Origin of the sequence: Azorhizobium oxalatiphilum (genome assembly GCF_014635325.1) — a bacterium.
In the GTDB taxonomy this organism is placed as follows: domain Bacteria; phylum Pseudomonadota; class Alphaproteobacteria; order Rhizobiales; family Xanthobacteraceae; genus Azorhizobium; species Azorhizobium oxalatiphilum.
Genome location: NZ_BMCT01000009.1, coordinates 167,476 through 281,896 on the forward strand (window position 1 = coordinate 167,476; position 114,421 = coordinate 281,896).

Annotated in this window: 103 protein-coding genes and 1 pseudogene (1 of these 104 cut by a window edge); 82 read left to right on the top strand and 22 right to left on the bottom strand. The window is 66.5% G+C overall.

Annotation, left to right across the window (positions count from 1 at the left end):
• The 7 genes from IEW24_RS24350 to IEW24_RS24380 form a co-directional block, all read left to right on the top strand.
• On the top strand, nt 1-260 hold the final stretch of the coding sequence (locus IEW24_RS24350; protein WP_188583516.1) for a pyruvate dehydrogenase complex E1 component subunit beta. It extends 1,138 nt beyond the left edge of the window; 260 of the gene's 1,398 nt are visible here — the last part of the coding sequence; its start codon lies beyond the left edge, outside the window; its stop codon occupies nt 258-260.
• 12 nt (nt 261-272) lie between these two features.
• Nucleotides 273-1,649 carry a pyruvate dehydrogenase complex dihydrolipoamide acetyltransferase gene (locus IEW24_RS24355; RefSeq protein ID WP_188583517.1) on the top strand — a complete coding sequence of 459 codons (1,377 nt, stop codon included), beginning with the start codon at nt 273-275 and terminating at the stop codon, nt 1,647-1,649.
• Between the two features lie 70 nt (nt 1,650-1,719).
• Nucleotides 1,720-1,956 carry an HP1242/YdcH family protein gene (locus IEW24_RS24360; RefSeq protein ID WP_188583518.1) on the top strand — a complete coding sequence of 79 codons (237 nt, stop codon included), beginning with the start codon at nt 1,720-1,722 and terminating at the stop codon, nt 1,954-1,956.
• A gap of 77 nt (nt 1,957-2,033) precedes the next feature.
• Nucleotides 2,034-3,452: a dihydrolipoyl dehydrogenase gene (gene lpdA / locus IEW24_RS24365; protein WP_188583519.1), complete on the top strand. Its 1,419-nt coding sequence runs from the start codon at nt 2,034-2,036 to the stop codon at nt 3,450-3,452.
• Nucleotides 3,453-3,658: 206 nt separating this feature from the next.
• Nucleotides 3,659-4,612 carry a lipoyl synthase gene (gene lipA / locus IEW24_RS24370; protein WP_188583520.1) on the top strand — a complete coding sequence of 318 codons (954 nt, stop codon included), beginning with the start codon at nt 3,659-3,661 and terminating at the stop codon, nt 4,610-4,612.
• A 4-nt stretch (nt 4,613-4,616) separates the two neighbouring features.
• Nucleotides 4,617-5,078 carry a type II toxin-antitoxin system RatA family toxin gene (locus tag IEW24_RS24375; RefSeq protein ID WP_188583521.1) on the top strand — a complete coding sequence of 154 codons (462 nt, stop codon included), beginning with the start codon at nt 4,617-4,619 and terminating at the stop codon, nt 5,076-5,078.
• A gap of 143 nt (nt 5,079-5,221) precedes the next feature.
• Nucleotides 5,222-5,812, top strand: coding sequence for a hypothetical protein (locus IEW24_RS24380; protein ID WP_188583522.1), 591 nt, complete (start codon nt 5,222-5,224; stop codon nt 5,810-5,812).
• Between the two features lie 184 nt (nt 5,813-5,996).
• Here the strand turns inward: IEW24_RS24380 and IEW24_RS24385 are convergent, their stop codons facing one another.
• Both IEW24_RS24385 and IEW24_RS24390 read right to left on the bottom strand, forming a co-directional pair.
• Nucleotides 5,997-6,488, bottom strand: coding sequence for a CinA family protein (locus tag IEW24_RS24385; RefSeq protein WP_188583523.1), 492 nt, complete (start codon nt 6,486-6,488; stop codon nt 5,997-5,999).
• On the bottom strand, nt 6,485-7,660 hold the full coding sequence (locus tag IEW24_RS24390) for a bifunctional 2-C-methyl-D-erythritol 4-phosphate cytidylyltransferase/2-C-methyl-D-erythritol 2,4-cyclodiphosphate synthase (RefSeq protein ID WP_188583524.1): 1,176 nt from the start codon (nt 7,658-7,660) through the stop codon (nt 6,485-6,487). Before IEW24_RS24390 ends, IEW24_RS24385 begins: the two co-directional genes overlap by 4 nt.
• A gap of 191 nt (nt 7,661-7,851) precedes the next feature.
• On the opposite strand from IEW24_RS24390, the gene dusB reads away from it, so the two are divergent.
• The 10 genes from dusB (at nt 7,852) to hflX (ending at nt 22,537) form a co-directional block, all read left to right on the top strand.
• Nucleotides 7,852-8,904, top strand: coding sequence for a tRNA dihydrouridine synthase DusB (dusB, locus tag IEW24_RS24395; protein WP_188583525.1), 1,053 nt, complete (start codon nt 7,852-7,854; stop codon nt 8,902-8,904).
• Nucleotides 8,901-10,022, top strand: a complete 1,122-nt coding sequence (locus IEW24_RS24400; protein WP_188583526.1) for a two-component system sensor histidine kinase NtrB — start codon at nt 8,901-8,903, stop codon at nt 10,020-10,022. The genes dusB and IEW24_RS24400 overlap by 4 nt, the downstream gene beginning before the upstream one ends.
• 7 nt (nt 10,023-10,029) lie before the next feature.
• Nucleotides 10,030-11,472: a nitrogen regulation protein NR(I) gene (gene ntrC, locus IEW24_RS24405; RefSeq protein ID WP_188583527.1), complete on the top strand. Its 1,443-nt coding sequence runs from the start codon at nt 10,030-10,032 to the stop codon at nt 11,470-11,472.
• Nucleotides 11,473-11,735: 263 nt separating this feature from the next.
• Nucleotides 11,736-13,934: a bifunctional diguanylate cyclase/phosphodiesterase gene (locus IEW24_RS24410; protein ID WP_188583528.1), complete on the top strand. Its 2,199-nt coding sequence runs from the start codon at nt 11,736-11,738 to the stop codon at nt 13,932-13,934.
• Between the two features lie 212 nt (nt 13,935-14,146).
• Nucleotides 14,147-16,375, top strand: coding sequence for a sensor histidine kinase NtrY-like (locus tag IEW24_RS24415; RefSeq protein WP_188583529.1), 2,229 nt, complete (start codon nt 14,147-14,149; stop codon nt 16,373-16,375).
• 3 nt (nt 16,376-16,378) lie between these two features.
• Nucleotides 16,379-17,743: a nitrogen assimilation response regulator NtrX gene (ntrX, locus tag IEW24_RS24420; protein WP_188583530.1), complete on the top strand. Its 1,365-nt coding sequence runs from the start codon at nt 16,379-16,381 to the stop codon at nt 17,741-17,743.
• Between the two features lie 134 nt (nt 17,744-17,877).
• On the top strand, nt 17,878-19,254 hold the full coding sequence (trkA, locus tag IEW24_RS24425) for a Trk system potassium transporter TrkA (RefSeq protein ID WP_188583531.1): 1,377 nt from the start codon (nt 17,878-17,880) through the stop codon (nt 19,252-19,254).
• A 6-nt stretch (nt 19,255-19,260) separates the two neighbouring features.
• Nucleotides 19,261-20,679 (top strand): TrkH family potassium uptake protein, encoded by a 1,419-nt coding sequence (locus IEW24_RS24430; protein WP_188583532.1) that lies wholly within the window; start codon nt 19,261-19,263, stop codon nt 20,677-20,679.
• Between the two features lie 214 nt (nt 20,680-20,893).
• Entirely contained in the window at nt 20,894-21,151 is a 258-nt protein-coding gene (gene hfq / locus IEW24_RS24435; RefSeq protein ID WP_188583533.1) for an RNA chaperone Hfq, read from the top strand.
• Between the two features lie 54 nt (nt 21,152-21,205).
• Nucleotides 21,206-22,537 carry a GTPase HflX gene (gene hflX / locus IEW24_RS24440; RefSeq protein ID WP_244644646.1) on the top strand — a complete coding sequence of 444 codons (1,332 nt, stop codon included), beginning with the start codon at nt 21,206-21,208 and terminating at the stop codon, nt 22,535-22,537.
• A 12-nt stretch (nt 22,538-22,549) separates the two neighbouring features.
• Here hflX and IEW24_RS24445 read toward each other — a convergent pair whose 3' ends face one another.
• Together IEW24_RS24445 and mazG are read right to left on the bottom strand one after the other, a co-directional pair.
• Nucleotides 22,550-23,704 (bottom strand): alpha-hydroxy acid oxidase, encoded by a 1,155-nt coding sequence (locus tag IEW24_RS24445; RefSeq protein WP_188583535.1) that lies wholly within the window; start codon nt 23,702-23,704, stop codon nt 22,550-22,552.
• 23 nt (nt 23,705-23,727) lie between these two features.
• Nucleotides 23,728-24,576 (bottom strand): nucleoside triphosphate pyrophosphohydrolase, encoded by an 849-nt coding sequence (gene mazG / locus IEW24_RS24450; protein ID WP_188583536.1) that lies wholly within the window; start codon nt 24,574-24,576, stop codon nt 23,728-23,730.
• 88 nt (nt 24,577-24,664) lie between these two features.
• Between mazG and IEW24_RS24455 the strand changes: the two genes are divergently transcribed.
• Both IEW24_RS24455 and IEW24_RS24460 read left to right on the top strand, forming a co-directional pair.
• Nucleotides 24,665-25,171 carry an SAM-dependent methyltransferase gene (locus IEW24_RS24455; RefSeq protein WP_188583537.1) on the top strand — a complete coding sequence of 169 codons (507 nt, stop codon included), beginning with the start codon at nt 24,665-24,667 and terminating at the stop codon, nt 25,169-25,171.
• Nucleotides 25,168-25,785 carry a hypothetical protein gene (locus tag IEW24_RS24460; protein ID WP_188583538.1) on the top strand — a complete coding sequence of 206 codons (618 nt, stop codon included), beginning with the start codon at nt 25,168-25,170 and terminating at the stop codon, nt 25,783-25,785. The genes IEW24_RS24455 and IEW24_RS24460 overlap by 4 nt, the downstream gene beginning before the upstream one ends.
• Here IEW24_RS24460 and IEW24_RS24465 read toward each other — a convergent pair.
• The 3 genes from IEW24_RS24465 to IEW24_RS24475 all read right to left on the bottom strand — a co-directional run bounded on the left by IEW24_RS24465 (nt 25,743) and on the right by IEW24_RS24475 (nt 28,897).
• Nucleotides 25,743-26,780: a YcjF family protein gene (locus tag IEW24_RS24465; RefSeq protein ID WP_188583539.1), complete on the bottom strand. Its 1,038-nt coding sequence runs from the start codon at nt 26,778-26,780 to the stop codon at nt 25,743-25,745. The two genes, IEW24_RS24460 and IEW24_RS24465, sit on opposite strands and share 43 nt — an antisense overlap.
• An 85-nt stretch (nt 26,781-26,865) precedes the next feature.
• Nucleotides 26,866-28,326, bottom strand: coding sequence for a YcjX family GTP-binding protein (locus tag IEW24_RS24470; RefSeq protein WP_188583540.1), 1,461 nt, complete (start codon nt 28,324-28,326; stop codon nt 26,866-26,868).
• 1 nt (nt 28,327) lies between these two features.
• Complete coding sequence (locus IEW24_RS24475; protein WP_244644647.1) at nt 28,328-28,897, bottom strand: SixA phosphatase family protein; 570 nt, start codon at nt 28,895-28,897, stop codon at nt 28,328-28,330.
• Between the two features lie 164 nt (nt 28,898-29,061).
• On the opposite strand from IEW24_RS24475, the gene IEW24_RS24480 reads away from it, so the two are divergent.
• From IEW24_RS24480 to dksA, 3 genes are all read left to right on the top strand, one after another.
• Nucleotides 29,062-30,459, top strand: a complete 1,398-nt coding sequence (locus tag IEW24_RS24480) for an NAD(P)/FAD-dependent oxidoreductase (protein WP_188583541.1) — start codon at nt 29,062-29,064, stop codon at nt 30,457-30,459.
• A gap of 96 nt (nt 30,460-30,555) precedes the next feature.
• Nucleotides 30,556-31,407, top strand: coding sequence for a MipA/OmpV family protein (locus IEW24_RS24485; protein WP_244644648.1), 852 nt, complete (start codon nt 30,556-30,558; stop codon nt 31,405-31,407).
• Between the two features lie 217 nt (nt 31,408-31,624).
• Nucleotides 31,625-32,041, top strand: coding sequence for an RNA polymerase-binding protein DksA (gene dksA / locus IEW24_RS24490; protein ID WP_029005204.1), 417 nt, complete (start codon nt 31,625-31,627; stop codon nt 32,039-32,041).
• Between the two features lie 133 nt (nt 32,042-32,174).
• Here the strand turns inward: dksA and IEW24_RS24495 are convergent, their stop codons facing one another.
• Nucleotides 32,175-34,055: a flagellar biosynthetic protein FliO gene (locus IEW24_RS24495; protein ID WP_188583542.1), complete on the bottom strand. Its 1,881-nt coding sequence runs from the start codon at nt 34,053-34,055 to the stop codon at nt 32,175-32,177.
• A 240-nt stretch (nt 34,056-34,295) separates the two neighbouring features.
• On the opposite strand from IEW24_RS24495, the gene IEW24_RS24500 reads away from it, so the two are divergent.
• The 29 genes from IEW24_RS24500 (at nt 34,296) to IEW24_RS24640 (ending at nt 64,587) form a co-directional block, all read left to right on the top strand.
• Nucleotides 34,296-36,923 carry a hybrid sensor histidine kinase/response regulator gene (locus IEW24_RS24500; protein ID WP_244644649.1) on the top strand — a complete coding sequence of 876 codons (2,628 nt, stop codon included), beginning with the start codon at nt 34,296-34,298 and terminating at the stop codon, nt 36,921-36,923.
• Between the two features lie 730 nt (nt 36,924-37,653).
• Nucleotides 37,654-38,019, top strand: a complete 366-nt coding sequence (locus tag IEW24_RS24505; RefSeq protein ID WP_188583543.1) for an NADH-quinone oxidoreductase subunit A — start codon at nt 37,654-37,656, stop codon at nt 38,017-38,019.
• Nucleotides 38,010-38,594 (top strand): NuoB/complex I 20 kDa subunit family protein, encoded by a 585-nt coding sequence (locus IEW24_RS24510; protein WP_188583544.1) that lies wholly within the window; start codon nt 38,010-38,012, stop codon nt 38,592-38,594. Before IEW24_RS24505 ends, IEW24_RS24510 begins: the two co-directional genes overlap by 10 nt.
• A 30-nt stretch (nt 38,595-38,624) precedes the next feature.
• Entirely contained in the window at nt 38,625-39,260 is a 636-nt protein-coding gene (locus tag IEW24_RS24515) for an NADH-quinone oxidoreductase subunit C (protein WP_188583545.1), read from the top strand.
• 13 nt (nt 39,261-39,273) lie between these two features.
• Entirely contained in the window at nt 39,274-40,482 is a 1,209-nt protein-coding gene (locus IEW24_RS24520; RefSeq protein ID WP_188583546.1) for an NADH-quinone oxidoreductase subunit D, read from the top strand.
• Nucleotides 40,479-40,838, top strand: a complete 360-nt coding sequence (locus IEW24_RS24525; protein WP_188583547.1) for a hypothetical protein — start codon at nt 40,479-40,481, stop codon at nt 40,836-40,838. Before IEW24_RS24520 ends, IEW24_RS24525 begins: the two co-directional genes overlap by 4 nt.
• Nucleotides 40,838-41,521 carry an NADH-quinone oxidoreductase subunit NuoE gene (gene nuoE / locus IEW24_RS24530; protein ID WP_188583548.1) on the top strand — a complete coding sequence of 228 codons (684 nt, stop codon included), beginning with the start codon at nt 40,838-40,840 and terminating at the stop codon, nt 41,519-41,521. The genes IEW24_RS24525 and nuoE overlap by 1 nt, the downstream gene beginning before the upstream one ends.
• Nucleotides 41,522-41,524: 3 nt before the next feature.
• Nucleotides 41,525-42,826 (top strand): NADH-quinone oxidoreductase subunit NuoF, encoded by a 1,302-nt coding sequence (gene nuoF / locus IEW24_RS24535; RefSeq protein WP_188583549.1) that lies wholly within the window; start codon nt 41,525-41,527, stop codon nt 42,824-42,826.
• Between the two features lie 5 nt (nt 42,827-42,831).
• The gene (locus IEW24_RS24540; protein ID WP_188583550.1) at nt 42,832-43,041 is read left to right on the top strand and encodes a hypothetical protein; all 210 of its coding nucleotides are present in this window, start codon (nt 42,832-42,834) and stop codon (nt 43,039-43,041) included.
• Between the two features lie 11 nt (nt 43,042-43,052).
• The gene (gene nuoG / locus IEW24_RS24545) at nt 43,053-45,131 is read left to right on the top strand and encodes an NADH-quinone oxidoreductase subunit NuoG (RefSeq protein WP_188583551.1); all 2,079 of its coding nucleotides are present in this window, start codon (nt 43,053-43,055) and stop codon (nt 45,129-45,131) included.
• An 83-nt stretch (nt 45,132-45,214) separates the two neighbouring features.
• Nucleotides 45,215-46,234 (top strand): NADH-quinone oxidoreductase subunit NuoH, encoded by a 1,020-nt coding sequence (nuoH, locus tag IEW24_RS24550; protein ID WP_188583552.1) that lies wholly within the window; start codon nt 45,215-45,217, stop codon nt 46,232-46,234.
• Nucleotides 46,235-46,295: 61 nt separating this feature from the next.
• Nucleotides 46,296-46,784 (top strand): NADH-quinone oxidoreductase subunit NuoI, encoded by a 489-nt coding sequence (gene nuoI, locus IEW24_RS24555; protein ID WP_188583553.1) that lies wholly within the window; start codon nt 46,296-46,298, stop codon nt 46,782-46,784.
• A 242-nt stretch (nt 46,785-47,026) separates the two neighbouring features.
• Entirely contained in the window at nt 47,027-47,635 is a 609-nt protein-coding gene (locus IEW24_RS24560; RefSeq protein ID WP_188583554.1) for an NADH-quinone oxidoreductase subunit J, read from the top strand.
• Between the two features lie 13 nt (nt 47,636-47,648).
• On the top strand, nt 47,649-47,957 hold the full coding sequence (gene nuoK / locus IEW24_RS24565; protein WP_188583555.1) for an NADH-quinone oxidoreductase subunit NuoK: 309 nt from the start codon (nt 47,649-47,651) through the stop codon (nt 47,955-47,957).
• Nucleotides 47,958-47,961: 4 nt separating this feature from the next.
• Complete coding sequence (nuoL, locus tag IEW24_RS24570) at nt 47,962-49,887, top strand: NADH-quinone oxidoreductase subunit L (protein ID WP_188583556.1); 1,926 nt, start codon at nt 47,962-47,964, stop codon at nt 49,885-49,887.
• A 2-nt stretch (nt 49,888-49,889) separates the two neighbouring features.
• On the top strand, nt 49,890-51,404 hold the full coding sequence (locus tag IEW24_RS24575; RefSeq protein WP_188583557.1) for an NADH-quinone oxidoreductase subunit M: 1,515 nt from the start codon (nt 49,890-49,892) through the stop codon (nt 51,402-51,404).
• A 15-nt stretch (nt 51,405-51,419) separates the two neighbouring features.
• On the top strand, nt 51,420-52,850 hold the full coding sequence (gene nuoN, locus IEW24_RS24580; protein WP_188583558.1) for an NADH-quinone oxidoreductase subunit NuoN: 1,431 nt from the start codon (nt 51,420-51,422) through the stop codon (nt 52,848-52,850).
• 5 nt (nt 52,851-52,855) lie between these two features.
• A complete protein-coding gene (locus IEW24_RS24585; RefSeq protein WP_188583559.1) occupies nt 52,856-53,626 on the top strand; it encodes a biotin--[acetyl-CoA-carboxylase] ligase in 771 nt (256 codons plus the stop codon).
• Nucleotides 53,627-53,634: 8 nt separating this feature from the next.
• Nucleotides 53,635-55,302, top strand: coding sequence for a ribonuclease J (locus tag IEW24_RS24590; RefSeq protein ID WP_188583560.1), 1,668 nt, complete (start codon nt 53,635-53,637; stop codon nt 55,300-55,302).
• Between the two features lie 183 nt (nt 55,303-55,485).
• The gene (gene mce, locus IEW24_RS24595) at nt 55,486-55,890 is read left to right on the top strand and encodes a methylmalonyl-CoA epimerase (protein ID WP_188583561.1); all 405 of its coding nucleotides are present in this window, start codon (nt 55,486-55,488) and stop codon (nt 55,888-55,890) included.
• Nucleotides 55,891-55,900: 10 nt separating this feature from the next.
• A complete protein-coding gene (locus tag IEW24_RS24600) occupies nt 55,901-56,176 on the top strand; it encodes a DUF1467 family protein (protein ID WP_188583562.1) in 276 nt (91 codons plus the stop codon).
• A gap of 692 nt (nt 56,177-56,868) precedes the next feature.
• Nucleotides 56,869-58,191: a proline--tRNA ligase gene (gene proS / locus IEW24_RS24605; protein WP_188583563.1), complete on the top strand. Its 1,323-nt coding sequence runs from the start codon at nt 56,869-56,871 to the stop codon at nt 58,189-58,191.
• Between the two features lie 14 nt (nt 58,192-58,205).
• Entirely contained in the window at nt 58,206-59,510 is a 1,305-nt protein-coding gene (locus IEW24_RS24610; protein ID WP_210324282.1) for a lipoprotein-releasing ABC transporter permease subunit, read from the top strand.
• On the top strand, nt 59,507-60,205 hold the full coding sequence (locus tag IEW24_RS24615; RefSeq protein ID WP_373870134.1) for an ABC transporter ATP-binding protein: 699 nt from the start codon (nt 59,507-59,509) through the stop codon (nt 60,203-60,205). Before IEW24_RS24610 ends, IEW24_RS24615 begins: the two co-directional genes overlap by 4 nt.
• 28 nt (nt 60,206-60,233) lie before the next feature.
• Nucleotides 60,234-60,764: a GNAT family N-acetyltransferase gene (locus IEW24_RS24620; RefSeq protein WP_188583565.1), complete on the top strand. Its 531-nt coding sequence runs from the start codon at nt 60,234-60,236 to the stop codon at nt 60,762-60,764.
• A gap of 93 nt (nt 60,765-60,857) precedes the next feature.
• A complete protein-coding gene (locus IEW24_RS24625) occupies nt 60,858-61,418 on the top strand; it encodes a helix-turn-helix transcriptional regulator (protein WP_188583566.1) in 561 nt (186 codons plus the stop codon).
• 210 nt (nt 61,419-61,628) lie between these two features.
• Nucleotides 61,629-62,597 (top strand): Bug family tripartite tricarboxylate transporter substrate binding protein, encoded by a 969-nt coding sequence (locus IEW24_RS24630; RefSeq protein ID WP_188583567.1) that lies wholly within the window; start codon nt 61,629-61,631, stop codon nt 62,595-62,597.
• Nucleotides 62,598-62,624: 27 nt separating this feature from the next.
• Nucleotides 62,625-63,089 carry a tripartite tricarboxylate transporter TctB family protein gene (locus IEW24_RS24635; RefSeq protein WP_188583568.1) on the top strand — a complete coding sequence of 155 codons (465 nt, stop codon included), beginning with the start codon at nt 62,625-62,627 and terminating at the stop codon, nt 63,087-63,089.
• A gap of 1 nt (nt 63,090) precedes the next feature.
• Entirely contained in the window at nt 63,091-64,587 is a 1,497-nt protein-coding gene (locus IEW24_RS24640; RefSeq protein ID WP_188583569.1) for a tripartite tricarboxylate transporter permease, read from the top strand.
• A gap of 6 nt (nt 64,588-64,593) precedes the next feature.
• Here the strand turns inward: IEW24_RS24640 and IEW24_RS24645 are convergent, their stop codons facing one another.
• Nucleotides 64,594-65,019: an EamA family transporter gene (locus IEW24_RS24645; protein ID WP_188583570.1), complete on the bottom strand. Its 426-nt coding sequence runs from the start codon at nt 65,017-65,019 to the stop codon at nt 64,594-64,596.
• A gap of 272 nt (nt 65,020-65,291) precedes the next feature.
• Here IEW24_RS24645 and IEW24_RS24650 point away from each other — a divergent pair, with 272 nt between their 5' ends.
• The 18 genes from IEW24_RS24650 to lpxB all read left to right on the top strand — a co-directional run bounded on the left by IEW24_RS24650 (nt 65,292) and on the right by lpxB (nt 87,642).
• On the top strand, nt 65,292-66,026 hold the full coding sequence (locus tag IEW24_RS24650; RefSeq protein ID WP_188583571.1) for a hypothetical protein: 735 nt from the start codon (nt 65,292-65,294) through the stop codon (nt 66,024-66,026).
• Between the two features lie 112 nt (nt 66,027-66,138).
• Entirely contained in the window at nt 66,139-69,588 is a 3,450-nt protein-coding gene (dnaE, locus tag IEW24_RS24655) for a DNA polymerase III subunit alpha (RefSeq protein ID WP_188583572.1), read from the top strand.
• Entirely contained in the window at nt 69,585-70,433 is an 849-nt protein-coding gene (locus IEW24_RS24660; RefSeq protein WP_188583573.1) for a hypothetical protein, read from the top strand. Before dnaE ends, IEW24_RS24660 begins: the two co-directional genes overlap by 4 nt.
• Nucleotides 70,434-70,579: 146 nt before the next feature.
• The gene (locus IEW24_RS24665; protein WP_188583574.1) at nt 70,580-72,574 is read left to right on the top strand and encodes a BCCT family transporter; all 1,995 of its coding nucleotides are present in this window, start codon (nt 70,580-70,582) and stop codon (nt 72,572-72,574) included.
• Between the two features lie 226 nt (nt 72,575-72,800).
• A complete protein-coding gene (locus tag IEW24_RS24670) occupies nt 72,801-73,802 on the top strand; it encodes a 30S ribosomal protein S2 (protein ID WP_188583575.1) in 1,002 nt (333 codons plus the stop codon).
• Nucleotides 73,803-73,904: 102 nt separating this feature from the next.
• A complete protein-coding gene (gene tsf, locus IEW24_RS24675; protein WP_188583576.1) occupies nt 73,905-74,828 on the top strand; it encodes a translation elongation factor Ts in 924 nt (307 codons plus the stop codon).
• A gap of 23 nt (nt 74,829-74,851) precedes the next feature.
• The gene (gene pyrH, locus IEW24_RS24680; protein WP_188583577.1) at nt 74,852-75,568 is read left to right on the top strand and encodes a UMP kinase; all 717 of its coding nucleotides are present in this window, start codon (nt 74,852-74,854) and stop codon (nt 75,566-75,568) included.
• Between the two features lie 242 nt (nt 75,569-75,810).
• Entirely contained in the window at nt 75,811-76,371 is a 561-nt protein-coding gene (gene frr / locus IEW24_RS24685) for a ribosome recycling factor (RefSeq protein ID WP_188583578.1), read from the top strand.
• Between the two features lie 29 nt (nt 76,372-76,400).
• Entirely contained in the window at nt 76,401-77,174 is a 774-nt protein-coding gene (locus IEW24_RS24690) for an isoprenyl transferase (protein ID WP_188583579.1), read from the top strand.
• Nucleotides 77,174-77,989 carry a phosphatidate cytidylyltransferase gene (locus tag IEW24_RS24695; RefSeq protein ID WP_188583580.1) on the top strand — a complete coding sequence of 272 codons (816 nt, stop codon included), beginning with the start codon at nt 77,174-77,176 and terminating at the stop codon, nt 77,987-77,989. The genes IEW24_RS24690 and IEW24_RS24695 overlap by 1 nt, the downstream gene beginning before the upstream one ends.
• A 10-nt stretch (nt 77,990-77,999) precedes the next feature.
• Complete coding sequence (gene dxr / locus IEW24_RS24700; RefSeq protein ID WP_188583581.1) at nt 78,000-79,169, top strand: 1-deoxy-D-xylulose-5-phosphate reductoisomerase; 1,170 nt, start codon at nt 78,000-78,002, stop codon at nt 79,167-79,169.
• Nucleotides 79,170-79,304: 135 nt separating this feature from the next.
• A complete protein-coding gene (gene rseP / locus IEW24_RS24705; RefSeq protein ID WP_188583582.1) occupies nt 79,305-80,450 on the top strand; it encodes an RIP metalloprotease RseP in 1,146 nt (381 codons plus the stop codon).
• 187 nt (nt 80,451-80,637) lie between these two features.
• Nucleotides 80,638-83,124 (top strand): outer membrane protein assembly factor BamA, encoded by a 2,487-nt coding sequence (gene bamA, locus IEW24_RS24710; protein WP_188583583.1) that lies wholly within the window; start codon nt 80,638-80,640, stop codon nt 83,122-83,124.
• An 82-nt stretch (nt 83,125-83,206) separates the two neighbouring features.
• A complete protein-coding gene (gene lpxD / locus IEW24_RS24715) occupies nt 83,207-84,277 on the top strand; it encodes a UDP-3-O-(3-hydroxymyristoyl)glucosamine N-acyltransferase (RefSeq protein ID WP_188583584.1) in 1,071 nt (356 codons plus the stop codon).
• On the top strand, nt 84,274-84,753 hold the full coding sequence (gene fabZ / locus IEW24_RS24720) for a 3-hydroxyacyl-ACP dehydratase FabZ (protein ID WP_188583585.1): 480 nt from the start codon (nt 84,274-84,276) through the stop codon (nt 84,751-84,753). Before lpxD ends, fabZ begins: the two co-directional genes overlap by 4 nt.
• A gap of 2 nt (nt 84,754-84,755) precedes the next feature.
• The gene (lpxA, locus tag IEW24_RS24725; protein WP_188583586.1) at nt 84,756-85,565 is read left to right on the top strand and encodes an acyl-ACP--UDP-N-acetylglucosamine O-acyltransferase; all 810 of its coding nucleotides are present in this window, start codon (nt 84,756-84,758) and stop codon (nt 85,563-85,565) included.
• Nucleotides 85,565-86,473 (top strand): LpxI family protein, encoded by a 909-nt coding sequence (locus IEW24_RS24730; protein WP_188583587.1) that lies wholly within the window; start codon nt 85,565-85,567, stop codon nt 86,471-86,473. The genes lpxA and IEW24_RS24730 overlap by 1 nt, the downstream gene beginning before the upstream one ends.
• On the top strand, nt 86,470-87,642 hold the full coding sequence (lpxB, locus tag IEW24_RS24735; protein WP_188583588.1) for a lipid-A-disaccharide synthase: 1,173 nt from the start codon (nt 86,470-86,472) through the stop codon (nt 87,640-87,642). Before IEW24_RS24730 ends, lpxB begins: the two co-directional genes overlap by 4 nt.
• A 4-nt stretch (nt 87,643-87,646) precedes the next feature.
• Here the strand turns inward: lpxB and IEW24_RS24740 are convergent, their stop codons facing one another.
• The gene (locus tag IEW24_RS24740; RefSeq protein ID WP_188583589.1) at nt 87,647-88,459 is read right to left on the bottom strand and encodes an alpha/beta fold hydrolase; all 813 of its coding nucleotides are present in this window, start codon (nt 88,457-88,459) and stop codon (nt 87,647-87,649) included.
• Between the two features lie 271 nt (nt 88,460-88,730).
• On the opposite strand from IEW24_RS24740, the gene IEW24_RS24745 reads away from it, so the two are divergent.
• The gene (locus IEW24_RS24745; protein WP_188583590.1) at nt 88,731-89,306 is read left to right on the top strand and encodes a sigma-70 family RNA polymerase sigma factor; all 576 of its coding nucleotides are present in this window, start codon (nt 88,731-88,733) and stop codon (nt 89,304-89,306) included.
• 11 nt (nt 89,307-89,317) lie between these two features.
• The gene (locus IEW24_RS24750) at nt 89,318-89,956 is read left to right on the top strand and encodes an NrsF family protein (RefSeq protein ID WP_188583591.1); all 639 of its coding nucleotides are present in this window, start codon (nt 89,318-89,320) and stop codon (nt 89,954-89,956) included.
• A gap of 12 nt (nt 89,957-89,968) precedes the next feature.
• Here IEW24_RS24750 and IEW24_RS24755 read toward each other — a convergent pair whose 3' ends face one another.
• Nucleotides 89,969-91,396: an APC family permease gene (locus IEW24_RS24755; RefSeq protein ID WP_244644651.1), complete on the bottom strand. Its 1,428-nt coding sequence runs from the start codon at nt 91,394-91,396 to the stop codon at nt 89,969-89,971.
• A gap of 113 nt (nt 91,397-91,509) precedes the next feature.
• On the opposite strand from IEW24_RS24755, the gene IEW24_RS24760 reads away from it, so the two are divergent.
• Nucleotides 91,510-91,884 (top strand): hypothetical protein, encoded by a 375-nt coding sequence (locus tag IEW24_RS24760; RefSeq protein WP_188583592.1) that lies wholly within the window; start codon nt 91,510-91,512, stop codon nt 91,882-91,884.
• A 375-nt stretch (nt 91,885-92,259) separates the two neighbouring features.
• Nucleotides 92,260-93,078, top strand: a complete 819-nt coding sequence (locus IEW24_RS24765) for a hypothetical protein (RefSeq protein WP_188583593.1) — start codon at nt 92,260-92,262, stop codon at nt 93,076-93,078.
• Between the two features lie 126 nt (nt 93,079-93,204).
• On the opposite strand, the gene IEW24_RS24770 is transcribed toward IEW24_RS24765, so the two are convergent.
• The 5 genes from IEW24_RS24770 to IEW24_RS24790 form a co-directional block, all read right to left on the bottom strand.
• Nucleotides 93,205-93,378: a hypothetical protein gene (locus tag IEW24_RS24770; protein ID WP_188583594.1), complete on the bottom strand. Its 174-nt coding sequence runs from the start codon at nt 93,376-93,378 to the stop codon at nt 93,205-93,207.
• A 190-nt stretch (nt 93,379-93,568) separates the two neighbouring features.
• Nucleotides 93,569-94,873, bottom strand: a complete 1,305-nt coding sequence (gene gltA, locus IEW24_RS24775) for a citrate synthase (protein ID WP_188583595.1) — start codon at nt 94,871-94,873, stop codon at nt 93,569-93,571.
• A gap of 111 nt (nt 94,874-94,984) precedes the next feature.
• Entirely contained in the window at nt 94,985-95,641 is a 657-nt protein-coding gene (gene mobA, locus IEW24_RS24780) for a molybdenum cofactor guanylyltransferase MobA (protein WP_188583596.1), read from the bottom strand.
• Nucleotides 95,642-95,760: 119 nt separating this feature from the next.
• Nucleotides 95,761-98,322: a glycosyltransferase gene (locus IEW24_RS24785; protein ID WP_244644652.1), complete on the bottom strand. Its 2,562-nt coding sequence runs from the start codon at nt 98,320-98,322 to the stop codon at nt 95,761-95,763.
• 281 nt (nt 98,323-98,603) lie between these two features.
• On the bottom strand, nt 98,604-99,068 hold the full coding sequence (locus IEW24_RS24790) for a hypothetical protein (protein WP_188583598.1): 465 nt from the start codon (nt 99,066-99,068) through the stop codon (nt 98,604-98,606).
• A 266-nt stretch (nt 99,069-99,334) separates the two neighbouring features.
• Between IEW24_RS24790 and IEW24_RS24795 the strand changes: the two genes are divergently transcribed.
• A complete protein-coding gene (locus IEW24_RS24795) occupies nt 99,335-100,951 on the top strand; it encodes a glycoside hydrolase family 17 protein (protein WP_188583599.1) in 1,617 nt (538 codons plus the stop codon).
• Between the two features lie 92 nt (nt 100,952-101,043).
• On the top strand, nt 101,044-102,060 hold the full coding sequence (locus tag IEW24_RS24800; protein ID WP_188583600.1) for an energy transducer TonB family protein: 1,017 nt from the start codon (nt 101,044-101,046) through the stop codon (nt 102,058-102,060).
• Between the two features lie 15 nt (nt 102,061-102,075).
• Here IEW24_RS24800 and IEW24_RS24805 read toward each other — a convergent pair whose 3' ends face one another.
• Nucleotides 102,076-102,468, bottom strand: coding sequence for a hypothetical protein (locus IEW24_RS24805; protein WP_188583601.1), 393 nt, complete (start codon nt 102,466-102,468; stop codon nt 102,076-102,078).
• A 143-nt stretch (nt 102,469-102,611) separates the two neighbouring features.
• On the opposite strand from IEW24_RS24805, the gene IEW24_RS24810 reads away from it, so the two are divergent.
• The 7 genes and pseudogenes from IEW24_RS24810 to IEW24_RS24840 form a co-directional block, all read left to right on the top strand.
• The gene (locus tag IEW24_RS24810; protein ID WP_188583602.1) at nt 102,612-103,370 is read left to right on the top strand and encodes a TonB family protein; all 759 of its coding nucleotides are present in this window, start codon (nt 102,612-102,614) and stop codon (nt 103,368-103,370) included.
• Between the two features lie 129 nt (nt 103,371-103,499).
• A complete protein-coding gene (locus IEW24_RS24815) occupies nt 103,500-103,994 on the top strand; it encodes a TonB family protein (protein WP_188583603.1) in 495 nt (164 codons plus the stop codon).
• 121 nt (nt 103,995-104,115) lie between these two features.
• A complete protein-coding gene (locus IEW24_RS24820; RefSeq protein WP_188583604.1) occupies nt 104,116-104,577 on the top strand; it encodes a TonB family protein in 462 nt (153 codons plus the stop codon).
• Nucleotides 104,578-104,660: 83 nt separating this feature from the next.
• Nucleotides 104,661-105,353: an energy transducer TonB family protein gene (locus IEW24_RS24825; protein ID WP_188583605.1), complete on the top strand. Its 693-nt coding sequence runs from the start codon at nt 104,661-104,663 to the stop codon at nt 105,351-105,353.
• A 161-nt stretch (nt 105,354-105,514) separates the two neighbouring features.
• Nucleotides 105,515-106,861, top strand: coding sequence for a bifunctional UDP-N-acetylglucosamine diphosphorylase/glucosamine-1-phosphate N-acetyltransferase GlmU (gene glmU, locus IEW24_RS24830; protein ID WP_188583606.1), 1,347 nt, complete (start codon nt 105,515-105,517; stop codon nt 106,859-106,861).
• Nucleotides 106,862-107,079: 218 nt separating this feature from the next.
• Nucleotides 107,080-108,903: a glutamine--fructose-6-phosphate transaminase (isomerizing) gene (glmS, locus tag IEW24_RS24835; protein WP_188583607.1), complete on the top strand. Its 1,824-nt coding sequence runs from the start codon at nt 107,080-107,082 to the stop codon at nt 108,901-108,903.
• 8 nt (nt 108,904-108,911) lie between these two features.
• A pseudogene (locus IEW24_RS24840) lies at nt 108,912-109,358 on the top strand (integrase core domain-containing protein); the annotation flags it as partial.
• 109 nt (nt 109,359-109,467) lie between these two features.
• On the opposite strand, the gene IEW24_RS24845 reads toward IEW24_RS24840, so the two are convergent.
• The 5 genes from IEW24_RS24845 to IEW24_RS24865 form a co-directional block, all read right to left on the bottom strand.
• Complete coding sequence (locus IEW24_RS24845) at nt 109,468-110,226, bottom strand: sensor histidine kinase (protein ID WP_188583608.1); 759 nt, start codon at nt 110,224-110,226, stop codon at nt 109,468-109,470.
• Between the two features lie 226 nt (nt 110,227-110,452).
• Nucleotides 110,453-111,430 carry a hypothetical protein gene (locus IEW24_RS24850; RefSeq protein WP_188583609.1) on the bottom strand — a complete coding sequence of 326 codons (978 nt, stop codon included), beginning with the start codon at nt 111,428-111,430 and terminating at the stop codon, nt 110,453-110,455.
• A gap of 530 nt (nt 111,431-111,960) precedes the next feature.
• Nucleotides 111,961-112,398 carry a nuclear transport factor 2 family protein gene (locus IEW24_RS24855; protein WP_188583610.1) on the bottom strand — a complete coding sequence of 146 codons (438 nt, stop codon included), beginning with the start codon at nt 112,396-112,398 and terminating at the stop codon, nt 111,961-111,963.
• Nucleotides 112,399-112,753: 355 nt separating this feature from the next.
• Nucleotides 112,754-113,314, bottom strand: a complete 561-nt coding sequence (locus IEW24_RS24860) for a cytochrome b (protein ID WP_188583611.1) — start codon at nt 113,312-113,314, stop codon at nt 112,754-112,756.
• The gene (locus IEW24_RS24865; RefSeq protein WP_188583629.1) at nt 113,311-114,324 is read right to left on the bottom strand and encodes a catalase family peroxidase; all 1,014 of its coding nucleotides are present in this window, start codon (nt 114,322-114,324) and stop codon (nt 113,311-113,313) included. Before IEW24_RS24865 ends, IEW24_RS24860 begins: the two co-directional genes overlap by 4 nt.
• Nucleotides 114,325-114,421 lie beyond the last annotated feature (97 nt).

The following is a 114,421-nucleotide window of genomic DNA, read 5'->3' on the forward strand; positions in this document are numbered from 1 at the left end:
CCATGGACGTGCCCACCATCATCGAGTCGGTGAAGAAGACCGGCCGTTGCGTCACGGTCGAGGAAGGCTGGCCGCAGTCCGGCGTCGGCTCCGAGATCGTCGCCCAGCTCATGGAAAAGGCGTTCGACTATCTCGACGCCCCGGTGCTGCGCGTGACCGGCAAGGACGTGCCCATGCCGTATGCCGCCAACCTTGAGAAGCTCGCTCTGCCGTCCGTCGCCGAGGTTATCGAGGCGGTGCGCGCGGTCACCTATCGCTGAGCGGAGGCACACATGCCCATCGAGATCCTGATGCCGGCCCTGTCTCCCACCATGGAGAAGGGCAACCTCGCCAAGTGGCTCAAGAAGGAAGGCGACACCGTCAAGTCCGGTGACGTCATCGCCGAGATCGAGACCGACAAGGCCACCATGGAAGTGGAGGCCGTGGACGAAGGCGTGATCGCCAAGATCCTGGTGCCGGAAGGCGCGCAGGACGTGCCCGTCAATCAGCTCATCGCCGTTCTGGCCGGTGAAGGTGAGGACGTGGCGGCTGCTGCCGCTTCCGCAGGTTCCGGCGGTTCCAAGCCCGCTCCGGCCGCAGCGCCCGCGCCCGCCGCCGAAGCCCCGAAGGCGGCTCCGGCTCCTGCGGCTGCACCCGCTCCGGCTCCGGCTGCCGCTCCGGCACCTGCCGCTGCCCCGGTCAAGGCCGAAGGTGGCCGGGTGTTCGCCTCGCCGCTCGCCCGCCGTCTCGCCAAGGAGAAGGGCGTCGATCTCGCCGCCATCTCCGGTTCCGGCCCGCGCGGCCGTGTCATCGCCAGCGATGTCGCCAATGCCCAGCCCGGCGCGAAGCCGGCTGCCGCTCCCGCTGCGGCTGCGTCGGCTCCTGCCGCCGCGCCCAAGGCTGCGGCCCCGGCGGCTGCCGCGTCCGGCCCGAGCGCCGATCAGGTCAAGGCGCTGTTCGCCGAGGGCTCCTATGAGGAAGTCCAGCTCGACGGCATGCGCAAGACCATCGCCAAGCGTCTGGTCGAGAGCGAGCAGCTCACCCCCACCTTCTATCTGACGGTGGATTGCGACATCGACGAACTGATGAAGCTGCGCGAGACGGTCAACGCCTCCGCGCCGAAGGACAAGGACGGCAAGCCGACCTTCCGCGTCTCGGTGAACGACTTCGTCATCAAGGCCGTGGCGCTGGCCCTGCACAAGGTGCCGGCCGCCAATGCCGTGTGGGCGGACGACCGCATCCTGCGCCTCAAGCATGCGGATGTGGGCGTGGCGGTTGCCATCGACGGCGGCCTGTTCGCGCCGATCGTGAAGAAGGCGGAGCAGAAGACGCTCTCGACCATCTCCGCCGAGATGCGCGACCTCGCCAGCCGCGCCCGCACCAAGAAGCTGAAGCCCGATGAGTATCAGGGCGGCTCCACCTCGGTGTCGAACCTCGGCATGATGGGTGTGCGTGACTTCGTGGCGATCATCAACGCCCCGCAGTCCTCCATCTTCGCCATCGGCACCAGCGAGCAGCGGGCGGTCGTGCGCGGCGGCGAGATCAAGATCGCCACCCAGTTCACCGCCACCATCACCTGCGACCACCGGGTGATGGACGGCGCGCTGGGTGCCGAGCTGCTGGCGGCCTTCAAGGGCTTCATCGAGAACCCCATGTCCATGCTCGTGTGAGCATGCGTGACTGCGGGAGCGTCACGCTCCCGCAGGCCCTGTGGGCGAGGGCAGACAGGAGGGCAGAGCAATGAGCGACACGCCGCACGAAATCCTGGCCGAGTTTCCCGAACACGCACAGCAGATCCATGAGCTGCGCACGGTGGACGCCCATTTCGCCCGCCTCTACGACGCCTATCACGAGGTCAACCGCGCAGTGCATCGCGCCGAGACCAACATCGAGCCGCGCTCCGACGAGGGCACCGAAGCCCTTCGCAAGGAGCGCATCCGGCTCAAGGACGAGATCTACGCTCTGCTGACGCGCTGACCGAAACGGTCCCCCGGCAGGCAGACCCCATTCGACCCACCGGCCGCCCTGCGGCGGACGTGGGGAAGGAGAGACCCATGGCTGATACTTCCTACGACGTGATCGTCATCGGCGGCGGGCCGGGCGGCTATGTGGCCGCGATCCGCGCCGCGCAGCTCGGCTTCAAGACCGCCGTGGTGGAGAAGAAGCATCTCGGAGGCATCTGCCTGAACTGGGGCTGCATCCCCACCAAGGCCCTGCTGCGCTCGGCCGAGATCTATCACTACATGGAGCACGCCAAGGACTACGGCCTGTCCGCCGAGAAGATCGGCTTCGACATCGGCGCCGTGGTGAAGCGTTCGCGCGGGGTGTCCTCGCAGTTGAACAGCGGCGTCGGCTTCCTGATGAAGAAGAACAAGATCGACGTGATCTGGGGCAAGGCGACGCTGACGGCGCCGGGCAAGATCAAGGTCGAGGCGGCCCCCGATGCGCCCAAGGGCGCGCTCGGCGGCGGCGATTATCAGGGCAAGCACATCATCGTCGCCACCGGCGCCCGCCCGCGCGTGCTGCCCGGCATCGAGCCCGACAAGAAGCTGATCTGGACCTATTTCGAGGCCATGGTGCCCGAGAAGATGCCCAAGTCCCTGCTGGTCATGGGGTCCGGCGCCATCGGCATCGAGTTCGCCTCCTTCTACAAGACCATGGGCGCCGACGTGACCGTGGTCGAGGTGCTGCCCCAGATCCTCCCCGTGGAGGATGAGGAGATCGCCGCCCACGCCCGCAAGCGCTTCGAGAAGCAGGGCATGAAGATCATGTCCGGCGCCAAGGTGAACGGCGTCACCAAGAAGGCCGACAGCGTCGTCGTCCACGTGGAGGACGCCAAGGGCGCCAAGCAGGACATCGAGGTGGAGCGCATGATCTCCGCCGTCGGCGTGGTGGGCAATGTGGACGGGCTCGGCCTCGAGAACATCGGGGTAAAGATCGAGCGCGGCATCATCGTCGCCGACGGCTACGGTCGCACCAGCGTGCCCGGCATCTATGCCATCGGCGACGTGGCGGGTGCGCCCATGCTGGCCCACAAGGCCGAGCATGAAGGCGTGATCTGCGTGGAGGCCATCAAGGGCCTGCACACTCATCCCATGGACAAGGCCAAGATCCCCGGCTGCACCTATTGCGTGCCGCAGATCGCCTCCGTGGGCCTCACCGAGAAGAAGGCTAAGGAGCAGGGCCGGGAGATCCGCGTCGGCCGCTTCCCCTTCGTGGGCAACGGCAAGGCCATCGCGCTCGGCGAGCCCGAGGGCCTGGTGAAGACGATCTTCGACAAGAAGACCGGCGAACTGCTGGGCGCCCATCTGGTGGGCGCGGAAGTCACCGAGCTGATCCAGGGCTTCGTCATCGCCATGAATCTGGAGACCACGGAGGAGGAGCTGATCCATGCGGTCTTCCCCCATCCGACCCTCTCCGAGACCATGCACGAGAGCGTGCTCGACGCCTACGGCCGGGTGGTCCACACCTGAGGCCAGACGGGAACCGGCCGCGCGGGCGACAAGACGCGCGTGGCCGTGGGGGAGGGGCATAGCGTGCACGGCACGTGGTGTGGTCTTGCGTGCATTGCACGCAGGGCGGTCTTGCGGCACGGCGCCTCGACGCTGGCGGTCGTGCCCGCTAAGACATATGTCAACTTCCGCCGCGCACTGTGCCGGCCCAAACTGATGCGGAACTCATGGTCACGGTCCTCAACACGTTGAACCGTCCCCGCCACCCGGAAAAGCAGAACCGTCCGGAGACGGAAGTCCTGCGCAAGCCGGAGTGGATCCGCGTCAAGGCGCCCGGTGGCGCCGGCTGGTCCGAGACCGCCGGCATCGTGCGCGCCAACGGCCTGCACACGGTGTGCGAGGAAGCGGGTTGCCCGAACATCGGTGAGTGCTGGGAGAAGAAGCACGCCACCTTCATGATCATGGGCGACACCTGCACCCGCGCCTGCGCCTTCTGCAATGTGCGCACCGGCATGCCCAAGGCGCTGGATCAGGACGAGCCGCAGAAGGTGGGCGAGGCGGTGGCCAAGCTCGGTCTCTCCCACGTTGTCATCACCTCCGTGGACCGCGACGACCTGTCCGATGGCGGCGCCGAGCATTTCGCCCGCGTCATCGCGTCCATCCGGTCGCTGTCGCCCGGCACCACCATCGAGATCCTGACCCCGGACTTCCTGCGCAAGCCCGGCGCCATAGAGGTGGTGGTCAAGGCCCGTCCCGACGTGTTCAACCACAACATGGAAACGGTGCCCGGCCGCTATCTGAAGGTGCGCCCCGGCGCGCGCTATTTCCACTCGCTGCGCCTGCTGCAGCAGGTCAAGGAACTGGACCCGTCCATCTTCACCAAGTCCGGCATCATGGTCGGCCTCGGCGAGGAACGGAACGAGGTGCTCCAGCTCATGGACGACCTGCGCTCGGCGGAGGTGGATTTCATGACCATCGGCCAGTATCTCCAGCCCACCCGCAAGCATCATCGGGTCGAGAAGTTCGTCACGCCTGACGAGTTCAAGGCCTATGAGACGGTTGCCTATGCCAAGGGCTTCCTGATGGTCTCGTCCAGCCCGCTGACCCGTTCCTCGCACCACGCGGGCGATGACTTCGCCAAGCTGCGCAGCGCCCGCGAGGCGAAGCTCGGCCGGAACTGATCCCTTGCCGTCCTTCTCCAACAAGCGGGTCGTGAACCACTCGCCCGCCGACATGTTCGCACTCGTGGCCGACGTGGAGAAATATCCCGAGTTCCTGCCCTTGTGCGAGGCGCTGCGGGTCCGCCGCCGCTCGCAGAGCGGGGAGGGCGTGGAGATCCTCGTGGCCGACATGACGGTGGCCTACAAGCTGATCCGCGAGACCTTCACCTCCCGCGTCTCGCTGGACGGCCCACGCCGGGTGATCCATGTGGAATATCTGGACGGCCCCTTCAGCCGCCTCGACAACCGCTGGGAGTTCATCTCGGCGGATGAGGGCCGGAAGTGCGAAGTGCGCTTCCACATCTCCTACGAGTTCCGCTCGCGCACGCTGGGCCTGCTGATGGGCGCCATGTTCGATGCCGCCTTCCGCCGCTTCGCCGATGCATTCGAGAAGCGGGCCGACGAGGTCTACGGGAAGACGGCCTGACGCCCTTTTGCCCCCGCAGGGCTGCCGAACCGGGCGGCTTTGCCACAAGCCTCCCTGATCAGCTATGATGCCGCATCCTGATGTGGGGCGTGACCGGGGGGATCATGAAGCCTGCTGCGCGTAATCCAGCTCGCGGGGCCCAGATGCGGAACGCGGCTTCGCGGGGCCAGAAGCCCACGCAGCCGCAGAAGCTTGTGGTGCGCTATCCGACGACCAGCCGCCGGGCACATTTCGAGGATCCGGAGATAAACCGGCGCGTGCTGGTTGCCTTGGGCCTGATGCTTCCGGTGGGCCTGTTCTTCGGTCTGTCCCAGATGCGCAGCGTCGGGGCTGGGCCGCCGCTCGATGAGGCGCAGACGCCCCACGACATCGCACGCGCCGTGCTCGGCAAGTCCTCCACCATCGCCACCACCGAGGATCTCCAGACCGTCTCGGTCCATTACGATGTCAGCCCGTGGTCGCTCACGCGCTGGTCCATCCGCTCTTCCTTCCAGAGCAGCATCATCAAGATGGTGCCGGTGATGTTCGAACGTGTGCCGGAGACGGAGCGGGTCGAGCTGGTGGCGGATAATCTGTTCGATACCATTCAGGGACGCGTGGTGCGCCAGCCGGCCATGACGGTCGTGTTCACGCGCGCCACGGCGGCCAAGGTGCCGTGGAAGACGGTGACGAATAGTCAGATCATCCCCTTGGCCGACAAGGCATGGGTGACGCCGACCATCGGCTGGCAATAGATTTTAGGGTCATCGTCAGAGGGTGTGTTGAGCCTCCTTATGTGGAAATAGCCAATTCCGGCTATCACTTTGGAGGCTTGAATGCTTACAAAACTTATCCCGCTTCTGCGGTGTCTCTACTACTTTGTCATGATTATCGAACGTGTCTATGTTTTGCTGCGATCCGTCGATTGAGATGGTTCGCTTAGAACCGCGCCAGCGTCTCCAGCATCTCCAGCGCCACGATGACGGCCTTGCGCCGCACCTCGCTGCGGCCGATGTCGCCGAAGCGTTCCTCCCGGTGCAGTATCATGCCGCCCGCCTTCGCCGCAGCGAAGTGGACGAGGCCGACCGGCTTGGTCTCGGTCGCCCCGCCGGGGCCGGCGATGCCGGTGATGGAGACGGAGAGCTGCGCCTGCGAGGCGGCGAGAGCCCCGCGCGCCATGGCCCGCGCCGTCTCCTCGCTCACCGCGCCATGGGCGGCGAGGATGGTCTCCGGCACGCCCAGCATCTGCTGCTTGGCGGCGTTGGAATAGGTAACGAAGCCCCGATCCACCACATCGGACGAACCGGCGATCTCGGTGAGCGCGCCGGCTACCAGTCCGCCGGTGCAGCTCTCTGCGGTGGCGACCATGAGCTTTGCGGCCCGGCAGGCGTCCAGCACCCGGCGGGCGCGCTCGGTGATCTCGTCGGTCATAGCGCGTCCTCAAGTGGCAGGCGGATGGTTGCCGAGGCCATAGCGGCGATGCCCTCGCGCCGGCCGGCGAAGCCGAGCTTCTCGGTGGTCGTGGCCTTCACGCTGATGCGCCCGACCGGCAGGCCGGTGATGCCGGCGATGGCGGCGCGGATCGCGTCGCGATGAGGGCCGACCTTGGGCGCCTCGCAGATCAGGGTAAGGTCGAGATGGGTGACGATGCCTCCCCGTGCCTTCACCCGCTCCAGCGCGAAAGCGAGGAAGCGGTCTGAGGTGGCCCCCTTCCACTGCGGGTCCGAGGGCGGGAAATGGGCCCCGATGTCGCCATCCGCCAGCGCGCCGAGCACGGCGTCGGTCAGCGCATGCAGGCCGACGTCCGCATCCGAATGGCCGTCGAGACCCTTCTCGAAGGGGATGGCGAGGCCGCCCAGCATCACGTGATCGCCGGGGCCGAAGGCGTGCACGTCGAAGCCGGTGCCGGTGCGCACGTCGGGCAGATCGGCCAGCGCGCGGGCGGCGCGGGCGAGGTCTTCGGCGGAGGTCAGCTTCACGTTTCCTGCGTCCCCTTCAAAGGTTGAGACCCGATGACCCGCCCATTCCATCACGGCGGCATCATCGGTGAAATCGGTGCGTCCGGCTGCCGCCGCTGCCCGGTGGGCGGCGATGAGGTCGGCGAATCGGAACGCCTGCGGCGTCTGTACGACGCGCAGGGTGGCGCGGTCCGGCGTGCCCGTCACGCCGCCCGCCGCGTCCACCTGCTTGATGGTGTCGGTGACGGCGAGCACGGGAATGGCGGCGGCATGGGTCTCCAGCGCCGCAACCGCGCGGGCGATGACGGCGGCGGATGTGAAGGGGCGGGCGCCATCATGCACCAGCACCCCGTGGGGGTTGAAAGCGGCAAGGGCTTCGAGGCCCGCCAGCACCGATTGCTGCCGCGTGGCGCCGCCCGGAACGGGCGGGCGCATCTGCGCGAGGCCGTCGGTCGATGCCGCGTAATGGTCGGCGTCGTCGGGATGAATCACCACCTGGATGGCATCGATGGCCGGGTGCGGCGAGAAGGCGCGCAATGTGCGTCGCAGCACAGTTTCCCCGGCGAGAGTGTGGTATTGCTTCGGCAGCGCACCACCGGCACGGGTGCCGCGTCCGGCGGCAACGATGAGAACAGCGCAGGCCATGGAGTTCTGGGTTCCGGGATCCGATCCTGGCTGCTGTTCAACAGCGCCCGTCCCGATGGCGCAAGGGGTAGAGAGAAGGCAGGCCGACGCCACTCTGGCGTGCACTGGGGACAAGTCGCAGGCAGCCAGCATGAAATCATTCTGCGATGGCCTTGCGCAAAGCTTCTCAATGTCTAGAATGTAGGCAACGGATGGATGGCCTAATTTCTGTGCAAGACCCTCTCTTTCCAACGCTTTCCCCAGTGGTCATCGGGCCGCACTGCATTGCAGCGCCCGTCATTCTCGCGCCCATGGCTGGCATCACCGATGCGCCGGTGCGACGCATGGCCATGCGCTATGGGGCGGGGCTCACGGTTTCGGAGATGATCGCCAGCGAAGCCCTGATGACGGGCCATGCGGAAATGACCCTAAGGGCCAATGGCGCAGGCGTCACCATTCATGCGGTGCAGTTGGCCGGCAACGAGCCCCATTGGATGGCGGAAGCGGCGCGTCTGGCGGAAGCTTCCGGTGCCCATATCATCGACATCAACATGGGCTGCCCGGCCAAGCGCGTGACCACGGGCGCGGCGGGCTCGGCCCTGCTGCGCGACCTCCCGCTGGCGACCCGCATCCTCGAGGCGGTGCGCGCCGCCGTCTCCGTGCCGGTGACGCTGAAGACCCGCCTCGGCTGGGACGACACCGCCACGCTGGCGCCGGAGCTGGCGGCGCGGGCTGAGGCGGCCGGCTATGCCATGGTCACGATCCATGGCCGCACCCGCTGCCAGTTCTACACCGGCACCGCCGACTGGCACGCCATCCGCGCGGTGAAGGAGAAGGTCGGCATTCCGGTGATCGCCAATGGCGACCTCACCCGCACCGGCGATGCCGCCGCCATGCTGGCCGCCTCGGGCGCCGATGGCGTGATGATCGGGCGCGGGGCACAGGGGCGCCCCTGGTTCCCCGGCGCCGTCGCCCATCACTGGAAAACCGGGCGGGCGCCCGCAACGCCCGATCTCGCCGAGCAGCGCGATGTGCTGCTGGAACTCTACGACGGCTGGCTGGCGCTTTATGGCGTCACGCTCGGCCTCAGGCAGGCCCGCAAGCATGTGGGCTGGGCGCTGGAAGCGGCGGCGGAAACCGCTGGTGCCGACGCCGCCTGGGCCAAGGACTGGCGCGGCCGCATTCTCACGTCGGAGGATCCCGCTGCGGTGACGCAGGGCATCCGTTCCGCATTCGATCAACTCGCCTGGAGGGCTGCCGCATGAAGGCGGATGTGAAGTCCCGCCCGCCGGAGGACAATCTGACCCGCGCCATCGTGGATGCAGTGCCCCATCCGGTGATCACCATTTCCGATGATGGCGGCATCCTCGACGCCAACGTCGCCGCCGAGACCTTCTTCCAGGTCAGTGTGCCGTTGCTGCGTCGCCGGCCGCTGGCGGAATTCGTGCCGTTCGGCTCGCCCCTGCTCAGCCTCATCGAGCAGGTGCGCGAGCGCGGTGCGCCGGTGAACGAATATCGCGTCGATCTCGGCACGCCGCGCAATGGCGGCGAGCGGGTGGTGGATATTCACGTGGCTCCCATGGCGGAGCGGGCGGGCCATGTGGTGGTGATGTTCCAGGAACGCACCATCGCCGAGAAGATGGACCGCCAGCTCACCCATCGCGGCGCTGCCCGCTCGGTGAGCGCGCTGGCCTCCATGCTGGCGCACGAGATCAAGAACCCGCTGTCCGGCATCCGCGGCGCGGCGCAGCTTCTGGAGCAGTCCGCCGGCGACGAGGACAGGGCGCTCACCCGCCTGATCTGCGATGAAGCCGACCGCATCGTGAAGCTGGTGGACCGTATGGAGGTCTTCTCCGACGAACGCCCCGTGGAGCGCGAGCCGGTGAACATCCATGCGGTGCTGGAGCATGTGCGCACGCTGGCCTCCTCGGGCTTCGCGCGCCACATCCGCTTCATCGAGGATTACGACCCCTCGCTGCCGCCGGTCTATGCCAATCGCGACCAGCTGATCCAGGTGTTCCTCAATCTGGTGAAGAATGCGGCGGAAGCCATCGACAGCGAGCAGGATGGCGAGATCCAGCTCACCACCGCCTTCCGTCCCGGCGTGCGCCTGACCGTGCCGGGCGCCTCCTCCAAGGTCAGCCTGCCGCTGGAGTTCTGCGTGCGGGACAACGGCAAGGGCGTGCCGGAGGATCTCGTCCAGCACCTGTTCGACCCCTTCGTCACCACCAAGCCCACGGGCAGTGGCCTCGGCCTTGCATTGGTGGCGAAGATCATCGGCGATCATGGCGGCATCGTCGAATGCGACAGCCAGCCCCGCCGCACCACTTTCCGCGTGCTGCTGCCGATGTATCGCAGCGGCCGTACTTCTGAGGACAGCTGAGGTGTCCATGCCCACGGGAAGCATCCTGGTCGCCGATGACGATGCCGCGATCCGCACGGTCCTCAATCAGGCGCTGTCGCGCGCCGGATACGAGGTGCGCTCCTGCGGCAATGCGGCGACCCTTTGGCGCTGGGTGAGCCAGGGCGACGGCGATCTCGTCATCACCGATGTGGTGATGCCGGACGAGAACGCCTTCGACCTGCTGCCGCGCATCAAGAAGGCGCGGCCCGACCTGCCGGTCATCGTCATGAGCGCGCAGAACACCTTCATGACCGCCATCCGCGCCTCCGAGCGCGGCGCCTATGAGTATCTGCCCAAGCCCTTCGATCTGAAGGAGCTGATCTCCATCGTCGGCCGTGCTCTGTCCGAGCCGAAGAAGTCGGAGAAGATGGCGCTCGGGCCCGAGGATCAGGAGAATATCCCGCTGGTGGGCCGCTCGGCCGCCATGCAGGAGATCTACCGCCTACTCGCGCGCCTGATGCAGACCGATCTCACCGTGATGATCGCGGGCGAGAGCGGCACCGGCAAGGAACTGGTGGCCCGCGCCCTGCACGATTACGGCAAGCGCCGCTCGGGTCCGTTCGTGGCCATCAACATGGCCGCCATTCCCCGCGACCTGATCGAGAGCGAGCTTTTCGGCCACGAGAAGGGCTCGTTCACCGGCGCCACCACCCGCAATCCCGGACGCTTCGAGCAGGCGGAAGGCGGAACCCTGTTCCTCGACGAGATCGGCGACATGCCCATGGAGGCGCAGACCCGCCTCCTGCGCGTGCTCCAGCAGGGCGAATACACGACGGTGGGCGGGCGCACGCCCATCAAGACCGACGTGCGCATCATCGCCGCCACCAACAAGGACCTGCGCACCCTGATCCAGCAGGGCCTGTTCCGCGAAGATCTGTTCTTCCGCCTCAACGTGGTGCCGCTGCGCCTGCCGCCGCTGCGCGAGCGTTCCGAGGACGTGCCGGATCTGGTGCGCCACTTCTTCCAGCAGGCCGAGCGCGAGGGTCTGCCGGCCAAGCAGGTGGACATCGCCGCGCTCGACCGGCTGAAGCGCTACCGCTGGCCGGGCAACGTGCGCGAACTGGAGAATCTCGTTCGCCGGCTCGCCGCGCTCTATCCGCAGGAAATCATCACCCCCGCCATCATCGAGGCGGAACTCTCCGAGCCGGCGCCCAGCGCGCTGTCGGAGGAGGGGCCGGTGGACGCCACGCTGGGGGCCTCCGTGGAGCGCCATCTCAACGGGTATTTCGGCGGTTTCGGCGAGGATCTGCCGCCGCCCGGTCTCTACCACCGCATCCTGCGGGACGTGGAATATCCGCTCCTGTCGGCGGCACTTGCGGCGACAAGGGGCAACCAGATCAAGGCGGCGGAGCTGCTTGGACTTAACCGCAACACGTTGCGCAAGAAGATCCGGGATCTGGATATCCAGGTGATCCGCACCAGCCGTTAACCCCATCGCGGCCAAACATGGCCGCGATCGGAACCGATCCCCATTCTCCGGATTTCATTTCTGCCGGGCGTCCGTAGTCGACTCCAAGGCCGCTTGCGGAGGCTTGCGAGACCTGCAACGCTGCGGTGGTGTAAAGGTATCCGGCACCCGCGCCAGTTGATCTGGAGGGTGTGCCAGGTAGACGGTACAAGAATACGTAGGAGCCGGGGCGCGCCAAGACAACGCTGCCGGTCCTCCTCTCTGCAGATGGTCAGAGGGCGTTCATGGGAACGGGAACGGCGGACGAGGTTCTGGGGCTTCTTGCCGAACTGACCGGTGCGGCCAACGGCGCGCAGGATTTGTCTTGTCTCACGCCCGGTTTGTTGGGCCGGCTGGCTGGCGTGTTCGACCTGCAGCGGGTTTCCCTGTTCAAGGTGCGTGATTCCGGCGGGCCGGGTGTCAGCACCGTCTGTTGCGTCGACTGGACCCTGCCGGGGCGTGCCAGCCTCCTGTCCGGCCAGCATCCCCCGGCCCATGGCGGGGGCGATCCGATACTGGCCGAATGGTCCGCCCGCCGGCGGCGTGGCGAGATCGTGAAGGGGCTCGCCTGCGATTTCGAAGGCTATATGGGTGGCTTCATGCGCACCTATGGGGTGGTGAATTTTCTCACCGTCGCGGTGATGGTCAATGGCCGGTGGTGGGGCCACCTGTGTGGCGACAGCGCCGATGAGGCGAGGGTCTGGACCCTGGCCGACCAACGCGCGTTCCAGTGCATCGCCGAGATTCTGTCCGGGGTGATCGCCCGATCCGGCGGCGAGCAGATGATCAGCGAGGCCAGCCGGCGCGGCATGCTCGACAGCGCCATCGACGCCGTGGTGATCGCCGACGAGGCGGGTGCGATCATCGAATTCAATCAGGCGGCGGAAATCGTCTTCGGCTTCGCCCGCGCTGATATTCTGGGGCGTCCCGTCACCGATACGATCCTCCCGCCGCAGCCCTTTGCCTCCCAGATGGAGGGCGGTGGATGGCCCCCCGTGCCGGCAGATCGTGGCCTTGCCAAGCGTACGATCGAGGCGGAAGCGCGCAGGGCGGACGCTTCCACCTTCCCGGTCGAGGTGACGGTCAGCGAGATCAGCAGCGAAGGGCGTCGCCTGTTCGCGGCGCACATCCGCGACATTTCCGACCGCCTCGCCGCGCGTCGTGAACTGGAGCGCATCGCCTATTTCGACGAGGCAACGGGCCTGCCCAACCGGGCGGGGCTGCTGCGGCTCTGCGCGCGCCGGTCGCGCCTGCCCACCGGTGCGGTGGTGATCCAGATGCGCGATCTCGGCGTGCTCGCCGCGAGCCTAGGCGACGAATGGGCCAAGCCCATGGTCTGGGAAACCGCCAACATCATGCGCGCGCTGCTGCCGCCGGAGGCAGATGTGGCGCGTACGGGTGAAAGCGAATTCGCCGTGGTGCTATGGCGGGAGGGGGATGCCACCGAACTCGCCGGCCGGCTACGCCAGCGTCTCAACACGGCGGTGGTGATGTCCGCGCGGCGGCGCTTCTATCTGCGGGCCGGCATCGGCGTGGTGGAACGCTCCGGCCCCATTGCCGACATCCTGCGCGACGCGGACATGGCCTCGCGCGGCAGCCCCGATGGCACCGCCAGCCTGTTCGAGGATGCAATCCGGGCCAGCCACCAGCGCCGGCTGGAACTGGAAACCGCGCTGCGCGATGCGGTGCAGCACCGTCGCTCCGAACTGATGCTGCATTATCAGCCGGTGGTGGCCATCGCCACGGGGCGCATTGCCGGTTTCGAGGCCTTGGCGCGCTGGCGACCGCGCGGGCTGGACGATGTGCCGCCCAGCGTGTTCGTGCCGCTCGCCGAGGCATCCGGCCTTGCCGACAGCCTGGGCGACTGGGTGATCGACGCGGCCATGACCGATTGCGCGGCATGGAACGCCAGCCGCCGGGAGGAGGGGCAGGAGACACAGAACGTCTCCATCAACCTGTCGGCCACACAGCTTGCCAATCCCGATCTGGCGCAGCGCATCGGCACGCGGCTGGAGCGCCATGGCCTCAAAGGGCAGCAGATCTGCTTCGAGCTGACGGAGAGCGCCATCCTCAGCCAGCCCGATCTGGCCATCCGCACGCTGCACAGCCTGCGCGGCCTTGGCTGTGCCACGGCCATCGATGATTTCGGCACCGGCTATTCCAGCTTCAGCTATCTCCAGCGCCTGCCCATGGACGTGCTGAAGATTGACCGCAGTTTCATCCAGGACCTCGTCCATAACGAGCGCACCCGCGAAATCGTCCGCGTGATGGTGGGGCTGGCGCACGGTCTCGGCATGACGGTGGTGGGGGAGGGGGTGGAGACGCGCGAAACCTTGCCTGTCCTCGCCCGGCTCGGCTGCGACTATGGCCAGGGCTTCCTGCTTGGCCGCCCGCAGGCGCGGGCCACAATGGACACGCAGCCCAGTCAGGTCGCCCAGTTCTGACCGCACCCGCCCAGACAACCGCGGGGGACAAAATCACGCGCCTCTAGCCGCTGTCACATTTTTGCACCAGTGTCGTTCCACTGCATCAGTGTCGATCGACTCGGCGCTGTGATGGTACCGCTGCGGCATCCGCCCCCCGGCCACCAGATTCGAGAAGCGATGTAACCCGTGCGTGCCGTGTCCGGTCGCGCGTGTCAGGAGTGGCGTGACCCATGACTCCAGCCGTGGTGGACAAGACGGCCGACAGCGGCCCCATCACGCCGTCCGGGATTGCGTTCGGCATTGTGGCGCCCATCGTCGTGGTTCTCGCGCTGGTTTCCGCGCTGGCCACCTTCCTCATCCTCATGGGCCTCACCCCGGTGGTGCCCACCCATCAGATCGTCATCAGCTTGCTGCTGGTGAATGCCGGTGCGGTGCTGGTGCTGAGCTCCATCGTGGGGCGCGAGGTCTGGCGCATCGCCAAGGCGAGGGCACGCGGCCGCGCGGCGGCGCGCCTGCACATCCGCATCGTCGGCCTGTTCGCGGTGGTCTCCGTGGTGCCGGCCATTCTGGTGGCGGTGGTGGCCAGCCTGACGCTGGACCGGGGACTGGACCGCTGGTTCTCCATTCGCACGCAGGAGATCGTGCAGAGCGCGGTCTCGGTGGCCCAGACCTACGTGCGCGAGCATGCGCTGAATATCCGTGGCGACCTGCTCGCCATGAGTGCGGACATGACGCGGCTGAAGCCGCTCTATGACAGCGACCGGCCGCGCTTCAATCAGATCTTCACCGCGCAGGCGGCGCTCAGGAACCTGCCGGGCGCCATGATCATCCGCCGCGATCTCTCGGTGGTGGAAAAGGCCAATGTGAACATCGGTCGCGAATTCCTCGTGCCGAGCAACATCGCCATCGGCGACGCCACCACCGAGCAGCCGGTGATCTATCTGCCGTCCGACGCGGATTTCGTCGGCGCAGTGGTGCCGCTGAAAGATTTCGAGGATCTCTTTCTGTATGTGGCCCGGCCTATTGATCCGCGCGTCATCGGCTATCTGAAGACCACGCAGGAGACGCTGGCGGATTATCGCAGCCTGGAGGAGCGCCGTTTCGGCGTGCAGGTGGCGTTCGCGCTCATGTATGCGGTGATAACGCTCATCGTGCTGCTTTCCGCCGTATGGCTCGGCATCAATTTCTCCAAGTGGCTGGTGGCCCCCATCCGCCGCCTGATGTCGGCCGCCGATCATGTGGCCGCCGGCAATCTCGATGTTCAGGTGCCGATCTATCGGGCCGAAGGCGACCTCGCCACGCTGGGCGAGACCTTCAACAAGATGACCCAGGAACTGCGCACCCAGCGTGAGGCCATCCTCAAGGCGCGCGACCAGATCGACAGCCGTCGCCGCTTCACCGAGGCTGTGCTCTCGGGCGTCGGGGCGGGCGTCATCGGTCTCGATTCCGACGAGCGCATCACCATCCTGAACCGCTCAGCCGAGCGCCTGCTGGGCCTCAGCGAGGTGGAGGCACTGGGGCGCCCGCTGGCTGAAGTGGTGCCGGAGACGGCGGCGCTGCTGACGGAGGCCGAGACCTCCCGTCAGCGCAGCCTGCAAGGCAACATCACCCTGACCCGCGAGGGCCGGGAGCGCACCTATGCGGTGCGTGTCACCACCGAGCAGTCCACCGAGGCCGACCACGGCTGGGTGGTGACGCTGGACGACATCACCGAGCTGATCAGCGCCCAGCGCACCTCCGCCTGGGCGGACGTGGCGCGACGCATCGCCCATGAGATCAAGAACCCGCTGACCCCGATCCAGCTCTCGGCCGAGCGCCTCAAGCGCAAGTTCGGCAAGCACGTGACGCAGGATCGCGAGGTGTTCGACCTGTGCACGGACACCATCATCCGGCAGGTGGGCGACATCGGCCGCATGGTCGATGAATTCTCCTCCTTCGCCCGCATGCCCAAGCCCGTGGTGGACAGTCAGGATCTGGCTGAAACCATGCGCCAGACCGTCTTCCTCATGCGCGTCGGCCACCCCGCGGTGCAGTTCGACGCCGAAATTCCCAGCTCCCTGCCGGCGCGGTTCGACCGCCGGCTGATTTCCCAAGCCCTGACCAACATCCTCAAGAACGCCTCCGAGGCCATCGAGGCCGTGCCGGACGACGTGCGAGGCCAAGGACGCATCCGCATCCGTGCGGAGCGCGTCGGAGAAGACCTTGTGATGGACATCATCGACAACGGAACCGGTCTCCCGCAGGAGAGCCGCAACCGTCTGCTGGAGCCTTATGTGACCACGCGCGAAAAAGGCACGGGCCTCGGCCTCGCCATCGTCGGCAAGATCATGGAGGAGCATGGCGGCGGCATCGAGCTGTACGACGCTCCCGAAGGCCGCGGCGCATGGATCCGCCTGCGCATCCGCGCCGACGGGCCGAAGGCCGAGGCGGCGCCCGCCGCCAAGACGGGGAGCAACTGAGCCATGGCCCATGACATCCTGATCGTGGATGACGAGCCGGACATCAGCGGTCTCGTCGCCGGCATCCTCGAGGACGAGGGCTATTCCGCCCGCACCGCCCGCGATGCGGACAGCGCGCTGGCCGAGATCGCCACGCGCCGCCCCAACCTGATCTTCCTCGACATCTGGCTGCAGGGCTCGCGGCTGGATGGCCTTGAGATCCTCGACATCATCAAGCGCGAGCACCCTGAGGTGCCGGTGGTGATGATCTCGGGTCACGGCAACATCGAGACGGCGGTGGCCGCCATCAAGCGCGGCGCCTACGACTTCATCGAGAAGCCGTTCAATGCCGACCGTCTCGTGGTCATCACCGAGCGCGCGCTGGAGACCCTGCGCCTGCGCCGCGAGGTGCGCGAGCTGAAGCAGCTCACCCAGCCGCACACCATGGTGGGCCGCTCCAGCGTCGTCGCCCAGTTGCGGGCGACCGTGGATCGCGTCGGCCCCACCAACAGCCGCATCATGATCGTCGGTCCCTCCGGCTCCGGCAAGGAACTGACCGCACGCCTGATCCATGCCGCCTCCGGCCGTGCGCAGGGGCCGTTCGTGGTGATCAACGCGGCCGCCATCACCCCCGAACGGCTGGAGTACGAGCTGTTCGGCGTCGAGGAAGGCGAGGGGCGCGAGCGCCATCGTGGCGCGCTGGAAGAGGCGCACGGCGGCACGCTGTTCCTCGACGAGATCGCCGACATGCCGCGCGAGACGCAGAACCGCGTCCTGCGCGTGCTGGTGGAACAGACCTTCAGCCGCATCGGCAGCGCGGAGAAGGTGCGCGTGGACGTGCGCATCATCTCCTCCACCGGTCGCCATCTGGAAGAGGAGATCGCCGCCGGACGCTTCCGCGAGGATCTCTACCACCGCCTCTCGGTGGTGCCGATCCGCGTGCCGCCGCTGGCTGAGCGGCGCGAGGATATTCCTGACCTCGTGGACTTCTTCATCGAGCTGATCTCGCAGACCACCGGCCTGCCGCGCCGCAAGGTGGGCGAGGACGCCATGGCGGTGCTCCAGTCGCATGACTGGCCCGGCAACGTGCGCCAGCTGCGCAACAATGTGGAGCGCCTGCTGATCCTGGCCGGCGGCGATGCGGATGCGGAAGTCACCGCCTCCATGCTGCCGCCGGACGTAGGCGCACTGGTGCCCAGCCTGCCCAACGGCAATGGCGGTGAGCACCTCATGGGCCTGCCCCTGCGTGAGGCGCGCGAGGTGTTCGAGCGCGAGTATCTGGCGGCGCAGATTAACCGCTTCGGCGGCAATATCTCGCGCACGGCGGAATTCGTTGGCATGGAACGCTCGGCCCTCCACCGCAAGCTGAAGGCGCTGGGCGTAGGCTGACGGCGGGCGAACGGGTAAGGTCGCTGGCGGTGCCCCGCTCCCTTGAGTCGAAGGGCAGGGCAGTCACCGGCGGGCAGGGCGAGGGACGGCGCGCACGGGGCGAAAGTTCCGGCGGGCCTTGAGGGGATGAGCCAATGAAGGTCGTGATCTGCGGGGCGGGGCAAGTGGGGTTCGGCATCGCCGAACGCCTCGCTGGTGAGCAGAACGACGTCTCCATCATCGACGCCAATCCGCGCCGCATCCAGATCGCCACCGAGCAGCTCGACGTGCGCGGCGTGGTGGGCCACGGCTCGCATCCGGACGTGCTGGCCCGCGCGGGCGCCGAGCAGGCGGACATGCTGATTGCCGTCACCCTGCATGACGAGGTGAACATGGTGGCCTGCCAGGTGGGCCATTCCCTGTTCAACGTGCCCACCAAGGTCGCCCGCATTCGGGCGCAGACCTATCTGCAATCCGACTGGCGGGGCCTGCTCTCGCGCGATCATCTGCCCATCGATGTGGTGATCTCGCCCGAGATCGAGGTGGGCGAGATGGTGCTGCGCCGCCTCTCGCTGCCGGGCGCCATCGACACCGTGTCATTCGCCGATGGCTCGGTGGTGGTGGCGGGCGTCTATTGTGGCGAGACCTGCCCCATCGTGGACACGCCGCTCAACCAGCTCACCCAGCTGTTCCCGGACCTTCAGGCCACCATCGTGGCCATCAACCGGGGCGGCAAGGTTTCGGTGGCGCGCTCCGGCGACCATCTGCTCACCGGCGACATCGCCTATTTCGTCGCGCAGGCGGATCAGGTTGGGCGCACCCTCTCCATCTTCGGCCATGACGAAATCCCGGCCCGTCGCATCATCATCGGCGGCGGCGGCAACATCGGCCTCTATGTGGCGCAGGAACTGGAGAAGCGGAACCCGGGCGCGCGGATCAAGCTCATCGAGCATAATCGCGAGCGAGCCCAGACCATCGCCGAGTCCCTGAGCCGCTCCGTGGTGCTGCAGGGCGATACGCTGGCGCGCGAAATTCTGGACGAAGCCGGGGTTGCCGACAGCGACACCATGCTGGCGCTCACCAATGACGATCGCATCAACATCCTCTCCTGCCTTCTGGCCAAGCAGCTCGGGGCCCAGCGCATCCTCGCGCTGGTGAACGAGCAGGGATATGCCGGCTTCGCGCAGGGGCTGGGCATCGATGCCTATGTGAACCCTCGCCAGATCACGGTCTCCAAGGTGCTTCAGCATGTGCGGCGCGGGCGCATCCGCGGCGTGCACTCGCTGCTGGACGGCGCGGGCGAGATGATCGAGGCCGAGGCGCTGGAAACCTCGCCGCTGGTGGGCCGGCCGCTCAAGGACATCGACCTGCTGCACGATCTGCGCATCGGCGCCATCGTGCGCAACGGCGTGGTCATGCTGCCGCGTGGCGATACGGTGGTGCGGGCGCAGGATCGCGTGGTGCTCTATGTGGGTGCGGAGAACATCAAGCGCGTGGAGCAGCTTTTCCGCGTCAGCCTCGAATTCTTCTGAGCGCTCATGATCGCCGCCATCCGCCTGCTGGCTCTGGTGCTCGCGCTGGTCGCGGCGGCTGCACTCGTGCCGACGCTGGCCTCGCTCGCCGCCCGCGACGGCATGGCGGGTGGGTTCCTAGCCACCGTCCTTGGCTGCACTTTCCTGTCGGGGGCGGTCTATTTCTCGGTCCACGGACGCTCAGGCCGCATGCGCCGCCTGCATCTGTTCGGCGCCATGGCCGGGCTCTGGGTGCTGGTGCCGCTGGTGGCGGCGCCGGCCATCGCCTTCACCACCGGCATGCCCATGCGCGCGGCGCTGCTGGAAGCGGTGTCCGCCTTCACCACCACGGGCCTCACTTCGGTGAAGCAGGGGCCGGTGGGCCTGTTCATCTGGTTCGCGCTGCTGCAGTGGAGCGGGGGACTGCTGACCATCGTCACCGGCATCGCCGTGCTGGCGCCTGCCGGCGTGGGCGGGCTGCCCGACCGGGCCACGGGCACGGGCGAGGCGCAGGAGGCCATCGATCTGGTGGACGCGCTGCGCGACGTGGTGCCCATCTATGGCGCCGCGACCCTGCTGGCATTCGTGCTGCTGCTGCTCACCGGCCCGTCGCTCTACGCGGCTTTCTGTCTGGCCACGGCAGTCACCTCCACCGGCGCCCATCTGCCGCCCGAGGCGCATCAGATGCTGGCGGAGGGGCTGGCGACCAAATGGGTGATGCTGCCGTTCCTGTTGTGGTCGGCCACCAGCGTGCGCTGGCACAAGGCGCTGGCCTCGCGCCGCGTCAATGCGGCGCCCGAGCAGACCGAGAGCCTGTTCATCTTCGGCTACTGGCTGGTGCTTGGCATCCTGCTCGCCGCCTATTTCTTCCGGGGTGAGGCCCATCTGTCGCTGGCCGATGCGGTGCCGGACGGGTTGTTCGCGGCGGCCTCGCTGATCTCCACCACGGGACTGGCGCCCTATGCGGGGGCCTATGCCCATGTGCCGGCCGGGCTGGTGCTGGTGGTGGCCTTCGTGGGCGGCGGCGCGCTGTCCGTGGCGGGCGGGCTGAAGGTGCTGCGGGTGCGCGCCATGCTTCTGCGGGCGCGAGGCGACCTGCTGCGCCTCGTCTATCCCAATCTCGTGCAGCCCTCGCGTACGGGGGAGGGGGGCGTGGGCTCGGCCATGCGCGGCGTGTGGGTCGGCGCCATGGCGCTGTTCATGAGCGTGTCCGTGGTGCTGGTGGTGATCGCCTCCAGCATGCCAAGCTTTGACGCGGCCCTCACGGCGGCGGTGGCGGTGGTGAGCAATACCGGGCCGATCTATAGCGAGGCTGGCGCGGGCTGGCCGAGCCTGTCCGCCCTCAACCCGCTGGCGGGGCTGGCGGCGGCGTTCGGCATGATCGCCGGGAGGCTGGAAACGGTGGGAGCCTTCGTGCTCATCCATCTCGCCTTCTGGCGAAACTGAAGGCGCTTCATGGCGCTGGCGGAAGCGGAATGGGTATTCCGTTGAGGCAGTGCGCATCCCCCGCGCGATTATGTTGCAGAGCAAAATAATGTTGCACTGGCGTCTCGCTGTGCCATGCTAGGGACGGAATTCCCGCCTCCACAGCTTGATGTCGCCCCCAGGGCGGCATGGGCCGTGAGGTGGCGGGGCAACGCCGAAAGAAACGGATACGAAAATGGCGGCGGAACGCACACAAAATCTGCAAGACACCTTTCTGAACCACGTCCGCAAGAGCAAGGTCCCGCTCACCATCTTCCTGGTGAACGGCGTGAAGCTTCAGGGCGTCGTCACCTGGTTCGACAACTTCTGCGTCCTGCTTCGTCGCGACGGGCACTCGCAATTGGTCTACAAGCACGCTATCTCCACGATCATGCCCGGACATCCGGTGCAGTTGTTCGACCCCACCGACGAGGTGGCCGCGGAGAAAGCGTGATCCTGCGTGGAGCTTAAGGGACCGAAGGGGACAGCCGGGGGTGGATCGAAGGGCGTGGACCGTCACGCTCCCTCGACTCGCTGTGCCGTCATCACGCCGCAACTCTCCAAGCGCGCCGCCCGCGCCGGTTCCGACCGGCGCAGCCCTGAGGCGCGCCTGGAAGAGGCGGTGGGCCTTGCCGCAGCCATCGATCTCGATGTGGTGTTCAAGGGCCTCGTCCTCCTCTCGGAGGTGAAGCCGGCCACCTATCTGGGCTCCGGCAAGGTGGAAGAGATCGCCGGCATCGTGCAGGCCGAGGAAGTTGGCCTTGTCTTCGTCGATGCCGCCCTTTCCCCCGTCCAGCAGCGCAATCTGGAAAAAGCCTGGTCCGCCAAGGTGGTGGACCGCACGGCGCTGATTCTCGAAATCTTCGGCAGCCGCGCCCGCACCAAGGAAGGCACGCTGCAGGTGGAGCTTGCCCACCTGAACTACCAGCGCTCGCGCCTCGTGCGGTCCTGGACCCATCTGGAGCGTCAACGCGGCGGCTTCGGCTTCCTCGGCGGCCCCGGCGAAACCCAGATCGAGGCCGACCGCCGGCAGATCGGCGAGCGCATCCTGCGCATCGAGCGCGATCTGGAGCAGGTGAAGCGCACCCGCGCCCTCCATCGCACCAGCCGCAAGCGCGTGCCCTATCCGGTCGCAGCGCTGGTGGGCTACACGAACGCTGGCAAGTCCACCCTGTTCAATCGGCTCACCCGAGCCGAGGTGATGGCGCAGGACCTTCTGTTCGCCACCCTCGACCCGACGCTGCGCGCGGTGGACCTGCCGCACGGCACCCGCGTCATCCTCTCCGACACGGTGGGCTTCATCTCCGAACTGCCCACCCAGTTGGTGGCTGCCTTCCGCGCCACGCTGGAAGAGGTGATCGAGGCGGACGTGATCCTGCACGTGCGCGACATCTCCCATCCCGACACCGAGGCGCAGGCCGCCGACGTGCGCGACGTGCTCACCGAACTGGGCGTGGACCCGGAGGCGGGCGGGCGCGTGGTGGAGGTGTGGAACAAGATCGACCTTCTGCCGGAGGACGAGCGTGACCGCATGGTCAACACCGCCGCCCGCGCCGACGCGACGGACCGGCCCACGCTCGTCTCTGCCTTGACGGGGGAGGGGGCGGACGGACTGCTCGACCGCATCGAGAGCCTGATCACCGCCGGCCGCGTCATGCTGACCGTCACGCTGCCCGCCGAGGACGGCGAGGGGCTCGGCTGGCTCTATCGCATCGGTGAGGTGATGGAGCGCGAGATCGGCGAGGACGGTCTGATGCGCGCCTCGCTGCGCATCCTGCCGGAGCGCGTGGACCTTGTGAAACGCCGCTTCGGCGCGGCGCAGGTCCGCACCGAAGTCTGAGAAGCCGGCGCGTCAGAGGCGCGCCGGGTCCAGCAGAGTCTCCGGCAATTGCTCCAGACGCGTGAGGCCGAGCAGGGCCATGGTGGTGTCCAACTCGGCGCGCAGGATCTCCAGCACCCGGATTGCTCCCGCGCTGCCGCCTGCCGCGAGACCATAGAGCGGGGCACGGCCCGTCAGCACGCCATCGGCGCCCAGCGCCAGATATTTCGCCACATCGCTGCCCCGCCGCACGCCACTGTCCGCGAGGATGGTCAGACGCTTGCCGGCGGCAGCCACGATGGAGGGCAGCACCTGCGCCGTGTGCGGCAGGCAGTCGAGATTGCGCGAGCCATGGGTGGAGACGACGATGCCGTCCACCCCATGCTCCACGGCCTTCACCGCGTCGGCCGGGCGCAGCACGCCCTTGAGGATCAGCCGCCCCCGCCAGTGCTTGCGCAGGATCTCCACGTCCTTCCATGACACGTCGGTGGCGAGGCTGATCTCGTCGCCCACCGCCGTGCGGCCGATGGGCGTGCGGAACTCGTCCGGATAATGGGCGAATACCGGCATGCCGTCCTTCAGCAGCGTGCGGGCGAACACGTTCACCAGCCAGCGGGGATGGGCGAGCACGTCGAGGGTGGAGCGCAGGGTGGGCTGGATCGGAATGCCGAAGCCGTTGCGCTTGTTGTATTCGCGATTGGGCGAGACGGCGGTGTCGATGGTCAGCACCAGCGCTTCCGCCCCCGCGCCCATGGCACGGTCGAGCAGGGCCATGGAGCGGGCGCGGTTCTTCCAGACATAGAGCTGGAACCACAGCCGCGCGCCCGAGCCCTCGGCGATGCGCTCGATGGTGGTCATGGACTGGGTGGAGACGCAGAAGGGAATGCCATGGGCCTTCGCCGCCTTGGCCATCTCCACTTCGCCGTCATGGCCCATGAGGCCGGCGACGGCGGTGGGGGCGATCACCAGCGGGGTCGGCTGGGCGACACCGAACAGGCTCGTGTCCTGCCGCCGCTGCGACACGTCCACCAGCGCCTGCGGCGCGAGGCGGATGGCCTCCAGCACCGCCCGGCTGCCACGCAGCGAGACTTCGTCCTCCGTGCCGCGATCGAGATATTCGAACAGGCCGCGCGGCAGGAAAGCGCGGGCGCGGCGGCGCGCGTCTTCCACATTCAGGATCTCGGACATGGCGGCACTCGGCAAGGGGGGAATCAGTCGCGGGCGTCGCCATTCGGCGCGTGCTCGGTGAGCTTGGCCTGTTGCCACAGGGCTTCCATCTCGTCGAGAGTGGCGTCCTGCGGCTTCATCCCGCGTGCCGCCAGAACCCCTTCGAGAAAGCCGAAGCGGCGGGCGAACTTCTCATTGGTGCCGCGTAGCGCCGCCTCGGGGTCCACCCCCGCATGGCGGGCCAGATTCACCACCGCGAACATCAGGTCGCCGATCTCGTCCTGGATGGCAGCAAGGCCGCCCGCGTCCAGAGCCTCGGACACCTCTTCGGTTTCCTCGCGGATCTTGTCCAGCACGGCGCGGGCATCGTTCCAGTCGAAGCCCACACGGCCTGCCTTCTCCTGCAGCTTGAAGGCCCGCGTCAGCGCGGTCATGGCCAGCGGAATACCGTCCAGCGCCCCGCCTTTCGTCTCCGGCGGCAGGCCGGCGGCGGCACGGTTCGCGGCACGCTCGGCCTTCTCGGCGTCCTTGATTTCGGACCACAGAGCCTTGACCGCCTCGGGGCTGAGGTCGCGGGCATTGCCGAACACATGCGGATGGCGGCGGACCAGTTTGGAGGTGATGGCTTCCACCACATCCCCCAGCTCGAACAGGCCCTGCTCCTGCGCGAGGCGGGCGTGAAACACCACCTGCAACAGCAGGTCGCCCAGTTCGTCCTTCAGATCCGCAAGGTCCCCGCGCGCTATGGCGTCGGCCACCTCATAAGCTTCCTCGATGGTGTAGGGGGCGATGGTGGAGAAATCCTGCTCCAGATCCCACGGGCAGCCGGTCTCCGGGGTCCGCAGCGCGGCCATGATCTCCACGAGGCGGGCAAGATCGCGGGAGGGCTGCATCAGGGGCTCCTTGGGGACGGGACGGACAATGCGCAGCAGGGACGCAACGTCACCGGCACGCTATAGAGGGGTGGGAGGAGAGAGCCTTATGTCCGCATCCGAGTCCAGCCTTTCGCCGTCATCCCCCCCTGCATGGGACCAGTTGCGTCCCGGCGAGCGGGCGGTGGATGTTCCGTCCGCCTATGACGCGGGCCTGTTCTTCGTCGGCCGCATCCGCACGCCTTTTCCGGATCGCTCCGCCTGCCCGAAGCGGGCCACGCCAGAGGGGCCGGAATGCACGCTGGAGCTGGATCCGCGCTGGGCGGAGGCGCTGACCGGCGTGGTGCCCGGCAGCTGGATGCAGGTGCTCTACTGGATGGATCAGGCACGCCGCGACATCGTGCTCCAGAGCCCGCGCCATGACGGCACCGTCACCGGCACCTTTTCCCTGCGCTCCCCCGTGCGCCCCAACCCTATCGCATCCACCGTTGTGAAGGTGCTGGCTGTCGACGGGCTGAAGGTGAAGGTGCGCAGCCTCGACTGCGTGGACGGCACGCCGCTGGTGGACCTGAAGCCGGACTATTGCCCCCATGACGACGGCCCCGCCGTCACATGACCGCCTCCGACACCCCAGTGTCGCTGGATGAGAGCGAAGGTCGCCTCACCTACACCTATCGCCCCCGCATGGCCGGCGCCGCCACCCGCGTGGTGCTGGATACACGTGCCGCCGAAGGCGTGCTGGAATGGACGGTGGGCGCCCATTCCGGCCGCCTGCCCCTGAAGGAGATCACCCATCTGCGCCTGCGCCACGAACTGGGTCAGTTTGGGGGCGCCAGCTACACCCTAATCATCCGCGCGGAGGGCGGCCTCACGCTGCGCCTCGGCTCGGTGTCGCGCACCGGGCTGACCGGCACGGTGGCGCAGGGCCCGGCCTTCGTGGGCTTCCTCTCCGCGCTGCATGCTGCGCTGGGGCGTGAGCGCAGCGCGGTGCGCTATGACGCGGGCCTGCCCGCGTGGCGCTGGTGGCTGATGCTGGGGCTTGGCAGCCTCACCGGCGTCGGTGTGCTCTGGCTGGCGCTTGAGGCGTGGCGGTCCGGCATGGGCACGGAGGCGGCGATCATGCTCGGTCTCGCGGCGGTGCTGTGCTGGCCGCTGGCCGAGACCCTGTGGCGCAATACGCCGGGGGCCTATTCGCCCTCGGCGCCCCCGCCGCGTTTGCTGCCGGGCTGAGCCTTCGCTGGCGCGGCATCGGCTTCCGCTTTGCGGATGAGGCCGGTGGCCACGTCCGACAGGCGCGGGGCTGGCAGGGCCGCGAAGGGCAGGGGACGGGTGACGGCGATGGCGGCAAGGCCGAGCCGCGCCGTCAGCAGGCCGTTGACCACGCCTTCACCGAGGCGTGCGGAGAGTTTGGCCGCGAGACCGTGTCCGAGGATCTGCTGCACGAGGCTGTCGCCGGCCGCCATGCCTCCTGTAACGGCGAGATGGCTCAGCACATGCCGACCGAGCTTGAGCATGCCGAGGAAGCCGGGCCGCCCGCCATAGAGATCCGCCAGCCGCCGCATCAGGGTGATCGCGGTGTAGAGCACGAAGAACAGGTCCACCGCCGCGCGCGGCGAGACGGCCGTGACCACCGACACCCGCTTGGCGGCATCCGACACCAGCGCACGGGCCTGCGCATCCAGCGGCGCCATGAGCGTGCGCTCGGTGAGGCGTACGAGATCGGCGCCGTCGATGATGGCGCCGAGATGGGTGGAGAGGTCGCCGCGCGCCTTGGCGAGGCGTGGGTTTTCCTTGGAGAGCGCGATCAGGGCCCGGGCCACGCCCTCCGCCTCGGGCCGGTCGTCGCGGGCGAGCGCATCGGCAGCGCGGGCGCGCAGGGTGTCGAGAGAGGAGAGGCGGGCCAGCCCCAGCGCCTCACGGGCGATGAGGGCGATGACCGCCACGGCCAGCAGAGCCGTGAAGCCGAGCCCCACCGCGCCCAGCCATTCGGCGCGGGCGAACAGGTCTTCCACGAGGCGGGTGACGGCAAGGCCGGCGCCGAGGCTGACGAGGCCGCCCAGCGCCGTCCAGAACAGGCCACCGATGGAGAACAGCCGGCGTTTCGGCGGCGCCACCGGCGCCAGCGCGGGTTCGGCCACCTCCGGCAGCGTTTCGGCCGGCGCGAGGGTGAGCCCGGCATCCTCCATCCGGAAGATCTCCGGCCGCCGTCCGCGCTGCTCTGCCATTCCCGATATGCTCCTTGCCCAATCTCGGTTTGCGAGGCGGTTTCACGGGGCGGATTGTCCGATCTGCCCCGATCCGGCTCGGCGGTCAGGCCAGCCGGTCGCCCAGCAGGAACTGCAGCGCCCGGTCCAGCCGGATATGGGGAAGCGGCGCGCCCGCGCCAATGCCGGCCGGCGGGCGGAAGCGCACGAAGCGGAAGTCCGCATCCACGCCGTCGGCCGCCGAGAGGCCGCGAAAGCCGGTGCCACCGGGTTCGAACAGGCTGTCGGGCACCTGCGGCAGGTCTCCGGGAAACACGCCCACTTCCTCCTGCCCGTCGAACACGTGCCCGTGCACTTCCTGTCCGGCCTCCGGCGTGCCGACGATAGCCGGCAGCAACTGGCCGGAGCGGTTGACCGAGGCTTCCCGCGTCGCCCGCACGGCGGACAGGGCGGCCACATCAAACAGCGCACCTTCCGCCTTGGCGCGGGTGAGCGCGCGGTCCACGAGCCGCTGGAGGATGGCTTCCAGCCGGTCGTGGCTGGTGTGATGCAGATGGTCGGCCTTGGTGGCGGCGAACAGCACCCGCTCCACGCGGGGGCGGAACAGGGCGCTGACGAGGCTGTTCCGCCCTAGCCGGAAGGCGGCCAGGATGCTGTCCAGCGCCCGCTCCAGATCGGCCAGCGCGGCGGGACCGGCATTCAGCGCGGAGAGCGCATCCACCAGCACGATCTGCCGGTCGAGCCGGGCGAAGTGATCGCGGAAAAAGGGGCGCACCACGGCGGACTTATAGGCCTCGAACCGCCGCTCCATCATGGCCGCCAGCGAGCCCGCGCGCGGCGTGGTGCCGGACGGGATGTCGAGCGGGGCAAAGGTCAGGGCCGGCGAACCTTCCAGATCCCCGGGCATGAGGAAGCGGCCGGGGGGCAGCAGGCTCATGGCCACCCGCTCGGTACGGCAGGCGGCCAGATAGGTGGTGAAGGTGGCGGCCAGCTGTCGCGCCGATGTCTCGTTCTCGGGGCCCGACGCCGCGGTGGCGGCCAGCGTCGAGAGGAAGGGCGAGGCCATGGCGGCCCGCGCCGGATCGCGCGCCAGCGCGAGGCTGGTGCGTGAGAAGTCGGCAAAGCTCATGTCGAGCAGGGGCAGATCGAGCAGCCACTCGCCGGGATAGTCCACGAGATCCAGCGTCAGCGTGCGCTCTCCGCCGCGCGGCGGTGCATAAGTGATGACAAGTCGCAGTTCGCTGATGCGCGTGGTGGAGGCGGGCCAGACCCGCTCCACCGTGATCTGCCGCAGGTGATCCTCATAGGCAAAGCGCGGCACCGCATCGTCCGGCTGCGGTTTCAGGGCTGCGGAGGTGATGCGGCCGGAATTGGCCGCATCGAACACCGGCAGGCGCCCGCCCCGGATCAGCGCATGGACGAGGGCGGTGGTGAACACCGTCTTGCCCGCCCGCGACAGGCCGGTGACGCCCAGCCGCAGCGTCGGCGCGGCGATGTCCTCCACCCGGTCGATGAGCGAGCGCAGCCCGATGCGGGCCTCGTCCAGAAGCGTGATGCGTGCGGTCAAATCAGTCGTCCACGGCCAGCGCCCGGGGCGTCACAAAGCGGTCGAGCCGGCCGGAATCCTCGGCCATGTCCGCCCAGTCGTCCACCGGCAGGTCGATGACCGCCAGCGCGCCGGTGGGGAATTTCTCCTGCATGCGCTCGCGCGCTACGCCGGAGCCGCCGGCCACCAGCAGATCAGCCAGCCCTTCCATGCCCGGATTATGGCCCACCAGCATGAGGACATGCGCCTGTGCCGGCTGTTCCCGCACCACAGACATCAGGCGCTCGGTGGGCGCCTCATAGATGCGGCCGTCGTGCTCCACATCCATGCTGGGCGGCAGGAGGGGTTCAACGAGGCTCCAGGTCTCCTGCGTGCGGCGGGCGGGGGAGACCAGAACCAGATCCGGGATCAGTCCCTCATTGGCCAGATACTGGCCCATGCGCGGTGCCGCGAGACGGCCGCGGGGCGCCAGGGGGCGGTCGAGATCGGTCATTCCGTCGGGCCAGTCGGACTTGGCGTGGCGGAGCAGGATGAGGCGGCGCATGGAGCGTTCGGATGCCTGAATCAGGAGGGTGACGAAGCGGAACACCATGCTAGCACGGCGCCCATGGCGATCCCGTGGCACCGCGTGCCGCACCTTGGGGCAGGAAAAGGGGACACATTCCCGTGATCGCCCGTTCCGCGTGTGTTCTGCGCGAGCCACTCGACGCAGGGTGACGTATCACCGCAGAATTGGAAGTGGCGAAGGGGGAAGCCATGCCGGCCGTTGCACCGCCTGATCTTGATGCGGATGCCTGCGTCGTCGGCGGCAGCATTGCCGGCCTGATGATCGCGCTCCGGCTGGCGCGGCAGGGGCTGGACGTATTGCTGCTCGAGCGCGGGCTGATCACGCCGGTGCGCCGTCCCGCCGTCCTTGCCGCCGGCACCACGCTGTGGCTGGGCGACACCGGCAACCGCTTCTCCAAGGAACGGGCGCGCGCCACCTTCGATCTGTCGCTGGAGGCCATGGCGAAGGCGCTGGCTCTGTTCGACGAACTGGGCGTGGAACGGCAGGGGCGCGGTCTCCTGCGGGTGGCCGCCGCGCACGAAATGGCGCTCCTCGATGCGGAGGCCGAGGCCCGCGACCTGTTGGGCCTCGTGGAACTGAGGCGCTGGTCGCGGGACGAGATCGAGGCAGTGACCGCGAGCCCCCGCTATGCGGGCGCATTCTATGAGCCGCATGGCGTCCTGTTCGACATGGAGGCCCTTGGCGCGGCCCTGACGACGGCGGCGCAGGCGGCCGGCGTGCGCATCCTTGAGCTGACGCCGGCTACGGCGGCGGACCTCGGCGGCGTGCGCAAATATGTGCAGACCTCCGAGGGGCGTGTGCGCGCCAACCATGTGGTGCTGTGCGCCGGACGGGGCCTCGGCCGGGTGGCGCCGTGGCTGGCGGGTGCACTCGGGCGTGAGCACTGGGTGCGCGGCGGCTTCGCGGTGCGCACGGCCCGGCCCGACTTCTCCGGGCTGGTGGCCGAGCCGGGCTGGCGGGGCGGCCGGTTCGTGCCGTCCAGAGGTGAGCTGATGTTCGAGGCGCCGACTGCCACCGCCGTTCATGGCGAGGTGCCGGCGGCGGTGGCGCTGCGGCGGCGGGCGCGGGCGGTCTATCCGGAATTGCGCATCCGCCTTGCTGAGCATGCGGGTGGCTTCAGCCAGTCCCGCGCGCCGCACGGTCTGCCGCTGATCGGCGAGCATCGGCCCGGCGTCTGGCATGCGGCGGGGCTGGGCGCGAACGGGCTCGCCAATGCGGCGCTGGCGGCCGATGTGATTTGCGCGGGCATCATCGAGCGCAGCCGGCAGATCGACGAACTGGCGGCTCCGGCACCGCGCTATGCCTTCGGAACCGTGGGACGGGTGGCGACGACGGCGGCCTTCTGGACCTCGCGTCTGCGCGACCAATGGGCGCACATGAAGGCGGAAGGTGCGGCGCGTCGGGCCGAAGCGCTGGCTGCGACAGCGCAGGGCGCCATGCCGGTCCGCCATGCCGGTGGACCACATGAACGGCGTTCCACTTCTGTCCATGCGCCCCAGCCTCATCCTGCGGCGGGCCATGTGGCACCGGCAACGCGTGGAGAGCTGGCGGGGGAGGGGCAAGCGTCCTCCGTCACGACCTCTTAACCTTGAGCCATTCGCTGGACTTTCGTTGTATTTCTGCAACCAAAGCCCGGCCACACGCCGCTAGGGTGACGCCACGTTTTTTATGAGGTGGATTCCGTGGCCCGTACCCTTTCGATGTCCTCCGTGGCGCTGGTGGCGTTTCTCGGTCTCGGTGCCCAGGGCGCGCTTGCGGCGGATTTCGCCTACAAGGCCTCCCCTCAGCCGGCCATGACCGGCACCACGGAAGACTGGTACCTGACCATCGGCGCTTCGGCCAAGGTGGTGCCGGATTATCCGGGCTCGGACGACTACGGCTTCGCGCCGGGCTTCATCTTCCGCATCTCCAAGGCTTCGGGCCTCAATGTCTTCCGCAGCGTGGACGACAATCCGTCCATCGCGCTGTTCGACACCGGCCGCTTCCGCATCGGCGCGGTGGGCAGGCTGGACTGGGGCCGGGACGAGGATGATTCCGATCGCCTCCGCGGCCTCGGGGACGTGGACATGTCGGTGGAGCTGGGCGGTTTCGCCGAGTGGTACGCCATGGACTGGCTGCGCCTGCGCGGCGAGCTGCGCTACGGCTTCGGCGGCTTCAGCGGCCTGATGGGCGATCTGGCCGCCGATGTGATCGTGCCTTACGAGAGCTGGCGCTTCGCCGTCGGCCCGCGGCTGAAGTTCGCCTCTTCCGGCTACATGCAGGAATATTTCGGCGTCACCCCGTGGCAGTCCTTCTCGGCCACCTACCTGCTGAACCCGCTGCCCATCTACAATGCGGGCGGCGGCGTGCAGTCCTGGGGCGCGACCGCCCAGCTGACCAAGAACTTCGGCAATGGCTACGAGGCCGGCGTGTTTGCCTCCTACAACCGTCTGGTGGGTGACGCTGCGGATTCGCCGCTGACCGACTCGGCCAACCAGTTCACGGCCGGCATGTCGCTCAGCTACACCTTCAACATGGGCAAGGCCTGGTGGTGAGCTGCCGGGGCGGCATAATGCCTGCCTGTTTGTTGGGCTGATCCCTTCAAAATCATTGTCCTACGCCATTCCGGCGGGTCCTGCGGGGCCCGCCGGTTTGCATTTGCGCGTGCCTCTGCATCTCTCGATTGCGATGGTTGTTGTCGGAACGGCGGCTGCTGGATATAAGCGCGGCGACCCGACGGGGATCGGCGTAGCGGTATCGAGGACTTTGCGGATGTCGATCAGCATCGACGAGGACTATCGCCCCCGCGAGGACGAGCCTTTCATGAACGATCGGCAGCGGGAGTATTTTCGACTCAAGCTGTTGAATTGGAAGGAAGACATCCTTCGGGAAGCGCGTGAGACGCTGCAGCACCTTCAGGACGAGAACCAGAATCATCCGGACCTGGCGGATCGGGCCTCCTCGGAGACCGATCGCTCCATCGAGCTGCGGGCTCGCGATCGCCAGCGCAAGTTGATCGCCAAGATCGACGCCGCGCTCCAGCGCATCGAGGACGGATCCTACGGCTATTGCGAGGACACGGGCGAGCCCATTTCGCTGAAGCGTCTGGAGGCCCGCCCCATTGCCACCTTGTCGGTGGAAGCCCAGGAGCGGCATGAGCGCCGCGAACGGGTCTATCGGGACGATTGAGCGCCCGACGCTTCCGCCCCGGCGCGCCGGCGGCGGATCGCGCTTTCCAATAAATATGGCCGGGCCTGTCTTCAGGCCCGGCCTTTTTATTTGCCGCTGAGCGGGGGAAAGGGGCGGCCAGCGGCCGCCCGCATCACGCCTTGTCGGTGCCGGTGCGGCCCAGAAGGTTGGCCATTTCCGCTTCCAGCTCATCGAACGGGTCGATGGCGGGAGCGGCCTTGGCCTTGTCCTCTTCCTTGGCCTCGGCTTTGGCTTCGGCAGCGGGCGCATCCTTGGCGGCCTCGGCCTTCGCCGCTTCTTCCACGGCGATTTCCGCCATGCGCAGCTCCAGCGCGGCGATAGTCACCGGGCCCGTATGAGCCGCCGGTTCCGCGACTGACGGTTCGGTGGCAGCCGCCACCACTTCGGGCGGAGCGGGATGGGGCGCTTCCGGGGCCGGAGCTTCGACCGGGGGCGCAGCTTCCGGCGCAGGCTCGGCCGCGACCACCACGGCCGGAGCCTCGACGGCTGGCGCGGTGGCTTCAGGCGCGGTCACTTCGGGGGCCACCGGAGACTTCACCTCAGGCGCGGGGCCGGCCAGATCGCCCAGCAGGTCTTCCACGGTCAGGGCCGGGATGACCGACGCGGCAGCGGCGGCAGCCACCACCGGCGCGACGGGAGCTTCAACCTTCGGAGCGGCCGGCTTTTCGGGCGCGGCCGGGGCATCCTTGGCGAGCGAGCGGCCGAGCGAGGCTTCAAGGCGGGCAGCGAGGTCGCCGAGACGGGGCTCCTCGCGCTTGAGGCTGCTGGGCCGGTTCGCGAACAGCGATTCCCGGCGTGTGGGCACGGGCCGTTCGGTGGTTTCCGGCACCGACAGGTTCGGGGCCGGCCGGCGGAAGCTCTCGCGCAGGCCGGGTGCCTCCGCAGCGGGGGCCTCCGGGGCCGGAGCGCTGACGGTGGGCTCGTCCGAGCCCAGCTTGCGGTCGCGCAGGGCGCGGATGCCGAAGCCGGGGGCATCGGTGCTCGAAACCGGGCGGCGCGACAGGAAGGAGCGGCGCGGGGCTTCCGCCGGCACGGCCGGCTCGGCCACGGATGCGACAGCCACCGGGGCTGGCTCCACCTTGATCTCTTCCGGCTTCACCTCTTCGAGCTTCACCTCCTCGACCTTGGCGGGCTCGGGGCTCGCTTCCTCGGCCTTCGGGGTGTCCGTCTTCACGTCCTCGATGGGCGTCTCGGCGACCGTGGTCACGACGACGGGCTCGGCAACCTTGGCCTCGGCGATCTCGGGTTCCGGCGCCGGGGAGGCGAGGGGGGCATCAGCCGGGGGCGTCTCCAGCACAGGCTCCACCACCGGCTCGACCGGAGCGGCACGCTCGGTGCGATCAAGGCCGCGCAGGGAGGCCATGCGGCCTTCCACGCCACGCGGATCCGCATAGCGGCTTTCACCGGCCTTGCGGTCGAAGGCGCGGGGTTCCGGCGCACGCAGATCGTCGCCTTCCGGGGACGGGGCTTCCAGCGGCTGATCGCCGGCGAGACGGCGCTGGGGCAGCGGCTGGCGATTGTTGAGGGCGCGGGCGGACAGCGGCTCGCGCACCGGAAGCGCCTCGGGGGCTTCGCGGTTGGGCAGAGCGTCGCGGGTTTCGCGCGGCGGCAGGGCATCGCGGGCTTCGCGGGGCGGCAGGGCCTGCGTGCGCTGAGCCGCGTCCCGGGCGGCGATCGCCTCGCGCTGCGTGTTCATGTCGCGGGCCTGCGGCCGGCCGATGCCGGATTCGATCACCACGTCGGCGTTGCCGCCCACGAGCAGGAGGTGTTCCACTTCGTCGCGGCGGACGAGAACGAGCTCACGCTTCTGATCCACCTGAACCCGGTCCATGACCGCGACACGGTGGCGCGAGCGGCCGATGCCGCCACGGCTGCCGCCGCCGCCCAGGCGCCGTACCAGAAGCAAAGTGAGGACGAGCAGCGCGATAATGACGGCAAGGGCGATCGCCACCCGCGCCTCAAGCGCCAGCCCGCCGAATAGATCCTGCAACATCAACCCTCCTTATCGCTGTCCGCGGTGCCAATAGCATGAACCGACACGGGACGCGCGAGCGGGTGCTAATTTCCGGCCTTGCCGGATTGCCTAAGAAATTGTTGACGATCCAGCGAGGATTTCAACCAATGCCGCAAGTTTGCGTTAATTTCCGGGAATCAGCGTGACCCGCACGCGATATATGCGATGCTCAAAGCCGCCCTTTCGCCACAGGACGGGCCGGCAGACAGGGATGAGTTGATGACAGGCGGAGCAGGAGCGCCGGATTTCAATCCGGTGGTCGGGCCACCCGCGCGCAGATCGCCGCGCTTTGGCCGGCTGGTCCTTGCGGGTGCTGGATTTGCGGGCGCTTTTCTCGCTGTCTTTCTTCAGGGTAGCGGTTCTTCCTGGCTCCTGCCGGTGCTCGCCTCGCTGGCCTGCCTCGGGGTGTTCGCGCTGGTCCAGGCGGTCCTGAGCTTCGGGCTCACGCGCGACAAATATGGCGAGGAACTCTCCCGTGCCCTGATGGCCGGGACGAGCGATGGTGTGGCGGTACTGGAGAATGGCGAGACCATTCTGGCCACCAATGCCGCTTATCTGCGCCTGACGCGCAGCCGCGAGGGGCAGGCGCCCATTCCGGAGCGTTTCCTCAATCGCATCCCCGGCGGCCAGGAGCCGCTGGCCGATCTGCTGCGCTCGCTGGCGGATGGTAATCCGGCCACGCGCGCCTTCCGCTTCGACACCGAGGACGACGGGCGGCGCCTGCACGTCTCGGTGTATCCGCTGGGTAGCCGTCGCCGCGCCATGTGGATGATTTCTCTCAGCGGCGGGCAGGCTGTCGCCGCCGTCGCGCCTGCTCCCACCTCCGAGGCTGCGGCTGTTTCCGCCGCGGATGCTGAGCCCGCCGCCGTTCCGGCGCAGGTGCGTGCCATGCCGGCTCCCGCCCGGCGCGTGGAAGAGGCGCCGGTCACGGCTTCCATTCCCAATGACGGGCAGGCTGCCGCCGGCCTGCTGTCGCTCTGGGAGATGGCACCGCTCGGCATGTTCGTGCTGTCGCGTGATGAGGCGTGGCTGCCCAACGGGGCGCTCGCCCGTGCCCTCGGCTATGACCTCGCCGAGATCGGCAACGGCCATCTGGCTTTCCAGGAACTGATCTCGCCCTCGTCCGCCCCCGCCGTCATCGGTGCCCTGACCAAGGGCCGCACGGGGCCTGAGGGCATGGATCTGGATGTGGTCCGCAAGGATGGCTCGGTGTTGCGCACCCGTGCGTTCGTGGGCGGGCGGCCCATGGGCGAATGCGTGGTGGTTCTGACGCCGCAGATCGCGGCGGGTGCCGTGTCGGCGCCCGCACTTGCCGTGGTCGCGCCCGCGCCTGTGGCGCCCTCGGCCGTCGCCCGCGCGGTGGACGATGCGGCTTTCTTCTCCCGCTCCCCGCTCGCCATGGCGACGCTGGACGGGCGCGGCCTGATCGCCGAGGCCAATGCCAGCTTCGCGCGCCTGTTCGCCAATGGCGGCCACATCGGCGGCGCTCCGCTTCAGCGCTTCGTCTCGGAGCGTGACACGGCGGGTGTCGCGCAACTGGTGGAAGATGCCCTTCGCGACGGCGCTCCCCAGCCGCTGGAAGTGACCATCTCCGCCGATGGCGGGCGCTCCGCGCGGCTCTATGCCGCCACCATGGGCGCTGCCGGCGGGGCGGCGGTCTATGCGGTGGACACCACGGCGCAGAAGGCGCTGGAGGCCCAGTTCGCGCAATCGCAGAAGATGCAGGCCATCGGCCAGCTCGCCGGCGGCGTCGCGCATGATTTCAACAACGTCCTGACCGCCATCATCGGCTATTGCGACCTGCTGCTGGCCAGCCACCGGCCGAGCGACCCGTCCTTCCCGGACATCATGCAGATCAAGCAGAATGCCAACCGGGCGGCGGGGCTGGTGCGCCAGTTGCTGGCCTTCTCCCGGCGGCAGACCATGCGTCCGCAGGTGATCCAGCTCACCGACGTGATCTCGGACCTGTCCATGCTGCTGCGGCGGCTGATCGGCGAGACCATCACGCTGGAGGTGGAGCACGGCCGCGACCTGTGGCCTGTGAAGGTGGACGTGAACCAGTTCGAGCAGGTGATCGTGAATCTGGCGGTAAACGCCCGTGATGCCATGCCGAATGGCGGCGTGCTGACCCTGCGCACCGGCAATGTCATCGCCGCCGAATGCGCGCCCTACGAGGGCAGCCTGCCGGCCGCCGACTATGTGCTGGTGGAAGTCATCGACACCGGCACCGGCATTCCGCCTGATATCATGGACAAGATCTTCGAGCCCTTCTTCTCCACCAAGGAGGTGGGCAAGGGCACGGGGCTTGGCCTGTCCACCGTCTATGGCATCGTCGAGCAGACCGGAGGCACCATCCTTGCCGCCAGCGCGGAAGGGGAGGGCACCACTTTCCGGGTCTTCCTGCCGCGCCACGCGGCCGAGTTGGAAGCCGCCGAGGCAAAGCCCGCCGAGGCTGATACGCGCTCGGCGGATCTGACGGGGCAGGGGACCGTGCTGCTGGTGGAAGACGAGGACGCCGTGCGCGCCTTCGCCACCCGTGCGCTGACCGCTCGCGGCTATCAGGTGATGGCGGCCTCCGGCGGCGCCGAGGCGCTGGCGCTGGTGGATGAGGGGCAGCACCGCTTCGATCTGGTCATCTCCGACGTGGTGATGCCGGAGATGGACGGGCCGACGCTGCTCCGCGAGCTGCGCTCACGGCATCCGAACCTGAAGGTGATCTTCATTTCCGGCTATGCCGAGGAGGCCTTCGCCCGCAACTTGCCGGCGACCGAGACCTTCTCCTTCCTGGCCAAGCCCTTCTCGCTGAAGCAGCTGGTCGCGGCGGTGAAGGAAGCCATCGCGTCCTGACCGGACCATTCAGGCGTCAGTCTGTCCTGCCCGTCAGAGCGAGACGGACTGACGTTCTGGGCTGCCCCGCAGCGGCCGAATCCAACGGCCATTTCAGGTCTCCGTGGCTTTCCCCTTCGCCCGCCTCGTGCGGGCGAAATTATTGTTGTCCCATGCATTTTTGCCGATCTAGCCATGCGGTGGGCGCGCTCGCCCCGCGTCGCCGGTCCTTATGACGTCCGATCTTCTGGGGATGATCGGAATTGTTCCAGAAAATGGAAAATCATCTCAGGTGCGTTGCAGCAAAATCGGCGTGTACCGGCATCTGTCCGCCTATCTAGATTGCAAGCGTCAGGCAGGCTGGCCGTGTAGGATGGTTCCAGACAGAGGCCACGCCCAGCCCCTCTCGCGGATGCGGCGGGCCAAACATTGGCGTGGCAATGGCGCGGCGGGAGTGTGGCAAAATATGATCGCGTACAAACGATCGGCACCATCCGCAACGGTAACAGAGTCAACGACAAACACTGTTGTCGCGGCAACTGGAGTGAACTCCGGCGCGGCACCAAGCAACCGTTTCCGAGATTTGTTGCAGTGCACTATGTTCTTGGAACATTTTAAGGTGAGGGAGAACGCTGTCGCTCTTGCCACCCTTGTGGCGCTGCGATAAGCCTCCCCTCGTTTCGAACTCCTCCAACCGAGGCCGGCGCGTGCGCTTCAAGCGTAACGCTCTACGCGCCCCGAGGTGCGGATCATGAACGCCCTGCTCATGGACTACCTGCCGGTGGTGATCTTCATCGGCGTCTCTATGGTGATCGGACTGGCACTGCTGGTCGCCCCGTTCATCGTGGCCTATCAGAACCCCGATCCCGAGAAGCTGTCCGCCTATGAGTGCGGCTTCAACGCGTTCGATGACGCGCGCATGACGTTCGACGTGCGCTTCTATCTGGTGGCGATTCTCTTCATCATCTTCGATCTCGAAGTGGCCTTCCTCTTCCCCTGGGCGGTGACGTTCGGCGGACTGGGCCATCTCGGCTTCTGGTCGATGATGACGTTCCTCGGCGTGCTGACCGTCGGGTTCATTTATGAGTGGCGCAAGGGAGCACTCGAATGGGATTGACCCCTGCCACGACGAAGCCGCTGGTCGCGCCTGCGCCCAAGGGCATCATCGACCCCTCCACCGGCCGCCCGATCCTCTCCGACGATCCCTTCTTCCGGGAGATCAATGCGGAGCTGGCGGACAAGGGCTTCCTCGTCACCAGCCTGGACGAGCTCATCACCTGGGCGCGCACCGGCTCGCTGATGTGGATGACCTTCGGCCTCGCCTGCTGCGCGGTCGAGATGATCCACGTCTCCATGCCGCGCTATGACGTGGAGCGCTTCGGTCTCGCGCCGCGCGCCTCGCCGCGCCAGTCGGACGTGATGATCGTCGCCGGCACGCTGACCAACAAGATGGCGCCGGCTCTGCGCAAGGTCTACGACCAGATGCCCGAGCCGCGTTACGTGGTCTCCATGGGCTCCTGCGCCAATGGCGGCGGCTACTATCACTATTCCTATTCGGTGGTGCGCGGCTGCGACCGCGTCGTGCCCGTGGACGTCTATGTGCCGGGCTGCCCGCCTACGGCCGAAGCGCTGCTCTACGGCCTGCTCCTGTTGCAGCGGAAGATCCGCCGCACCGGAACCATCGAACGCTGAACGGCCGCATCGGCTGACGGGAACAGGCTCATGGACGAGACCTTGAATGATCTGGCGGCACATGTGACGGGCGCCCTGCCCGGAGCAGTGGTCGAGCACAAGATCGCCTTTGGCGAGCTGACCCTCGTTACCACGCCGGATCAGGTGCTGAAGCTGGCCGCCTTCCTGCGCGATGATCCGGCCTGCCTGTTCACCTGCATCGTGGACGTGTGCGGCGCCGATTATCCGGCGCGCGAGCAGCGGTTCGAGGTGGTCTACCACCTGCTCTCGGTGAAGCAGAACCTGCGCGTGCGGGTGAAGCTGTCCACCGACGGCCTGATCACGGTTCCCTCCGTCACCGGCATCTGGCCCGGCGCCAACTGGTTCGAGCGCGAGGCCTACGACATGTACGGCATCCTGTTCGCCAACCATCCCGAGCTGCGCCGTCTGCTGACCGACTACGGTTTCGACGGCCATCCGCTGCGCAAGGACTTCCCGCTCACCGGCTTCGTCGAGGTGCGCTACGACGACGAGATGAAGCGCGTGGTCTATGAGCCCGTGCGCCTCGCGCAGGAATTCCGCAATTTCGATTTCCTCTCTCCCTGGGAAGGCGTCGAGTACGTGCTTCCGGGCGATGAGAAGGCGGCATCCCAGCCCGGCGCCCCTGCGGCGCCGAAGGCGAGCTGAAGGAACGCGCGCCATGGCCTATACGCTCGACGCTCCCAAGACCGAGAACCCGGTCCGCAACTTCCAGATCAACTTCGGCCCCCAGCATCCGGCCGCGCACGGCGTGCTGCGCATGGTGCTGGAGCTGAACGGCGAGGTGGTGGAACGCGTCGATCCGCATATCGGGCTGCTGCATCGCGGCACCGAGAAGCTGATCGAGGCCAAGACCTATCTGCAGGCCGTGCCCTATTTCGACCGGCTCGACTATTGCTCGCCGATGAACCAGGAGCACGCTTACTGCCTCGCAGTGGAGCGTCTGGCCGGCATCGAGGTTCCGATCCGGGGGCAGCTCATCCGTGTGCTGTATTCCGAAATCGGCCGGCTGATGTCGCACATCCTCAACGTCACCACGTTCGCCATGGACGTGGGCGCGCTGACCCCGCCGCTGTGGGGCTTCGACCAGCGCGAAAAGATGATGATGTTCTATGAGCGTGCGTCCGGCAGCCGCATGCATGCGGCCTATTTCCGGCCGGGCGGCGTGCATCAGGACCTGCCGCAGAAGCTCATCGAGGACATCCGCGACTTCTGCGATCCCTATCTGAAGACGCTGGACGATCTCGACGCGCTCGTGACCGGCAACCGCATCTTCAAGCAGCGCACCGTGGACATCGGCACGGTGACGATCGAGGAAGCGCTGGCCTGGGGTTTCTCGGGCGTGATGCTGCGGGGCTCCGGCGCGCCGTGGGATCTGCGCCGCGCGCAGCCTTACGAGTGCTATTCGGAACTCGACTTCGACATTCCGGTCGGCGTCCATGGCGACTGCTACGACCGCTACGTCTGCCGCATGGAAGAGATGCGCCAGTCGATCAAGATCATGCGGCAGTGCTGCGACCGCCTGCTGAAGGAAGCGGGTCCGGTGGCCTCCACCGACCGCAAGGTGTCCCCGCCGAAGCGCGGTGAGATGAAGCGCTCGATGGAAGCGCTTATTCACCACTTCAAATTATACACGGAAGGCTTCCATGTGCCGGAAGGGGAAGTCTATGCGGCCGTGGAAGCGCCGAAAGGGGAATTCGGCGTGTATCTCGTAGCAGACGGCACCAACAAGCCGTATCGCTGCAAGATTCGCGCTCCCGGTTTCGCGCATCTCCAGTCCATGGACTTCCTGTGTCGCGGGTACATGCTCGCCGACGTTTCGGCGGTGCTGGGATCCCTCGACATTGTGTTCGGGGAGGTTGACCGGTGAAGACTTTCGCTCTGACCGCTTTTGCTTTCGTGGCCGCGCTGGGTTCCGCTCAGGCCGCCGACTATACCTACGCCCCGGCGAGCGTCGAGATCATCGCGCCCGCCACGCCCGCGGCGCCGCCTATGGCGGTGATCTCGGAAAAGCTCACGGCCGTGGCGCTGCTGAGCGATGGCTGGCAGCCCGTGCGCGCTGCTCTGGTGCCGACTTCGGGTGTGCCTGGGACCAATGGTCTCCTGGCTCATTCCGACGCCTCGGTGCTGATGCTCTACAAGAACGGCGTCTACATCTATTGCGCCGTGGCCCAAGCCGGGGGCGCCTACAACAATTGTCACGTAGCCGGCCCAGGAACTCGCTGATGTCCGTCCGCCGTCTTGCAGCCGAGCAGCCCTCAAGCTTCGCTTTCTCGCCCGAGAACGAGGCCTGGGCTGATCGTCAGATCGCCAAATATCCGGAAGGCCGTCAGGCCAGCGCCGTTATTCCGCTGTTGTGGAAGGCGCAGGAACAGTGCGGGGGCTGGACTCCAGAACCCGCCATCCGGGCTGTCGCCGACAAGCTCGGCATGCCCTACATCCGGGTGCTGGAGATCGCCACTTTCTACACCATGTTCAATCTTGAGCCGGTGGGGCGCCATTTCGTGCAGCTCTGCGGCACCACGCCCTGCATGATCCGGGGCGCGGACAAGTTGAAGGAAGTGTGCCACCGCAAGATCGGTGCCGAGCGTCACGTGACCGAGGACGGCGCGCTGTCGTGGCTCGAGGTGGAATGCCTCGGCGCCTGCGCCAACGCACCCATGGTCCAGGTGAACTTCGACTATTTCGAGGATCTCACCCCTGAGAGCCTCGAAAAGCTGCTCGACGACTTGCAGGCCGGCCGTCCCGTGACGACCGGCTCGCAGATCGGCCGGCGCGCGTCCTCGCCCGAAACGGGCCTGACCTCGCTCACCGATCCCTCGCTCTATGACCGCAAGCCGGCTGACACCGCCCCGGCCGCGGCTGATGCCGAAGCGCCCAAGCCGGGCGCCGGCGATGCGGAGGCATGATCCATGCTGCAGGACAAGGACCGCATCTTCACCAATATCTACGGCACCCATGACTGGGGCCTGAAGGGTGCGCTCGCCCGTGGCAACTGGGATGGCACGAAAGCCATTCTGGAGAAGGGGCGTGACTGGATCATTAACGAGATGAAGGCGTCCGGCCTGCGTGGTCGCGGCGGCGCCGGCTTCTCGACCGGCATGAAGTGGTCCTTCATGCCCAAGCAGTCGGACGGCCGTCCCCACTATCTGGTGGTGAATGCGGACGAATCCGAGCCCGGTACCTGCAAGGACCGGGAGATCATGCGCAATGATCCCCACACCCTGATCGAAGGCTGCCTCATCGCCTCCTTCGCCATGGGTGCGCATGCTGCCTACATCTATGTGCGCGGCGAATATATCCGCGAGCGCGAGCAGCTCGAGGCGGCCATCGACCAGGCCTATGAGGCCCGGCTGATCGGCAAGGACAACATCCACGGCTATCCGTTCGACCTCTATGTGCATCACGGTGCCGGCGCCTACATCTGCGGCGAGGAAACCGCGCTGCTGGAGAGCCTTGAGGGCAAGAAGGGCATGCCGCGGCTGAAGCCGCCGTTCCCGGCCAACATGGGCCTCTACGGCTGCCCGACGACGGTGAACAACGTCGAGTCCATCGCGGTGGCGCCGGAAATCCTGCGCCGCGGTGCCTCGTGGTTCTCGTCCATCGGCCGGCCCAACAATGTGGGCACCAAGCTGTTCGGCATCCTTGGCCATGTGAACACCCCGTGCGTCGTCGAAGACGCCATGGGCATCACGTTCAAGGAGCTGGTTGAGAAGCACGGCGGCGGCATTCGCGGCGGGTGGGACAATCTGCTGGCGATCATCCCCGGCGGCGCGTCCTGCCCGGTGGTGACGGCGGAGAATTGCGAGGAGCTGATCCTCGATTTCGACGGCCTGCGTGCGGTGAAGTCGAGCTTCGGCACCGCCGGCGTGCTGGTGATGGACAAGTCCACGGACATCGTCCGCGCCATCGCCCGCATCTCCTACTTCTTCAAGCATGAGAGCTGCGGCCAGTGCACGCCGTGCCGTGAGGGCACGGGCTGGATGTGGCGCGTGCTGAACCGCATGGCCGAAGGTCGTGCCCAGAAGCGCGAGATCGACCAACTGCTGGAAGTGACCACCCAGATCGAAGGCCACACCATCTGCGCGCTGGGCGATGCCGCCGCGTGGCCGGTGCAGGGCCTGATCCGGAACTTCCGCCACGTGATCGAAGCCCGGATCGACCAGTATGCGGCCAACCCGCATCCCGATCCGGTGCCCGTGGCGGCGGAGTGATTTGAATGCCTGAGGATTCCGCCAACCTCGTCCTCGCTTACATGCGCCGCTTCGATGAGAAGCTGGATCGTGTGATCGATGATGTGCGGGATCTGAAGGTTCGCGTGACTGCGGTTGCAGAAAATCTCGCTGGCGTGCAGCGCCGGTTGGACCGTGTTGGGGCTCGCCTCGACCGGATCGATACGCGGCTCGACCTCGTCGTAGCGCCGCACTGAGGATCGGATTGATGGCCAAGATCGTCGTCGACGGCACGGAAGTCGAAGTCCCCGCGGAGTACACGCTGCTCCAGGCCTGCGAGGTCGCGGGCGTCGAGATCCCGCGTTTCTGCTTCCACGAGCGCCTGTCGATCGCGGGCAACTGCCGCATGTGCCTCGTCGAAGTGAAGGGCGGTCCGCCCAAGCCGACGGCGTCCTGCGCCATGGCGGTGAAGGACCTGCGCCCCGGCCCGAACGGCGAGCCCCCGGTGGTGCTCACCAAGAGCCCGATGGTGAAGAAGGCCCGCGAAGGGGTGATGGAGTTCCTGCTCATCAACCATCCGCTGGACTGCCCCATCTGCGATCAGGGCGGCGAGTGCGACCTGCAGGACCAGGCCATGGCCTATGGCGTGGACTCTTCGCGCTTCGCGGAGAACAAGCGCGCCGTCGAGGACAAGTATATCGGTCCGCTGGTGCGGACCTCCATGAACCGCTGCATCCACTGCACCCGCTGCGTGCGCTTCTCCACGGAAGTGGCCGGCGTGCCGGATCTGGGCGCCATCGGCCGCGGCGAGGATATGGAGATCACCACCTATCTCGAGCACGCCATGCGTTCCGAGATGCAGGGCAATGTGGCCGACCTGTGTCCGGTGGGCGCGCTGACCCACAAGCCCACTGCCTTCCATGCCCGTCCGTGGGAACTGGCGAAGACCGAGGCCATCGACGTGATGGACGCGGTCGGCTCCAACATCCGCATCGACACCCGTGGCCGCGAGGTCATGCGCATCCTCCCCCGCACCAACGAGGCGGTGAACGAGGAGTGGATCTCGGACAAGACCCGCTATGTGTGGGATGGTCTGAAGACCCAGCGTCTCGACCGGCCCTACGTGCGGGTGAACGGCCGCCTCGCGCCCGCCACCTGGCAGCAGGCTTTCGATGCCATCGCCGCCAAGGTGAAGGGCACCAACGGCAAGCGCATCGGCGCCATCGTCGGCGACCTCGCTAACGTGGAAGAGACCTTCGCGTTCAAGCAGCTGATGGGCAAGCTGGGCTCGCCCAACATCGACTGCCGGCAGGATGGTGCTGCGCTCGACCCGTCGCTCGGCCGCGCCTCCTACATCTTCAATCCGGGTATCGCCGGCATTGAGGAGGCGGACGCCATCCTCCTGGTCGGCACCGATCCGCGCCACGAGGCGTCCATCGTCAACGCTCGCCTGCGCAAGCGCTGGCGGCAGGGCGGCCTGAAGATCGCCCTCGTGGGCGAGCGGGTCGATCTGACATACCCCTATGAATATCTGGGCGCCGGCCCGGAAAGCCTGGCCGAGCTGACCGGCAACGGCACCTTCGCCGACGTGCTGAAGGGCGCCGAGCGTCCGCTGGTGATCGTGGGGCAGGGGGCACTGGCCCGCGCCGACGGCGCCGCCGTGCTCTCGCTCGCCGCCCGCGTGGCGGTGGCCGCTGGTGCGGTCAAGGACGGCTGGAACGGCTTTGCCGTGCTGCACACGGCGGCCAGCCGCGTGGGCGCGCTGGACCTCGGCTTCGTGCCGGGGGAGGGCGGTCTCGGCACGGTGGCGATGACCAATCCGGGCGCGCAGGACGTTGTGTTCCTGCTCGGCGCGGACGAGGTGGATGTCGCCCCCGGCACCTTCGTCGTCTACATCGGCACCCATGGCGATCGCGGCGCGCACCGCGCCGACGTGATCCTGCCGGGCGCCGCCTATTCGGAAAAGTCCGGCATCTATGTGAACACGGAAGGCCGTCCGCAGTTCGCCAACCGCGCGGCCTTCCCGCCCGGCGAGGCGCGCGAGGACTGGGCGGTGCTGCGTGCGCTCTCCGAGGTGCTCGGCCAGAAGCTGCCCTACGACAACCTGTTCGCGCTGCGCGCCGCGCTGGTGGAAGCCCACCCGCACCTCGGCCGCATCGATCAGGTGGAGCCGGTGGACGCTTCGACGGTGGCTGCGCTCGCGGCTGTCGGCGGCGCCACCGACAAGGCGGCCTTCGTGCCGGCGATCCGCGACTTCTATCTCACCAACCCCATCGCGCGCGCTTCGGCCGTCATGGCCGAATGCTCGGCTCTGCGCCTCGGCGGCACCGCCGTGGCTGCGGAGTGAGCGCGATGCGGGCTGGACATCAAATCGACCGCGGGTGCCGGGCTGATGCCCGGGCCGGCCGGAACTGAGGGCGAGTAGAACCCATGAGTTGGCTGGACACCCTGATCCATGTGCTCATCATCCTGGCCCAGAGCCTCGGGCTTCTGGTCGGGCTGCTGATCGTCATCGCCTATCTGCTGCTGGCCGATCGCAAGATCTGGGCGGCGGTGCAGATGCGGCGCGGCCCCAACGTGGTGGGCCCGTTCGGCCTGTTCCAGTCCTTCGCCGACCTTCTGAAGTTCGTGCTGAAGGAGCCGGTGATCCCGTCGGGCGCCAACAAGGTGGCCTTCCTGCTGGCCCCGCTCGTGACCTGCGTGCTCGCGCTCGCGGCCTGGGTGGTGATCCCGCTGGCGGACGGCTGGGTGGTCGCCGATCTCAACCTCGGCACGCTCTACATCTTCGCCATCTCCTCGCTCGGCGTGTACGGCATCATCATGGGCGGCTGGGCTTCGAACTCGAAGTACCCGTTCCTCGCCGCCCTGCGTTCCGCTGCGCAGATGGTGTCCTATGAAGTCTCCATCGGCTTCGTGATCGTCACCGTGCTGATGTGCGCCGGCTCGCTCCAGCTTTCCAAGATCGTGGAGGCGCAGGACACCTCGCTCGGTCTGTTCGGCTGGTACTGGCTGCCGCTGCTGCCGATGTTCGTCATCTTCTACGTCTCGGCCCTGGCCGAGACGAACCGTCCCCCCTTCGACCTCGTGGAAGCGGAGTCGGAGCTGGTGGCCGGCTTCATGACCGAATACGGCTCGACCCCCTACCTGCTGTTCATGCTCGGCGAGTACGTGGCCATCGTGACCATGTGTGCGCTTGCCACGATCATGTTCCTCGGCGGCTGGCTGTCGCCCATCCCGTTCGCGCCCTTCACCTGGGTTCCAGGCATCGTCTGGTTCCTGCTGAAGGTCTGCTTCATGTTCTTCCTGTTCGCCATGGCGAAGGCCATCGTGCCCCGCTATCGCTACGACCAGCTCATGCGCCTCGGCTGGAAGGTGTTCCTGCCGATCTCGCTGGTGGCCGTCATCGTCGTGGCGTCGGTTCTCTTCTTCACCGGGAATGCGCCCCAATGAGCATGCCCGGCATCCTGAACGTTTCCTTGTCTGACCGCCTCGCGGTGGCAGGAGAGAGGCCATGAGACTCGATCAGACCGCCCGCGCCTTCTTCCTGACGGAACTGGTTTCCGGCTTCATGCTCGCCATGCGCTACTTCTTCGCGCCGAAGTCGACCATCAACTATCCGTTCGAGAAGAACCCCATCTCGCCGCGCTTCCGGGGCGAGCATGCGTTGCGCCGCTATCCCAATGGCGAAGAGCGCTGCATCGCGTGCAAGCTGTGCGAGGCCATCTGCCCCGCGCAGGCCATCACCATCGAGGCCGGCCCGCGCCGCAATGACGGCACCCGCCGCACCACGCGCTACGACATCGACATGGTGAAGTGCATCTATTGCGGCTTCTGCCAGGAAGCCTGCCCGGTGGATGCCATCGTGGAGGGGCCGAACTTCGAGTTCGCCACCGAGACCCGCGAAGAACTTTATTACGACAAGGAAAAGCTGCTGGCGAACGGCGACCGCTGGGAGCGCGAGATCGCGCGCTCCATCGCCGCGGACGCCCCTTACCGCTGAGGCGAGGGGAGGGCGCTTCGGCGCCCGGCAGGACACCGGAAGGTGTCGAGGAAAGAGCGCGCCTCCGGCGCGAAACGAGCGGCGGGCCGAGGGCTCGTCACGGTCAATGACACGGTGCTGGCCTCCCGCCGGTGCCCCGAAAGTGGACTTGAGGCGATGGGCACGGGCACTCGACAGGCCGGCCGGCGAATGCGGCTGGAAAAGATCGACGCCTGCGCGTCGCGGAAAGGGGAGCTCGGCGCATGAGTTTCGCGGCAGCGTTTTTCTACCTCTTTGCCGCCGTGCTGGTGGGGTCGGCCTTCATGGTCATCTCCTCCCGTAACCCGGTCTATTCGGTCCTGTTCCTCATTCTCGCCTTCGTGAATGCGGCGGGCCTCTTCATCCTGCTCGGGGTGGAGTTCCTCGCGCTGATCCTCGTGGTCGTCTACGTGGGCGCGGTGGCGGTGCTGTTCCTGTTCGTGGTGATGATGCTGGACGTGGACTTCGTCGAGCTGCGCCAGGGCTTCCTGCAGTATCTGCCGGTGGGCGCCATCGTCGGCCTGATCTTCCTGGCCGAACTGGTGCTGGTCGTGGGCACGTGGATCTCCGGACCCGGCGTGACCGTCACCAAGACCGCCGTGATGACCTATCCGAAGGGCAACACCCATGCCATCGGACAGGTGCTCTACACGGACTATATCTACTTCTTCCAGATCGCCGGCTTCGTGCTGCTGGTGGCGATGATCGGCGCGATCGTGCTGACGCTGCGCCACAAGGCGAATGTGAAGCGCCAGAACATTTCCGCCCAGGTCAACCGGATGCCCGAGGACGCCATCAAGGTCGTCAAGGTGCGTCCGGGCCAGGGCATTTGAGGAGCCGGGCGCCATGGAAATCGGGCTGTCCCATTATCTGACCCTCGCGGCCATCCTGTTCACACTGGGCACGCTGGGCATCTTCCTCAACCGGAAGAACGTCATCGTCATTCTCATGTCGGTGGAACTCATCCTGCTGGCGGTGAACATCAACCTGGTGTCCTTCTCGGCCTTCCAGGGCATTATCGTCGGCCAGATCTTCGCGCTGCTCGTGCTGACAGTCGCGGCCGCCGAGGCCGCCATCGGCCTCGCCATCCTCGTGGTGTTCTACCGCAATCGCGGTTCGATCGCCGTCGAGGACATCAACGCCATGAAGGGCTGAGGGCATGTATCAGGCCATCGTCTTCCTGCCGCTCATCGGCTTCCTCATCGCCGGCATCTTCGGCCGCGTGCTGGGCCCGCGTCCGTCCGAGATTGTGACGACCGCGTTCCTGTTCATCGCGGCGCTGCTGTCGTGGATCACCTTCTTCAGGGTCGGCATCGGCGGCGCGGATACCCGCGTGCAGCTCATGCACTGGATCTATGTGGGCGACCTCAAGATCGACTGGGCGCTGCGCATCGACACCATGACCTCGATCATGCTGATCGTGATCACCTCGGTGTCCTCGCTGGTTCACCTCTACTCCATCGGCTACATGCACGAGGATCCGAGCCGCCAGCGCTTCTTCTCCTATCTGTCGCTCTTCACCTTCGCCATGCTGATGCTGGTGACGGCCGACAACCTCGTCCAGCTGTTCTTCGGCTGGGAAGGCGTGGGTCTGGCTTCCTATCTGCTGATCGGCTTCTGGTACGAGAAGCCCTCAGCCAACGCCGCCGCCATGAAGGCCTTCGTGGTCAATCGTGTGGGTGACTTCGGCTTCATGCTGGGCATCTTCGCCATCTTCGTGATGACCGGCGCGGTGAATTTCGACACCGTATTCGCGCAGGCCCCCGGCCTCGCCGGCAAGACCATCCACTTCCTCGGCCATCACTGGGATGCGCCGACCGTGCTGGCCCTGCTGCTGTTCATTGGCGCCATGGGCAAGTCGGCGCAGTTCACCCTGCACACCTGGCTGCCGGACGCCATGGAAGGCCCGACCCCGGTGTCGGCGCTCATCCACGCCGCCACCATGGTGACGGCGGGCGTGTTCATGGTGGCGCGCATGTCGCCCATCTTCGAGCTGTCGCCGACCGCGCTTGATGTCGTCACCATCGTGGGTGCCACCACCGCCATGTTCGCGGCGACAGTCGCGCTGGTGCAGAACGACATCAAGAAGGTGATCGCCTATTCGACCTGCTCCCAGCTCGGCTACATGTTCGTGGCCATGGGCGCCGGGGCCTATTCCATCGGCATGTTCCACCTGCTGACGCACGCCTTCTTCAAGGCGCTGCTGTTCCTCGGGGCCGGCTCGGTCATCCATGCGATGCACCATGAGCAGGACATGCGGCACATGGGCGGGCTCTGGAAGAAGATCCCCTTCACCTACGGCGCCATGATGATCGGCACGCTGGCCATCACCGGCTTCCCGTTCCTCGCCGGCTATTACTCCAAGGATGCGATCATCGAGGCGGCCTATGCCAGCCACTCGCACTTCTCGGTCTATGGCTACTGGATGACGGTGATCGCCGCCGCGCTCACCAGCTTCTACTCGTGGCGCCTCGTGTTCCTGACCTTCCACGGTCATCCGCACGACCATCACCACTATGACCATGCGCACGAGAGCCCGCTGGTCATGACCGTGCCGCTCGCCGTGCTGAGCGTGGGTGCGGTGATTGGCGGCTTCGTCTTCTACCCGCTGTTCGTCGGCCACGACGTGGAGCACTTCTTCCGCCACTCCATCTTCATGGGCGCGGAGAACCACATCCTGCACGCCATGCATGAGATCCCGAAGTGGGCCGTCTACATGCCGACCCTGATGATGGTGATTGGTTTCGCGGTGGCCTACTGGTTCTACATGGTGGATCGCCGGGTGCCGAAGGCGCTCGCGAAGAGCCAGGACGCGCTGTACCAGTTCCTGCTCAACAAGTGGTACATCGACGAGCTGTACAACTTCCTGTTCGTGCGCCCCGCTCTCTGGATCGGCCGCACGCTCTGGAAGAAGGGTGACGGCATGCTGATCGACGGCCTCGGCCCGAACGGCATCTCCGCCCGCGTGCTGGATGTGACGGGCCAGGTGGTCCGCATGCAGACCGGCTACCTCTACCATTATGCGTTCGTGATGCTGGTCGGTGTCGCCGCCATCATCACCTGGTTCATGTTCGCCGGAGTGTGATGATGTCCGACTGGCCGATCCTCTCCGTCGTCACCTTCCTGCCGCTGGTGGGTGCGCTCTTCATCTTCGTCGTGCGCGGCGATGATGAAGTGGCGGCCCGCAATGCCCGCTGGGTGGCCTTGTGGACCACGCTCGTCACCTTCCTGGTGTCGCTGCTGCTGCTGCCGGGCTTCGATGCCGCGGCCCCCGGCTTCCAGTTCGTGGAGAAGAAGCCCTGGCTGGGCGAGATCGCCGCCTATCACATGGGCGTCGACGGCATCTCCCTGCCGCTGGTGATCCTGTCCACCTTCCTCATGCCCTTCTGCATCCTGGCGAGCTGGGAGAGCGTGAAGAAGCGCGTGAAGGAGTACATGATCTGCTTCCTGGTGCTCGAGACCCTCATGGTCGGCACCTTCTGCGCGCTGGATCTCGTCCTCTTCTACTTCTTCTTCGAAGCCGCCCTGATCCCGATGTTCCTGATCATCGGCGTGTGGGGCGGGGCGCGGCGCATCTACGCCTCGTTCAAGTTCTTCCTCTACACGCTGCTCGGCTCCGTGCTCATGATGCTCGCCATCATGGCCATGTACTGGCAGGCCGGCACCACCGACGTGCCCACCCTGATCCAGCACGGCTTCCCGGCGCAGATGCAGACCTGGCTGTGGCTGGCCTTCTTCGCCTCCTTCGCGGTGAAGATGCCCATGTGGCCGGTGCACACCTGGCTGCCCGACGCCCACGTGGAGGCGCCGACCGCCGGCTCCGTCATCCTGGCGGGCGTGCTGCTGAAGATGGGCGGCTACGGCTTCATCCGCTACTCGCTGCCCATGTTCCCTGATGCGTCGCACTATTTCGCGCCGCTGGTGTGGACGCTCAGCGTGGTGGCCGTCATCTACACCTCGCTGGTGGCGCTGGTGCAGGAGGACATCAAGAAGCTGATCGCCTATTCGTCCATCGCCCACATGGGCTTCGTGACCATGGGCATCTTCGCCATGAACGAGGCGGGCCTGCAGGGCGCCATGTTCCTGATGATCTCGCACGGCTTCGTGTCGGGCGCGCTGTTCCTGTGCGTCGGCGTGATCTACGACCGGCTCCACACCCGCGACATCTCGGCCTACGGTGGTCTTGCCAAGCGCATGCCGCTCTATGCCGGCGCTATGATGGTCTTCACCATGGCGAACGTGGGCCTGCCGGGCACCTCGGGCTTCGTGGGCGAGTTCCTCACCATGTTCGCCGCCTTCCAGAAGAACACCTGGGTGGCCTTCTTCGCGGCGACGGGCGTCATCCTCTCCGCCGCCTATGCGCTGTGGCTCTACTGGCGGGTCATCTTCGGCCCGTTGGAGAAGGAGAGCCTCATGAAGATGAAGGATCTCACTCCGCGCGAGATCGTCATCATGGTCCCGCTGGTGTTCCTGACCATCCTGTTCGGCTTCTGGCCCGCGCCGGTGCTGGACATGACCTCCCATGCGGTGAACTTCGTCGTTGCCCGTACCGAGACAGCCGCCAGTGCCGCAAAGACCGCGGCCCTGCTGCTCAGCCACTGATCCGAGGCCCGTCCGATGCCTTCCGTTCTGCCTCCTCTTGGTGCGGTCCTTCCCGAACTGCTGCTGGCCGTCTCCGCCATCCTGCTGGTGCTGATCGGCGCCATTCAGGGTGAGAAGTCGGCCAATCTCATCAACGGGCTTGCCATCGCCGCGCTGGTTGCGGCGGGCGTGCTCGTGCTGCTCCAGCCCGGCACGACGGTGGTGGCCTTCCATGGCTCCATGCTGGTGGATCCCTTTGCCCGCTTCATGAAGGTCATCGCGCTCCTCGGCGCGGCGGCCTCCCTCGTGATGTCGGTGGACTGGCTCAGCCGGGCGCAGCAGGCGCGGTTCGAATATGCCGTGCTGGTGGTGCTGGCCTCGCTCGGCATCTGCATCCTGATCTCTGCCGGCGACCTGATCGCCCTCTATCTCGGCCTCGAGCTGATGAGCCTCTCGCTCTATGTGGTGGCGGCCATCAACCGGGACTCGGTGCGCTCCACCGAGGCCGGCCTGAAGTATTTCGTCCTCGGCGCGCTGTCCTCGGGCATGCTGCTGTACGGCGCTTCGCTGCTCTATGGCTTCACCGGCTCGGTGAACTTCGCCGAGATCGCCAAGGTGGCGACCCAGCCCAGCCTCGGCCTGATCTTCGGCATCGTGTTCCTGTTCGCCGGCCTGTGCTTCAAGGTCTCGGCCGTGCCGTTCCACATGTGGACGCCGGACGTGTACGAGGGCGCCCCGACCCCGGTGACGGCCTTCTTCGCCACCGCGCCGAAGGTTGCGGCCATGGCGGTGTTCGTGCGGGTGGCCATCGAGGCGCTGCCCAACGTCACCCATAGCTGGCAGCAGATCGTCACCTTCGTCTCCATCGCTTCCATGGTGCTGGGTTCGTTCGCCGCCATCGGTCAGCGCAACATCAAGCGCCTGCTGGCCTATTCCTCCATCGGCCACATGGGCTTCGCCCTCGTGGGCCTGGCGGCGGGAACGCAGGAAGGCGTGCGCGGCGTGCTGATGTACATGGCCATCTACGTGGTCATGACCCTCGGCTCCTTCACCTGCGTGCTGGCCATGCGTCGCGACGGCCGGGCGGTGGAAACCGTGGACGATCTGGCGGGCCTGTCCCGCACCCGTCCGCTGATGGCGCTCCTTTTAGGGGCTCTGATGTTTTCTCTGGCGGGCATTCCCCCGCTGGCCGGATTCCTCGCGAAGTACTATGTGTTCGTGGCGGCGATCCAGGCGGGGCTTTATGCTCTCGCGGTGATCGGCGTGGTTGCGTCGGTGATCGGCGCCTACTACTACCTCCGGGTGGTGAAGATCATGTACTTTGACGAACCGGCCGAGGCGTTCGATGGGATGCCCGGCGAGCTGAAGGCGGTTTTGGGGCTTTCCGGCCTCTTCACCATCTTCTATTTCGTCTATCCGGCTCCTCTTATCGAGGCTGCGGGCGCTGCGGCGCGCGCGCTCTTCTGAAAACGATGGCGGCACAAAGGTTTCAAAGTTCGACCATCCCAATCGTCCGCTTCGCGGAGATCGGCTCCACCAATGCGGAGGGCCTTGAGCGCCTGAGCCGCGGCGAAGCCATGCCCGCTTGGCTGGTGGCGGACATCCAGACGTCCGGCCGCGGCCGGCGCGGGCGTCCGTGGACCAGTGAGCTGGGCAATCTGTTCGCCACCCTCGTGCTGCCGAACCCGGCGCCGGTGGCCAACCTCGCCCAGCTCTGCTTCGTGGCGGGGCTGGCCCTGCGCGATGCGGTGGTGGCGGCAGCGCCTCTGCTGTCGCTGGATACGCTCAAGCTGAAATGGCCCAATGATCTGATGCTGGACGGCGGCAAGCTGGCCGGCATCCTCGTGGAAGGCGGGTCCGACCGCTACGGCCGCCCGGCTGCCGTGATCGGCTTCGGCGTCAACTGCCTGCACCATCCCGAAGGCCTGCCCTACAAGGCGACCAGTCTGGAGGAGGCCGGCGCGCCGACGGCGCCCGACCGCCTGCTGGAAGCACTCGACCTTGCCATGGCCGTGCGCCTCAACCAGTGGAACGCCGGCAACGGTTTCCCGTCCATCCGCACCGAATGGATGCGCTATGCCCTCGCCATCGGCGATCAGGTGAGCGTCAAGATCGGCGAGCGGGAAGTGACCGGCCGCTTTGAAAGCATCGACAATCGTGGCGCCATGATGCTGCGCCGCCGCGACGGGATCGCGGAAATTGTGACGGCGGGCGATGTCTCGCTGCAACCGAAAGTGGATTGACCCTACATATGGCTGACAATAACGAGCTCGTCTTCGCGCCTCTCGGGGGGGTGGGCGAGATCGGCATGAATCTCGGCCTGTACGGGATTGGACCGCGCCGCCAGCGCCAGTGGCTCATCGTCGATCTCGGCATGAGCTTCGCGGGCGAAGAGGCGCCGGGCGTCGATCTCGTGCTGCCCGACATCCGGTATCTGGAAAGCGTGAAGGGCCGCATCGCCGGCCTCGTGCTGACCCATGGTCACGAGGACCATGTGGGCGCCATGCTGGACCTGTGGCCGCGCCTCGAGTGCCCCGTCTACACCACCCGCTTCACCGCCGCTCTGCTGGACGCCAAGCGCCTGCAGGAGCCCGGCGCGCCGAAGATCCCGATCGAGGTGGTGGCCTCCGGCGGCAATGTGCAGATCGGCCCGTTCAATGTGGAATTCGTCCCCGTGGCGCATTCCATTCCGGACAGTCATGCGCTCGCCATCCGCACCGAGGCGGGCCTCGTGCTGCACACCGGTGACTGGAAACTCGATCCGCATCCCGGCGTCGGCCACGTGACCGACTCGGCCCGCCTTCAGGCCCTCGGCGACGAGGGCGTGCGGGCCATGATCTGCGATTCCACCAACGCCATCCGCGATGGCGTCTCACCGTCCGAGGCGGACGTGGCGGCAACGCTGAAGGACGTGGTGGCCAAGGCGAAGTATCGCGTGGCCTTCACCACCTTCTCCTCCAACGTCGCCCGCGTGCGCGCCATTGCGGAAGCGGCCTATGCCAACGGCCGCGAAGTGGTGGTTGTGGGCCGCGCCATGGAGCGCGTCATCGGCGTTGCCCGCGAGCAGGGCATGCTGGACGGCATCCCGGCCTTCCGGGGCGCGGAGGCTTTCGGCTTCCTGCCGCGCGACAAGGTGGTCGCCATCCTCACCGGCAGTCAGGGCGAGCCGCGCGCTGCGTTGAGCCGCATCGCCACCGACGATCATCCCGAGATCGCGTTGTCCCATGGCGATCTCGTGGTCTTCTCCTCGCGCACCATTCCCGGCAACGAGAAGGTGGTGAACACCGTCATCAACGGGCTGGTGAAGCGCGGCATCAAGGTGATGACCGACAAGGACGGCATGGTGCACGTGTCCGGCCATCCGCGCCGGGGCGAACTGGAGCAGATGTACAAGTGGGTGCGCCCGCAGGTCTCCGTGCCCGTGCATGGCGAGCCGCTGCACCTCTCCGAGCATGCGGCCCTCGCCAAGGCGCTGGGCGTGCCGGAAGTGGTGAACTGCGCCGATGGCCATGTGATCCGCCTTGCCCCCGGTCCGGCTGACCGGGTGGAAGAGGTGCCCCACGGCCGCCTCTACAAGGACGGCCGCCTGCTCATCCCCGACACGGCCCGTACCATCCCGGAGCGCCGCCGCCTTGCCTATGTGGGCGTGGTGTCCGTGGCGCTGGCCACTGACGGCAAGGGCAACATGGTGGGCGATCCCTCCGTGGAGATCAGCGGCGTTCCGGAGCGCGGGGAGGGGAGCGTGGACATGCTCGACCTCATCCTCGACACGGTGGTGACGACCTTCGACGGCCTGCCCAAGGCTCGCCGCCGCGATCCCGAGGCCTTGTCCGACTCGCTGGAGAAGGCGGTGCGCGGGGCGGTGAACGGGGCCTGGGGCAAGAAGCCGGTCTGCCACGTCCATATTGTCGAGGTCTGATCCTCGCGGAGCACATCCTGACTTCAGAGTGAGAAGGGGCGGATTGATTCAATCTGCCCCTTCTCACTTTCGGGGCGATATAGTGCCGTCCGCATAAGGGACGGCTGGAGGCGGGGCCGATCAGGTGAAACACTCTGATCGGTGCATCTCCTTCACAATCGCACCGCCCCGGGGAGGACAGGAATGATCGGACGCCTGAATCACGTCGCCATCGCGGTGAAGGACATCGCCGCCGCAACCGCGCTCTATCGCGACACCATGGGGGCGAGCGTCTCCGAAGCGGTGGAACAGCCGGCGCACGGCGTCACAACGGTTTTCATCAACCTGCCCAACACCAAGATCGAGCTGCTGGAGCCGCTGGGCGAGAATTCCCCCATCGCCAAGTTCCTGGAGCGCAATGCGGACGGCGGCATCCACCACATCTGCTACGAGGTGGATGACATCCTGGCCGCCCGCGACCGGCTGAAGGCGGCAGGCTCCCGCGTGCTGGGCGACGGCGAGCCGAAGATCGGCGCCCATGGCAAGCCGGTGCTGTTCCTACATCCGAAGGACTTCAACGGCACGCTGGTCGAGCTGGAGCAGGCCTGAGGGCGCCGCCATGGGTATCGGCTCCATCCTCGCCATCTATTTCATCATCTGGTGGCTGTGCCTGTTCGCGGTGCTGCCGTTCGGCGTGCGCTCCCATGCGGAAGCGGGCGTGGCGCCCCATCCCGGCGGCGATCCCGGCGCGCCCGTGCGTCTGGGCCTCATCCGCAAGATGCTGGCGACCACGCTGCTGGCAGCGGTGGTGACGGCTGGCGTCATCTTTCTGGTCCGCAGCGGCGTGGTGCGCCTCGAAGACCTGCCCATGCCGTTCGACGCCAAGGGCTATTGAGCCCGGCGCGGTTACGGCAGGGGAGGGCGCCCTGCGTGCGGGGCGCTCTCATGGGCTGAGTCGATGGGGACTCGGGGAGGCCCCCCTGGGCCGAACTGTCCAATTGCGGGCGGCGATGGACGGGCGCATCCTGCCGGTCGTAGTCGCGTTCCGGGATGTGCCTGGGGCGCCGGAAGTGCGTGCGCCAAAGAAAAAAGGCGAGACCGGATGTCTCGCCTTTTTGAGGATTAGCACTGTTTTGCGGAAGTCTGCGGGTGCCGCCGCATCTTCCAAATGTGCTGCCGTTCCGAATTGTCTCGCACTTAAGGGCGGTCGTCGGTCGGCTTGTTTTTGTTTTTCAATTCCTCCCGAGACCTGGACCCTCATGCCTGAGCCTTGCGGCGCAGGGACGGTCCCCTTTCTTGTGGCGAGGAGACGTTAGAACAAGAATCATGCGTTTGTCATCCTTGCGCCGCAATACTTGGAATGTTGCATCGCAACATGGGTGCGGACTGACAACAGCAGATCGCGAGAAATGAAAATCGGCCGTCAACGCTCGATTTTCATTGCAACTGCTGGCGCGGCAGGGATTACGGGGCGGTGGCGCGGGCGCCGGAAAGCCGAACGGACGGGCCGGGCTTGTGTTTTGCGAGGCGTTCCGCTTTCTCTGCTGCCAGAAAATTTTCTGAAAACCCGAACTTCCGAGTCGTCCGATGCGCCTGTCCCGCTACTTCCTGCCCATTCTCCGCGAGGTTCCCAAGGAAGCGGACATCGTCTCGCACCGCCTGATGCTGCGCGCCGGCATGATCCGGCAGGAAAGCGCCGGCATCTACGCCTGGCTGCCGCTGGGCCTGAAGGTGCTGAACAAGATCTGCAACATCATCCGCGAGGAGCAGAACCGCACCGGCGCGGTGGAACTGCTGATGCCCACCATCCAGTCGGCGGACCTGTGGCGCGAGAGCGGCCGCTACGACGACTACGGCAAGGAAATGCTGCGCATCAAGGACCGGCACGAGCGCGACATGCTGTTCGGCCCCACCAACGAGGAGATGATCACCGAGATCGTCCGCGGCTCGGTGAAGTCCTACAAGAGCCTGCCGCTGAACCTCTACCACATCCAGTGGAAGTTCCGGGACGAGGTGCGCCCGCGCTTCGGCGTCTACCGCTCGCGCGAATTCCTGATGAAGGACGCCTATTCCTTCGATCTGGACGCGGAGGGCGCGCGCCACTCCTACAACAAGATGTTCGTCGCCTATCTGCGCACGTTCGCGCGCATGGGCCTCAAGGCCATTCCCATGGTGGCTGACACCGGCCCCATCGGCGGCAACCTCTCGCATGAGTTCATCATTCTCGCCTCCACCGGCGAGAGCGAGGTGTTCTGCCATGGCGACTATCTGGAGAAGGCGCCGCCTCCCGCAGATGTGAACTTCGACGATGCGGCCGCCATGCAGGCGCTGGTCGACGACTGGACCACGCTCTACGCCGCCACCGAAGAGAAGCACGACACCGCCGCCTTCGCAGCGATTCCCGCGGAACGGCAGATGGCTGCGCGCGGCATCGAGGTGGGCCACATCTTCTATTTCGGCACCAAATACTCCGAGCCCTTCAACGCCAAGGTGCTGGGGCCGGACGGCGCCGAGAAGCTCCTCCACATGGGTTCCTACGGCATCGGTCCGTCCCGTCTCGTGGCCGCCATGATCGAGGCCTCCCATGACGAGCAGGGAATCATCTGGCCGGACGCGGTGGCGCCCTTCCAGGTGGGCATCCTCAACCTCAAGGTGGGCGACAGCGCCGTGGATGCGGCCTGCGCCGATCTTTACGCCAAACTAACCATGGCTGGTGTCGAGGTATTGTACGACGACACGGACGAGCGGGCCGGCTCGAAGTTCGCGACCGCGGACCTGATCGGCCTGCCGTGGCAGATCCTGGTGGGGCCGAAGAGCCTCGCCGACGGCAAGGTGGAACTGAAGCGGCGTGTGGACGGCTCGCGTGAGCTGGTTACGCCCGCAGAGGCATTCGAGAGGCTCAAGGGATGACGGGACGGCAGCGCATGGCCGCAGCCACGGGTTCGAGCGGTGCTTCGTCCGACGACGAGCCCACGGGCACCCGGCCATTCGCTGCCTTCGAGTGGATGCTTTCCGCACGCTACCTTCGGGCGCGGCGCAAGGAGGGTTTCATCTCGGTCATCGCCGGCTTCTCCTTCCTCGGCATCGTGCTGGGGGTGGCCACCCTCATCATCGTCATGGCGGTGATGAACGGCTTCCGGCAGGAACTGCTCGGCAAGATTTTGGGCCTTAACGGCCACATGCTGGTGCAGCCGCTGGAGAATTCGCTCACCGACTATACGGCGGTGGCGGATCGCATCTCCAAGCTCAACGGCGTCACGCTGGCGGTGCCGCTGGTGGAGGGGCAGGCGCTCGCCTCCTCGCCCTACAATGCGTCCGGCGTGCTGGTGCGTGGTCTGTCCGAAAAGGATCTGCGCCAGCTTCCCTCGGTGGCCAACAACATCCGCCAGGGCACGCTGGAAGGCTTCGATCAGGGGCAGGGGATCGCTATCGGCAAGCGCCTCGCCGACCAGCTTTCGCTGCGCGCGGGTGACAACATCACTTTGGTGGCCCCACGTGGCACCGTGACCCCGATGGGCACGTCACCGCGCATAAAAGCCTACAAGATCGCGGCTGTGTTTGAGATCGGCATGTCGGAATATGACAGCGCCTTCGTCTTCATGCCGCTGCCCGAGGCGCAGGCCTATTTCAACCGCAATGGCGATGTGAACGCCATCGAGGTCTACATCCAGAATCCCGACGACGTGGGCGAACTGCGCGGGGCCGTGCAGGCGGCGGCGCAGCGGCCGGTCTATATCGTCGACTGGCGACAGCGGAATGCCACCTTCTTCAATGCGCTTCAGGTGGAGCGCAACGTGATGTTCATGATCCTCACCCTGATCGTGCTGGTGGCGGCGCTGAACATCATTTCCGGCCTGATCATGCTGGTGAAGGACAAGGGGCACGACATCGCCGTGCTGCGCACCATGGGCGCCTCGCAGGGCTCCATCATGCGCATCTTCCTCATCACCGGGGCCAGCATCGGCGTGGTGGGCACGCTGGTGGGGGTGATCCTCGGCGTTCTGGTGTGCCTGAACGTGGAGGAGATCCGGCAGTTCATCTCCTGGATCACCCGCACCGAGCTGTTCTCGCCCGAGCTGTACTATCTCAGCCGCCTGCCGGCGAAGATGGACATCCGCGAGACCGTCTCCGTGGTGATCATGGCGCTCACCCTCTCTCTGCTCGCCACCCTCTATCCCTCCTGGCGGGCGGCCCGGCTCGATCCGGTGGAAGCCCTGAGATACGAATGATGTCCGAGCCCGACTATCCGCCGGCCCTGGCACTCGTGAACGTCGCCCGCCGCTACAAGGAGGGCGAGGGCGCCATCGAGGTGCTGCGCGATGCCAGCTTCGCCATCGAGCCCGGCCAGTCCGTGGCGCTGGTGGCGCCCTCGGGCACCGGCAAATCCACGCTGCTGCATCTGGCGGGCCTGCTGGAGCATCCCGACGAGGGCGAGGTCTATATCGACGGCGAGGCCACCTCGGGCCTGCCCGACAGGGATCGCACGCGCCTGCGCCGGCTCCATGTGGGCTTCGTCTACCAGTTCCATCACCTCCTGCCGGAGCTGACCGCGCTGGAGAATGTGATGATGCCGCAGATGATCCGCGGCCTGTCCAAGAAGGATGCGGCGGCGCGCGGGGGCGACCTGCTCGGCTATCTCGGCCTAGGCAAGCGGTTGAACCATCGCCCCTCGGAGCTTTCCGGCGGTGAGCAGCAGCGCGTGGCCATCGCCCGCGCACTCGCCAATGCCCCGCGTCTCGTGCTGGCGGACGAGCCCACGGGCAATCTCGACCCCAAGACCTCCGACCATGTGTTCGGCGCGCTGACCGAACTGGTGCATGCCACCGGCGTCGCGGCCCTCATCGCCACCCATAATCTGGAGCTTGCCGCCCGCATGGACCGGCGTGTCACCCTGCGCGACGGGCAGGTGGTGGAACTGGACTGAGGCGCCGCCGGCTCGGGGGGCGCAGGACATGTTCGGCGACGTGATCCTGCGGCTCGCGCGGGACGGCGATCTCGACCGGTTGCGGGCGATCTCGGCTGAGGCCCGTCAACGGTACGGGACGCTAGCGGGGCTGGCCCATGTGGCGGACGCCACGGCGCTGGACCGCGAGCGGTTCGCACCGTGCCGCGTGATGATCGCGGTGGCCGAGGACGAAACCCAGATTCTCGGCTTTGCGATGACGCGCCCGCTGGATGGGCTTCTCTATCTCGACAACATCTCGGTCGATCCCGCCTGTTCGGGGCAGGGCATCGGCCCATGCCTGCTGGCGGATGTGCTGGCGCACGCCGCAGCCTCGGGCGCCCCGGCCATCGCGCTGACCACCTTTCGCGAACCGAAGTGGAACGGTCCCTGGTTCCGCCGTCACGGCTTTCAGGCCATGCCCGCCGCGCATATCGGCCCGGGGCTGCGGGCGGTCATGGACCGGCAGGCGCTGACGCTCGATCCGGCCACGCGGGAGACGCTGTGGCGGCCGGCACGGCCGGTGGTCGCGCCCGCCTGATGCGGGGCGGCCGTGAAGTGGCGGCGAGGTGTCGTGGTGGGCCCGCCGGGTGGGGGATAGGGTGAGGCGATCCTTAGGAGAGGGGCCGCCGCCATGTCGATCCGCATCAACCGCAGCCGCCTGAAGTCCGAACGGCTTGGCCGGGGATGGTCGCAGGCGCATCTGGCGGACGCCAGCGGCGTCAGCCTGCGCACCGTCCAGCGGCTGGAGGGGAGCGGCCGTGCTGCCGCGCCTTCAATGATGGCGCTGGCAGCCGCGCTGGCTCTTCCGTTCGATGCCCTTGCCGCACCGACCGGCGGCGTGCGCCGGATCACGCCCTTGACCATACTCGCGGACATCGGGCCGAGCCTGGAGCGTCACCAGCGCCTCGGCTTCGAGCCTATTCCGACGGAAGATCCCGGCTGCGTCGGCCTGCGGGCGGGGAACACCTATCTCATCCTGTGTTCCGCCGCCTTCATGCGGGATGATTACCGGGCCGAGAGCATCGCGCCGCTCATTGGCCGCACCTTGCCCTACATCTGGGTGAGGGCGGTGGATGAGGCCCGCGCTGTCTATCCCGACCTCATGGAGGAGACGGTGACACGCGCCGGCACCCGCGAAATTCTGGTGAGGGATGGCGAGGAGTGGGCGATCCTTGCGGAAACCCCAAGATGAGCTGTTCTGGCGGCCCATTGGCCGCGCCCCTCTGATGAGCAGTTGCCCATTGCCGCAGAGCTTCCCCTGCCAAGCATTCATCACTGGTCATGGACAGCCGTTGACCCTGCGGGATTGCCCGCATAGTCTTTCTTCAAACGATTAAAGGCCGCGTTTCATCGATGGCTTCCCGCCCTCGCTGGCGACGGACCTCGTCTGGGGAGGACATCCATGAAACGTCTGTTTGCGGCGCTCTGCGTCGCCGCGTCCGCTTGCCTTGCTTTCTCTCCTGCTTCTGCCGCCGGCTATCCCGAGCGGCCGATCACGCTCATCGTGCCGTGGGGCGCGGGCGGCGGCACGGATGCGGTGGCGCGCATCATCGGCTCGTTGCTGGAGCGCGATCTCAAGCAGCCCGTGGCCGTGGTGAACCGCACCGGCGGGCAGGGCGTGGTGGGCCATCAGGCGATCGCGGATTCCGCCCCGGACGGCTATACCATCGGCCTGATCACCGTCGAGATCGGCATGATGCACTGGCAGGGGCTCACCAAGCTCGACTACCAGTCCTACACGCCGGTCGCGCTGCTCAACGAGGATGCCGCCGGCGTGCAGGTGCGGGCGGACTCGCCCTACAAGACCGTCCGCGACCTGCTGGATGACATCAAGGCCCACCCCGGCAAGCTCAAGGCCTCCGGCACCGGGCAGGGCGGCATCTGGCATCTGGCGCTGGCGGGCATGCTGGCCTCGGACAAGATCGCCCCCGCCAGCGTGCCGTGGGTGCCGAGCAACGGTGCCGCGCCGGGCCTGCAGGATCTGATGGCGGGCGGCGTGCAGGTGGTCACCTGCTCATTACCCGAGGCGCGCTCGGTCATCGACGCCGGCCGCGTGCGCAGCCTCGCGGTGATGAGCAAGGAGCGCTCCAAGCTCATGCCCGACGTGCCGACCCTGAAGGAGGCCACCGGCAGCGACTGGGCCATCGGTGCGTGGCGCGGCATCGCCGGCCCCAAGGGCCTGCCGAAGGACGTCACGGACGTGCTCGGGGCTGCCCTCAAGAAGGCCTATGACAGCAAGGAATATCAGGATTTCCTGACCAGCCGCGGCTTCGGCGGGCGCTGGGCCGAGGGCGCCGCCTTCGGCACCTTCATGGCCGAGAGCGATGCCGCGCTGGGCGCGGTGATGAAGGAAGTCGGCATCGCCAAATAGCCCCATCCCGCACGGGAGGCATTCCGCATGCGCGTCAATGACCTGATCCTCGCCATCATGGTGATCGTCGGCGGTGTGGCGCTGGCCGCCGCGGCCTCCCGTCTGCCGCCCATTCCGGGGCAGGCCTATGGGGCGGAGGTGTTTCCGTTGCTGACGGCAGTGGGCCTCATCCTCTGCGGCTTCGCTCTTGGCGCGCAGGCGCTCAGGAGCGGGGCCGGCCCGGCCATCGCGCTCGGCTGGGCGCGCGAGCGGGCGGCGCTCATGCGGGCGGCAGCGCCCGTGGCAGCGGTCATCGCCTACATGCTGCTGGCGCCGCGCCTCGGCTTCGTCCTCGCCACCGCACTGATGACGGGCGGGCTGTTCGTGCTGCTGCGGGTGCGCGTCGTCGTGGCGATCCCGCTCGCCATCGTGGTTGCGGTCATCACCTATTATTCCTTCGCGTACGGGCTGCGCGTGCCGCTGCCGCGCGGTCTCGTGGAAGGATGGCTCTGACATGGGTGCGATCGAGAACGGCATCGCCCTCGTCCTGCATTGGGACGTGCTGCTCACCATCTTCCTCGCCGCCGCCTTCGGCCTCGTGGTCGGCGCCATCCCCGGCCTCACCGCCACCATGGCCATCGCTTTGCTGGTGCCGGTGACATTCTTCATGGACCCAATCCCGGCGGTGGGCGCGATGATCTCCTGCTCAGCAATGGCGATCTTCGCGGGCGACATCCCCAGCACGCTCATGCGCATGCCGGGCACGCCGGCCTCCGCAGCCTATACGGACGAATGCTACGCCATGACCCGCAAGGGGCAGGCGCAACTGGCGCTGGGCGCCAACGTGCTGTTCTCGGCGCTGGGCGGGCTGTTCGGCACCTTCGTATTGATCATCAGCGCACCACTGCTTGCCGAGGTGGCGCTGCAATTCTCCTCGTTCGAATATTTCTGGCTGGCGCTGCTCGGGCTCGCCTGCGCCATCTTCATCGGCACCGGCTCGCCGCTGAAGGGGATGATCTCGCTGTTCATCGGTCTGTTCGTGGCCTCCATCGGCCTGGAGAACCCGGCCGGCATCCCGCGCTTCACCATGGGCAATACGGACCTGATGAGCGGGGTGGACTTCATCCCCGCCATGATCGGCCTGTTCGCCATGTCGGAGGTGATCCGCTCCATGGTCTCCGGCGCGCAGGACTGGGACGTGAAGCAGGTGGCGCTGGGCAACCCGCTGAAGGGCTGGGGCCATCTTTTCGTGAAATACTGGCCGCAGCAATTGCGCGGCAACATCACCGGCACCGCCATCGGCATCCTGCCCGGCGCGGGGGCGGACATCGCCGCCTGGGTGTCCTTCGCCATGAGCCGGAAGTTCTCCAAGACGCCGGAGAAATTCGGCACCGGCCATCTGGAGGGCATCGTCGAGAGCACCTCCTCCAACAATGCGGCGCTCGGCGGCGCCTGGGTGCCGGCGCTGGTGTTCGGGATTCCCGGCGACAGCATCACCGCCATCGTCATCGGCGTGCTCTATCTGAAGGGGCTGAACCCCGGCCCGACGCTGTTCCTCAACAATCCGGAATCCATCTACGCCATCTTCTTCATCTTCATCCTCGCCAACGTCGCCATGGTGCCGCTCGGGCTGGCGGCGGCGCGGGCGGGCACGGCGCTGCTCAACATCCCCCGCCGCATCCTCATGCCCATCATCCTCGCTTTCTGCGTGGTGGGCGCGTTTGCCGTGAACAACGCGGTCTATGGCGTCATCATCATGCTGGTGTTCGGTGTGCTCGGCTTCCTCATGGAGGAGCATGAAGTGCCGGTGGCGCCGTGCGTGCTCGGCATCGTGCTGGGCAAGATGCTGGAGGAGAGTTTTGTCACCTCCATGATCAAGTCGGACGGCAGCTTTCTGGGCTTCTTCGAGCGCCCCATCGCCGGCGGGCTTGGCGTCGTCACGCTGCTGGTGCTGCTGATACCTGTGTGGGGCTGGCTGCGCGGGCGCATGCGGCGCACGCAGCCGGCCTGAGGCGGCTCAGCGCAGGGCGACCAGAATGGTGCCGCAAGCGATGAAGGCGACGCCGAGCCAATTCTGCCAGTTCAGCTTCTCGCCGAGGAAGAGCACGCCGAACACCGCCACCAGCACCACGCTCAGCTTGTCGATGGGCGCCACCTTGCTGGCCTCAGCCATCTGGAGGGCGCGGTAGTAGCAGAGCCATGACGCGCCGGTGGCGAGGCCGGAGAGGACGAGGAAGATCCAGGTCTGGCGCGAGATGGTGCCCAGCGGCTGCCATGCGCCCTTTGCCGCCACGATGGCGAATAGCAGGGCGATGATCACCAGCGTGCGGATGAGGGTGGCGAGGTCGGAATTGATGGCGGCGACGCCGATCTTGCCGAAGATGGCGGTCAGCGCCGCGAAAGCGGCTGCTCCGAATGCCCACATCTGCCAGCTTGCGATCATGTACGTCGGTCCTTCTGCCGGTGTGGCGAAGGAACCCGCCCACCCGGGGTCCTTGCGGATGTCGTGCGCCGTTGGGAAGGCGGCGCACACGGTGATGCTTCCGGTACACGCTTGCGGCCGCAAGCGGAAGCGTCTGCTCACTTTTTCGGGGCAGGGGCCTGTTTCCGGCGCGCCTTTCCCGTGCTGCCGAAACTGGACAGGCCTCCTGCCGCTGCTATGGTCCCGCCCACATGAAAGGGGAGCGGATGAAGGACGGGTTGCGGACGGCTGTCATGTGTTTCCTGGCCGTGCTGGTGGGCCTTGGCCTCGGCTTTGCGCTCGCCGCCACTTTCTGGGGCCGGCTGGTCGGCAGCATCAACAGCGAGAGCCTGTCCAACTGGCTCGGCTTCACGGGCGCCGTCATCGGCGCGCTGGCCACAGTCACGGCGGGCGCGCTGGCCTATGTGGGCGTGCTCTACAGCCATGCCGCCAGCACCCGCGATGGTGCGATCCACCGCATCACCGGTTATCTCGCCACCATCCGTAATCTCTATTCGCGCTGGCTGGAGATGAAGGACACGCCGGACAGCGATCCCGACCGGCTGATGAAGATCCACACTCTGCATGGCGAACTGCAGCGTCCCGAGATCACCGTCGCCCTCTATGATTCCATTCTGCAGGAAGATCAGGTGGCGATCTTCGTCTTCTGCAACACGCTGCGGGTGGCGCTCACCGACGGTCATCCCCACCAGCAGAATGCGGCGGAGATCGCCCTCTATATCTTCGATGACGTGACGCGGGCGCTGACCATCCGCAAGCGCCTGCTGGAGGAGGGCAATCCGCTCCACAAGGTGCAGAACACCAAATTCCTGAAGCCGGAGCCCTATATCAAGGCGCTGTCCAGCGGTGAAAAGAGCGAACTCGCCGCCCGCAAAGCCTGGGTCAGCCATGCCCCGGCGCAGGATGACGACACGCTGCCGGACCAGGTCGTCGCCAGTGCCGAAAGAGTCATCAAGGCCGGCATGTGACACCCGCGCCCTGAGGATGGCGGGGATGACGCAAGCGTTCATTCTCTGGCGAGCCGACTGGCCTTAAGATGACCCGTCCCCGACTCGACCCCCAGAGATACGTTCCAGCACCATGCGCGATCCCGGCTTCGTTCATCTCCATGTCCATTCCGCCTATTCGCTGCTGGAAGGGGCGCTGACGATCAAGGCGCTGGAGAAGTTCGCCACCGCCGATGCCCAGCCGGCGCTGGCGCTCACCGATACGGGCAATCTCTTCGGCGCGCTGGAATTCTCCGAGAAGATGTTCGGTGCCGGCATCCAGCCGATCGCCGGAGCAACCCTTGCCCTGGACCTGCCGGAAGTCGTCACCCCGCGTGGCGGCCTCGTGCCGAAGAAGCCGCGCATCGTGCTGCTGGCCGCCCGCGAGAGCGGCTGGCGCAATCTCATGGCGCTGGTGTCGCGTGCCTATCTCGACACCCCCAATGACGAGGAAGCGCGCATCACGCTGGAGTGGCTCGCCGCTCATGGCGACGGGCTGATCGCGCTCACCGGCGGCCCCTCAGGTCCCATCGACAAGGCGCTGGTGGCCGGCCATGCGGACGTGGCTGCCACCCGCCTCGACCAGCTCGCCACCATCTTCGGCGACCGGCTCTATGTGGAATTGCAGCGCCACCACTGGGATCCCGAGCGCGTTGCCGAGCCCGGCCTGCTCGATCTCGCCTATGCCAAGGGCCTGCCGCTGGTGGCGGCCAACGAGCCCTTCTTCGGTGCCCAGAGCGACTACAACGCCCATGACGCGCTGATCGCCATCGCCGAATCCAAGCTGCTCTCCGAGGGCGACCGCCGGCGCCTTACCCCGGAGCACCGTTTCAAGACCCGCGCCGAAATGCTGGAGCTGTTCGCGGATCTGCCCGAGGCGACCGCCAACACGGTGGAGATCGCCCAGCGCTGCGCCTATCGCGTGCGCACCGTGAAACCCATCCTGCCGCGCTTCACCTCCGGCGGCGGCGGCGACGCGCTGGCGGAAGAAGCGGCCGAGCTGGTGCGGCAGGCGCAGGAAGGGCTTGCCGCCCGCCTCGCCAAGCACGGCACCTCGGACGGGCTGGAGGTCTCCGTCTATGAGGAGCGCCTCGCCTACGAATTGTCCGTCATCGAGAAGATGAAGTTCCCCGGCTACTTCCTGATCGTGTCGGACTTCATCAAATGGGCGAAGGCGCACGACATTCCGGTGGGACCAGGCCGTGGATCGGGTGCAGGCTCGCTGGTGGCCTATTCGCTCCAGATCACTGACCTTGATCCGCTGCGTTTCGGCCTGCTGTTCGAGCGCTTCCTGAACCCCGACCGCGTGTCCATGCCCGACTTCGACGTGGACTTCTGCCAGGACCGCCGCGAAGAGGTGATCCATTATGTGCAGCAGCGCTACGGGCGCTCGCAGGTGGCGCAGATCATCACCTTCGGTACCCTGCAGGCGCGCGGCGTGCTGCGCGACGTGGGCCGCGTGCTGGAAATGCCCTACGGGCAGGTGGACAAGCTCTGCAAGCTGGTGCCGCAGAATCCGGCTGCCCCCGTCACCCTGAAGCAGGCCATCGAGGATGAGCCGCGCCTTCAGGAAGCGCGCGACAGCGAGGAGGTGGTCAAGCAGGCGTTCGACATCGCCGTGAGGCTGGAAGGCCTGAACCGCCACGCCTCCACCCATGCGGCGGGCATCGTGATCGGCGACCGGCCCCTGCATGAGCTGGTGCCGCTCTATCGAGACCCCAAGTCCGATATGCCGGTCACTCAGTACAATATGAAGTGGGTGGAGCAGGCCGGGCTGGTGAAGTTCGACTTCCTCGGCCTGAAGACGCTGACCACCATCACCACGGCGGTGAAGCTGATCAAGCAGCTCGGCGTCGATCTCGACATCTCCAAGATCCCGCTGGACGATCCCAAGAGCTACGCCATGCTGGCCCGCGGCGAGACGGTGGGCGTGTTCCAGGTGGAAAGCGCGGGCATGCGCCGCGCCCTCGTGGACATGAAGGCCGACCGGATCGAGGATCTGATCGCGCTGGTGGCGCTCTATCGCCCCGGCCCCATGGCCAACATCCCGGTCTATTGCGACTGTAAGCACGGTCGCGCCCAGCCGGACTATATCCACGAGAAGCTCGAGCCCTACCTGAAGGAGACCTTCGGGGTCATCATCTATCAGGAACAGGTGATGCAGATCGCGCAGGCGCTGTCCGGCTATTCGCTGGGCGAAGCCGACCTGCTGCGCCGCGCCATGGGTAAGAAGATCCGTGCGGAAATGGAGAAGCAGCGCGAGCGCTTCGTCACTGGCGCCGGGGAGGGTGGTGTCCCGAAGGCGCAGGCGGATGCCATCTTCGACCTGCTGGCCAAGTTCGCCGACTACGGCTTCAACAAGTCGCATGCGGCGGCCTATGCGCTGGTCGCCTACCAGACCGCCTGGCTGAAGGCGAACTACCCCACCGAGTTCCTCGCCGCCTCCATGACGCTCGATATGGGCAATACGGACAAGCTGGCCGAATTCCGGCAGGACGCAACGCGGCTCGGCATCAAGGTGGTGCCGCCGAACGTGAACCTGTCGCAGCGCGACTTCTCGGTGGTGGATGGCAAGATCATCTACGCCATGGCCGCCATCAAGGGCGTGGGCGGGCAGGCGGTGGATGCGCTGGTGGCCGCGCGCGGCGACAAGCCGTTCAAGGATCTGGCGGATTTCGCCAACCGCGTACCGGTGAAGATGGTCAACAAGCGCACGCTGGAGAATCTGGCCGCCGCCGGCTGCTTCGACGTGCTGGAGAAGAACCGCGCCCGTGTGTTCGCGGCGCTGGAGAATATCGTTTCCCATGCCCAGCGCATGGAGGCGGACCGCGCCTCGGGCCAGAACGACATGTTCGGCTCCGGCCCGGTCGCGGCCAAGCTGCCGCTGCCGGATGCGCCGCCCTGGATGCCGGCCGAACGGTTGCAGAAGGAATATGACAGCATCGGCTTCTTCCTCACCGGCCATCCGCTGGATGATTATGCGCAAGCCCTGAAGAAGATGCGGGTGCAGCCCTTCTCGGACTTCTCCCGTGCCGTGCGCAGCGGGGCGGCGGCCGGAAAGCTGGCCGCAACCGTGGTCTCGCGGCAGGAGCGCAAGACCAAGACCGGCAACCGCATGGGCATCGTCGGCCTGTCCGACCCCTCCGGCCATTTCGAGGCGGTGCTGTTCTCCGAAGGGCTGGCGCACTATCGCGACTTGCTGGAGCCGGGCACGCCGGTGCTGATGATGGTGGCGGCCGAACTGAACGGCGAGGATGTGCGCGTGCGCATCCAGTCCTGCGAGCGGCTCGACGAGGCGACCTCGCGTCATCACAAGAGCCTGCGCATCTTCGTCGATTCCACCAAGCCGCTGGACAGCATCGCCAAGCGCCTCGGCGGTGGCGGGGGCGGCGGACGGGGCGATGGCGAGGTCAGCCTCGTGCTGCTGATGGAGGAAGGCCGGGCCGAAGTGGAGATCCGCCTCGATGGCCGCTATCCGGTCTCGCCGCAGATCGCGGGCGCCATCAAGGCCATTCCCGGCGTGGTGCAGGTGGAGGCGGCGTGAGGACAGGGGAGGGCGCGCCTGCCGCGCCCGGCCCGTTCGATCCGGACGCCTACCGGGCCGGACTGCGCGGCGAGCTGTTCTGGATGGCCGCCGACCAGACGGTGGCCTTCGACGATATCCTCCGCATGCCCATCCGCGACCGGCCCGCCTTTCAGGACCGGGTGCTGGCCTATCTGCAAACGATACACGCTTTGGCACCGGAAGCGCCGCTCAGCCGGGTGGAGGACGCTTTCGACGGTCTGCTCGCGGACTTGCGCCGGGCGGGTGAGGACACCGACCGCTTGCTGCTGTGGCTGGGCGCGCAGGAGGATTATCCGGGCGAGGACCGCCTCGGCGTCGGGGCGCTGGCGGCATGGCGCGATGCCTTCTGGCGCTGGACGGCCGGCACGGCGGCGTTGCCGCGAGAGCTGGTGCCGGTGGCTTTGCTTGAAACGTATCGGGCGGAGGTGGCCGCACCCCGCGAAGCCCTGTTCGTCCGTAGCCGGGAGGCGCGCGGGCGCTTCCTGTCCTGCCCCGAGTCCCGCTCCAGCCGCGACAACCTCCTGTGGGGCATCTACTTTTCCGGCGTGGAGACGGATCCCACCACGCTGTTCCGTCCGCTGGTGGACAACAGGCTGCATCGCCAGTGGTGGCGCCGGCATCGCCTGAGCCTGACGCCTCCTGCCAGGGCGGCGCTGTTCGATGCGCTGGTGGAGACTATCCAGCGTCACGGCGATCCGCAGGTGCAGGACTGGTCCTGCGTCCAGCCCATCGATGATGCGTTGCGCGTGGACGATATCCCCGATTTCGATCGCTATGCGCGTGCTGCGCAAGATGTACGAAGCGCCGGTCCGAGCATTCCCTGAATTTCCAGCGCGAAGGCCCGATCGCTGAGGCTTTTCCGATGCGACACATGGCTGCAATGCAGTATATTTGTCCGCCAAAGGTTGAGATTGTGAAGAATTTGCGGTTTATGGGCGGCAAATTCCCCTCCACAATCCCATAGGTGGTCATGCCTTCCAGTCTGAAAATCAATCCGCCCGTGTTCTTTGGTTCGATATTGATTGTCGTCCTGTTTTCTTCAATCGGCGTATTGTTTCCAGATCGGGCAGGGGAGATATTCGGGCAGATACAGAGTTCCATCCTGAAATCGTTCGGCTGGCTGTATCTCCTCGCGGTCGGCATTTTTCTCGCTGCCGCCATCATCTTTTCCATGGGGCGTTTCGGTCGTCTGAAGCTTGGTCCGGACGATTCTGTGCCTGACTTCCGTTTTTCCTCATGGGTTGCCATGCTGTTCGCGGCGGGCATGGGCATCGGCATCATGTTCTATGCCGTCAGCGAGCCCATCACCCATTTCATGGCCCCGCCCACCGCCGAGCCGCGCTCGGTGGCGGCGGTGCGCGAGGCCATGGCGGTGACGTTCTTCCACTGGGGCATCCATGCCTGGGCCATCTATGCGGTGGTGGGCCTGTCGCTGGCCTATTTCGGCTATCGCTACAATCTGCCGCTGACCATCCGCTCCGGCCTCTATCCGCTCCTGAAGGATCGCATCCACGGGCCGATCGGCCATGCGGTCGATATCTTCGCGGTGGTATCCACCATCTTCGGCCTCGCGACCTCCATGGGGCTCGGCGTGCTGCAGATCAACGCCGGTCTCAACTATCTGCTCGGCGTGCCGGCGACCCCGCTGGTGCAACTGGCGCTGATGGCGTTCGTGACCTTCTGCGCCACGGCTTCCGCCCTGTCCGGCGTGGAGAAGGGCGTGCGCCTGCTCTCCGAGACCAACATGGTGGTGGCCATCGCGCTCATGCTGTTCGTGATCGTGGTCGGCCCCAGCAGCATGATCTTCCGCGATTTCGTCCAGAACATCGGCCTCTATCTCGATACGATGGTGCTGCGGACCTTCAACATCTTCGCCTACGGCCCGCCCAAGCCGTGGATCGAGGACTGGACGCTGTTCTACTGGGCGTGGTGGATTGCCTGGGCGCCGTTCGTCGGCATGTTCATCGCGCGCATCTCGCGCGGGCGCACGGTGCAGGAGTTCGTCGTCGCCGTGCTGTTCGTGCCGGCCGGTTTCACCTTCTTCTGGATGACGGTGTTCGGCAATACGGCCATCTTCATCGACACGACGGTGGCGAACGGGGCCTTGTCCGCAGCGGTGGCGAAGGACATGTCCATGGGCCTCTATCACTTCCTGGAATATCTGCCGTTCACGCCGATTACCTGCGCGGTCGCGATCTTCCTGGTGGCGATCTCCTTCATCTCCTCGGCCGACTCGGGCGCGTTGGTGGTCGATGCCATTGCCTCGGGCGGCGACACCGACACGCCCGCCCTCCAGCGTCTGTTCTGGTGTCTCCTGATTGCGGTGGTAGCCACGGTATTGTTGCTGGCGGGCGGTCTCGATGCGCTGCAGTCGGCCACCATCACCAGCGCTTTGCCATTCACCCTGGTCACGCTGGCGCTGGTGTGGGCGCTGTTCGTCGGCATGAAAGCGGACCTCGCCCAGCGCGAGGCGCAGTCGGCCCAGCCGGTGGTGCCGCCCGCCCAGCCGGCCTCCGGTCTGACGTGGCAGCGTCGTCTGGCGCTCATCCTGCACGCCCCGTCGCAGAAGGAGGTGGAAGCCTTCATCCTGCGCGAGGTGCGCCCGGCGCTGGAGCAGGTGGCGGGCGAGCTGACGCGGCGCGGTCGCCCTGCCGAGGTGCGCGAGGAGAATGGCGCGGTGGCGCTGCATGCGCCGGCGGAGGGCATGCGCGACTTCACCTATGGCGTGACGCTGACGGCGCACCGCCTGCCGGCCTTCTCTGCCCATGAGGCGGCGAAGCCGGAGAATCGCTACGAGGCCCGCACCCATTTCTCCAACGGCGCGCGGGACTATGATGTGATGGCCATGACCCGCGACCAGATCATCGCCGACGTTCTGGCGCAGTTCGAGTGCTACCTGCTGCTGGTGCAGTCGCCGCAGACCCAGCTCGTGGCCGGTGCGCCGGAGCATGTGCTGGCGGTGTAGGGATGGTGGCCGGAGGGGAGGGCGGTGCGCCTTTGTGCGCCCGCCGTCCTGTCCGCCGTCCTGCGTCCGGTGGGTAAAAGGCATTCGCGCCTTGCCCTTTCGGCCGCCTTCGGTTATTAGCCGCGCCATTCCGCACGCGGACACTCGGGCCATGTGGCCCATCCGGTGCCTTTGATCCCAAAGGATCGAGGGTACGTCCGCGGAGGCTCAACCGGAGAATACCAAAGTGGCTCTTCCCGATTATTCCATGCGCCAGCTCCTCGAAGCCGGCGTGCACTTCGGCCACCAGTCTCACCGCTGGAACCCCAAGATGGCGCAGTACATCTTCGGTGTGCGCAACAACATCCACATTCTCGACCTGTCGCAGACCGTGCCGGCGCTGCACCGCGCCCTGCAGGCCGTGTCCGACACCGTGGCCCAGGGTGGCCGCGTGCTGTTCGTCGGCACCAAGCGCCAGGCCCAGGAGCAGGTGGCGGACGCCGCCCGCCGCTCCGCCCAGTACTATGTGAACTCCCGCTGGCTCGGCGGCATGCTCACCAACTGGAAGACCATTTCCAACTCGATCGCCCGCCTGAAGAAGCTCGAAGAGATGCTGGCCGGCGGCGAGCAGGGTGGCGGCTACACCAAGAAGGAGCGCCTGACCCTCTCCCGTGAAAAGGAGAAGCTGGAGCGCGCTCTCGGTGGTATCCGTGACATGGGCGGCCTGCCCGACCTGCTGTTCGTGATCGACACGAACAAGGAAGACATCGCCGTGAAGGAGGCCCAGCGCCTCGGCATCCCGGTGGCGGCCATCCTCGACACCAATTCCGATCCGGACGGCATCGCCTTCCCGGTTCCCGGCAACGATGACGCCGGCCGCGCCATCCAGCTCTATTGCGACCTCGTCGCCCGCGCCGCCATCGACGGCATCGGCCGTGGCCAGAGCGATCTGGGTGTGGATCTCGGCGAAGTCGAGGCTCCCGCCGAGGATCTGCCCGCTTCTGACAGCGTGTGGGTGGCCTTCGAGCCCCTCTCCGGTCCGCGCGGCGTCGCCGACGACCTGAAGAAGCTGACGGGCGTGTCCCCCGAGATCGAGCAGAAGCTGAACGAGATCGGTGTGTTCCACTTCTCGCAGCTGGCCGACATCGCCGCCGCTGATGCCGTGCGCATCGGCGAAGAGGTGGGTCTGCCGGGCCGCGTGGACGGTTGGGTCGCCCAGGCGAAGGAGTTCTCCGCCGAAGCGGAGTGAACCTTTCGGACGTTTGAAACTTTGGATTAGGGGCGCAGCCCCGGCGGCCGGCTCGGGAACCACCCCAGCCGGCCGTGGCATGAGAAGAAGAGGAAGCTGAGCATGGTCGAGATCACAGCAGGGCTCGTGAAGGATCTCCGCGAAAAGACCGGCGCCGGCATGATGGACTGCAAGACGGCGCTCAAGGAGAATGGCGGCGACATCGAAGCCGCCATCGACTGGCTGCGCACGAAGGGTCTCGCCAAGGCCGCCAAGAAGGCCGGCCGCGTGGCCGCCGAAGGTCTGGTCGCCGTCGAGTCGTCGGGCCGCACCGCCACCGCGCTGGAAGTCAATGCCGAGACCGACTTCGTCGCCCGCAACGCCGACTTCCAGGCGTTCGTGCGCGAGGCCGCCAAGATCGCCCTCAACACCGATGGCACCATCGAGGCCCTGACCGCCGCCCACTTCCCGGGCGAGAGCGTCACCGTCGGCGAGCGTCTGACGAGCCTGATCGCCACCATTGGCGAGAACATGAGCCTGCGTCGCTCGACCAAGCTGACCGTCTCCAAGGGCTTCATCGCCTCCTACGTGCACGGTGCCGTGACCGAGGGCCAGGGCCGCATCGGCGTGCTCGTGGCCATGGAGTCCGAAGGTGACGTGGAGAAGCTGGCCACCCTCGGTCGCCAGATCGCCATGCATGTGGCTGCCCTGAACCCGCTGGCGCTGGACGCCTCGGGCATCGACGCCGCCACCATCGAGCGTGAGAAGGCCATCCTGATCGAGAAGAATCAGGGCAAGCCGGCCAACGTTCTGGAGAAGATCGCCGAGAACGGCATCAAGACCTTCTTCAAGGAAGTCACCCTGCTCGAGCAGCCCTTCGTGCACGACGGTTCCAAGACCGTCGCCCAGGTGCTGAAGGAGAAGGAGGGTTCGGTCGGCGCGCCGATCAAGCTCACGGGCTTCGTGCGTTATGCCCTCGGCGAGGGTATCGAGAAGGAAGAGACCGACTTCGCGGCTGAAGTCGCCGCTGCGGCCGGCCAGTCCTGACCGGCGGCGGAGAGGGCACGTCCATGACGGACCTTCCCTATCCCCGCATCCTGGTCAAGGTCTCGGGAGAGGCCTTGATGGGGTCGGAGCCCTTTGGGCTCCATCCCCCGACTGTCGCCCGGATCGCCCGTGAACTCGTGGCCGCGCGTGAGCTCGGCTGTGAGGTCGGCGTGGTGGTGGGCGGCGGCAACATCCTGCGTGGCGCGCGGGTGGCGGGCGAGGATCTCGACCGCTCCACCGCCGACCACATGGGCATGCTGGCCACCGTCATGAACTGCCTGGCGCTGGAAGCCGCCATCGAGGCGGCGGGGCAGCCCGCGCGCACCATGTCCGCCATTCCCATGCCGACGGTCTGCGAGCCCTACGCCCGCCAGCCTGCCATGCGCCACCTGCGACTCGGCCGCGTGGTGCTGCTGGCCGGCGGCACCGGCAATCCGTACTTCACCACGGATACCGGCGCCGTGCTGCGCGCGGCCGAACTGGACGCCGACGCAGTGCTGAAGGCGACCAATGTGGACGGCGTCTATACGGCCGACCCGAAGACCGACCCCTCTGCGACGCGCTACGAGCGCATCACCCACGATCAGGCTCTGGCCTATGATCTCAAGGTGATGGATGCCGCGGCCTTCGCCCTTGCCCGCGAAGCGGCGCTGCCTATCATCGTCTTCTCCATCCGCGAGCCCGGCGCCATCGTCGCGGCGGCGAAAGGGGAGGGGCATGTGACGGTGGTTTCCCCGTAAGCACACCATCCACACCTCTCCGGGGCCTTGTTCCGGGGAGGTGTTTTTGCCGCAGGTTCAACCTGCACAAGGCCCCGGTGGCGCGGGGGTGCGGCGAAGGGGGCCGTGCCGCCACTTGACAGAGGGGCAGGCCACAACCCATTCCAGCCCACGGTTCACGGCCTGCCGCGCGCATTGCGCCGGCGCGTCGATCAGACGGCGGGCGCGGCATGCCGCGCGGCCACATGAGAATAGAGGAAGCCATGACCACCGCCTTCGACCTCGCCGACATCAAGCGCCGCATGCAGGGCGCGGTTGCTTCGCTGAAGACGGAACTTGGCGGCCTGCGCACGGGCCGGGCCTCGGCCAGCCTGCTGGAGCCGATCCAGGTGGACGCCTATGGCGCGCACATGCCGCTGGCGCAGGTGGCCACCGTCTCGGTGCCCGAGGCCCGTCTGCTCTCCGTGCAGGTCTGGGACCGTGGCATGGTGAACGCGGTGGAAAAGGCGATCCGCGACAGCAACCTCGGCCTCAACCCGGCCACCGAGGGCCAGACCCTGCGCATCCGCATCCCGGAGCTCAATGAGGAGCGCCGCAAGGAGCTGGTGAAGGTCGCCCATAAATATGCCGAGGCCGCCAAGGTCGCCGTGCGCCACGTGCGCCGCGATGGCATGGACCTGCTGAAGAAGCTCGAGAAGGACAGCGCCATCAGCGCCGACGACATGGAGCGTCAGTCCAAGGACGTGCAGAAGGTCACGGACGAGACCATCGCCGAGGTCGATCAGACCCTGGCCCATAAGGAAAAAGAGATTCTGGCGGTCTGAGAACGCCGGACGAGATGGGGGAGCGGCCCATGTCCCGGGCAGAGGGCGTTCAGGAAGACGGCCCCACCGGCGCCGCCCCGCAGGCTGCGGGGGTGCCGGTGCACGTGGGCGTCATCATGGACGGCAACGGGCGCTGGGCTACCTCGCGCAACCTGCCGCGGGTGGAAGGCCACCGGCGCGGCGTGGAGGCGCTACGCCGCTGCGTGCGCGCCGCCCGCGAGATCGGCATCCGCTATCTCACCATCTACAGCTTCTCCAGCGAGAACTGGTCGCGTCCCGTCAGCGAGATTTCCGAGCTGATGGGCCTGCTCAAGCGCTTCCTGCGCCATGATCTGGCCGAGCTGCATTCGGCCAACGTCAAGGTCCGCATCATCGGCGAGCGCACCTCGCTCTCCCGCGACCTCTGCCTGATGCTGGACGAAGCCGAGGCGCTGACCCGCGACAACACCGGCCTCACGCTGGTGGTGGCGTTCAATTACGGCTCGCGGCAGGAGATCGCCTCCGCCGCCCAGCGTCTCGCGGCCGAAGTGGCGGCGGGTACGCTGAAGCTTGAAGACATCACCATCGAGGCTCTGGGCGGGCGGCTCGACACGGCCGGCATTCCCGATCCGGATCTCATCATCCGCACCAGCGGCGAGCAGCGCCTGTCCAACTTCCTCATGTGGCAGGCGGCCTATTCGGAATTCGTGTTCCTGCCCATCCACTGGCCCGAGTTCGACCATGCGGCGCTGCTCGGCGCGGTGCAGGAATATGCCCGGCGTGATCGCCGCTTCGGCGGGCTGACCGCGCGCACGGGTAGCTGATGCCGGTCATCGGCGGGCGCGACCTCAAGCAGCGCACTCTTTCGGCCGCCGTTCTCGCGCCGGTGGTGCTGTTCATCACCTGGCTCGGCGGCATACCCTTTGCCGTGCTCTGGACGCTCGCCGGCCTCGGCGCGCTCTGGGAGTGGAGCCGCATCGCCCGGACGAGCCCCGTGCCGCTGCTGCCGGTGCTTGGCGGCCTGATCCTTATCGCTGGCGCGATCCTTCTGGAACTGGGCGAGATTCGATACTGCCTGATGCTGACGGCGGCTGGCATTCTCGGCTGCGCGCTCGCCGTCCGGCCCCGGCTGTGGTCCGGCGTCGGGTTCTTCTGCGCCGCCATTGCCGCTCTGCCGGTGATCGTGCTGCGGGGGGCCGACGAGGTGGGCTTCCTGGCGATCCTGTTCCTGTTCGCGGTGGTGTGGGGCACCGACATCGCCGCCTATTTCACCGGCCGGGCGCTGGGTGGGCCGAAGCTCTGGCCGCGCCTCTCTCCCAACAAGACATGGTCCGGTGCCATCGGCGGGGCCGTGTTCGGTACATTGGCCGGCGTTCTGGTGACGCTGGCGGGCGGGCTCGTCTTCTCGCCCATGCTGATCGTGGTCGGCCTGGCTCTGAGTGTGATCGGGCAGGCCGGCGATCTGGCGGAATCGGCCTTCAAGCGCGCTTTCGGCGTGAAGGATGCAAGCAAACTCATTCCCGGCCATGGTGGTCTGCTGGATCGGCTGGACGGCTTTGCCACCGCCACTCTGGCGGCGCTGCTGATCGCCGCCGGCCATGGCGGGGCGAGCCCGGCGGCCGGGCTGCTTCTATGGTAGGACGTCTCACATGACAGCGGTCTCGATCCTCGGCGCCACGGGGTCCGTGGGGCGCAGCGCCGTGAAGGTGCTGGCCGGGGCCGGCGATCGCTTCCGCGTCGAGGCGGTGGCCGGCGGCCGGGATGCGAAAGCGCTGGCCGAGGTGGCGATCTCCCTGAACGCACGCTTCGCCGCCATTGCCGATCCGGCTGCGGGAGCCGAGCTGAAGAGCCTGCTGGCGGGCACGGGCATCGCATCGGGCGCGGGGCAGGGCGCCGTGCTGGAGGCCGCCGCCCGCGAGGCTGACATCGTGATTGCCGGCATTTCGGGCATCGCCGGGCTGGAGCCGACGGTGGCGGCCTTCGCGGCCGGCCGCCGCATAGGGGTGGCCAACAAGGAATGCCTTGTGGCGGCCGGCGACTTCTTCATGGCGGAAGCGGCGCGGGTGGGGGCGGACCTGTTCCCGGTCGATTCCGAGCATAACGCCGTCTTCCAGGCGCTGGCCCCGGCACCGCGCCGTGCGGTGGAGCAGGTGGTGATCACCGCGTCCGGCGGCCCGTTCCGCACCGCCACCCGCGAGGTGATCGCCCGTGCCACCCCGGCGGATGCGCTCAAGCATCCCAACTGGTCCATGGGCGCGAAGATCACCATCGATTCCGCCACCCTGATGAACAAGGGGCTGGAACTGATCGAGGCCCACCATCTGTTCGCGGTGCCCCCCGAGCAACTGGACGTGGTGGTGCATCCCGAATCCATCGTCCACGGGCTGGTGTCCTTCGTGGACGGCTCGGTGGTGGCGGTGCTGGCCATGCCGGACATGGCGTTGCCCATCGCCCATTGCCTCGCCCATCCCGAGCGCCTGCCTACCGATTGCAAGCGCCTCGATCTGGCAGCGCTTGGCCGGCTGACCTTCGAAAAGCCGGACACGGAGCGATTCCCCTGCCTGCGTCTTGCGCGGGAAGCGCTGGCGGAAGGCGGGGCGGCGCCCACCATCCTGAACGGCGCCAACGAGGTGGCGGTGGCCGCCTTCCTTGATGGCCGCATCGGCTTCTATGGAATCGCCTCCACGGTCCAGGAGACGCTGGAGCGTAGTGCGCGGGGCCGGGCGCCGGGATCGGTGGCGGAGGCCATGGACATGGATGGTGAGGCGCGGCGCATCGCCCTTTCCCTCTTGCCTAAGTTCGCCGCAAAGGCATCCTAAAGGCAGATCGGAGCGGGTCAGCTTCAGCCAAGTGACATGGCTGAAGCTGAGGGCTGCTCTTGCGTCATGCACTTCAGGGGGCTCATCCGGTTCGTTTGACGCGCCGGGCGGGGGGCTCCGATCGAGGAAGAGAAGATGGAAGTTTTGTCGGGACTGGGCTCCATGGGGCACTCCCTGCTGGGATATGTGATCCCCTTTCTGTTTGTCCTGACACTGGTCGTTTTCTTCCATGAGCTGGGCCACTTCTGGGTGGCCCGCCGCGCTGGCGTGCGGGTGCTGACCTTCTCGCTGGGATTCGGCCCCGAGCTGTACGGCTTCAACGATAAGCACGGCACCCGCTGGCGCCTCGCCGCCATTCCGCTCGGTGGCTATGTGAAATTCTATGGCGACGAGGATGCCGCCTCCACGCCGGACCCGCAGAAGCTGGCGGCCATGACCCCGGCCGAGCGCAAGGAAAGCTTCTTCTATCAGCCCCTGCGCTGGCGGGCGGCTATCGTGGCGGCGGGTCCCATCGCCAATTTCATCCTCGCCATCGTCATCTTCACCTTCGTCTTCATGGTGTTCGGCCGTCAGGTCAGCGCTCCGCGAGTCGATCAGGTGAGCCCGGCCAGCGCCGCCGAGCGCGCGGGCTTCAAGCCGGGCGATCTGGTTCTGACCATCGATGGCGCGCCTGTGGAAAGCTTCGCCGACATGCAGCGCGTCGTCGGCTCGGGCGCGGGCACCGCGTTGGCCTTCACGGTCGATCGGGGAGGGGAGAAGGTCAATCTCTCCGCCACCCCCGAGCTGCGCGAGATGAAGGACGCCTTCGGCAACGTGCACCGCATGGGCATGCTGGGCATTTCCCGCTCGCTGGCGGCGGCGGATGTGACCACGCGTCGCTACGGCCCGGTTGAAGCCGTGACCATGGGCGCGCAGGAGACCTGGTTCGTGGTCGCCCGCACCTTCGATTATCTGGGTGGTCTGATTTCCGGTCGGGAATCGGCGGACCAATTGGGTGGTCCCATCCGCATCGCCCAGGTTTCGGGTCAGGTGGCGACCTTCGGCTTCGGCGCCCTTTTGTCGCTGGCGGCCGTGCTTTCGGTCTCTATCGGACTTCTTAACCTCTTTCCCATCCCGCTCTTGGATGGCGGGCATTTGATGTTCTACGCTATTGAAGCGGTCCGCGGGCATCCTCTCAGCGCGCGGGCGCAGGACATCGGGTTTCGTATCGGCCTCGCCATCGTGCTTATGCTGATGGTGTTTGCCACCTGGAACGACGTGGTTCATATCGCCACGATGTAGTGCCGTTGCCGCGAGTCTCGCATGCCGAGTCTCGTGGCGCTGGTGCAACGCTCCGGGGAAAAGCGGAAGCTGCTGTCCGGACAGGCGTTTGCAGGCAGATCAAAAGTCTGTACAAGCGCCTCGAAGGTGGAGAATCCAGGGGTCTGTCCCCTGGGTTGAGACAACGAATTTCAAGGTTGCGCGCCATATGACTGCTCCGGCAAGTAAGTTGGTTAAACTGGCCGCCGTCCTCGGTCTCGCTATCGCGACCGTCGCGACGACGACCGCCGGATCTCTCGTGGTCGCCTCTCCGGCGATGGCGCAGTCCGCGTCATCCATCGTCGTGCAGGGCAACCGCCGCGTCGATGCGGACACCATCCGGTCCTATTTCAATCTGAAGCCCGGCGAGTCCCTGACCTCCGCCAAGATCGACGACGGCCTGAAGGCGCTCTATGCGACCGGGCTGTTCGCCGACGTCCGCGTCTCCAACCAGGGCGGCCGCGTGGTCGTGACGGTTTCGGAGAACGAGGTGATCAACAAGGTTGCCTTCGAGGGCAACAAGAAGGTCAAGGACGAACAGCTCCAGGGCGAGATCCAGTCCAAGGAGCGTGGCCCGCTGTCGCAGGCCGTCGTCCAGGCTGACACCACCCGCATCGTCGACCTCTATCGTCGTACCGGCCGCATCGACGTGTCCGTCAACCCGGTCACTATCGACCGTGGCAATGGTCGCGTGGATCTCGTCTTCGAGATCAAGGAAGGCGACAAGACCGGCGTGAAGGACATCAAGTTCGTCGGCAACAAGGCCTTCTCGGATTGGCGCCTGAAGGACGTCATCTCCACGAGCGTCACCAACTGGCTGTCGTTCCTGAAGTCCACCGACGTCTATGACGCCGATCGCGTGAATGCGGACCAGGAACTGCTGCGCCGCTTCTACCTGAAGAACGGCTATGCCGACTTCCGCATCGTGAATGCGACCGCGGAGATGGATCCGGCCGGCGGCGGCTACATCATCACCATCACGGTGGATGAGGGTGCGCAGTACAAGTTCGGCAAGGTGGATGTGGTCTCCAACATCCGTGACGTGCCGGCTTCCAGCCTGCGCAATGGCCTGCGCATGAGCGATGGCCAGATCTACAATGCCGAGCTGGTCGAGAAGAGCGTCGAGAACCTGACCATCGAAGTGTCGAAGAGCGGCTACGCCTTCGCCCAGGTGCGTCCGCGCGGCGATCGCGACTTCCAGTCCAAGCAGATCAACGTCACCTTCGTGGTCGAGGAAGGCCCGCGGGTCTACATCGAGCGCATCGAAGTGCGTGGCAACACCCGTACCCGTGACTGGGTGGTGCGCCGCGAGTTCGATATCGGCGAGGGCGATGCCTATAACCGCGTCCTCGTGGACCGCGCCGAGCGCCGCCTGCGCAACCTCGGCTACTTCAAGACCGTCAAGATCTCCAACGAGCCGGGCTCCGCGCCCGACCGCGTGATCCTCGTGGTCACGGTGGAAGATCAGCCCACGGGTGAGTTCTCCGTCTCCGGCGGCTACTCCACCTCGGACGGCTTCATCGGCTCCGTGTCGCTGGGTGAGAAGAACTTCCTCGGCCGTGGTCAGTATGTGAGCATCTCCGGTACGCTCGGCCAGTATTCGCAGGGCGCCCAGTTCTCCTTCACCGAGCCCTACTTCATGGGCTATCGCCTCGCGGCCGGTCTGGACCTGTACTGGAAGGAGACCTCCTCCAACAGCTACACGTCCTATGACAGCGAAACGATCGGTGGCGGTATCCGCTTCGGTCTGCCGATCACGGACGAGGTGACGCTGGCTCTGCGTTACAACCTCTACTCCCGTGAGCTGAGCCTCTCGAACTGCGACACCTACACCACTTATATTGCGGCCCTGGTCGCGGCCACGCCTTCGCTGGCCACCTACTACAGCACCATGCCTCCGTGCGGTGTTTCGTGGGCGATCATCGAAGCCGTGCAGCAGGGTCAGACTATCACCTCGGTGGCCGGTTACACCCTCTCGTTCAACGGTCTGGACAACAACGCCAACCCGACGAGCGGCCTGTATGCGGAACTGAAGCAGGACTTCGCCGGCCTTGGCGGTGACGTGAACTTCATCCGCACCACCGGCGACATGCGCTTCTACTACCCGATGGTCTATGACTCCGTGCTGATGCTGCGTGGTCAGGCTGGTTATGTCTCCGCTTGGGGCGACAAGGACCTGCTGATCATGGACAACTTCTTCATGGGTCCGAACCTGGTCCGCGGTTTCGCGCCCTCCGGCATCGGTCCGCGCGACATCAAGTACGCCGCTCTCTACGGCGAGGACAACGCGAACGCTCTCGGCGCCACCACCTACTGGGGTGTCTCGGCTGAGATCCAGTTCCCGCTGGCCTTCCTGCCGAAGGACGTGGGTATGAAGGCTGCGGTCTTCGCCGATGCCGGCTCGGCCTATGGTTATGACGGTGCGACCTCCTTCCCGGGTTCGGCGGCTTATGACACCGCTTGCCCGACCGGCTCGAAGAACGCCATCGGTGCGGTCTGCGTGGCCGACGAGAATGTGGTCCGCTCCTCGGTCGGCGCCAGCCTGATCTGGCAGTCGCCCTTCGGCCCGCTGCGCTTCGACTATGCGATCCCGCTCTCCAAGGCGGACTACGACCGGACCCAGGAATTCCGCTTCTCCGGCGGCACCAAGTTCTGATCGTAGCGACATCCATCAGCAACGGGCGCCGCCGGCTATGCCGCGCGGCGCCCGAACCTTATCTGAGCCCCGTCCGAGCCTCATGACCGAACCTGCCTTCTTCCCGCTGCCCTCGCCGCTCTCCCTCGCGGAGGTCGCGACGCTCAGCGGGGCGCGCCTCGCGCGGGCGGGAGCATCGGCGGATCTCGAGGTGCGCGGCGTCGGCACGCTGGCCGATGCCGGCCCGCATGACCTCGCCTTCTTCGACAGTCCCCGTTATCTGGGCGACTTCCGCGCTTCGCGTGCCGGCGCCTGCATCACCAACGAGAAGCTCGCCAGTGAGGCGCCCGAGGGCATGGCGGTGTTCATCGCCGGCCGCCCGGCGCAGGCCTTCGTCTCCGTCACCCGTGCCCTGTTCCCGCAGGCGCTGCGGCCGCAGCCGGTGTTCGGCCATGCGGGCATCGCCACCGGCGCCTTCATCCATCCCACCGCCCGTCTCGAGGATGGGGTGACGGTGGATCCCGGCGCGGTCATCGGCCCCGGCACCGAGATCGGTTCCGGCACGGTCATCTGCGCCAATGCGGTGATCGGTGCCGGCGTGCGCATCGGCCGTGATTGCGCGGTCGGGCCCGGCGCCACGCTCACCCATACCCTGCTCGGCAACCGCGTCATCATCCATGCCGGCGCCCGCCTCGGGCAGGACGGCTTCGGCTACCAGCCCGGCGCCGCCCACCTGAAGGTGCCGCAGATCGGCCGGGTGGTGGTGCAGGACGATGTGGAGATCGGCGCCAACACCGCCATCGACCGTGGCGCGCTGCGCGACACGGTGATCGGGGAGGGGACCAAGATCGACAATCTGGTGCAGATCGCCCACAACGTGGTGATCGGCCGGCATTGCATCATCGTCTCGCAGACCGGCATCTCCGGCAGCACCACGCTGGAGGACTATGTGGTGCTGGGTGGGCAGGTGGGCGTGGTGGGCCATTGCACCATCGGCACCGGCAGCCAGATCGCCGCCTCCAGCAATGTGAAGGGCGATGTGCCGCCCGGCGTGCGCTGGGGCGGCTCGCCGGCCAAGCCCGTGCGCGAATGGTTCCGCGAGATCACCACCCTGAAGAATTTGGCCGCAGCGGGCGCGCGTTCCGGCGCCGCGACGCCGGGGGACGAGGAATGACCGAAGAGACCAAGACCGAAGGCGAGGTGAAGTCGCTCGCCGCCATCGACATCCAGAAGATCCTGGTGCTGCTGCCGCACCGCTATCCCTTCCTTCTGGTGGACAAGATCGAGCAGATCGATGCCGACCTGTCCTGCGTCGGCACCAAGAACGTCACCGCGAATGAGCCGCATTTCCAGGGTCATTTCCCGGACAACCCGGTGATGCCGGGCGTGCTGATCATCGAGGGCATGGCCCAGACGGCGGGGGCCATCTGCATCCTGAACAAGGGCGCCGATGCCAAGCCCTCGCTGGTCTATTTCATGACCATCGACGAAGCCAAGTTCCGCCGCCCCGTCCGCCCGGGCGACGTGCTGGAATACCACATGACCCGCCTCAACAAGCGCCGGAACATGTGGTGGTACAAGGGCGAGGCAAAGGTGAACGGCGAGATCGTGGCGGAGGCCAAGGTCGGCGCCATGATCGCCGAGGAGTGAGCGTGGCCCTTATCGATTCAACTGCCCGCGTCGCCGATGGCGCGCGGCTCGCCGATGATGTGGAAGTCGGACCTTTCTGCATCGTCGGTCCCGACGTCACGCTCGAAGCCGGCGTCAAGCTCCACGCCCATGTCAATGTGCAGGGCGTCACCACGCTCGGCGCGCGCACGCAGGTCTTCCCCTTCGCCTCGCTCGGCACCCCGCCGCAGTCGGTGCACTACAAGGGCGAGAAGACCGCGCTGGTGGTGGGCGAGGACTGCTCCATCCGCGAGCATGTGACCATGAACACCGGCACCGCCGGCGGGCGCGGCACCACGGTGGTCGGCAATGGCTGCATGCTGATGGTGGGCGCGCACGTGGGCCATGACTGCCGCGTGGGCAACAATGTCATCTTCGCCAACAACGCCACGCTGGGCGGCCATGTGGATGTGGGCGACCATGTGTTCCTCGGTGGCCTCAGCGCCGTGCACCAGTTCGTGCGCATCGGTGCGCAGGTCATGGTGGGTGGCCTGTCCGGCATCCGCGAGGACGTGATCCCCTTCGGCTATGCCATCGGCCAGAACGCCAATCTGGTGGGCCTGAACGTGGTGGGCATGAAGCGGCGCGGCTACACCCGCTCCGACCTGCATCTGGCGCGTGCGGCCTATCGTGACCTGTTCTTCGGCAAGGGCACGTTTGCCGAGCGCCTCGCCGACTTGCGCACCCGGCAGGAGCAGTCCAGCTTCATCCAGCAGCTGGTGGAATTCGTGGATGCCGGCGGCAATCGCGAATTGTGCCGTCCTTCGCGCAAGGTGGTCCAGCTGGAGGACTGATGAGCGTGGCCGCACAGCCTGCCCCTCCGGAGCTCACCCCTCCGCCATCGGCCGGGCGTGACGCCGGGCCGGTGGGCATCGTGGCAGGCGGCGGCGCCTTCCCCGCCGCCGTGGCCGAGGCCGTGCGCGCGCAGGGCCGTGACGTCCTCTTCGGGCTGATGACCGGCTTCGCCGATCCGGCGCTGGAGCGCTATCCGCATTTCTGGTTCCGTATCGGTTCGCTGGGCAGCGCCACGGCGAAGTTCAGGGCGGGCGGCGTGAAGGATCTCGTCATGGTGGGCACGCTCACGCGCCCCCGCGTGCGCGATCTCGGCTTCGACTGGACCATGCTGCGGCTTTTGCCGCGCATCGCCGCGCTGTTCCGGGGCGGCGACAATCATCTTCTGTCCGGCGTGCTGGGGCTGGTGGAGCAGCAGGGGTTCCGCATGCGCGGCGCCCATGAGGTGGCCCCCGGCCTGCTGCTGCCGGAAGGCGTGCTCGGCGCCCATGCGCCCAATGCCGGGGATCAGCACGACATCGCCAAGGGCCTCTCGCTCATCGCCGCGCTGGGCGATTTCGACGTGGGGCAGGCGGTGATCGTGGTGGACGGCTTCGTGGTGGCGGTGGAAGCCGCCGAGGGTACGGACGAGATGCTGGCCCGTTACGGCGCCATGCGCGCGTCCGGCCGGCTGCGCTTCGCCAAGGGCCACGGCGTGCTGGTGAAGGCGCCCAAGCCCGGTCAGGACCGGCGCGTGGATCTGCCCTCCCTCGGCCCGCGCACGGTGGCTCGCGCCGCCGAGGCGGGGCTGGCCGGCATCGCCTTCGAGGCGGGCGGCGCCATCGTGCCCGACGCCGAGCATCTGGTAGCCGATGCCGATGCCGCAGGCCTGTTCGTGGTCGGCATCAAGCCTCAGGTCGCCGTTTCATGATTGTGCCCGCTGGCCGTCCGCTCGACGTCTTCATCGTCGCCGGCGAGGAATCCGGTGATGTGCTGGGTTCTGCCCTCATGGGTGCGCTCCATCGGCAGGCGCCCCACGGCGTCACCTTCAGCGGCGTGGGCGGATGGCGCATGGCGGCGCATGGGCTGCACACCCAGTTCCCCATGGATGACCTCACCGCCATGGGCTTCGGGCAGGTGATCGGCAAGCTTCCCACGATCCTGAAGCGGATGAGGGAGACGGTGGAGGCCATCCTGCGCCAGCCGCCCGACGTGCTGGTGCTGGTGGACGCGCCTGATTTCACTCATCGGGTCGCCGCCCGCGTGCGCAAGCGCAATCCCAAGATCCCGATCGTCAAATATGTCTCGCCCACGGTATGGGCGTGGCGGGCCGGACGGGCCAAGGCCATGCGGCCCTATACGGACCGGCTCATGGCGCTGCTGCCGTTCGAGCCGGACGTGCACGCGCGCCTCGGTGGTCCGGTGACGGACTATGTGGGCCATCCGCTGCTGGAGCAGCTCTCCGATCTGCGCCCCGGCCCGGTCGAGGCGGAGCGCCGCGCCGCCGCGCCGCCGCTGGTGCTGGTGCTGCCGGGCAGCCGCCGCTCCGAGCTTGAGCGGCTCGGCGCCGTCTTCGGCGCGGCGCTCGGCCTTGCCGCGCAGCGGCAGGAGATGGAGCTGGTGCTCCCCACTTTGCCGCGCCTCAAGGCGAAGGTGGAGGCCATGGTGGCGGACTGGCCGGTGAAGGTCCGCATCATCACCGATCCGGACGAGAAGCACGCCGCCTTCCGGCAGGCCCGCGCCGCGCTCGCCGCGTCCGGCACGGTGACGCTGGAGCTGGCGCTGGCCGGTGTACCCACGGTGGCCGCCTACAAGGTGGCGGCGTGGGAAGCGAAGATCGCGCCCTATCTGCTCTATATCGACACTGCCATCCTCACCAATCTGGTGCTCGGCGAGAAGGTGGTGCCGGAATTCATCCAGCACGACTGCACGCCGGAGAAGCTTGCCGCCATGCTCGGCGAGGTGCTCGCCGATGGCCCCGCGCGGACCCGCCAGCTGGAGGGCTTCGCGAAGCTGGACGTGGTCATGGGGGCGAGCGATGCCCCGCCGTCCGAGCGGGCGGCCAGTGTGGTGCTGGAAGCCGCCCGCCCGCGCGCCTAAATCCTCATTTCGCTGCGGCCTTCACATCCTTCATGCCGGCAGCGGCGAGGATGAGGTCCGCCACCTGACGCGGGCGCGAGACCATGGCCAGATGTCCGGCATCCAGCTCAACCGTGGTGGCGTTCATGCGCTTGGCGAGGAAGCGTTCCAGCTCCGGTGAGATGGTCCGGTCCTCCTTGGCCACCGCATAGAAGGACGGCTTGTCGTGCCACGCGGCCGCCGTAGTCCGGTCATTGAAGATGCTGGCGGCCGTCGGTCCCTGTACCGCGAACAGCTCCTTGGCCTGCTTCACGGGCACGCCGTTCGCAAAATCCTTCAGGAAGGCGTCCTGCGAGAGGGTGGTATAGCCCTCGAACGCCTGAATGCCCGCTCGTGCCGGGGCCGTGGGAAACTTGCCGGAGAGGGCGACGAAATCCTCGCCCGCATCGGGCGCACGGGCGGCCACATAGACCAGGGCTGTAACCTTCGGGTCGGTGCCCACCTCGCTCACCAGCGTGCCGGACCAGGAATGGCCCACCAGCACGGTCGGGCCGTCCTGCTGCGCGAGCACGTGGCGGGTGTCGGCGGCGGCGTCCGCCAGCGAGGAGAGGCGGTTCTGCACCGAGGTGACATGGAGGCCAGCGGCCTGCAGCAGAGGGATGACCTCGCTCCAGCTTGATCCGTCCGCCCAGGCGCCATGCACGAGCACGACGTTATGAGCCTTCGGCGGCAGGGTCTGGGGGGCGGCCTGCGCAGGGGCAGCGACGGCGGCGGCCACCAGCAAAGCGGCAGCGGCGAGGATCTTACGGGTTTTCGACTGCGACGTGGTGAGGGTCATGGGTCCGGCTCCTCTTGAGCGAAGCATGTGCTTCCGGATGCCAGTTCGCGTTGCATCGGCCATCCGCAACACACTGACGGGACCGTGATCGCCCTTTCAGAGGGTGAACGCGCAAGGCTGCTTCGGCTTGCGCCCTCCAAGCCTTTGTCCAAAAACGGCAATCGCCTCCCGGTCGGCGTGCCGTCCCGGTTTGGCGGGCCAACGTGCACCGACGCAAAAGAAATCCGCTTCCGGGTGTAACGATGGCTGCTTCCCGAGCGAAGAAGCACGCATGGACACGCGCGAGCACAGATGGGCAGAGGCGATGCGGGCTGAGCGGCGTGGCGACCGCGCGGCCTACGAGCGCCTGCTCGGCGAGATCACGCCGGTGCTGCGCGGGCTGGTGCGCCATCGCCTGTCCCTGCTCGGGCTGAATGCGGCGGAGGCGGAGGATCTGGTGCAGGAGGCGCTCATCGGCCTGCACACCAAGCGCCACACCTGGAGCCCGGACCGGCCCTTCCTGCCGTGGCTGCACGCCATCGCCCGCTACAAGCTGCTGGACGGCGCCCGCCGCCTGCGCCGGGAGGCGCGACAGCGCATCGAGATCAGCCTCGACGACCTCGCCGAGGTGATGGCGGACCCCGATGCTGAGGTGGACCGCAGCCCCATCCATATGGAGCGCCAGCTTGCCACCCTGTCGCCGGGTCAGCGCGACGTGGTGGAGGCGCTGGCGCTGGATGGCGAGAGCGTGCGCACCACCGCGCAACGGCTCGACACCAGCGAGGGCGCCATCCGCGTCACCTTTCACCGCGCCCTGCGCAAGCTCATGGCCGCCGCCGATCCGGGCGAGGCGCCGAAGGGAAAATGAGGGACCAGCCCATGGACACGCGGCACATCGAGACGGACAGCCTGATCCATCAACTCGCAGGCGAGGCGGGGCAGGGGACGCGTGCCTTGCCGCTAGCCGCGGCACTGCCATTGGCCGGGGGGCTGGCCCTCGCGCTCGCTCTGCTGGTGGTGATACTGTGGATCGGCGCGCGGGCAGATCTCTCCGCCCATCTCGGCGCCACCGCCTTCAAGGCGGCGGGCATGCTGCTGCTGGCGGCGGGCGGGCTCTGGTTGGCGGCGGGCGCGGCCGAGCCCGGACGTACCATGCCGACACCGCTGGTGCTGCTTCCGGCCGTCCTGCTGCTCCTCGTCCGTGCGCTCACCGACACCTCGGGCCTGTCCGTGTTCGGCAATTCCGGGGTCTCGGTGACGGACTGCGTGACGGCGGTTCTGGTGGCGGCCTCGCCGGGACTGGTGCTGCTGCTCGTCGTCCTGCGCGGCGGGGCGCCGGAGCATCCCGCCCGCACCGGCGCGCTGGCCGGCCTCGTGGCTGGTGCGCTGGGCGCGGCCGCTTATGCCATTGCCTGCCGCAATGACGCGGGCAGTTTCCTCATCGTCTGGTATCCGCTCGCGGTGGCGCTCATGACAGCCGCCGGGGCGCTCATCGGGCGCTGGGCGCTGCGCTGGTGAGCGGCAAGGGCCTCAGTTCTCCGGGCCTTTGCCGCCGATGTTCTCCATGCTCGGTTCCTCCGCCGTTACGCCCATGGAGCGGTTGAGCAAGGCGGTGATGATCCACAGCACCACGCCGATGGCGATGAGGATGCCGGCCACCTTGTACTGAACCGGATCTCGCCCGGTCCAAGGGCCGGCGAGGAAGGCGCAGCACAGGGCACCTATCACCGGTACCACGGTTGGCGTGCGGAAATGCTTGTGCTCGACACTGTCCTTGCGCAGCACCAGGACCGCCACATTCACCACGGTGAAGACGCACAGCAGCAGCAGCGCCGTGGTGCCGCCCAGCGCCGGTACCTCGCCGACAAAGGCGATGAGGGCGAAGGCGAGCAGGGTGGTGAAGGCGATGGCGATATAGGGCGTGCGGCGGCTGGGATGCACCTTGCCGAGCACGGCGGGCAGCACATGCTCGCGGCTCATGCCATAGATCAGACGGCTGGCCATCAGCATGTTGATGAGGGCGGAATTGGCCACCGCGAACATGGTGATGAAGCCGAAGATCCAGATCGGGAAGCCGGGGGCGCCGGCCTGCACCACCTTCAGCAGCGGCGTCTCGCCTTCGCCCAGTTGCTCGGGCGAGACCAGCGTGATGGCGGAGACCGACACCAGCACATAGATGACGCCGGTCAGCCCAAGGCCGATGAGCAGCACTTTTGGGAAATGCCGGGTGGGGTCGGTGCATTCCTCCGCCATGTTCACCGAATCCTCGAACCCCACCATGGCGAAGAAGGCCAGCGTGGTGGCGGCGATGACCGGCCAGAAGATGCCGGTCTCGCCGGTGGGAAACTGGGTGACGCGGGAGACGTCGCCCTGTCCGGCGCCGATCGCCCACAAGCCGATGAAGATGATGATGAGCAGGCCCGTCAGCTCCACGAGGGTGAGCACCACGTTGACCTTCACGCTCTCGCCCACGCCGCGCAGGTTCACGGCGGCCACCAGCGTCATGAACAGCAGCCCGATGAGCGTGATGCCGAAGCCGCCCGACAGCCCGAGCTGGAACGCGCCAGCGAAATTGGCGGCAAAGGCCCGTGATGCGGTGGCGGCCGAGGTGATGCCTGAGCACATCACCGCGAAGGCGACGATGAAGGTGATGAAGTGGATGCCGAAGGCGCGGTGGGCATAGAGCGCGGCGCCCGCCGCCTTCGGATACTTCGTCACCAGCTCCAGATAGGAGAAGGCGGTCATGCACGCGACCACGAAGGCGACGAGGAAGGGCAGCCACACCACGCCGCCCACCTGCTTGGCCACCTGCCCGGTGAGGGCATAGATGCCGGTGCCGAGGATGTCGCCGACGATGAAAAGGAGAAGCAGCCAGGGGCCCATCACCCGCTTCAGGCTGGGTTCGGTCTGGGTCGGGGTCTTGGCGGCGACCGGGCTGTTGAGGGTCATGTCGCTCATGGCTGAAGTCTCCGCCGGCGACCGGGGGATCATGCCGCCGTCTCTGGCAGGCTTAACAGTTGGGACGCCCACTGGTTCCTGACGTTAGGTCGCTTCGTGCTAGACTGGATGGCATGAGCATACTCTCGGCACTGGAGCAGGCCGCTCTCCGCTCCATTCTCGCGGAGACCCCGGCGTTAGAAGGCCCGCTTACCCAACAGCTGGCGCGCGCCTTGGTGATGGAGCGCAGGAATACCGGGGCCGGCTTCTTCACCGCGCTCACCGTACCGGACGACATGCCGGCGGTGACGTGCCCACGTGTGCTGGGGCAGGAGACGCAGGCGCGTGTGCTCGGCCTCGCAGAGGGGCTCGGCTTCGTCCTGTTCATGGAAGACGGGCGCATGAGCGCGCTGGAGGGCTACGCCTGGGGGACGGGCGACACCACCGCGCTGGATTTCACCGGGCTCCCGTTCGAGATTTTCCGGGCGCCCGTGAGCGATCCCGGCTGAACAGCCGGCCGCTGCAGCTTTCCGCCGGCATCCTCCCGTCTGGGCGTCCCGCGCCGGGCGCGACGCCCAGGGCACCTCCTGCGCGCATTTGCACGTCCATGCCGGGCCGGGTTCACTCAGGGCCGGTTGCTTGCGCGTGTCGGGGGGATGGTGCCTGTCCGCAACCGGGGTGGCACGGAAGATGAAAGCGCATTCGGCTTCAATATTTTCATCACGGAAAAATTTGAACTGAATTCAAAATATGAAAATGAACGTCGAATATTTTAAAATTCATAAAGTATAGCAAGCTTGACCTTGTGCTTGGATGCGGCTTCACTGATTGGCAATGCGCAAATATTGCAAGCGATTAAATGTTTGATGTGGGAGGGTATCATCATGGCGTATGATGACGATACGCATATTCAGAACATCAACAATCCGGAGGCAAATAAATATTGCCCAAACAATAATCCGCTCATCGATTTTGCCGGCTACAAATGGTGGATCAATTACCATTGGAGCCAGAAGGACGGCACATATTTCTATGGAGATGGCGGGTCGTTCAATTCGATATTCGACCCAACGATCATCAAGGCAGATGGGCAAACCGTCCAGCTAGCTATTCGCAAGCCCTCGCCCGCGGATCCGAACCAGGTGTGGCGCACGTCGGAGATCGTTCTGGTCGATAAGCTCGGCTACGGGAAGTATCTGATTACGGCGGTCGCCGATAACGGCTCATTCGCCAATCTGGATCCTAAGGCCGTCTTCGGCGCCTTCACCTATCAATATTCCGAAGCGCCTCCGGAGCAGGGGCTGAACAAGCATCGGGAGATCGATGGCCTTGAGGTGCTGCGGGGCGGCGCCAGCAACGCCCAGTTCACGCTCCAGCCCTACGATCCGCCGCCGAACCCCGTCAAATTCTTCACCATCCCGCCGGATGTCGGGGTCCTGACGATGTATCTGCACTGGTTCGAGGAGAACGGTGTGCCGGTCTGTCATTGGGCGCTGTATTACAAAGATCTGGATCTCGGCGGCATCTCCCTGCTGGGGCCGGATCAGGCCTGGCAGGCACAGGGCTTTGAACATTACATCCCCCGGCACACGGCCACGAGCTGCGAGCGGTTCCACATCAATCTCTGGCTGATGTTCGGCAAGAACGCGACAGGACTCGAGCAATCGGTGACGGTGAAGCGCTTCCAGTTCGAGCCGGCCTGAGGTCGCATCCTCTTCCGAACGGGATGCGCCGGGCCTTGGCCCGGCGCTCGCGTTCGAACAAAAAAGGGCGCGGCCGATGCCGCGCCCTGAACCTTCGGCAGCACCGCAAGGGTACCGGCCGGACGCCTATTGGGGGCCGGGCTTCTTCGTGCTGTTCAACTGGTCCAGCGACATGGACGAGAACGGGCTGGTGAAGCCGCCCGCCACCTCGTTCAGCTCACCGTCCGAGAGGGGAGCCGGGCCGGTCGCCGGCTGTTCGGCCGGAGGCGTGACAGGCGTCTTTTCGGTCTCGTCGGTCATGCTGGTCCCCGTGCACGGTGACGGCCCCCGCGGGCCAGATGCAGCGGCAGCTTAGACGAAGATGCATCCTCTTCAATCGGTTTTGCCCTACCGCCAGCGGAAGGCGGGCCCGGAAACGAAAAAGGGCGCGACCGAAGTCGCGCCCTGATGGTTCGAGGGATGCGGGGCGAGCCCCGCTGCCCTCAGGTCCTCACTTGCGCTTGGACATCGCCACGTAGTCGCGGCGGGCGGCGCCGGTGTAGAGCTGACGGGGACGGCCGATGCGCTGGCCCGGATCCTCGATCATTTCCTTCCACTGGCCGATCCAGCCGACCGTGCGCGCGAGCGCGAACAGAACGGTGAACATGGCGGTCGGGAAGCCCATCGCCTTCAGCGTGATGCCCGAATAGAAGTCGATGTTCGGGTACAGCTTCTTCTCGATGAAATACTCGTCGCTGAGGGCGACGCGCTCGAGTTCCACGGCCACGTCGAGCAGCGGATCGTCCTTGATGCCCAGCTCCGCCAGCACTTCGTGGCAGGTCTGCTGCATGATCTTCGCGCGCGGGTCGTAATTCTTGTAGACCCGGTGGCCGAAGCCCATGAGGCGGAACGGATCGTTCTTGTCCTTCGCCTTGTTGACGAATTCCGGGATGCGATCCGGGGTGCCGATCTCGTTCAGCATCTTGAGCGCCGCCTCATTGGCGCCGCCGTGCGCCGGGCCCCACAGGCAGGCGATGCCGGCCGCGATGCAGGCGAACGGGTTGGCGCCGGAAGAGCCGGCCAGACGCACCGTCGAGGTGGAGGCGTTCTGCTCATGATCCGCATGCAGGATGAAGATCTTGTCCAGCGCGCGGGCGAGCGTCGGGCTCACCTTGTAGTCCTCGCAGGGAACCGCGAAGCACATGTTGAGGAAGTTCGACGAATAGTCGAGATCGTTCTTCGGATAAACGAACGGCTGGCCGATGTGATACTTGTAGGCCATGGCCGCCAGCGTCGGCATCTTCGCGATCATGCGGATCGAAGCGATGAGGCGCTGCTGCGGGTCCGAGATGTCGGTCGAGTCGTGATAGAAGGCCGAGAGGGCGCCGACGCAGGCCACCATGATGGCCATCGGGTGCGCGTCACGACGGAAACCGTTGAAGAAGCGGTTCATCTGGTCGTGAACCATCGTGTGACGGGTCACGGAGAAGTCGAAGTCTGCCTTCTGGGCTGCGGTCGGCAGTTCGCCGTACAGCAGCAGGTAGCAGGTCTCGAGGAAGTCGCCACCCTCGGCGATCTGCTCGATGGGGTAGCCGCGATACAGGAGAACGCCTTCATCACCATCGATATAGGTGATCTCGCTCTCGCATGATGCGGTCGAGGTGAAGCCAGGATCGAACGTGAACATCCCGCTCTGGCCGTAGAGCTTGGAGATGTCCATGACGTCGGGCCCAATGGTTCCCTTCTTGATGGGGAACTCCCAGCTCTTGTCGCCGACGGTCAGTTTGCCCGAAGTGGCGTTGTTGGTGGCGTCCATGAGGTCTCCCTTGAACTCGGGCCGAAAGGCTCTGCCTTTTCGCGGGCGCGAAAGGGCATCCGGGGCGCAGTCGTAAACCCTCCCTAAATTTGCCGCAAGCTCGACAAACGCTCAAAAAGACTTGCCTATTTCATGGGCAGTTGCGACCAGATCGTCGGGGGTGTTGACGTTGGCGAACGGGTCGAAAACCGTTGCGTTCCAAGCAACTTGCGTTGCGCCCTGCTCTTCTGTGAAGCGCCCCACGCGGCGCTCACCCGCTGCGAGATAAGCGTTCAGCGCATGGCGAAGCTTGATCGGCCATAGCGCCACGACGGGGTGGGTGCGGTCTCCGGAGGCGGCATGGGCCATGGGTGCCCCGGTAATGGCCCTCTCGCGGTGCAGTTGAGCGACCAGATCGAGGGGGATGAGGGGAGAGTCGGCGGGCGTCGAGACCAGCCATTCCACTTCCGGGGCCAGTCGCGCCACCGCTTCCATCCCGGCCAGAACCCCCGCCAGCGGGCCGGGGTAATCGGGCAGGGTGTCGGGCAGCACCGTGAGGCCGAAGGCGGCGAAGCGGGCCGGATCGCCATTGGCGGACAGCAGCAGGCGCTCCACCTGCGGCGCGAGGCGGGCCTGCACATGGGCCAGCAGCGGCCGGCCGGCGAGGGGAACGAGCGCCTTGTCCACTCCACCCATGCGTCGCCCGAGCCCGCCCGCAAGGATCAGGCCGAAAGTGCGGGGCAGGGGAGCGAAATCCTGTGCGGACGCTCGGTCGGTCGAAAGAGGCATGGCGGGCTCGCTGCGGTCCGGCCGTGGGCGCATGAAGGAGAAGGCGGACCCATCATAGCAAAACGCCCGGCCGGAGCCGGGCGTTCGCTTGTCACATCAGGGCGGCACGTGTCCCGGCCTCATTCCACCACGGGCGCGCGCAGGGTGCGCAGGCCCAGCTTGGCGCGGGCGGCGCGCCACACGGCGAAGTCGTTGAACTTGGAGCCTTCCGCCAGCCCGATGAGGGACGCCGCCAGGAAGGGCAGGCTCTGGATCACCAGCGCCAGGGCATAGAGGTCCACTTCGCGGATGGCGTGCCAGTTCTGCATGTGGACCGCGACACCGGCGGTGAACAGCAGGCCGCCGATCACCGTCTCCCAGAGGGCCGGGAAGGAGCGGGCGGCGCCCGCCAGCCAGTTGCCGCCCTTCGCCGTGCGGGCGAAGGCCAGATCCTTGTAGCGGAAGCCGTCATAGACCGCCTTGGCGACCGTGAACTGCACCGCCATGGCCGCGAAGGCGGCGCCCAGCATGCGCAGCGGCGTGGTGGCGACGCGCAGCCGGTACATGGCGATGAAGTGCAGCACATACACCAGGAAGGTGGCGATGATCGGCAGCGTCAGCACATGCGCCGGCACGGCGATGCCGAGGGCGAACACGAAGGGCACGAAGATCAGCGACAGGGCCGCCGCGACCGCACCCACCGACTCGGCGCCGAGCCAGGTCACCCAGCCGAGCACGAAGTGCCGGCGCTGGGCAGTGGTGAGGCGCGAGTTGCCCGGCAGGAACCGCCGCCAGTGCTTCTTGATGATCTGGAAGCCGCCGTAGGCCCAGCGGTGACGCTGCTTCTTGAACGCCTCGAAGGTGTCCGGCAGCAGGCCCCAGCCGTAGCGCTTGCGGGTGTAATGGGTCTTCCAGCCGTTCTCGGCGATGGTCAGGCCGAGGTCGGTGTCCTCGCAGATGGTGTCGGACGACCAGGAGCCGGCCTCCATCATCGCAGCACGACGGATCAGGCACATGGTGCCGTGGACGACGATGGCGTCTTCCTCGTTGCGCTGGACCATGCCGATGTCGAAGAAGCCGGCATATTCGGCATTCATCGCCTCATGCAGCGGGCTCACCGCGCCGTCGCGATGGTCCTGCGGCGCCTGGACGAGGCCCACGGTGGGGTCGTCGAAGCTCGGCACGAGGTCCTTCAGCCAGTCGGCATGCACCACATAGTCGGCGTCGATGATGCCGATGATCTCGGCGTCGTCGGCGGTGTGCTCGAGGGCGATGCGCAGGGCGCCGGCCTTGAAGCCCGCCACCTTCTCGGCGTTGATGAACTTGATGTGGGCGCCCAGCGTCTCGCAATGCGCGCGCACCGGTTCCACCATGGCCGGGTCGGGCGTGTTGTTGACGATGATGACGGCTTCGAAGTTCGGGTAGTTGAGGCGGGCCACGCTGTCGATGGTCTGCTTCAGCATCTCCGGCGGCTCACGATAGGCCGGGATGTGGATGGAGACCTTCGGGAAGCGGCCGGAATGGGCGCTGCGCTGGCTGTCGAGCATCTGGTTCTCGACCAGGCGCTTCGGCCGGCGGCCGAAGGCGACCGCGGTCAGTTCCTCGGCACGGTAGAGCACGCACAGCACCAGCGGCCCGAGCAGCAGCAGGCTCAGCGTCACGGTGATGTAGTTGCCGCCCGTCACATAGTGGGTCAGCCAGTAGTTGATGACGAGCGCTACCCAGGCACCCGCGCCATTGGCGGCGGCGGAAAGGGCGAGGCCCTGCTGGACCGTGACCGGCGCCCGCAGCATGGGCAGCGAGAACAGCACGCCGAGCAGCAGAGCGAGGATCGCCGTACGGCCATAGGTCTGCTCCACCAGCGGGCCGGTGAGCGGGAACTTCAGATGGCGCTGGGCATCCATGATGCCCCAGTACTGGCCGACCGAGCCCTCGAAGGACTTCCACGGCGCATCGAAGGCTTCGATGATGTTGTATTCGATGCCAAGCGCCTCGGCGCGAGCCGCGAAGGTGCGGATGACCTGCGCCTGCTTCAGCTCGCCGGGCACGGAGGCGTCGCGGTTATAGCCCGCGCTCGGCCAGCCGAACTCGGCAATCACGATGCGCTTGCCGGGATAGGCGGCACGCAGGCGGTTGTAGATGTCGATGGAGCGGTCCACCACCTGCTCGGCGGGGACGCCTTCCCAGTAGGGCAGGATGTGCGCGGCGATATAGTCCACCGCCGAGACCAGCTCGGGATGGTCCAGCCACACGTTCCAGATCTCGCCGGTGGTGACCGGCACGTTGGTCTGGCGCTTCACCTTGCGGATGAGGTCGGCCATCTCGGCGGCCGACTTCTCGCCGCGGAAGATGGTTTCGTTGCCGACCACCAGGCCTTCGACGTTGGAATTCTTGTGGGTGAGGTCGATCGCGTTGCGCAGCTCGCGCGCATTGCGGTCCTCGTTCTTGTCGATCCAGGCGCCCACCGACACCTTGAGGCCGCGCGCGGCCGCAATGGGAGGCGTCAGCTCGACGCCGCCGGTGGCGGAATAGGTGCGGATGGAACGGGTATAGGGCGCCACCGCGTCCACGTCGGCGCGAATTTGCGCCTCATTGGTCGCTTCGCCCGCATCCGGATCGGCGCCACGGCCGTAAGGAGCGAACGACAGGCTTGAAAACCGATCAGTGACCGCCGGAGCGTTCACCTCGGTTTTCATGGACATCCACATTGCGCCGTGAAACGCAGTCACAACCGCAATGATCGCCGCCGCAGCAGCAAGACCGGGACGCATGGCCAGACCCACTCGAAAGGGGAGACGAACCTCGGAACGCACGCATCAGACCACGGTTCCAGATCTGAAACGTAGGACACCCTTTCGACCTGCCCCGTCGGTCGGCACCGCCGTTTTTATGCGGCGATGCGATGAGACACTAAACGTCTCTTATCAATAGGTAAATGCAGACTGTGGCGGCCGTTCGGCGAGCCTGCGTCCGGCCAATGATCTTATTGTTGCGCAGGTGCAGCAACATAGTCGGGATTCACCCAGCACTGCTGCACGCGGCCGCCAAGACGCTCTTGCGTTTTTGGATCTATGTTGCCCTGGCGCACCAGGCAGCGGAACGCGAGCTTCAAATGCTCGGTCGGGCAGCCGAAACGCTCGTACAACTCCAGATGCCGCCGTGCAGTGTCGATATCGTCGCGCCACAACAGTGCGGCGATGCGACGGCCGGTCCACACGCATTCCGGGAGGCCGGCGGTGCCCGGCAACTTGGAGGCTTCCACGAACTCTTCCACCGAGCGGCGCTGCGCCTCGCGGGCGGCCTGCTGCTCGGGGGTGAGCTGCTCCGTCGCCGCAGGCGGCTTGGGGGCGTCGCCGGCCGGCTGGGTCTGGGCCGCGAGCGGGCCCGACAAGGCAATCAGAAAGGCACCCAGAAGAAGCGGGAAACGGAAGCTGTGCATGACGGCCATGGGGTTGGATGACTGCGGGGCGACGACGATAGGGCGCCGTTGCGAGGGCAAGTTAGAAGAAGGCTAACACTTTGTCAGCAAGTGGACACCAGCAAGCTTAAGACCGTTTGCGCAGTGGACAAATCGTGGCCGTACGGCGGCGGCGTCCCGCGTGCTCAAGGTCACGCCTGCGCCATGCCGGCGCCTTGCTGGCTTCACACTGGGCGTGTGAAGCTCTATGTCCCACTTCCCTTCCGTCGTCCCATCCCTGCCTTCCCGGAGTTCCCATGGCCGCGTCCTATCGGTTGCCGCTCGTGCTGGCCTTGATCGTGTCGGCGGCGGTGGTGGCGCTGTGGGCCTTCCTCGGGCGTCCGGTGGCCATGCCGCCGTCCCCGCTGGCGGCCGGCGAGAAGCTGCAGTGCGTGTCCTACGCCCCGTTCCGCGAGGGCCAGTCGCCCTTCACCAAGGGGCTGGTGATTCCCGAGAGCCAGATTGACGAGGATTTCGCCCAGCTCGCCAAGATCACCGATTGCGTGCGCACCTATTCGGTGGAGATGGGCCTCGACAAGGTGCCGGCCATGGCCCGCAAGCACGGGCTGACGGTGCTGCAGGGCATCTGGATCGGCGGCGAGACGGCGAAGAACAAGATCGAGATCGACACCGGCGTGCGCCTCGCCCAGCAGAATCCCGACGTCATCAAGGCGGTGGTGGTGGGCAATGAGGTGATGCTGCGCGGCGAGATGTCCGCCGCCGACATCTCCGCCGTGCTGCGCGACGTGAAATCCCGCGTGGGTGCGGTGAAGGTCACCTATGCGGATGTGTGGGAGTTCTGGTCGCGCGCCAAGTCGCTGGCGCAGGACGTGGATTTCATGACCATCCACATCCTGCCCTACTGGGAAGACCTTCCCGTTTCCGCCCGTGAGGCCGGCCCCCATGTGGATGCCATCCGCCAGCACATGGCGGAGGAATTCCCCGGCAAGGAAATCCTCATCGGCGAGACCGGCTGGCCGAGCGCCGGGCGCATGCGCGAAGGCGCGCTGCCGTCCCCCGCCGATCAGGCGCTGGTCATGCATGACCTCATGCGCCTCGCCAAGGAGAAGGGCTACCGGGTCAATGTGATCGAGGCCTTCGACCAGCCGTGGAAGCGGGCCAATGAGGGCACGGTGGGCGGCCACTGGGGCCTGATCGACGCCGGCACCCGCCTGCCCAAGTTTCACTGGGGCGAGGGCGTCACCAACCATCCCAACTGGATCGCCCACGGGGTGGTTGGTGTGGTCGCGGTGTTTGCGGCCTTCGGTGCGGCGCTTTGGGGTGCGCGCAAGCGTTCCAGCGCTGTGCCCACGGGCGATTGGCTGGGCGTTGCCGTGGTGGCGCTGGCCGGCGGGGCGACGCTGGGCGCGGCCTTCTCGGCTCTGCCGCTGGAGAGCCTCGGCGTGCTCGGCTGGACCCGCAACGGCGCCTTCGTGCTGGCGGCCATCGCGAGCCTGCTGGTCATCCCGGCCGCCATCGGCGCGGGCACCCGCTTGCCCAGCCTGTCGCTGGCGCTCGGCGGCACCTCGCGGGCGGGCGCTACGGGCCTCGCCATCGCCACCAGCGCGGTGCTGGTGCTGGCGGTGCTGGCCATCGGCGAAGTGGCGTTCGAGCTGGTGTTCGACTCCCGCTACAAGGACTTCCCCTATTTCCCGCTCACCCCCATCGCGGTGGCGGTGGCCGTACTGGCGATTCTGCGCCGGCCGGACGGCAAGGGCACGGGTCTGGCCGAGACCTTCATCTTCTTCGGCCTCGTGCTGGCGGGACTCTATATCCCGCTCAACGAGACGCTGAAGAACTGGCAGGCGCTCTGGTTCGGCCTCATCTGCCTGACGCTGGCCTTCACCCTGTGGCGGGTGCGCCGCTCGGCCTGACACGTCTTTTCCAACGGGATCAGGGAACGTTCAGGTCCGCTCGGGTTTTATCCGGGCGGAACGAACGGCCGAGGTCTCGCTGAATGACGTTTATGTCCCGCCGCCCAAAGTCCCGCATCGCCGCGCTTTCTCTCGCCGCCACGCTCCTCTTTTCCTTCGCCGCCGAGGCGCAGGCGCCGGCCCGCAAGCCGGTCGCGCCGCCCGCGACGAAGCAGGAATGGATGAACGTCGCCAACCAGCAACTGATGCGACGCCGGAGGATGCCGAAAGCGGCGGAGGACCAGCCGGGCCGTCACACCGTGTTGCTGGAGATGAAGGTGCTGAAGGACGGCACGATCACCTCTGCCGCCGTGCGGGAATCGTCGGGTGTCTATGTCCTCGACACCGCCGCCATGGCCATGGCCAAGGCTGCCTCACCACTGCCCCCGCTGCCGCCGGAGATGGGCGACGAGCACACCGTGACCGTGCCGGTAATCTATGAGGTGCTGGCCAAAGCCGAAGCCAAAGCCGGCGCCGAGCCCGCGAAGACGGCGGAAGCCGGCGCCAGCCCGCCGTCCGCCGCCCCGGCGAGCCCGGCCGCCGGCACCCGCGCCATCCGCGACGCGACGACGGGATTTGCGGCCGATCTGCCGGCACCGCTGACCTCGGCCGGAGTGGTGACGCAAAACCCCACCTCGGTGAAGTTCGGCGTCGTGAGTGAAACCGGCGCGCCGGCCCCGGCCCCCTCCGAGCGGCGGCTGTGCACCATCGGTCTCGCGGTGCCGGATCCCAAAAGCCCGATGACGCGCATGACGCAGGACCAGCTCAACAGCGACCAGTCGCTGGAGGCTGGCGCCACGCGGATGAAGCAGCAGGCCGCCTCCAGCGGACGGGCGGTGGAACAGGTACAGGCGCTTGCCTTTGCCAATGGCAGCGTGCGCGGCATCGAACTGCTGATCAAGCCGCCGGCCGGCCCGCGGCAGGACAGCACGCGGGAATATCTGGCGGTGGCCTATACGCCCCACGGCATGATGTCCGTGAACTGCATGCTCACGCGGGACAATTATGAGCAGGGGCTGGAGCTGTTCCGCGCCATGGCCCGGTCGGCGCGGATCGAAAAGGCGGGCTGAAACCCGCCTTTCCCCTCAGGCGGTGGCGGGGCCGGGACGGGCCAGCGACAGCAGAAGGATCATGGCGGCAACCGCGCCGGCCACATTGTTATAGAGCACGAGGCCGATGCCGGCGAAGGCCAGCGCGATGCCGAAGGTGATCACGTTCGGCCGCCAGAACTGGAGGACCGCCGCCACGATCGCGATGCTGCCGAACACGCTGTAGCCGAACAGCGCGATCACCACCTTGCGGGCCTGGCACTGGAAGGTCTGCAAGCCGCCTTCGCAGGCAAGGCCCACCACCGACGGCTCGATCACCATATAGCGCATGTACATGGCCCAACCCGTCGCCAGCAGCGTTGCGGCGATCAGCCAGTTCATGGCGCGGGGGCCGGGGCGGAAACTGGTGAGGCTGGAGAAGCTGGTCATGGGCTCGGCTGGCTCGTCCTGATGGCGGGCAGCGCCGCCTCCGGAAGGAGAGGCGCGCGGGTCATGCTGGCCCGACCTCATGGCATTGCCAAGGCCGGCTGGCAACCTTCGGCGGGGCGCCGGGCAGCGATGGATCGCCTCGATTGCTTGCGTGGCTAAATATCGCGCGCGCGAATTGTCTGCCTAGGAGCTGGATCATCGTTTGGGACTCCCGTGCGGCCTATCTCGGGTTCAGGGAGATTATTTCGATGTATCGCTCTGATGATGCTTCCATCATGTCCCGCCGCGCGCTCGTCGGGGGGCTGTTCGCGACGCTGACATTGACCACCGTCGCGTCCGCGCAATCCTTGCGTCAGCCCGCCACGCCCACGGCGAGGCCTGCACCCGCGCCCTCCTATGCCCCTACGCCCGCGCCGACCTACGCGCCCACGCCCACATATGCGCCCTCGCGCGACTATGAGCCCTCATCCACGCCGCCACGGAACCGGCAGGAATGGACCCTCGCCGCCTGGCGCATCATGGCCCACTATCAGGATGTGCCGGAGGACATGCCGGATCGCCAAGCCCGTCTTGAAACCCACGTCTCCTTCAAGCTGCGCCGGGACGGAACGCTGGTGGATGCGGACATCACCAAAAGCTCGGGCCGGCCGCAGCTGGATGACAGCGTGATGGGCATGGTGGCGCGTTCAGCGCCTTTCCCGCCGCTGCCGGATGACATGAATCCCAACCGCAGAATCAACCTGCCCGTGGTCTTCGAATATGTTCAGGATCCGGATCAGGAGCGCTACATCATTGATGCCGACAGCGCGCGCCAGACCCGGGAACTCATGGATCGCCGCCGCATCAGGAATGGGGGGTGGCGGCGCGGCGCGGGGCAGGGCTTGCGTCGCAACGTACCGTAGCTGGGTCTGGCGAGAGGGTATATCGCGCCGCAACACGAGGCATGGTATGGATGAAACACCGTGCGGGGGCCCGGCATCTGATGTGAAACGCCGGGGCACACGTGTCATGCCTTGTTTGGAGTGCCCCCAATGGTTTCGAGACGCGTGGTCGTCGGGAGCCTGTTCGCGACGCTGGCTCTGACGGCAAGTGCCTCCGCGCAGACCCAGTTTGCGCAATCCCAGCTTCAGCCTCCCCCCGCCCCCCGCAATCGCCGCGAGTGGGCCCGTGCCGCCTGGAGCCTGATGGCCCGGCATCGGGATGTGCCACGGGACATGCCGGATCGCGAGGCGCACTTCGAGGCCCGCGTCGCCCTCAGGCTGCGCCGCGACGGCACGCTGGTGGATGCGGACATCACCAAGAGTTCCGGCCGGCCGCAGCTCGATGCCAGCGTGATGCGCATGGTGGCGCGCTCCTCGCCCTTCCCGCCGCTGCCCGCCGACATGAACCCCGCCGAGACGATCATTTTGCCGGTGGTTTTCGAGTTCGTGCAGGATCCGGAGAAGGAGCGCACGGTGATCAATTCCGAGACGCTGTACCAGTCCCGCCGCCTCATGGACCGCCGCCGCGCCGAAGACCGGCTTTGAGCGGGGCAGGGCCGTATTCCGGCTTTCTCCGGATATCGAAACGGTCGAGCTTCCGCTAAAGGACGCATCATTGCATCGGCCGGCCCGCGTATGGGGCCGGCGAAGGGGTGGGGATCTCTTCATGCGTGGCGTGTTGCTTGTTCTGGCCGTCGTGTTCGCGGCCGTATCCTTTCGTGCAGACGCGGCTCCACCCAAGGTCTCGCCCAAACCTCCGCAGACGCTGGAGGAATGGAGGGACGCCGCGACCGCCCGCCTCAATGCCAAGAAGCGGGGCGTCCGCAATCCCGCGATCAAGCCCGGCAAGTATCTGGTCGTGCTCAGGCTGGCCGTGCTGAAGGACGGCCGGGTTGTCGGCGTCCGGATGCTGCAAAGCTCCACCAATGCCGAGATCGACAGCGCGGCCCTGCGGCTGGTGGCCGACGTCTCGCCCTTGCCGCCGCTGCCGCCCCGGAATGGCTTCCAGCCGGAGGCCTCATTGGTCGGTCTGCCGATCACCTATCACATCGAGGCACCGAAACCGGCGTCCAAGCGCAAGGCACGTACCGCGCAGGCCGCCAAGCCAGAGGCTGCCGCAGCCGAGTAGCTGCGTCAGCCCGTGCCGGCGTTGGCCGGCAGAGGCGTTCGGGAATGAGATTTTTTGCGAAGCTGTTGGTTGCGGGAGCTTTCATGCGTTCGATTTTCATTCTTCTTTTCGCTGTGATGCTGGCCGGCCCCGCCATTGCCGCGCCACCGAAGCGTCCCGCCACCGTCGAGGACTGGAGCAAGGCCGCCATTGCTCTGATCGTCACCCGCACGCCGGAACTGGCGAAGGCCGATGTTCCGGCCGGAAGCTATATGGCGCGGGTGCGCTTCACCGTTCATCCCGACGGCCGGATCGAAGGCGGGGAGATTGTCACCGCTTCCAGTGCGCAGGTCTTCGACGCAGCCGTGCTCAAGATGCTGGATCGTATGAAGCGCATGCCGCCCTTGCCGGAGGGCAAAGAGGCGATGGTGGTAACGCTGCCGGTCAACGCCATCATCCGCCCGCCGTCCGCGCGGTCCCGTAAGATCTCGCCGGAGACGGTCAGGTGGGAGGCGGCGGTGCGCGAGCACATGCGTCCCACGGCGCGACGCGTGCTCGATGACAGCATGCACCGGCTCAATCAGAATTTCAGCGCGCGCGTTCGCCTTCAGGTCAACCGGGACGGTACGTTGGCCAGCGCGAGCATTGCCGAGCCGTCGGGAAGTGCTTGGTTCGACAAGATCGTGCTGCAGTATGTGCGCGCGGCGTCATCCTTCCCCCCGCCGCCGCCTGAACTGCGGGCGCCCGTCACGTTCACACTGCCGATCTCGTTCTCGCGCTCTCGCATGGGGCCGTAGCGGGGCCAGGTTCGTGGCGCGGCCGGACTGTCGGTTGCCTTCCATTTCCGCATCCACGCCCCGTCCATCCCGCCCGTCCACCGTATGAAGGCGTAGGAACGCTTTCATCGGCCGGTAACGCGCTCTATGGAAAGTGAGTGGATGGCGGAAAAGGATAGGTCATGACCGAACGCAGCCTTCTGGTGGTGGTCCTCGCGGCGGGCGAGGGCACGCGCATGGCCTCGCGTCTGCCCAAGGTGCTGCACAGGATCGCCGGGCGGAGCATGCTCCAGCATGTGCTGGAGACCACCAGTGCGGCCGGGGCCACCCGCGTCGCCGTGGTGGTCGGCCCTGATCGCGAGGACGTGGCCGCTGAAGCCACCCGCGTGCGGCCCGATGCGCAGGTCTTCGTGCAGCGCGAGCGCCTCGGCACGGCCCACGCCGTGCTCGCTGCCCGCGATGCGTTCGCCAGCCCCGTGGACGACGTGCTCGTCCTTTATGCCGACACCCCGCTGCTGCGCCCCGAGACGCTGGCCGCGCTCCGTGCGCCCCTCGCCGACGGCGCGGGTGTGGCGGTGCTGGGCTTCCGCCCCGCCGATCCCACCGGCTACGGCCGCCTGCTGACGCAAGGGCCCGAACTGGTGGCCATCCGCGAGGAAAAGGACGCCACCCCCGACGAGCGCAAGGTGGACTTCTGCAATGCCGGCGTGATGGCGCTCTCGGGCGCGAAGGCGCTGGAACTGCTCGGCCGCATCGGCAATGCCAACGCCAAGGGCGAATATTATCTGACCGACGCGGTGGAGATCGCCCGCGCCGATGGCCTGCCGGCAGTGGCGACGGAAGCCGAGGTGGACGAGGTGGCCGGCGTCAACAGCCGCATCCAGCTGGCCGAGGCGGAAGCCATCCTGCAGGCGCGCCTGCGCCGGGCCGCCATGGCCGGCGGCGCCACCCTGATCGCCCCCGAGACGGTCTTCTTCTCCGCCGACACGAAACTCGGCCGCGATGTCATCGTCGAGCCGAACGTAGTGTTCGGCCCCGGCGTCACGGTGGAGGACGACGTGATCATCCACGCCTTCAGCCATCTGGAGGGCGCGCATCTGGAGAAGGGCGTGTCCATCGGCCCCTATGCCCGCCTGCGTCCCGGCACGCGGCTGGGAGCGGGGGTGCGCATCGGCAATTTCGTGGAGACCAAGGCGGCGATCATCGAGGCCGGCGCCAAGGTGAACCACCTGTCCTATGTGGGCGATGCTTCGGTGGGATCGGGCGCCAATATCGGCGCCGGCACCATCACCTGCAATTACGACGGCTTCTCCAAGCACAAGACGGTCATCGGCGCCGGGGCCTTCATCGGCACCAATTCCTCGCTGGTGGCCCCTGTGCGGGTGGGCGCGGGTGCCTATATCGGATCCGGTTCGGTCATCACCGACGACGTGCCCGACGACGCGCTGGCGCTCGGCCGGGGCCGGCAGGCGGTCAAGGCGGGCTGGGCGGCGGAATTGCGCGCAAAACGGACGAAGCCGAAGGCGTGAGCTGAGGTGTGAGGATCCGAAAGCGTAAGTGATTCAGTGATCCAGCCCGAAGCAGGCTAGAAAAACGCAAAAGGCCCGGTGCGGTCGTGGCGCCGGGTCATGTCAGCATGACGTTTGCGGAGAAGATGCGCGGACCAGCATTCCGGTTATCCTGAACCGCAAGCCTGTTCCGCACGTATCCTGTCCGTCAACGCGACCCTTCTGGAGTTTCATCCCCCATGTGCGGCATCGTCGGAATTCTCGGTAAGGGCCCCGTGGCCGAAGACGTGGTGGACGCCCTCAAGCGCCTGGAATATCGCGGCTACGATTCAGCCGGCGTCGCCACGCTGGAGGATGGCCACCTCGCCATCTGCCGGGCCGAGGGCAAGCTGCGCAACCTCGACCAGAAGCTCTCCCGCCACCCGCTCGGCGGGCACAGCGGCATCGGCCATACCCGCTGGGCCACCCACGGCAAGCCGTCCGAGCGCAATGCCCATCCCCATTCGGGCAAGAAGGTCGCGGTGGTCCACAACGGCATCATCGAGAATTTCCGCGAGCTGAAGCAGGAGCTGATCGCCGGCGGCGCGCACTTCCTCTCCGACACCGACACCGAGGTGGTGGCGCTGCTGACCGACCGCGAACTGCGCGCCGGCCGCTCGCCGGTGGAGGCGGTCGCCGCCGTGCTGCCGCGCCTGAAGGGTGCCTTCGCGCTCGCCTTCCTGTTCGATGGCGAGGACGATCTGATGATCGCCGCCCGCAAGGGCTCGCCGCTGGCCATCGGCTATGGCAACGGGGCCATGTATCTGGGTTCGGACGCCATCGCGCTCGGCTCGTTCACCGACGACATCCTCTATCTGGACGAAGGCGACTGGGCGGTGATCACCCGCGCCGGGGCCGAGATCCGCGACCTGACCGGCGCGGTGGTGCAGCGTCCCCGCGTGAAGGTGCCGGCCGGCGCCATGATGGTGGACAAGGGCAACCATCGCCACTTCATGGCGAAGGAGATCTACGAGCAGCCGGAGGTCATCCCCCACACCTTCGGCCATTATCTCGATCTTGAGAACGAGCGCGTGGCGCTGCCCGAGCTGCCGTTCGATCTGGCTGGTGTCAGCCACATCTCGATCACCGCCTGCGGCACCGCGCTCTATGCCGGCGCCATCGCCGAATACTGGTTCGAGCGTTTCGGCCGGGTGCCGGTGAACATCGATATCGCCTCCGAATTCCGCTACCGCGAGACCCCGCTCCAGCCGGATGGCGTCACCATCGTCATCTCCCAGTCGGGCGAGACGGCGGATACCTTGGCCTCCCTGCGCTATGCCAAGGAGCAGGGGCAGAAGGTGATCGCGGTGGTCAACGTGCCCACCTCCACCATCGCCCGCGAGGCGGATGCCGTGCTTCCCACGCTGGCCGGCGTGGAGATCGGCGTTGCCTCCACCAAGGCCTTCACCTGCCAGCTGGCGACGCTTGCCTGCCTCGCGGTGGCGGTCGGCCGGGCCAAGGGGCACCTTCAGGACGAGGACGAGCGCAAGCTGGTGCGCGCCATGATGGAAGTGCCGCGTCTGATGACCGAGGCGCTGACGCTGAGCCCCGAGATCGAGCTGCTCTCCCGCACGCTGGCGAAGGCGCAGGACGTGCTCTATCTCGGCCGCGGCACCAATTATCCGCTGGCCATGGAAGGCGCGCTGAAGCTGAAGGAGATCAGCTACATCCACGCCGAGGGCTATGCGGCGGGCGAGCTGAAGCACGGCCCCATCGCGCTCATCGACGAGAAGATGCCGGTGGTGGTGATCGCGCCCTATGACCGGGTGTTCGAGAAGACAGTCTCCAACATGGAGGAGGTGGCCGCGCGCGGTGGCCGCATCATCCTCGTCACCGATCCCAAGGGGGCGGAACTGGCCAATGTGCCGGCCATGCAGAAGCTGATCCTGCCCGAGATGCCGGCCACCGTGGCGCCGCTGGTCTATTCGATTCCCGTGCAGCTCATCGCCTATCACACGGCGGTGCTCATGGGCACCGATGTTGATCAGCCGCGCAATTTGGCAAAGTCCGTCACGGTGGAGTGAGGCCGTACGTGATCGACGAGTTCACACGGGAGTGCCTGGCAATCCGTATCGACCGCTAGCTCAACTCGACCGCGGTCATCGACGTGCTGACGGACCTGTTCGTGCTGCGGGGCGTGCCGGGGCATGTTCGTTCTGACAATGGCCCGGAATTCATCGCCAAGGCGGTGGGGGACCGGATCACGGCGGTTGGAGCCCGCAGGGCTTTCATCGAACCGGGCTGTCCGTGGGAAAATGGGTATTGCGAGAGCTTCAACTCCAAGCTCCGCGACGAACTGCTCGATGGCGAGAGCTTCTACAGTCTGGTCGAGGCCAGGATCGTCATCGAGAGCTGGCGCCAGCACTACAGCACCGAGCGGTCGCACTCCGCGCTCGCCTACAAGCCTCCGGCCCCGACTGCCATCGTGCCGCCGGTGCCCCCAACGTCAAATGCGGCCGAAAGGCCGACAATGCATTAGACTCAAACTGGACCACTCAATAGGGGCAGGCCAGGCAAGAGGGCCCTCAACGGTGACTGGTGTTCTCTAGTCGTAGCGCAAATGTCGCCATTCTCTGTACTTCGCACAGCTACGTACTTGAAGGTTGGCCTGCGAACGAGGCGGTAGAGCCGGTAGCGCGGGCGGCAGGAATGATGAAATGGAATGCGCTGCCATGAGGCTCTCTGGGGGATGCCCAGAGGCAACCACCGTGGGCCTCGATTATCGCTCGGCAGATGGCAAGACCCAAACCTGTGCCCTCTTCCTTGGTGGTGAATAACGGGTCGAATATGCGGTCGATATACATTGGGTCGATGCCAAGCCCGGAATCTTCCACTGAGATGAGGAGATCCGCGTGCTCGTTGGATCCTGTCCTGATGCTCAATATGCGGGGGCGGTCTGTGCCGGGTGCGATCGCCTCAATCCCGTTAGTGACGAGATTACCGATGACGCGATGCAATTGAAGTCGGTTGCCTTGGCACGTCGGGAGCCCCTCGGCCAGATCGACCTCAACGGTGATACCGTGACTCTGGAACGCGCTGGTCATCAGCGTGACGAGATCGCAGACAATCTGGTTGATCTCCGCGCCCTGTAATACGGCATCGGTTGCAAGGAGCTCTCCGCTAAGGTCCTTGATTGCATCGGCTGTCCGATGGCAATTTCGCACGATTCGCTCGATGCACAGGCGGGCTTCAGAAGCATCAGCAGAGCCCTTGTTCATCCAGCGCAACGCCGCTTCGGCATCCGCCAGCATTGCGGTGAGCGGCTGCCGCATTTCGTGAAGCATCTTCAATGTGTCGAAATGCGAAAGAGCCAGCCCTGTATCGGTCTGGGGCATGACACCACCCATGACGGCACCCTCCTGGCGGTCGCCCGCAATTGCTTTCCAATTGCATCGTTCTTGCACCTTGCCACCCGCAAAAACATTCCCCCTAGGGGGAAGTTGCTGAAGATTTCTGAGATCTGCTCTCGTTGCGGCAGTAGAAAAGGGCATGCGGGAGCGACGGGTGCCGGGCCTCAATGCTTTCGGAAAGAGGGTAGTTGGTATGACGTTGCGTCATTTCTTGCAGACACCATCACGTGAAGTGTCTCGCGAGTTGGTCCCACGAGTTCACGCCCGTGGTCCTATAGATGACTGCGAGGTGCTTTTTGAGCGCTTCAGGGCCCACGCCTGAGGAGGTGAGGCTTCCGGCGCGTGATCCACCGAGTGCTGCATCCAAAGCGATGGAACGCTGCAAGGGAGATAGAGGCAGGTCAAGGAGCGTCTCGATGATCTTGAGAGGCTTGGATCGCTGCACCTCAAGTGAGATGAGGGCCTGAGGTTCGCTCCGCCCGTCCGGCGGATAAATCCTGTTGGCTGTCGCCTGAAGACGCCCGAGTGAGATGTCGAAGCTCAGGTGGGCTACCGCCGAGGTTTCCAGCCGTTCGCATAGCACTCGAGCAAAGCGTGGGGGGTGAGTGGGTGCTGAAGCAATGCGGATATCCTGGCCAACGAGGGTGCATGCCCTGAGAAGCACATGTCCCTGCTGGTCGAGCATGAGCAGTCTCTCACCTGCACGGTCTACGAGCAGATGGCCGCGTAAGCCTGACCCTTCCCACCCATCGTCGGGGCCTGACGTCTCGATCGCCCTGCGGAGGTAGGGAATGGCCTGAGCGAGTTTGAAAGCGTCACTGTCGCCAAACGGCCTTCGTTCCTCTCGAAACAACAGCACGACCGCACGCGGCCGTCCCTCGACGTCCACTCGCATGTCGAGCGCGTGATAGTGCCCGCTTGGCCGGACCAGAAGATTGAGGGTATTCGACCGCAGGTACTCCGGTTGAGGGTTCAGCAGTCGCCCGATCGGTCGGCCAGGCGTGCCGGCAATCTGCGAGACGTTGATCTCCCCTGGGCCCATGAAGAGCCGCTCATATTCATTGACGAACAGGTCCAATGCGGAATCAGAGGCGCTCTCGTGAAAGACCCCCGCGGGCTTGCTCTCATGGTCGAGCCAGAAGACGGAAGCGGCATCGGCGCCCACAATCTCTCGCAATGTGCGGCAGATGGCGGGTGCCATCGGCACCAGTCCGGCTCCCGAGCGACAAATGAGGTCAAGTTTGTGCCATTTGCGCTTGCCGGTGAGAGTCAGGGGGGCGTCATCCGCATGCGCCACTTTCGCGTGCCTTCCGTGCCGGTTGGGGCGCACTCCGGGGAGCTACCCTTTTCGTTCAAGTGAGCGAGGAGAAAGGTCAGGGCGTGCTCAGGCTTCTCCGTATGAAGCTGTCTCACATATTGCGTGTGGTGGTAGCATATGGTGCGGCCTGCGCTCCATGCCCCCTGCCACTTGGCACCGCGATAGACGCTGGCTTGTGGATGCCGGACACAGCGACACCACCATTGGACTCGCAGTCCGTCCCCCACGGCAGGATTGAAGCTTGACGGCACGCGGCGTGCCTTTGAGCCGACGCTTTCGGCCTTGTGGACAAGGCCGACTTACACGTTTCCGGAAATGGGGGCGCCGCTTTGTGCTGCAGGACCGACGCGAGGGCGTCAGTTGGCCACGACAAGGCTGATAGGCCATGGTCGAGTTAGGGGGCGGCTCCAATCCTATTGGAATGAAGCTGCCAGATTTCCCAGCACACCTAACTGGCCGAGAATGATCGTGGCTGCGGAGTAGCAGTGAAACGACTTCACCTTGCCGTTCTCGAGATGAAAGAGGTCGCAGCAGGGAGCGTGCATTTCCTTGCCCGTGGGAGCGATCGTCCCTGCGGGAAGCGCAAGCGGTCCCGACTGGGTTCCGTTCAGGGTGAGTTCGACGATGACCCTGTTACCCGTTATGTAGAAATTGCCGAGTTCCCGGTGCATGTCGTGGAACGCGGCACCATAGATCTCAACCGTGTCGCCAATCTCCGCACCGTAGTACTTTTTGCCTGCCGAGACGTCCCAGAAGTATCCATCATCGGCGAACAGGGCGACAAAGGCCGCAACGTCCTTGACCTCCGCCGTGCGGTAAAGCTCGCGGATGATTTCCTCGTTCGTCGGCATATGAAATCCCTCTTGTACGATGTCGGGGTGGGGAGGCCAAAGAGCGTGTGCGCCTGAGTTCATGATGACCGAGAAGTCAATAGGGCCACTGCCTTGCGCCCCCGGACGGGATCAATCAACACAGGCCTGACGGTATCCACGCCTGTCCCATAGAACGATGTGCGTTCTTGCGGAAGCTGCACATTCTTGCTCCGAAGTGTCCTGTTCGACGGAGCGAGAATTGCGGTTCCGGAGTGGCAACCGTTGGAGCGTCTCTACGCAGCCTGGCGGCTGGCGTGAGATGGATCGGCGTGATGGCATATCCGCGCGCGAGCGCCGCCGCACTCCGGGCATGATGGAGCAGGAAGAGCCCCCTTCACTCGGCCGGGGGGATCTCGCTTCGCGAGGGGACGGGAGACATGCTCTCGAAGACGCCGTCTCGCCTGATGAGGCCGTGGAAGAGCGCGGCTGCCACATGCAGGAGCACGGTGGCGAAGAAGGCGAATGCCAGGCAGCGATGGGCATTCCAGAGATAGGAGTGAAGGAGGTCACTCTGGGGGAGGATGGGCGGAAGCTGTATATGGCCGAACAGCACCACGGGATATGCCGCCGCCGACATCATGCCCCATCCGATCAACGGCATAGCAATCATCAGGGCATAGAGCAGATACTGCGAGGCATGGGCACCGAGCTTCATGGGCTCCGGCAGATCTGCGGGCAGGGGCGGGGTTCCGGCCACCAGTCGGACCACCAGTCGTATCGCAGCCAGCACGAGAATGATGATTCCGACAGTCTTGTGGGTTTCGAGCAGCGGCAGGTACTTCGGGGTCACGGTGGAGAGCATTCCAACGCCAATGAAGAGCATGGCCAGGATCATCGCGGCCATCAGCCAGTGGAGCAGTCGCTGGAGCGGGGAGAAGCGTTTCCCGATGGTCATTTCTGGATCTCCTCGGCGGGAAGCTGATAGGGATAATCCTTGGCCTCGGAGGTCCGCAGATTGTACGAGCGGGCATAAGCAGACGAGCGTGCAGCCGGAAACGGATCGTCGGAGACGCTCATGCCGTCGGGCAGTATGGTGGGATCGAAATTCAGATCCCGGCACGGCCCATCGCGCTCCTGCTCAATACGACGGACGATGAGCGTTCCAACCTCGACACTCGGACGGGCTTCCGGCCACGGCTTGCTGGGATCGTTCGTCGGATCATCTGGCTCGGCCAGCGTCACGCGCATCTTCCATTTCTGGGGTGCTGCCGCGACCCGGCTGGTGATTTCCCGCTCGAGATAATCCGGTGCCAGTTTGGCCAGGGCTTCCTGTGTCGTCGGGACGATTGGGGCCTCCGGTTTCAAGGACCATCGCACGGGGCGGGAGATACCGGCGGAGTTCGTGAAAATGAATGCGTTCAGGCCATTGAATGAATCCTCCGCATAGCTGGAGGTCCATGGGGCAGACCTGGCCCACGTCGCGAAATTGGTGAACTCGGGGTGCGCGGTGGTGAACGCCTTCATCGCTCCAGGCGCCTTGCTCTTCAAGACATTCTGCATCTCGTAGAAGCCTTGCGGTGTCGATACGGAGAAGAAGGGAGGGTTGATCATGGCGGTGCGCCACACCTGGCCGCCGGGCGTCGTGATCTGGAGGCCCATGCCCCGAACCCGGACCGTAGCATCGGGCGCATTGGGGTTCGGTGTGCCGAGGTTGAAGCGCCCGACGATGGGGAAATCGCCGGGCGTGAAGACCTGTGCGCGGGAGAGTGCCTGACCTGCGCCATTCGCGACGAAATCGCCGGTGAAGCAGATGCCCTTGGCGTGGTTGCGGCGATGGCCCAGCGCATGACCCCCCGGTGGTGCCAGCGCCGAGACCAGCTTGGCGGGTGTCAGCCTGTCGGGTGATAGCCAGCCGGCGGTGTAAGCGAAGGCGCAGGCACTGATGCCGAGCACTGCACCGATCATCGCGAAGCCGAGCACAATGGTCTGCGGTCTTGGTGAAGGCTTAGAGGGCGTTTGAGAAGGATTCCCAAGACGGGTTTTGCGTGATTCATAGGCCGTC

Coding starts and splice junctions, on each gene's coding strand:
- IEW24_RS24520 (WP_188583546.1), top strand. CDS start 39,274: ATGGCCTATACGCTCGACGCTCCCAAGACCGAGAACCCGGTCCGCAAC.
- IEW24_RS24575 (WP_188583557.1), top strand. CDS start 49,890: ATGTCCGACTGGCCGATCCTCTCCGTCGTCACCTTCCTGCCGCTGGTG.
- IEW24_RS24820 (WP_188583604.1), top strand. CDS start 104,116: ATGCGTGGCGTGTTGCTTGTTCTGGCCGTCGTGTTCGCGGCCGTATCC.
- IEW24_RS24510 (WP_188583544.1), top strand. CDS start 38,010: ATGGGATTGACCCCTGCCACGACGAAGCCGCTGGTCGCGCCTGCGCCC.
- IEW24_RS24445 (WP_188583535.1), bottom strand. CDS start 23,704: ATGTCCGAGATCCTGAATGTGGAAGACGCGCGCCGCCGCGCCCGCGCT.
- mazG (WP_188583536.1), bottom strand. CDS start 24,576: ATGCAGCCCTCCCGCGATCTTGCCCGCCTCGTGGAGATCATGGCCGCG.
- dnaE (WP_188583572.1), top strand. CDS start 66,139: ATGCGCGATCCCGGCTTCGTTCATCTCCATGTCCATTCCGCCTATTCG.
- IEW24_RS24770 (WP_188583594.1), bottom strand. CDS start 93,378: ATGACCGACGAGACCGAAAAGACGCCTGTCACGCCTCCGGCCGAACAG.
- IEW24_RS24410 (WP_188583528.1), top strand. CDS start 11,736: ATGGGAACGGGAACGGCGGACGAGGTTCTGGGGCTTCTTGCCGAACTG.
- IEW24_RS24585 (WP_188583559.1), top strand. CDS start 52,856: ATGGCGGCACAAAGGTTTCAAAGTTCGACCATCCCAATCGTCCGCTTC.
- lipA (WP_188583520.1), top strand. CDS start 3,659: ATGGTCACGGTCCTCAACACGTTGAACCGTCCCCGCCACCCGGAAAAG.
- IEW24_RS24755 (WP_244644651.1), bottom strand. CDS start 91,396: ATGAGCGACATGACCCTCAACAGCCCGGTCGCCGCCAAGACCCCGACC.
- IEW24_RS24645 (WP_188583570.1), bottom strand. CDS start 65,019: ATGATCGCAAGCTGGCAGATGTGGGCATTCGGAGCAGCCGCTTTCGCG.
- IEW24_RS24640 (WP_188583569.1), top strand. CDS start 63,091: ATGGGTGCGATCGAGAACGGCATCGCCCTCGTCCTGCATTGGGACGTG.
- tsf (WP_188583576.1), top strand. CDS start 73,905: ATGGTCGAGATCACAGCAGGGCTCGTGAAGGATCTCCGCGAAAAGACC.
- rseP (WP_188583582.1), top strand. CDS start 79,305: ATGGAAGTTTTGTCGGGACTGGGCTCCATGGGGCACTCCCTGCTGGGA.
- IEW24_RS24460 (WP_188583538.1), top strand. CDS start 25,168: ATGACCGCCTCCGACACCCCAGTGTCGCTGGATGAGAGCGAAGGTCGC.
- IEW24_RS24850 (WP_188583609.1), bottom strand. CDS start 111,430: ATGGCACCCGCCATCTGCCGCACATTGCGAGAGATTGTGGGCGCCGAT.
- nuoN (WP_188583558.1), top strand. CDS start 51,420: ATGCCTTCCGTTCTGCCTCCTCTTGGTGCGGTCCTTCCCGAACTGCTG.
- lpxB (WP_188583588.1), top strand. CDS start 86,470: ATGATTGTGCCCGCTGGCCGTCCGCTCGACGTCTTCATCGTCGCCGGC.
- IEW24_RS24620 (WP_188583565.1), top strand. CDS start 60,234: ATGTTCGGCGACGTGATCCTGCGGCTCGCGCGGGACGGCGATCTCGAC.
- lpxD (WP_188583584.1), top strand. CDS start 83,207: ATGACCGAACCTGCCTTCTTCCCGCTGCCCTCGCCGCTCTCCCTCGCG.
- IEW24_RS24815 (WP_188583603.1), top strand. CDS start 103,500: ATGGTTTCGAGACGCGTGGTCGTCGGGAGCCTGTTCGCGACGCTGGCT.
- IEW24_RS24355 (WP_188583517.1), top strand. CDS start 273: ATGCCCATCGAGATCCTGATGCCGGCCCTGTCTCCCACCATGGAGAAG.
- nuoF (WP_188583549.1), top strand. CDS start 41,525: ATGCTGCAGGACAAGGACCGCATCTTCACCAATATCTACGGCACCCAT.
- IEW24_RS24795 (WP_188583599.1), top strand. CDS start 99,335: ATGGCCGCGTCCTATCGGTTGCCGCTCGTGCTGGCCTTGATCGTGTCG.
- IEW24_RS24505 (WP_188583543.1), top strand. CDS start 37,654: ATGAACGCCCTGCTCATGGACTACCTGCCGGTGGTGATCTTCATCGGC.
- mobA (WP_188583596.1), bottom strand. CDS start 95,641: ATGCCTCTTTCGACCGACCGAGCGTCCGCACAGGATTTCGCTCCCCTG.
- IEW24_RS24590 (WP_188583560.1), top strand. CDS start 53,635: ATGGCTGACAATAACGAGCTCGTCTTCGCGCCTCTCGGGGGGGTGGGC.
- IEW24_RS24730 (WP_188583587.1), top strand. CDS start 85,565: ATGAGCGTGGCCGCACAGCCTGCCCCTCCGGAGCTCACCCCTCCGCCA.
- IEW24_RS24805 (WP_188583601.1), bottom strand. CDS start 102,468: ATGACCAGCTTCTCCAGCCTCACCAGTTTCCGCCCCGGCCCCCGCGCC.
- IEW24_RS24740 (WP_188583589.1), bottom strand. CDS start 88,459: ATGACCCTCACCACGTCGCAGTCGAAAACCCGTAAGATCCTCGCCGCT.
- IEW24_RS24845 (WP_188583608.1), bottom strand. CDS start 110,226: ATGGGTGGTGTCATGCCCCAGACCGATACAGGGCTGGCTCTTTCGCAT.
- IEW24_RS24515 (WP_188583545.1), top strand. CDS start 38,625: ATGGACGAGACCTTGAATGATCTGGCGGCACATGTGACGGGCGCCCTG.
- trkA (WP_188583531.1), top strand. CDS start 17,878: ATGAAGGTCGTGATCTGCGGGGCGGGGCAAGTGGGGTTCGGCATCGCC.
- nuoH (WP_188583552.1), top strand. CDS start 45,215: ATGAGTTGGCTGGACACCCTGATCCATGTGCTCATCATCCTGGCCCAG.
- IEW24_RS24855 (WP_188583610.1), bottom strand. CDS start 112,398: ATGCCGACGAACGAGGAAATCATCCGCGAGCTTTACCGCACGGCGGAG.
- IEW24_RS24380 (WP_188583522.1), top strand. CDS start 5,222: ATGCGGAACGCGGCTTCGCGGGGCCAGAAGCCCACGCAGCCGCAGAAG.
- ntrC (WP_188583527.1), top strand. CDS start 10,030: ATGCCCACGGGAAGCATCCTGGTCGCCGATGACGATGCCGCGATCCGC.
- nuoL (WP_188583556.1), top strand. CDS start 47,962: ATGTATCAGGCCATCGTCTTCCTGCCGCTCATCGGCTTCCTCATCGCC.
- IEW24_RS24400 (WP_188583526.1), top strand. CDS start 8,901: ATGAAGGCGGATGTGAAGTCCCGCCCGCCGGAGGACAATCTGACCCGC.
- IEW24_RS24475 (WP_244644647.1), bottom strand. CDS start 28,897: ATGGTGTTCCGCTTCGTCACCCTCCTGATTCAGGCATCCGAACGCTCC.
- IEW24_RS24695 (WP_188583580.1), top strand. CDS start 77,174: ATGCCGGTCATCGGCGGGCGCGACCTCAAGCAGCGCACTCTTTCGGCC.
- IEW24_RS24860 (WP_188583611.1), bottom strand. CDS start 113,314: ATGACCATCGGGAAACGCTTCTCCCCGCTCCAGCGACTGCTCCACTGG.
- dxr (WP_188583581.1), top strand. CDS start 78,000: ATGACAGCGGTCTCGATCCTCGGCGCCACGGGGTCCGTGGGGCGCAGC.
- IEW24_RS24630 (WP_188583567.1), top strand. CDS start 61,629: ATGAAACGTCTGTTTGCGGCGCTCTGCGTCGCCGCGTCCGCTTGCCTT.
- proS (WP_188583563.1), top strand. CDS start 56,869: ATGCGCCTGTCCCGCTACTTCCTGCCCATTCTCCGCGAGGTTCCCAAG.
- IEW24_RS24690 (WP_188583579.1), top strand. CDS start 76,401: ATGTCCCGGGCAGAGGGCGTTCAGGAAGACGGCCCCACCGGCGCCGCC.
- IEW24_RS24625 (WP_188583566.1), top strand. CDS start 60,858: ATGTCGATCCGCATCAACCGCAGCCGCCTGAAGTCCGAACGGCTTGGC.
- fabZ (WP_188583585.1), top strand. CDS start 84,274: ATGACCGAAGAGACCAAGACCGAAGGCGAGGTGAAGTCGCTCGCCGCC.
- IEW24_RS24600 (WP_188583562.1), top strand. CDS start 55,901: ATGGGTATCGGCTCCATCCTCGCCATCTATTTCATCATCTGGTGGCTG.
- gltA (WP_188583595.1), bottom strand. CDS start 94,873: ATGGACGCCACCAACAACGCCACTTCGGGCAAACTGACCGTCGGCGAC.
- dksA (WP_029005204.1), top strand. CDS start 31,625: ATGTCGATCAGCATCGACGAGGACTATCGCCCCCGCGAGGACGAGCCT.
- ntrX (WP_188583530.1), top strand. CDS start 16,379: ATGGCCCATGACATCCTGATCGTGGATGACGAGCCGGACATCAGCGGT.
- IEW24_RS24760 (WP_188583592.1), top strand. CDS start 91,510: ATGAGCATACTCTCGGCACTGGAGCAGGCCGCTCTCCGCTCCATTCTC.
- IEW24_RS24385 (WP_188583523.1), bottom strand. CDS start 6,488: ATGACCGACGAGATCACCGAGCGCGCCCGCCGGGTGCTGGACGCCTGC.
- IEW24_RS24540 (WP_188583550.1), top strand. CDS start 42,832: ATGCCTGAGGATTCCGCCAACCTCGTCCTCGCTTACATGCGCCGCTTC.
- bamA (WP_188583583.1), top strand. CDS start 80,638: ATGACTGCTCCGGCAAGTAAGTTGGTTAAACTGGCCGCCGTCCTCGGT.
- hfq (WP_188583533.1), top strand. CDS start 20,894: ATGGCGGCGGAACGCACACAAAATCTGCAAGACACCTTTCTGAACCAC.
- IEW24_RS24765 (WP_188583593.1), top strand. CDS start 92,260: ATGGCGTATGATGACGATACGCATATTCAGAACATCAACAATCCGGAG.
- glmS (WP_188583607.1), top strand. CDS start 107,080: ATGTGCGGCATCGTCGGAATTCTCGGTAAGGGCCCCGTGGCCGAAGAC.
- lpdA (WP_188583519.1), top strand. CDS start 2,034: ATGGCTGATACTTCCTACGACGTGATCGTCATCGGCGGCGGGCCGGGC.
- IEW24_RS24750 (WP_188583591.1), top strand. CDS start 89,318: ATGGACACGCGGCACATCGAGACGGACAGCCTGATCCATCAACTCGCA.
- IEW24_RS24865 (WP_188583629.1), bottom strand. CDS start 114,324: ATGATCGGTGCAGTGCTCGGCATCAGTGCCTGCGCCTTCGCTTACACC.
- IEW24_RS24825 (WP_188583605.1), top strand. CDS start 104,661: ATGCGTTCGATTTTCATTCTTCTTTTCGCTGTGATGCTGGCCGGCCCC.
- IEW24_RS24665 (WP_188583574.1), top strand. CDS start 70,580: ATGCCTTCCAGTCTGAAAATCAATCCGCCCGTGTTCTTTGGTTCGATA.
- IEW24_RS24430 (WP_188583532.1), top strand. CDS start 19,261: ATGATCGCCGCCATCCGCCTGCTGGCTCTGGTGCTCGCGCTGGTCGCG.
- nuoI (WP_188583553.1), top strand. CDS start 46,296: ATGAGACTCGATCAGACCGCCCGCGCCTTCTTCCTGACGGAACTGGTT.
- frr (WP_188583578.1), top strand. CDS start 75,811: ATGACCACCGCCTTCGACCTCGCCGACATCAAGCGCCGCATGCAGGGC.
- IEW24_RS24390 (WP_188583524.1), bottom strand. CDS start 7,660: ATGGCCTGCGCTGTTCTCATCGTTGCCGCCGGACGCGGCACCCGTGCC.
- mce (WP_188583561.1), top strand. CDS start 55,486: ATGATCGGACGCCTGAATCACGTCGCCATCGCGGTGAAGGACATCGCC.
- IEW24_RS24455 (WP_188583537.1), top strand. CDS start 24,665: ATGTCCGCATCCGAGTCCAGCCTTTCGCCGTCATCCCCCCCTGCATGG.
- IEW24_RS24360 (WP_188583518.1), top strand. CDS start 1,720: ATGAGCGACACGCCGCACGAAATCCTGGCCGAGTTTCCCGAACACGCA.
- IEW24_RS24480 (WP_188583541.1), top strand. CDS start 29,062: ATGCCGGCCGTTGCACCGCCTGATCTTGATGCGGATGCCTGCGTCGTC.
- IEW24_RS24465 (WP_188583539.1), bottom strand. CDS start 26,780: ATGGCAGAGCAGCGCGGACGGCGGCCGGAGATCTTCCGGATGGAGGAT.
- IEW24_RS24785 (WP_244644652.1), bottom strand. CDS start 98,322: ATGTCCATGAAAACCGAGGTGAACGCTCCGGCGGTCACTGATCGGTTT.
- IEW24_RS24610 (WP_210324282.1), top strand. CDS start 58,206: ATGGCCGCAGCCACGGGTTCGAGCGGTGCTTCGTCCGACGACGAGCCC.
- IEW24_RS24495 (WP_188583542.1), bottom strand. CDS start 34,055: ATGTTGCAGGATCTATTCGGCGGGCTGGCGCTTGAGGCGCGGGTGGCG.
- nuoE (WP_188583548.1), top strand. CDS start 40,838: ATGTCCGTCCGCCGTCTTGCAGCCGAGCAGCCCTCAAGCTTCGCTTTC.
- IEW24_RS24615 (WP_373870134.1), top strand. CDS start 59,507: ATGATGTCCGAGCCCGACTATCCGCCGGCCCTGGCACTCGTGAACGTC.
- IEW24_RS24500 (WP_244644649.1), top strand. CDS start 34,296: ATGACAGGCGGAGCAGGAGCGCCGGATTTCAATCCGGTGGTCGGGCCA.
- IEW24_RS24790 (WP_188583598.1), bottom strand. CDS start 99,068: ATGGCCGTCATGCACAGCTTCCGTTTCCCGCTTCTTCTGGGTGCCTTT.
- dusB (WP_188583525.1), top strand. CDS start 7,852: ATGGATGGCCTAATTTCTGTGCAAGACCCTCTCTTTCCAACGCTTTCC.
- IEW24_RS24560 (WP_188583554.1), top strand. CDS start 47,027: ATGAGTTTCGCGGCAGCGTTTTTCTACCTCTTTGCCGCCGTGCTGGTG.
- IEW24_RS24635 (WP_188583568.1), top strand. CDS start 62,625: ATGCGCGTCAATGACCTGATCCTCGCCATCATGGTGATCGTCGGCGGT.
- IEW24_RS24650 (WP_188583571.1), top strand. CDS start 65,292: ATGTGTTTCCTGGCCGTGCTGGTGGGCCTTGGCCTCGGCTTTGCGCTC.
- IEW24_RS24800 (WP_188583600.1), top strand. CDS start 101,044: ATGTCCCGCCGCCCAAAGTCCCGCATCGCCGCGCTTTCTCTCGCCGCC.
- pyrH (WP_188583577.1), top strand. CDS start 74,852: ATGACGGACCTTCCCTATCCCCGCATCCTGGTCAAGGTCTCGGGAGAG.
- IEW24_RS24415 (WP_188583529.1), top strand. CDS start 14,147: ATGACTCCAGCCGTGGTGGACAAGACGGCCGACAGCGGCCCCATCACG.
- IEW24_RS24745 (WP_188583590.1), top strand. CDS start 88,731: ATGGACACGCGCGAGCACAGATGGGCAGAGGCGATGCGGGCTGAGCGG.
- nuoK (WP_188583555.1), top strand. CDS start 47,649: ATGGAAATCGGGCTGTCCCATTATCTGACCCTCGCGGCCATCCTGTTC.
- nuoG (WP_188583551.1), top strand. CDS start 43,053: ATGGCCAAGATCGTCGTCGACGGCACGGAAGTCGAAGTCCCCGCGGAG.
- glmU (WP_188583606.1), top strand. CDS start 105,515: ATGACCGAACGCAGCCTTCTGGTGGTGGTCCTCGCGGCGGGCGAGGGC.